The 115,343-nt window shown below is 73.4% G+C and carries 102 protein-coding genes, 1 pseudogene and 1 riboswitch (2 of these 104 cut by a window edge); of the genes and pseudogenes, 18 read left to right on the top strand and 85 right to left on the bottom strand.

Translation table 11 applies throughout. The features are described from left to right. The 17 genes from ACH34T_RS28185 to mraZ form a co-directional block, all read right to left on the bottom strand. Positions 1-48, bottom strand: the 5' portion of a protein-coding gene (locus tag ACH34T_RS28185; protein ID WP_396023945.1) for a YggT family protein. The gene continues 237 nt to the left of window position 1, outside the view; 48 of the gene's 285 nt are visible here — the first part of the coding sequence; its start codon is at positions 46-48; its stop codon lies beyond the left edge, outside the window. A 36-nt stretch (positions 49-84) separates the two neighbouring features. Further along, positions 85-621: a cell division protein SepF gene (locus ACH34T_RS28190; RefSeq protein WP_396023946.1), complete on the bottom strand. Its 537-nt coding sequence runs from the start codon at positions 619-621 to the stop codon at positions 85-87. A gap of 105 nt (positions 622-726) precedes the next feature. Continuing rightward, positions 727-1,461 carry a YggS family pyridoxal phosphate-dependent enzyme gene (locus ACH34T_RS28195; protein ID WP_396023947.1) on the bottom strand — a complete coding sequence of 245 codons (735 nt, stop codon included), beginning with the start codon at positions 1,459-1,461 and terminating at the stop codon, positions 727-729. Then, positions 1,458-2,186, bottom strand: a complete 729-nt coding sequence (gene pgeF, locus ACH34T_RS28200; RefSeq protein ID WP_396023948.1) for a peptidoglycan editing factor PgeF — start codon at positions 2,184-2,186, stop codon at positions 1,458-1,460. The genes ACH34T_RS28195 and pgeF overlap by 4 nt, the downstream gene beginning before the upstream one ends. Continuing rightward, a complete protein-coding gene (ftsZ, locus tag ACH34T_RS28205; protein ID WP_396023949.1) occupies positions 2,183-3,664 on the bottom strand; it encodes a cell division protein FtsZ in 1,482 nt (493 codons plus the stop codon). Before ftsZ ends, pgeF begins: the two co-directional genes overlap by 4 nt. A gap of 433 nt (positions 3,665-4,097) precedes the next feature. Continuing rightward, positions 4,098-4,844, bottom strand: a complete 747-nt coding sequence (locus tag ACH34T_RS28210; RefSeq protein ID WP_396023950.1) for a cell division protein FtsQ/DivIB — start codon at positions 4,842-4,844, stop codon at positions 4,098-4,100. A 107-nt stretch (positions 4,845-4,951) separates the two neighbouring features. Further along, positions 4,952-6,361: a UDP-N-acetylmuramate--L-alanine ligase gene (gene murC, locus ACH34T_RS28215; RefSeq protein ID WP_396023951.1), complete on the bottom strand. Its 1,410-nt coding sequence runs from the start codon at positions 6,359-6,361 to the stop codon at positions 4,952-4,954. Beyond that, complete coding sequence (gene murG, locus ACH34T_RS28220) at positions 6,358-7,452, bottom strand: undecaprenyldiphospho-muramoylpentapeptide beta-N-acetylglucosaminyltransferase (protein ID WP_396023952.1); 1,095 nt, start codon at positions 7,450-7,452, stop codon at positions 6,358-6,360. The genes murC and murG overlap by 4 nt, the downstream gene beginning before the upstream one ends. Positions 7,453-7,491: 39 nt before the next feature. Continuing rightward, positions 7,492-8,745: a putative lipid II flippase FtsW gene (gene ftsW / locus ACH34T_RS28225; protein WP_396023953.1), complete on the bottom strand. Its 1,254-nt coding sequence runs from the start codon at positions 8,743-8,745 to the stop codon at positions 7,492-7,494. Positions 8,746-8,747: 2 nt separating this feature from the next. Continuing rightward, positions 8,748-10,148: a UDP-N-acetylmuramoyl-L-alanine--D-glutamate ligase gene (gene murD, locus ACH34T_RS28230; protein ID WP_396023954.1), complete on the bottom strand. Its 1,401-nt coding sequence runs from the start codon at positions 10,146-10,148 to the stop codon at positions 8,748-8,750. A 50-nt stretch (positions 10,149-10,198) separates the two neighbouring features. Beyond that, positions 10,199-11,260 (bottom strand): phospho-N-acetylmuramoyl-pentapeptide-transferase, encoded by a 1,062-nt coding sequence (gene mraY / locus ACH34T_RS28235; RefSeq protein ID WP_396023955.1) that lies wholly within the window; start codon positions 11,258-11,260, stop codon positions 10,199-10,201. Beyond that, complete coding sequence (gene murF, locus ACH34T_RS28240) at positions 11,257-12,639, bottom strand: UDP-N-acetylmuramoyl-tripeptide--D-alanyl-D-alanine ligase (RefSeq protein WP_396023956.1); 1,383 nt, start codon at positions 12,637-12,639, stop codon at positions 11,257-11,259. Before murF ends, mraY begins: the two co-directional genes overlap by 4 nt. Further along, positions 12,636-14,171 (bottom strand): UDP-N-acetylmuramoyl-L-alanyl-D-glutamate--2,6-diaminopimelate ligase, encoded by a 1,536-nt coding sequence (locus ACH34T_RS28245; RefSeq protein ID WP_396023957.1) that lies wholly within the window; start codon positions 14,169-14,171, stop codon positions 12,636-12,638. Before ACH34T_RS28245 ends, murF begins: the two co-directional genes overlap by 4 nt. Positions 14,172-14,255: 84 nt before the next feature. Next, positions 14,256-16,472 carry a penicillin-binding transpeptidase domain-containing protein gene (locus tag ACH34T_RS28250; RefSeq protein WP_396023958.1) on the bottom strand — a complete coding sequence of 739 codons (2,217 nt, stop codon included), beginning with the start codon at positions 16,470-16,472 and terminating at the stop codon, positions 14,256-14,258. Then, entirely contained in the window at positions 16,469-17,098 is a 630-nt protein-coding gene (locus tag ACH34T_RS28255) for a hypothetical protein (protein WP_396023959.1), read from the bottom strand. Before ACH34T_RS28255 ends, ACH34T_RS28250 begins: the two co-directional genes overlap by 4 nt. Continuing rightward, complete coding sequence (gene rsmH / locus ACH34T_RS28260; protein WP_396023960.1) at positions 17,095-18,087, bottom strand: 16S rRNA (cytosine(1402)-N(4))-methyltransferase RsmH; 993 nt, start codon at positions 18,085-18,087, stop codon at positions 17,095-17,097. The genes ACH34T_RS28255 and rsmH overlap by 4 nt, the downstream gene beginning before the upstream one ends. A 247-nt stretch (positions 18,088-18,334) precedes the next feature. Further along, complete coding sequence (gene mraZ, locus ACH34T_RS28265; RefSeq protein WP_131963293.1) at positions 18,335-18,766, bottom strand: division/cell wall cluster transcriptional repressor MraZ; 432 nt, start codon at positions 18,764-18,766, stop codon at positions 18,335-18,337. 480 nt (positions 18,767-19,246) lie between these two features. Between mraZ and ACH34T_RS28270 the strand changes: the two genes are divergently transcribed. From ACH34T_RS28270 to ACH34T_RS28280, 3 genes are read left to right on the top strand one after another with little or no spacing between them, the layout of a single operon-like run. Then, entirely contained in the window at positions 19,247-20,257 is a 1,011-nt protein-coding gene (locus ACH34T_RS28270; protein ID WP_396024066.1) for an AAA family ATPase, read from the top strand. A gap of 3 nt (positions 20,258-20,260) precedes the next feature. Beyond that, the gene (locus tag ACH34T_RS28275; protein WP_396023961.1) at positions 20,261-21,559 is read left to right on the top strand and encodes a DUF58 domain-containing protein; all 1,299 of its coding nucleotides are present in this window, start codon (positions 20,261-20,263) and stop codon (positions 21,557-21,559) included. Then, positions 21,556-24,036, top strand: coding sequence for a DUF3488 and DUF4129 domain-containing transglutaminase family protein (locus ACH34T_RS28280; RefSeq protein WP_396023962.1), 2,481 nt, complete (start codon positions 21,556-21,558; stop codon positions 24,034-24,036). The genes ACH34T_RS28275 and ACH34T_RS28280 overlap by 4 nt, the downstream gene beginning before the upstream one ends. Before the next feature lie 117 nt (positions 24,037-24,153). On the opposite strand, the gene ACH34T_RS28285 is transcribed toward ACH34T_RS28280, so the two are convergent. The 9 genes from ACH34T_RS28285 to ACH34T_RS28325 form a co-directional block, all read right to left on the bottom strand. Next, complete coding sequence (locus tag ACH34T_RS28285) at positions 24,154-24,576, bottom strand: DUF3040 domain-containing protein (RefSeq protein ID WP_396024067.1); 423 nt, start codon at positions 24,574-24,576, stop codon at positions 24,154-24,156. A gap of 147 nt (positions 24,577-24,723) precedes the next feature. Next, on the bottom strand, positions 24,724-25,986 hold the full coding sequence (locus tag ACH34T_RS28290; protein ID WP_396023963.1) for a DNA polymerase IV: 1,263 nt from the start codon (positions 25,984-25,986) through the stop codon (positions 24,724-24,726). Continuing rightward, a complete protein-coding gene (locus ACH34T_RS28295; protein ID WP_396023964.1) occupies positions 25,983-26,825 on the bottom strand; it encodes a methyltransferase domain-containing protein in 843 nt (280 codons plus the stop codon). The genes ACH34T_RS28290 and ACH34T_RS28295 overlap by 4 nt, the downstream gene beginning before the upstream one ends. A 104-nt stretch (positions 26,826-26,929) precedes the next feature. Continuing rightward, on the bottom strand, positions 26,930-27,346 hold the full coding sequence (gene nusB, locus ACH34T_RS28300; RefSeq protein ID WP_396023965.1) for a transcription antitermination factor NusB: 417 nt from the start codon (positions 27,344-27,346) through the stop codon (positions 26,930-26,932). A 16-nt stretch (positions 27,347-27,362) separates the two neighbouring features. Beyond that, positions 27,363-27,920, bottom strand: a complete 558-nt coding sequence (efp, locus tag ACH34T_RS28305) for an elongation factor P (protein WP_396023966.1) — start codon at positions 27,918-27,920, stop codon at positions 27,363-27,365. A 33-nt stretch (positions 27,921-27,953) separates the two neighbouring features. After that, positions 27,954-29,030 carry a M24 family metallopeptidase gene (locus tag ACH34T_RS28310; RefSeq protein WP_396023967.1) on the bottom strand — a complete coding sequence of 359 codons (1,077 nt, stop codon included), beginning with the start codon at positions 29,028-29,030 and terminating at the stop codon, positions 27,954-27,956. Positions 29,031-29,242: 212 nt separating this feature from the next. Beyond that, positions 29,243-30,292 (bottom strand): LLM class F420-dependent oxidoreductase, encoded by a 1,050-nt coding sequence (locus ACH34T_RS28315; protein WP_396023968.1) that lies wholly within the window; start codon positions 30,290-30,292, stop codon positions 29,243-29,245. Positions 30,293-30,416: 124 nt separating this feature from the next. Beyond that, on the bottom strand, positions 30,417-31,082 hold the full coding sequence (locus ACH34T_RS28320; RefSeq protein ID WP_396023969.1) for an enoyl-CoA hydratase-related protein: 666 nt from the start codon (positions 31,080-31,082) through the stop codon (positions 30,417-30,419). Positions 31,083-31,115: 33 nt separating this feature from the next. Beyond that, positions 31,116-31,562 carry a PaaI family thioesterase gene (locus ACH34T_RS28325; RefSeq protein WP_396023970.1) on the bottom strand — a complete coding sequence of 149 codons (447 nt, stop codon included), beginning with the start codon at positions 31,560-31,562 and terminating at the stop codon, positions 31,116-31,118. 102 nt (positions 31,563-31,664) lie between these two features. On the opposite strand from ACH34T_RS28325, the gene ACH34T_RS28330 reads away from it, so the two are divergent. Beyond that, a complete protein-coding gene (locus ACH34T_RS28330) occupies positions 31,665-32,240 on the top strand; it encodes a TetR/AcrR family transcriptional regulator (protein WP_396023971.1) in 576 nt (191 codons plus the stop codon). A gap of 21 nt (positions 32,241-32,261) precedes the next feature. Here the strand turns inward: ACH34T_RS28330 and aroQ are convergent, their stop codons facing one another. Genes aroQ through aroC form a run of 4 tightly spaced genes read right to left on the bottom strand, consistent with a single transcriptional unit; the run spans position 32,262 to position 35,477 of the window. Then, positions 32,262-32,705: a type II 3-dehydroquinate dehydratase gene (gene aroQ, locus ACH34T_RS28335; protein WP_396023972.1), complete on the bottom strand. Its 444-nt coding sequence runs from the start codon at positions 32,703-32,705 to the stop codon at positions 32,262-32,264. After that, a complete protein-coding gene (aroB, locus tag ACH34T_RS28340) occupies positions 32,702-33,775 on the bottom strand; it encodes a 3-dehydroquinate synthase (RefSeq protein ID WP_396023973.1) in 1,074 nt (357 codons plus the stop codon). The genes aroQ and aroB overlap by 4 nt, the downstream gene beginning before the upstream one ends. Further along, a complete protein-coding gene (locus tag ACH34T_RS28345; protein ID WP_396024068.1) occupies positions 33,772-34,284 on the bottom strand; it encodes a shikimate kinase in 513 nt (170 codons plus the stop codon). Before ACH34T_RS28345 ends, aroB begins: the two co-directional genes overlap by 4 nt. A gap of 14 nt (positions 34,285-34,298) precedes the next feature. Next, a complete protein-coding gene (gene aroC, locus ACH34T_RS28350; RefSeq protein WP_396023974.1) occupies positions 34,299-35,477 on the bottom strand; it encodes a chorismate synthase in 1,179 nt (392 codons plus the stop codon). A gap of 80 nt (positions 35,478-35,557) precedes the next feature. On the opposite strand from aroC, the gene ACH34T_RS28355 reads away from it, so the two are divergent. Further along, positions 35,558-36,631, top strand: coding sequence for a DUF2332 domain-containing protein (locus ACH34T_RS28355; RefSeq protein WP_396023975.1), 1,074 nt, complete (start codon positions 35,558-35,560; stop codon positions 36,629-36,631). Here ACH34T_RS28355 and ACH34T_RS28360 read toward each other — a convergent pair. From ACH34T_RS28360 to ACH34T_RS28405, 10 genes are all read right to left on the bottom strand, one after another. After that, the gene (locus tag ACH34T_RS28360; protein ID WP_396023976.1) at positions 36,628-39,651 is read right to left on the bottom strand and encodes a glycine--tRNA ligase; all 3,024 of its coding nucleotides are present in this window, start codon (positions 39,649-39,651) and stop codon (positions 36,628-36,630) included. The two genes, ACH34T_RS28355 and ACH34T_RS28360, sit on opposite strands and share 4 nt — an antisense overlap. 43 nt (positions 39,652-39,694) lie before the next feature. Then, positions 39,695-40,393 (bottom strand): SseB family protein, encoded by a 699-nt coding sequence (locus tag ACH34T_RS28365; protein ID WP_396023977.1) that lies wholly within the window; start codon positions 40,391-40,393, stop codon positions 39,695-39,697. Between the two features lie 68 nt (positions 40,394-40,461). Continuing rightward, positions 40,462-41,568 (bottom strand): ring-opening amidohydrolase, encoded by a 1,107-nt coding sequence (locus ACH34T_RS28370; protein WP_396023978.1) that lies wholly within the window; start codon positions 41,566-41,568, stop codon positions 40,462-40,464. 41 nt (positions 41,569-41,609) lie between these two features. Then, a complete protein-coding gene (locus ACH34T_RS28375) occupies positions 41,610-42,572 on the bottom strand; it encodes a carbamate kinase (RefSeq protein ID WP_396023979.1) in 963 nt (320 codons plus the stop codon). An 84-nt stretch (positions 42,573-42,656) separates the two neighbouring features. Further along, on the bottom strand, positions 42,657-43,820 hold the full coding sequence (locus ACH34T_RS28380; protein ID WP_396023980.1) for a pyridoxal phosphate-dependent aminotransferase: 1,164 nt from the start codon (positions 43,818-43,820) through the stop codon (positions 42,657-42,659). Between the two features lie 20 nt (positions 43,821-43,840). Beyond that, positions 43,841-44,446: a response regulator gene (locus ACH34T_RS28385; protein ID WP_396023981.1), complete on the bottom strand. Its 606-nt coding sequence runs from the start codon at positions 44,444-44,446 to the stop codon at positions 43,841-43,843. Next, on the bottom strand, positions 44,443-45,681 hold the full coding sequence (locus ACH34T_RS28390) for a sensor histidine kinase (protein WP_396023982.1): 1,239 nt from the start codon (positions 45,679-45,681) through the stop codon (positions 44,443-44,445). Before ACH34T_RS28390 ends, ACH34T_RS28385 begins: the two co-directional genes overlap by 4 nt. Before the next feature lie 48 nt (positions 45,682-45,729). Then, entirely contained in the window at positions 45,730-46,539 is an 810-nt protein-coding gene (locus tag ACH34T_RS28395; RefSeq protein ID WP_396023983.1) for an ABC transporter permease, read from the bottom strand. Then, positions 46,536-47,468, bottom strand: a complete 933-nt coding sequence (locus tag ACH34T_RS28400) for an ABC transporter ATP-binding protein (RefSeq protein WP_396023984.1) — start codon at positions 47,466-47,468, stop codon at positions 46,536-46,538. Before ACH34T_RS28400 ends, ACH34T_RS28395 begins: the two co-directional genes overlap by 4 nt. 111 nt (positions 47,469-47,579) lie before the next feature. Continuing rightward, positions 47,580-48,221 carry an NAD(P)-dependent oxidoreductase gene (locus ACH34T_RS28405; protein ID WP_396023985.1) on the bottom strand — a complete coding sequence of 214 codons (642 nt, stop codon included), beginning with the start codon at positions 48,219-48,221 and terminating at the stop codon, positions 47,580-47,582. A gap of 81 nt (positions 48,222-48,302) precedes the next feature. Here ACH34T_RS28405 and ACH34T_RS28410 point away from each other — a divergent pair, with 81 nt between their 5' ends. Continuing rightward, positions 48,303-48,878, top strand: a complete 576-nt coding sequence (locus ACH34T_RS28410) for a TetR/AcrR family transcriptional regulator (protein WP_396023986.1) — start codon at positions 48,303-48,305, stop codon at positions 48,876-48,878. 44 nt (positions 48,879-48,922) lie between these two features. Here ACH34T_RS28410 and codA read toward each other — a convergent pair whose 3' ends face one another. Both codA and ACH34T_RS28420 read right to left on the bottom strand, forming a co-directional pair. Further along, positions 48,923-50,209, bottom strand: a complete 1,287-nt coding sequence (gene codA / locus ACH34T_RS28415) for a cytosine deaminase (protein WP_396023987.1) — start codon at positions 50,207-50,209, stop codon at positions 48,923-48,925. 13 nt (positions 50,210-50,222) lie between these two features. After that, entirely contained in the window at positions 50,223-51,626 is a 1,404-nt protein-coding gene (locus ACH34T_RS28420; protein ID WP_396023988.1) for an acyl-CoA synthetase, read from the bottom strand. Between the two features lie 40 nt (positions 51,627-51,666). Between ACH34T_RS28420 and ACH34T_RS28425 the strand changes: the two genes are divergently transcribed. Then, the gene (locus tag ACH34T_RS28425; RefSeq protein WP_396023989.1) at positions 51,667-52,305 is read left to right on the top strand and encodes a uridine kinase; all 639 of its coding nucleotides are present in this window, start codon (positions 51,667-51,669) and stop codon (positions 52,303-52,305) included. On the opposite strand, the gene ACH34T_RS28430 is transcribed toward ACH34T_RS28425, so the two are convergent. Then, a complete protein-coding gene (locus ACH34T_RS28430; protein ID WP_396023990.1) occupies positions 52,251-54,089 on the bottom strand; it encodes a hydantoinase B/oxoprolinase family protein in 1,839 nt (612 codons plus the stop codon). The genes ACH34T_RS28425 and ACH34T_RS28430 overlap by 55 nt on opposite strands. Continuing rightward, on the bottom strand, positions 54,086-56,176 hold the full coding sequence (locus tag ACH34T_RS28435) for a hydantoinase/oxoprolinase family protein (protein WP_396023991.1): 2,091 nt from the start codon (positions 56,174-56,176) through the stop codon (positions 54,086-54,088). Before ACH34T_RS28435 ends, ACH34T_RS28430 begins: the two co-directional genes overlap by 4 nt. A 134-nt stretch (positions 56,177-56,310) precedes the next feature. On the opposite strand from ACH34T_RS28435, the gene ACH34T_RS28440 reads away from it, so the two are divergent. Continuing rightward, positions 56,311-56,685, top strand: a complete 375-nt coding sequence (locus ACH34T_RS28440) for an FKBP-type peptidyl-prolyl cis-trans isomerase (RefSeq protein ID WP_396023992.1) — start codon at positions 56,311-56,313, stop codon at positions 56,683-56,685. A 121-nt stretch (positions 56,686-56,806) separates the two neighbouring features. Here ACH34T_RS28440 and ACH34T_RS28445 read toward each other — a convergent pair whose 3' ends face one another. Further along, complete coding sequence (locus ACH34T_RS28445; protein ID WP_396023993.1) at positions 56,807-57,466, bottom strand: carbon monoxide dehydrogenase subunit G; 660 nt, start codon at positions 57,464-57,466, stop codon at positions 56,807-56,809. A 228-nt stretch (positions 57,467-57,694) separates the two neighbouring features. Here ACH34T_RS28445 and ACH34T_RS28450 point away from each other — a divergent pair, with 228 nt between their 5' ends. Beyond that, positions 57,695-58,516, top strand: a complete 822-nt coding sequence (locus ACH34T_RS28450; RefSeq protein WP_396024069.1) for a polysaccharide deacetylase family protein — start codon at positions 57,695-57,697, stop codon at positions 58,514-58,516. A gap of 174 nt (positions 58,517-58,690) precedes the next feature. Here the strand turns inward: ACH34T_RS28450 and cutA are convergent, their stop codons facing one another. From cutA to ACH34T_RS28475, 5 genes are all read right to left on the bottom strand, one after another. Next, on the bottom strand, positions 58,691-61,105 hold the full coding sequence (cutA, locus tag ACH34T_RS28455) for an aerobic carbon-monoxide dehydrogenase large subunit (RefSeq protein WP_396023994.1): 2,415 nt from the start codon (positions 61,103-61,105) through the stop codon (positions 58,691-58,693). Continuing rightward, entirely contained in the window at positions 61,105-61,605 is a 501-nt protein-coding gene (locus tag ACH34T_RS28460) for a (2Fe-2S)-binding protein (RefSeq protein ID WP_396023995.1), read from the bottom strand. The genes cutA and ACH34T_RS28460 overlap by 1 nt, the downstream gene beginning before the upstream one ends. Position 61,606: 1 nt before the next feature. Then, entirely contained in the window at positions 61,607-62,488 is an 882-nt protein-coding gene (locus ACH34T_RS28465; RefSeq protein ID WP_396023996.1) for an FAD binding domain-containing protein, read from the bottom strand. Then, on the bottom strand, positions 62,485-63,900 hold the full coding sequence (locus tag ACH34T_RS28470) for a uracil-xanthine permease family protein (protein WP_396023997.1): 1,416 nt from the start codon (positions 63,898-63,900) through the stop codon (positions 62,485-62,487). The genes ACH34T_RS28465 and ACH34T_RS28470 overlap by 4 nt, the downstream gene beginning before the upstream one ends. 157 nt (positions 63,901-64,057) lie before the next feature. Then, positions 64,058-65,833, bottom strand: coding sequence for a PucR family transcriptional regulator (locus ACH34T_RS28475; protein ID WP_396023998.1), 1,776 nt, complete (start codon positions 65,831-65,833; stop codon positions 64,058-64,060). A gap of 212 nt (positions 65,834-66,045) precedes the next feature. Here ACH34T_RS28475 and ACH34T_RS28480 point away from each other — a divergent pair, with 212 nt between their 5' ends. The 4 genes from ACH34T_RS28480 (at position 66,046) to ACH34T_RS28495 (ending at position 71,288) form a co-directional block, all read left to right on the top strand. Further along, on the top strand, positions 66,046-67,065 hold the full coding sequence (locus ACH34T_RS28480) for a DUF2877 domain-containing protein (RefSeq protein ID WP_396023999.1): 1,020 nt from the start codon (positions 66,046-66,048) through the stop codon (positions 67,063-67,065). Between the two features lie 49 nt (positions 67,066-67,114). Continuing rightward, on the top strand, positions 67,115-68,566 hold the full coding sequence (locus ACH34T_RS28485) for an FdrA family protein (RefSeq protein ID WP_396024000.1): 1,452 nt from the start codon (positions 67,115-67,117) through the stop codon (positions 68,564-68,566). Next, entirely contained in the window at positions 68,563-69,972 is a 1,410-nt protein-coding gene (locus tag ACH34T_RS28490) for a DUF1116 domain-containing protein (RefSeq protein WP_396024001.1), read from the top strand. The genes ACH34T_RS28485 and ACH34T_RS28490 overlap by 4 nt, the downstream gene beginning before the upstream one ends. Before the next feature lie 86 nt (positions 69,973-70,058). Then, positions 70,059-71,288, top strand: a complete 1,230-nt coding sequence (locus ACH34T_RS28495) for a DUF6986 family protein (protein ID WP_396024002.1) — start codon at positions 70,059-70,061, stop codon at positions 71,286-71,288. A 64-nt stretch (positions 71,289-71,352) separates the two neighbouring features. Here the strand turns inward: ACH34T_RS28495 and ACH34T_RS28500 are convergent, their stop codons facing one another. The 4 genes from ACH34T_RS28500 to ACH34T_RS28515 are packed head-to-tail and all read right to left on the bottom strand — an operon-like array spanning position 71,353 to position 75,131. Further along, a complete protein-coding gene (locus tag ACH34T_RS28500) occupies positions 71,353-71,952 on the bottom strand; it encodes an NTP transferase domain-containing protein (RefSeq protein ID WP_396024003.1) in 600 nt (199 codons plus the stop codon). An 18-nt stretch (positions 71,953-71,970) separates the two neighbouring features. Beyond that, positions 71,971-73,095: an XdhC family protein gene (locus tag ACH34T_RS28505; RefSeq protein WP_396024004.1), complete on the bottom strand. Its 1,125-nt coding sequence runs from the start codon at positions 73,093-73,095 to the stop codon at positions 71,971-71,973. Continuing rightward, positions 73,088-74,233, bottom strand: a complete 1,146-nt coding sequence (locus ACH34T_RS28510) for a VWA domain-containing protein (protein WP_396024005.1) — start codon at positions 74,231-74,233, stop codon at positions 73,088-73,090. The genes ACH34T_RS28505 and ACH34T_RS28510 overlap by 8 nt, the downstream gene beginning before the upstream one ends. Before the next feature lie 7 nt (positions 74,234-74,240). After that, positions 74,241-75,131, bottom strand: coding sequence for an AAA family ATPase (locus tag ACH34T_RS28515; RefSeq protein WP_396024006.1), 891 nt, complete (start codon positions 75,129-75,131; stop codon positions 74,241-74,243). Between the two features lie 141 nt (positions 75,132-75,272). On the opposite strand from ACH34T_RS28515, the gene ACH34T_RS28520 reads away from it, so the two are divergent. The 3 genes from ACH34T_RS28520 to ACH34T_RS28530 are packed head-to-tail and all read left to right on the top strand — an operon-like array spanning position 75,273 to position 78,618. Next, on the top strand, positions 75,273-76,541 hold the full coding sequence (locus ACH34T_RS28520) for a sulfite oxidase (RefSeq protein ID WP_396024007.1): 1,269 nt from the start codon (positions 75,273-75,275) through the stop codon (positions 76,539-76,541). A gap of 12 nt (positions 76,542-76,553) precedes the next feature. Then, positions 76,554-77,969, top strand: coding sequence for a selenium-binding protein SBP56-related protein (locus tag ACH34T_RS28525; protein WP_396024008.1), 1,416 nt, complete (start codon positions 76,554-76,556; stop codon positions 77,967-77,969). Positions 77,970-77,979: 10 nt separating this feature from the next. Then, the gene (locus ACH34T_RS28530; protein ID WP_396024009.1) at positions 77,980-78,618 is read left to right on the top strand and encodes a hypothetical protein; all 639 of its coding nucleotides are present in this window, start codon (positions 77,980-77,982) and stop codon (positions 78,616-78,618) included. 3 nt (positions 78,619-78,621) lie between these two features. On the opposite strand, the gene ACH34T_RS28535 is transcribed toward ACH34T_RS28530, so the two are convergent. From ACH34T_RS28535 to ACH34T_RS28595, 13 genes are all read right to left on the bottom strand, one after another. Next, positions 78,622-79,068 (bottom strand): PH domain-containing protein, encoded by a 447-nt coding sequence (locus ACH34T_RS28535; protein WP_396024010.1) that lies wholly within the window; start codon positions 79,066-79,068, stop codon positions 78,622-78,624. Further along, positions 79,061-79,936, bottom strand: a complete 876-nt coding sequence (gene hisG, locus ACH34T_RS28540) for an ATP phosphoribosyltransferase (RefSeq protein WP_396024011.1) — start codon at positions 79,934-79,936, stop codon at positions 79,061-79,063. The genes ACH34T_RS28535 and hisG overlap by 8 nt, the downstream gene beginning before the upstream one ends. Positions 79,937-80,064: 128 nt before the next feature. Continuing rightward, the gene (gene ribH, locus ACH34T_RS28545) at positions 80,065-80,571 is read right to left on the bottom strand and encodes a 6,7-dimethyl-8-ribityllumazine synthase (protein WP_396024012.1); all 507 of its coding nucleotides are present in this window, start codon (positions 80,569-80,571) and stop codon (positions 80,065-80,067) included. Then, positions 80,568-81,806 (bottom strand): bifunctional 3,4-dihydroxy-2-butanone-4-phosphate synthase/GTP cyclohydrolase II, encoded by a 1,239-nt coding sequence (locus ACH34T_RS28550; RefSeq protein WP_396024070.1) that lies wholly within the window; start codon positions 81,804-81,806, stop codon positions 80,568-80,570. Before ACH34T_RS28550 ends, ribH begins: the two co-directional genes overlap by 4 nt. A gap of 14 nt (positions 81,807-81,820) precedes the next feature. Beyond that, the gene (locus ACH34T_RS28555; protein ID WP_396024013.1) at positions 81,821-82,441 is read right to left on the bottom strand and encodes a riboflavin synthase; all 621 of its coding nucleotides are present in this window, start codon (positions 82,439-82,441) and stop codon (positions 81,821-81,823) included. Between the two features lie 70 nt (positions 82,442-82,511). Then, positions 82,512-82,642: riboswitch (FMN riboswitch) on the bottom strand. A 102-nt stretch (positions 82,643-82,744) separates the two neighbouring features. Next, entirely contained in the window at positions 82,745-83,389 is a 645-nt protein-coding gene (locus tag ACH34T_RS28560; protein WP_396024014.1) for an HAD-IA family hydrolase, read from the bottom strand. Beyond that, positions 83,386-84,063 (bottom strand): ribulose-phosphate 3-epimerase, encoded by a 678-nt coding sequence (rpe, locus tag ACH34T_RS28565; RefSeq protein WP_396024015.1) that lies wholly within the window; start codon positions 84,061-84,063, stop codon positions 83,386-83,388. Before rpe ends, ACH34T_RS28560 begins: the two co-directional genes overlap by 4 nt. Positions 84,064-84,075: 12 nt before the next feature. After that, complete coding sequence (locus ACH34T_RS28570) at positions 84,076-85,014, bottom strand: phosphatase PAP2 family protein (RefSeq protein ID WP_396024016.1); 939 nt, start codon at positions 85,012-85,014, stop codon at positions 84,076-84,078. A gap of 12 nt (positions 85,015-85,026) precedes the next feature. Beyond that, positions 85,027-86,433 (bottom strand): RsmB/NOP family class I SAM-dependent RNA methyltransferase, encoded by a 1,407-nt coding sequence (locus tag ACH34T_RS28575; protein WP_396024017.1) that lies wholly within the window; start codon positions 86,431-86,433, stop codon positions 85,027-85,029. Further along, on the bottom strand, positions 86,433-87,359 hold the full coding sequence (gene fmt, locus ACH34T_RS28580) for a methionyl-tRNA formyltransferase (protein WP_396024018.1): 927 nt from the start codon (positions 87,357-87,359) through the stop codon (positions 86,433-86,435). The genes ACH34T_RS28575 and fmt overlap by 1 nt, the downstream gene beginning before the upstream one ends. Next, positions 87,360-87,905, bottom strand: a complete 546-nt coding sequence (gene def, locus ACH34T_RS28585; protein ID WP_396024019.1) for a peptide deformylase — start codon at positions 87,903-87,905, stop codon at positions 87,360-87,362. A 65-nt stretch (positions 87,906-87,970) separates the two neighbouring features. Further along, positions 87,971-89,779 (bottom strand): hypothetical protein, encoded by a 1,809-nt coding sequence (locus ACH34T_RS28590; protein ID WP_396024020.1) that lies wholly within the window; start codon positions 89,777-89,779, stop codon positions 87,971-87,973. Between the two features lie 16 nt (positions 89,780-89,795). After that, positions 89,796-91,910: a primosomal protein N' gene (locus ACH34T_RS28595; protein WP_396024021.1), complete on the bottom strand. Its 2,115-nt coding sequence runs from the start codon at positions 91,908-91,910 to the stop codon at positions 89,796-89,798. A 257-nt stretch (positions 91,911-92,167) separates the two neighbouring features. Between ACH34T_RS28595 and ACH34T_RS28600 the strand changes: the two genes are divergently transcribed. After that, complete coding sequence (locus ACH34T_RS28600; protein ID WP_396024022.1) at positions 92,168-93,727, top strand: MFS transporter; 1,560 nt, start codon at positions 92,168-92,170, stop codon at positions 93,725-93,727. A gap of 94 nt (positions 93,728-93,821) precedes the next feature. On the opposite strand, the gene metK is transcribed toward ACH34T_RS28600, so the two are convergent. The 13 genes and pseudogenes from metK to pyrR form a co-directional block, all read right to left on the bottom strand. Then, positions 93,822-95,027, bottom strand: a complete 1,206-nt coding sequence (gene metK, locus ACH34T_RS28605; protein ID WP_396024023.1) for a methionine adenosyltransferase — start codon at positions 95,025-95,027, stop codon at positions 93,822-93,824. Between the two features lie 190 nt (positions 95,028-95,217). Further along, entirely contained in the window at positions 95,218-96,438 is a 1,221-nt protein-coding gene (gene coaBC / locus ACH34T_RS28610; RefSeq protein ID WP_396024024.1) for a bifunctional phosphopantothenoylcysteine decarboxylase/phosphopantothenate--cysteine ligase CoaBC, read from the bottom strand. A gap of 83 nt (positions 96,439-96,521) precedes the next feature. Further along, the gene (gene rpoZ, locus ACH34T_RS28615; RefSeq protein ID WP_030144991.1) at positions 96,522-96,776 is read right to left on the bottom strand and encodes a DNA-directed RNA polymerase subunit omega; all 255 of its coding nucleotides are present in this window, start codon (positions 96,774-96,776) and stop codon (positions 96,522-96,524) included. A 25-nt stretch (positions 96,777-96,801) separates the two neighbouring features. Beyond that, positions 96,802-97,395, bottom strand: a complete 594-nt coding sequence (gene gmk, locus ACH34T_RS28620; protein WP_396024071.1) for a guanylate kinase — start codon at positions 97,393-97,395, stop codon at positions 96,802-96,804. Between the two features lie 159 nt (positions 97,396-97,554). Beyond that, the gene (mihF, locus tag ACH34T_RS28625; RefSeq protein ID WP_026405770.1) at positions 97,555-97,881 is read right to left on the bottom strand and encodes an integration host factor, actinobacterial type; all 327 of its coding nucleotides are present in this window, start codon (positions 97,879-97,881) and stop codon (positions 97,555-97,557) included. 748 nt (positions 97,882-98,629) lie between these two features. Further along, positions 98,630-99,331, bottom strand: coding sequence for an orotidine-5'-phosphate decarboxylase (gene pyrF, locus ACH34T_RS28630; protein WP_396024025.1), 702 nt, complete (start codon positions 99,329-99,331; stop codon positions 98,630-98,632). Next, on the bottom strand, positions 99,328-100,308 hold the full coding sequence (locus ACH34T_RS28635; protein ID WP_396024026.1) for a dihydroorotate dehydrogenase: 981 nt from the start codon (positions 100,306-100,308) through the stop codon (positions 99,328-99,330). Before ACH34T_RS28635 ends, pyrF begins: the two co-directional genes overlap by 4 nt. Further along, on the bottom strand, positions 100,305-101,192 hold the full coding sequence (locus tag ACH34T_RS28640; protein WP_396024027.1) for a dihydroorotate dehydrogenase electron transfer subunit: 888 nt from the start codon (positions 101,190-101,192) through the stop codon (positions 100,305-100,307). The genes ACH34T_RS28635 and ACH34T_RS28640 overlap by 4 nt, the downstream gene beginning before the upstream one ends. Positions 101,193-101,398: 206 nt before the next feature. After that, positions 101,399-104,713 (bottom strand): annotated as a pseudogene (gene carB / locus ACH34T_RS28645) (carbamoyl-phosphate synthase large subunit); the annotation flags it as partial. Beyond that, the gene (carA, locus tag ACH34T_RS28650; RefSeq protein ID WP_396024028.1) at positions 104,713-105,846 is read right to left on the bottom strand and encodes a glutamine-hydrolyzing carbamoyl-phosphate synthase small subunit; all 1,134 of its coding nucleotides are present in this window, start codon (positions 105,844-105,846) and stop codon (positions 104,713-104,715) included. The pseudogene carB and the gene carA, both read right to left, overlap by 1 nt. After that, positions 105,843-107,126 carry a dihydroorotase gene (locus ACH34T_RS28655; protein WP_396024029.1) on the bottom strand — a complete coding sequence of 428 codons (1,284 nt, stop codon included), beginning with the start codon at positions 107,124-107,126 and terminating at the stop codon, positions 105,843-105,845. The genes carA and ACH34T_RS28655 overlap by 4 nt, the downstream gene beginning before the upstream one ends. After that, positions 107,123-108,064 (bottom strand): aspartate carbamoyltransferase catalytic subunit, encoded by a 942-nt coding sequence (locus ACH34T_RS28660; protein ID WP_396024030.1) that lies wholly within the window; start codon positions 108,062-108,064, stop codon positions 107,123-107,125. The genes ACH34T_RS28655 and ACH34T_RS28660 overlap by 4 nt, the downstream gene beginning before the upstream one ends. After that, the gene (gene pyrR / locus ACH34T_RS28665) at positions 108,061-108,624 is read right to left on the bottom strand and encodes a bifunctional pyr operon transcriptional regulator/uracil phosphoribosyltransferase PyrR (RefSeq protein WP_396024072.1); all 564 of its coding nucleotides are present in this window, start codon (positions 108,622-108,624) and stop codon (positions 108,061-108,063) included. The genes ACH34T_RS28660 and pyrR overlap by 4 nt, the downstream gene beginning before the upstream one ends. A gap of 445 nt (positions 108,625-109,069) precedes the next feature. Here pyrR and ACH34T_RS28670 point away from each other — a divergent pair, with 445 nt between their 5' ends. After that, the gene (locus ACH34T_RS28670) at positions 109,070-109,564 is read left to right on the top strand and encodes a transcriptional regulator (RefSeq protein ID WP_021597992.1); all 495 of its coding nucleotides are present in this window, start codon (positions 109,070-109,072) and stop codon (positions 109,562-109,564) included. Between the two features lie 98 nt (positions 109,565-109,662). Here the strand turns inward: ACH34T_RS28670 and ACH34T_RS28675 are convergent, their stop codons facing one another. The 5 genes from ACH34T_RS28675 to ACH34T_RS28695 all read right to left on the bottom strand — a co-directional run. Next, entirely contained in the window at positions 109,663-110,913 is a 1,251-nt protein-coding gene (locus ACH34T_RS28675) for a cytochrome P450 (protein WP_396024031.1), read from the bottom strand. 129 nt (positions 110,914-111,042) lie between these two features. Then, positions 111,043-112,230: a CoA transferase gene (locus ACH34T_RS28680; RefSeq protein WP_396024032.1), complete on the bottom strand. Its 1,188-nt coding sequence runs from the start codon at positions 112,228-112,230 to the stop codon at positions 111,043-111,045. 52 nt (positions 112,231-112,282) lie between these two features. Continuing rightward, a complete protein-coding gene (locus ACH34T_RS28685; protein ID WP_396024033.1) occupies positions 112,283-113,383 on the bottom strand; it encodes a Zn-dependent alcohol dehydrogenase in 1,101 nt (366 codons plus the stop codon). A 22-nt stretch (positions 113,384-113,405) separates the two neighbouring features. Continuing rightward, on the bottom strand, positions 113,406-114,824 hold the full coding sequence (locus ACH34T_RS28690) for an aldehyde dehydrogenase family protein (RefSeq protein WP_396024034.1): 1,419 nt from the start codon (positions 114,822-114,824) through the stop codon (positions 113,406-113,408). A 299-nt stretch (positions 114,825-115,123) separates the two neighbouring features. Next, a protein-coding gene (locus tag ACH34T_RS28695) for an SAV_6107 family HEPN domain-containing protein (protein WP_396024035.1) crosses the window boundary here: on the bottom strand, positions 115,124-115,343 show its 3' end. The gene runs 278 nt beyond the window's last position; 220 of the gene's 498 nt are visible here — the last part of the coding sequence; its start codon lies beyond the right edge, outside the window — the gene reads right to left on this strand; its stop codon occupies positions 115,124-115,126.

Here is a 115,343-nt window from a genome sequence, read left to right on the forward strand (position 1 = left end):
GAGGAAGAAGTACAGGATGACCTGCAGCACGGTTCCGACGACGCTCACGGGTACTCTCGCATCCGACTCTCACGCATGTGACTCTCAGCTCTGGTTGAAGAACCCTCGTTCTGCCATCCGGGCCTTGTCCTCGGCCGTCACCTCCACGTTGGCCGGCGACAGCAGGAACACCTTGTTAGTAACACGCTCGATGCTCCCATGGAGCCCGAACACGAGACCTGCCGCGAAGTCGACCAGACGCTTGGCGTCGCTGTCGACCATCTCGGTCAGATTCATGATCACCGGCGTGCCCTCCCGGAAGTGCTCCCCGATGGTCCTCGCCTCGTTGTAGGTCCTTGGATGCAGCGTAGTGATCCGCGCAAGGTCGGTGGTACCGGACTCGTAGAGCGCCACGGAGCGTCGCTCGATGGTGGACGTGGCGTGATGGTCGCGTTCCCGGTCCGCGGTGTCTTCCGCTCGGGTAAGCTGTTCGCCGGATTCGTCCGCGCGACGACGGGCCTGCCCGGTGTCGGTGTCCTCGTCGTAGGCGTCGTACTCGTCGTAGTCGCCGTACTTGTCGTCGTAGCGATCGTCCTCCACAAGGCCGAGGTAGACCGCCATCTTGCGCATCGCGCTGGCCATATGCCCCTCCGTGTCCTGTGGCCGCGGCTCCGGGCGCGTCCGGCGCCGTCGTGGGACTGATCTTTCGTGGCCGCCCGCGTTGCGGCAGGTACCACTGGGGGGACATTACCTGACGATTGCCCGTCGGCCGCCGAGCAACGCCGTACCGACCCGCAGGTGTGTCGCGCCGCACGCGATCGCCTGTTCCAGATCGACGCTCATACCCGCAGAGACGATCCGGGCGTCCGGATGGTTCCCCCGCAGTTCCGCGGCAATTCCGGCGAGGCGGGTGAAAGCGGGCAGCGGATCCTGGCCGAGCGGCGCGACGGCCATGACGCCGCCGAGTTCCAGCCCGCCGGCCGCCGCGATCTCGTCGGCGATGCGCGGCACGTCGCCGGGGGACGCGCCGCCGCGACCTTGCTCCTGCGGTGACGCCGCCTCGTCGAGGGAGACCTGGACGAGGCAGCGCAGCGTGCGCTCGGCGCGGACGGCGGCGTCCGACAGCGCGGTGACCAGCCTGGAGCGATCCACGGAGTGGACGACATCGGCGTAGCCGGCGACGGCGCGGGCCTTGTTGGTCTGGAGGCGTCCGACGAAGTGCCAGGTGAGCGGGAGGTCAGCGCACTCGGCGGCCTTCGGGCGGGCCTCCTGGTCGCGGTTCTCGCCGACGTCGGTCAGGCCGAGCCCGGCGAGCAGCCGCACGTCGGACGCGGGGAACGTCTTGGTGACGGCGATCAGCGTGAGCTCGCGCTCGTCCCGTCCGGCGGCGGCGCAGGCGGCGGCGATGCGGGCGCGGACGGCGGCGACGCCCTCGGCGATCTCGGCGCGCCGCTCGGACGCCGGGTGCTGCTCGTGGGTCACGCGTCTTCCTTGAGCCAGACGTAGCCGGCGAAGCGGCCGGTGCGGCCGTCGCGACGGTAGGAGAAGAGGTCTGGGTCCTCGATGGTGCAGCGCGGGTCGGCGTGGACGGCCGTGACCCCGCCCGCGGCGAGTTGGTCGGCGATGCCCGCGCGGATGTCGAGGCCGGGGGTGCCCCTGGACGTCGTCGCGTGCGCGGCGGGGACGGCGGCGGCGACCTCGTCCCGCATCTCGGCGGGGACCTCGTAGCAGCGGCCGCACGCGGCGGGGCCGATCGCGGCGGTCATCCGGGCCGGGTCGGCGCCGCGCTCGCACATCGACTTGAGCAGGGCCGGGACGACCCCGGCGGCCGTCCCTGGACGGCCGGAGTGGGCGGCGCCGACGATCCCGGCGACGGGGTCGGCGAGCAGGACGGGCGCGCAGTCGGCGACGAGGACGCCGAGCGCGAGGCCGGGGACGGTCGTGACGATCGCGTCGACCGGGCCCGGGAGGTCGGGGGACGTGACGAACGCGACGTCGGCGCCGTGCACCTGCCGCATCCAGACGGTGCGGGCGGGGTCGACGCCGAGCGCGGCGGCGGCGCGGCGCCGGTTGGCGAGGACGGCGGCGGGGTCGTCGCCGACCGCGCCGCCCAGGTTCAGGGAGTCGTGGGGGGCGGTGCTCACGCCGCCGGCGCGGCCGGTGAAGGCGGCGCCGACGCCGTCGCCCAGGGCGACGGCGGTGATCACTTCAGGAAGTCGGGGACGTCGAGGTCGTCGTCCTCGTCGAACACCACGGGACGGCGGCGCTGCCCTGAGGAGGCGGGGCCGCCGTCATTCTCGCCGGCGTGCACGCGCGAGGGGGTCTGCTCGGACGGCGCGCGCGGCGCGGGCGTCCGCGAGCCGCCGGAGTCGGCGCCGGAGTCGCGGTCGGGCGGGCCCGGCTGCGGGGACGGCGTGTGCTCGGGCCGCGCGGGCTCGTCGCGCGCGGCGGGCCGGTCGTCCTGGGACTGCTGCGGTGCGGGCGCGGGCGGCGGGTGGTCGTGCTCGGACCGCTGCGGCGGCGCCGGGGCGGCGGGCTGCGGCGCGGCGGCGGCCTGCGCGACCGACTGCTGGGGGCGCGGCGGCGGCTGGTGCGCGGCGTCCGACCGGCCGACCCGGCTCGGAATCGGGTTGGCCTGCGGCGCGGTCGGCGTCGCGGGCGTGGACACGGGGGTCGGCGCGGGCCGGGGCGGCGGCGGCAGGCGCTTGGTCTCCGGCTCGGGGGACGTCTTGGCGGGCCGTCCCTCGTCGAACCCGGCCGCGATCACCGTGACGCGGACCTCGTCGCCGAGGGCGTCGTCGATGACCGCGCCGAAGATGATGTTGGCGTCGGTCGCGGCGGCGTTGGACACCAGCTGCGCCGCCTCGTTGATCTCGAACAGGCCGAGGTCGGAGCCGCCGGAGATGGACAGCAGCACGCCGTGCGCGCCGTCGATGCTGGCCTCGAGCAGCGGGCTGGAGATCGCCATCTCGGCGGCGGCGACCGAGCGGTCGTCGCCGCGCGCGGAGCCGATGCCCATCAGCGCCGAGCCGGCGCCGGACATGACGGACTTGACGTCGGCGAAGTCGAGGTTGATGAGGCCCGGCGTGGTGATCAGGTCGGTGATGCCCTGAACACCGGAGAGGAGCACCTGGTCGGCGGCCTTGAACGCGTCCAGCACGCTGACCTGCCGGTCGGAGATCGACAGCAGCCGGTCGTTGGGGATGACGATGAGGGTGTCGACCTCGTCGCGCAGCGTCTCGATGCCGGCCTCGGCCTGCATGGCGCGGCGCTTGCCCTCGAAGCTGAACGGGCGGGTGACCACGCCGATCGTGAGGGCGCCGAGCGAGCGCGCGATGTTGGCGACGACGGGCGCGCCGCCGGTGCCGGTGCCGCCGCCCTCTCCGGCGGTGACGAACACCATGTCGGCGCCCTTGAGGACCTCTTCGATCTCCTCGCGGTGGTCTTCGGCGGCCTTGCGGCCGACGTCGGGGTTGGCGCCGGCGCCGAGGCCCCGGGTGAGCTCGCGGCCCACGTCGAGTTTCACGTCGGCGTCACTCATCAGCAGCGCCTGGGCGTCCGTGTTGATCGCGATGAACTCGACGCCCTTGAGTCCCTCTTCGATCATCCGGTTGACGGCGTTGACGCCGCCGCCGCCGATGCCGACGACCTTGATGACCGCGAGGTAATTCTGCGGTGCTGCCACGACGAGGGGCCTTTCCGCTCTCTCCGACCGCCCTGACCGGTCTGCCGACCGTGCCGCCGCGGTATTTCCTGACCTGTGTGCATTTCTGGGGCGAACCCGGGAGCGTATCCGGTCGTGACCGGCGTCCACCCCGAACTCTCACCCTCAACTTGAGGCTTACACTTATGTCAACCTGAGGACTGATACGGACAGTAGGGCGGCCTTACCGCCAGGGTCAACTAACCTCCCGGCGTGTCGCACTGGGCACGCGTTTGTCCAGGTTGACGAAGGACATCTGCCTCTGTTCAAGCCCATCGGACGTCCCATCGGTCGGTGCGCGCCGACCCGGTCCATCCGGGACGACCGTTCCAGCGTGCCCCATCGGACGGCCGGAATCGCCGCGACACACGCACCGGACCCGAACGACCGCTCACATCGCCTTCGGGATCCCGGGTCACTGCGTCTTGAGAATCTCGGGCGAGCTGATGTCGGCGGTGCGGACGGCGCGTCCCGCCGGCGTGCGCCACAGCGCGTCCAGCAGCCGGACCTTCTCCTCCGCCCGCTCGGCGGCGCCCCACAGCACCGTCTGGCCTCCCCTCATGTGCAGCGTGACCGCCGCGGGCCCCGTCGCGGCGACCTCGCTCAGCCTCCCCCGCACCCTGTCCGGCAGGCCGGACAGGACGTCGAGCGCCGCGAGGGTCGACCTGTCGGACGGCCCGGGCGAGGCGACCGTCAGCGTCGGGAGCCCGGACGGCCGGGACGCGTCGTCCGCCACGACGACGCCGTGCCGGTCGATCCGGTGATAACTTCCGTCACGTTCGAAGACGGCCACGGGCGTCCGCTCGCGGACCACGATGCGGACCGTGCCCGGCCAGTGCCGCTCGACGTCGGCGGACTCGACCTCCCTGAGCCGCTCGACCCGCTCCCCGATCGCGCCGGTCCCGAGCCGCGCCATCGGAGTGCCGAGGTCGATCCCGGCGGCGGCGACGATCCGGTCGCGGGGCGCCAGCGCGGTCCCCGTCACCTCCACGTGCCGCACGACCAGCAGCCGCGAGCCGAGCAGCACCCACGTCACCGCGCCGAGCGCGCCCAGCACCAGCAGGGTGACGAAGACCACCTTCCACCGGTTCGGGCGGCGGCGTTCTCCCGGCGCCGGATCGGCGTCCGCCGTCGCGGGCCGGCTCGTCCGCGTCTCGGTCATGGCCACAGCTTGGCAGCGTTCCCCCCGTGTGCCGCCGACCGCGCGCACGGCGGCGTGTCACCCGCGAGCCGTCACCTCACTTGCGACCGCCTCACGTGCGGGCCGTCTCAGGTGCGGGCGAGGCGCTCCAGGACGAGCGGGCCGAGCTGCGTCACGTCCCCGGCGCCCAGGGTGATGACGACGTCGCCGGGCCGGGCGAGGGACGCCGCGAGGCCGGGCACCTCGTCCCGGACGGGCGCGTACACCGTCCGGGTCGCGGCGGGGACGGCGTCGGCGACCAGCGCGCCCGTCACGCCGGGCTCCGGGTCTTCGCGGGCGCCGTACACGTCGAGGACGACGGCGACGTCGGCGAGGCCGAGCGCCGCGCCGAACTCGGCGGCGAAGAACCGGGTGCGGCTGTACAGGTGCGGCTGGAACACCGCGACGATCCGCCCGTCCTGGCCCTTCTGGCCGAGGTAATCGCGGGTGGCCTCCAGGTCGGCGGTCAGCTCCGTCGGGTGGTGGGCGTAGCTGTCGAACACCTCGACGCCGCCCGCCTCGCCCTTGCGCTCCAGCCGCCGCATCGACCCGGTGAACGACGCGAGGCCCGCGCGCACCGCGTCGAAGCCGTGGCCGAGGAGCCGCGCGACCGCGACGGCGGCGGTCGCGTTGTGCGCGTAGTGCCGTCCGGGCACCTCAAGGCGCATCTCGCCCAGGCCCTCGATCTCGAAGCTGGAGCCCAGGCCGCGCGGGGTGAAGCCGGTGATGCGCAGGTCGGCGTCGTCCGCCTCGCCGTAGGTGACGACGCTCAGGCCGCGCTCGCGGGCGGCCTCGGCCAGCTCGCGGGCGACCGGGTCGTCGGCGCCGGCGACCAGCGCGCCGTCCGGGACGACGCGTCCGGCGAACGCCGCGAAGTTCTCCTTGACCTTCTCGAACGCGCCGTAGTTGTCGAGGTGGTCGGCCTCCACGTTGGTGACCACCGCGATGTGCGGGGTGTAGCGCAGGAACGAGCCGTCGCTCTCGTCGGCCTCCGCGACGAACACGTCGCCGGCGCCCTCGTCGGCGCCGAGCCCGGTGGTGACGAGCTGCCCGCCGATGCAGTACGACGGGTCGTCGCCCGCGTGCTGCAAGGCGACGGTGAGCATCGACGTCGTCGTCGTCTTGCCGTGGGTGCCCGCCACCGCCACCGCGCGGCGTCCGACCATCAGCGCGGCCAGCGCCTCCGAGCGGTGCAGGACGCGCAGGCCCCGCTCGCGCGCCGCGACCAGCTCCGGGTTCGTCTCGCGGATGGCGGTGGAGACCACCACCGTGTCGGCGTCGCCGACGTGCGCGGCGTCGTGCCCGACGAAGACCTTCGCGCCGAGGTCGCCGAGTTGGGTGAGCAGATCGGAGTCGCGCGCGTCGCTGCCGGACACGGTGAGGCCGCGGCGCAGCATGATGCGGGCGACGCCGGACATCCCCGCTCCCCCGATCGCGATGAAGTGGACCCGGCCGAGGTCGCCGGCGGGCACGACGTCGCGAGGATCGATCAGGCTCATCGGGCGGAGCCCGCCGAGCGGACCACGTCGTACACCATCTTCGCGAGCGCGACGTCGGCGTCCCGGCGTCCCATCTTCCCGGCGGCCTCCGACATCGCCGCCACGCGGGCCGGATCAGCCAGCACCGGCAGCAGGTGCCGCGCGATCCAGTCGGGCGACAGCTCGGCGTTGTCGACGAGCAGCCCGCCGCCCGCCGCGACGATCGGCTCGGCGTTCAGCCGCTGCTCGCCGTTGCCGATCGGGAGCGGCACGTACACCGCGGGCAGCGCGACCGCGGCCAGTTCCGCGCACGTCATCGCGCCGGCGCGGCACATGGCCATGTCGGCGGCGGCGTAGGCGAGGTCCATCCGGTCGCAGTACGGGATCGTGACGTACTGCGGCCCGCCGGACGACGGCTCGGGCTCCTCGGTGTTCTTCGGCCCGACGATGTGCAGCACCTGGATGCCCGCCTGCCGGAAGTACGGCGCGGCGGCGACCGCGGCCTGGTTCAGGGATCTGGCGCCCTGCGACCCGCCGAAGATCAGCAGGGTGGGCATGTCGGGGAGGAGACCGAAGTACGAGCGGGCCTTGTCGCCCGTCGCGAGCCGGTCGAGGGTGGCGATCTCGCGGCGCAGCGGGATGCCCACGAACGTGGGGTTCGGCAGCGGCGAGTCGGCGTGCGAGACCGCGACGTGCTCGGTGAAGCGTGCGCCGAGCTTGTTCGCGAGACCGGGCTTCGGGTTGGCCTCGTGGACGATGATCGGGACCTTGCGCTTGCGCGCGGCCAGATAGCCGGGGGTCGCGACGTAGCCGCCGAACCCGACCAGGATGTCGGCCTGCGCCTGGTCGAGGACGGCCGCCGCCGCGTTGATCGCGCCGCGCAGCCGTCCGGGCACCGTCAGCAGCCGCGGGGTCAGCGTGCGGGGCAGCGGCACCGGGGGGATCAGGGCGAGCTCGTAGCCGCGCTGCGGGACGAGCCGGGTCTCCAGACCCCGCTCCGTCCCGAGGCAGACGATCCCGACGTTCGGGTCGCCCCGGCGCAGCGCGTCCGCGAGAGCCAGGGCGGGCTCGATGTGTCCGGCGGTGCCGCCGCCGGCCAGGACAACCCTCATGCTCGTTGACAACTCCTCAGCATGTTCGGAAGGGGGAATTCAACGCCGTGCCAGACCCAGCCAGCTTAGAGCCCTCACGACCGGTCCGGGGCCCCGTGCGGAGAGTGCCTGCCGCGCGCCGGGCTCGCGTTTCGCGAACGCGAGCAGCATCCCGAGCGCGAACAGGCTCGGGATGAGCGCCGAACCGCCGTAGGACACCAGCGGCAGCGGGATCCCCGTGATGGGCAGGACGCCGATGACGGCGCCGATGTTCACGATGGCCTGCACGACCAGCCACGCCGTCGCGCCGGCGGCCGCCAGCCGCGTGAACGGGTCGTTCACCCGGCGCGCGATCCGCAGGCCGGCGTAGGCGAGCAGCCCGAACAGCCCCAGGACGACGAGCGTGCCGACGAGCCCGAACTCCTCCCCCACGATCGCGAAGATGAAGTCGGTCTCGGCGTGCGGCAGGTAGTCCCACTTGGCGCGTCCCTCCCCGAGGCCCGTGCCGAACAGTCCGCCGGACGCGACCGCGAACAGCCCCTGCGTGCCCTGGTAGTTCGTCGTGAGCTGGTTGCCTGCCGGGTCGAGGAACCCGGTGAGCCGCTGCATCCGGTACGGCTCGACGACGATGAGGATCGACACCAGCAGGCACACGAGCCCGGCGATGCCGACGAACAGCCGTCCGGGGGCGCCGACGACCCACAGCAGCGCCAGGAAGATCGTGAGCAGCACCAGCGTGGTGCCGAGGTCGCTGCCCAGCATGACCAGCAGGACGAGCAGCCCCGCGCCCGGCATCAGCGGGACGAGCAGCGGCCGCCACTCGGTGAGCTGGCCGAGCCGGTCCTTGCGGGCCAGCAGGTCGGCGCCCCACAGGACGAGCGCGAGCTTGGCGAGCTCGGACGGCTGGATCTGCACCGGCCCGAGGTCGACCCAACGGGTGGCGCCGCCCGCGCTGCGTCCGAGGCCCGGGATCAGGACCATCGCCAGCGCGACGACCGACAGCAGCAGCAGCGGGTAGGCCAGCGCGCGGAACGTCTTCACCGGCAGTCGGGACGCCAGCCACATGCCCGGCAGCCCGATCGCCATCCACATGGCCTGCTTCTGGAACAGCGTGTACGCGGACCCGGTCGCCTGGAGCTGCTTCACGCTGGACGCCGACAGCACCATCGTCAGCCCGAGCGCGAGCAGCAGCACCGAGCAGCCCAGCACCAGGTAGTAGGACGTGAGGGGACGGTCGAGCAGCCCGACGGCGGCGACCACCTGCTCCCGCGGCCCCGAACGCCGCCCGCCCTCCTCCTCGGCCGCGGCCGTCATCGCTACCGGACGTCCTGGGCCAGGCGCTCGACGGCCGCGATGAAGGCGTCGCCGCGGGCCGGGTAGTCGGCGAACATGTCGAAGGACGCCCCGACGGGGGCGAGCAGCACGGTGTCGCCCGGGCGGGCGAGGGCGGTGGCTTCGGTGACGACGCGGTCCATCGCCCCAGTGTCGGTGTCGGAGACGTCCACGACCGGGACATCCGGGGCGTGTCGCGCGAGTGCCTCGGCGATCCGGTGCCGGTCGCGGCCGATCAGCACGGCGGCGCGGAGCCGTCCGGCGCACGACCGGACCAGGTCGTCGACGTCGAGGCCCTTGAGGAGGCCGCCCGCGATCCACACGACGGGCTCGAAGGCGGTGAGGGACGCGGCGGCGGCGTGCGGCTGGGTCGCCTTGGAGTCGTTGACGTAGGCGACGCCGGCGACGTCCGCGACGTGCTGGATGCGGTGCGGCTCGGGCACGAACGCGCGCAGCCCGTCCCGGACGGCCTCGGGCGGCGCCCCGAACGCGCGGGCGAGACCGGCGGCGGCCAGCGCGTTGGCGACGTTGTGCGGCGCGAACGGGTGGACGTCGCCGACCCCCGCCAGCTCGGCGGCCTGGCTCGCGTGCTCCGTGAAGGCGCGGTCGACCAGCAGCTCCTCGACGACGCCGAGTTCGCCGGGGCGCGGCACCCGGAGCGTGAATCCCACCCGGCGCTCCACGCCCTCGGCGCGTTCGGCGAGTGCCGTGGACGTCTCGTCGTCGGCGTTGTGGACGGCGACGCACCCCGGCGTGAAGATCTTGGCCTTGGCGGCGACGTAGGCGTCCATGGAGCCGTGCCAGTCGAGATGGTCGGGCGCGACGTTCAGCACCGCCGCCGCGTAGGGCGCGAGCGAGTTCGACCAGTGCAGCTGGTAGCTCGACAGCTCGACGGCCAGCACGTCGTACGGCTCGGCCACCGCCTCCACGATCGGCGTCCCCACGTTTCCCACGGCGAGGGCCTTGTGACCGGCGGCGGTGAGCATGCACGCCAGCATCCGGACGACGGTGGTCTTGCCGTCGGTCCCGGTGATCGCCAGCCAGGGCGCGGCGTCCGCCGGGCGGAGCCGCCAGGCCAGCTCGACCTCGCCGATGATCTCGATGCCGGCCGCCGCGGCCGCGGCGAGCAGCGGCACGTCGGGACGCCAGCCCGGCGACGTCACCACGAGGTCGGTGCCGGCGGGCAGCCCCTCGCCGTCGCCGAGCCTGACCGCGACCCCGCGCGCCTCCAGTTCGGCGGCGTGCCCGCGCTGCTCCTCGCCGTCGCGCGCGTCCACGACGGTCACCCGGGCGCCGTGCCCGGCGAGCACACGCGCGGCGGCGCGCCCCGACACACCCAGCCCGGCGACGCAGACGCTCCGCCCGTCCCAGGAAAGGTCCTTCATTCCCGCTTCCTGCGGGGGGACGACCCCCCGCACCCCCCGGTTCGCTCCGCTCATTCCTTGGGCATCCATTCCAGGTAGAACAGCCCGATGCCGATCGCGACGAACAGCGCGGACATCAGCCAGAAGCGCACGACGATCGTCGTCTCCGCCCAGCCGGACAGCTCGAAGTGGTGCTGCAGCGGGGCCATCTTGAACACGCGCTTCTTGGTCATCTTGAACCCGCCCACCTGGATGATCACCGACAGCGTGATCGTCACGATCAGCCCGCACAGGATGGCGAGCAGGAACTGGGTGCGGGTGAGGATCGCGAGGCCGACCAGGACGCCGCCGAGCGCCAGCGAGCCGGTGTCGCCCATGAAGATCTTCGCGGGCGGTGCGTTCCACCACAGGAAGCCGAACACGCCGCCGAGCACGGCCGCGGCGACGACCGCGAGGTCGAGGGGGTCGCGGACGCTGTAGCAGTTCGGGGCGAGCGCGAAGTCGGTGCAGCTGTTGCGGAGCTGCCAGTTCCCGATGATGACGTAGGCGGCCAGCACCATCCCGGCCGGGCCCGCCGCGAGGCCGTCGAGGCCGTCGGTCAGGTTGACGCCGTTGGACATGGCCGCGATGAGCAGCAGCGCCCACACCACGAACAGGTACGGGCCGATCGAGGGGCCGAAGTCGCGCAGGAAGGACAGGTGGGGGGCGGCGGGGGTGATGTCGTAGCCGTTCGGGAAGTTGAGGGATGCGACGGCGAACACGACGCCGGTCAGCACGATCCCGATCATCTTGGCGCCGCTGCGCAGGCCGAGGCTGCGCTGCTTGAACACCTTGATGTAGTCGTCCACGAACCCGACGGCGCCGAGGCCGGTCATCAGGAACAGCACCAGCATGCCGGAGATCGTCGGCTCGTTCCCGGTGAACAGGTGCGCGGCGGCGTAGCCGACGAGCGAGCCGACGATGAAGACCGTCCCGCCCATCTGGGGAGTGCCGCGCTTGGCGGCGTGCGCCTCCGGGCCGTCGTCGCGGATCATCTGGCCGTAGCCGAGCCGGTTCATGATCCGGATCCACACGGGCGTGCCGACCATCACGAAGATCAGCGCGACCCCGGCCGCGATGATGATGTTGGTCATCGGCCGTCCTCCGCGAGGATCGCCGCGGCGACCCGTTCGAGCCCGGCGACGCGGGAGGCCTTCACCAGCACGACGTCCCGCGGCGCGAGCCGCCCGCTGAGCGCGGCCACCGCCGCGCCGACGTCATCCACCTGCACGCACTCTCCCGTCCATGACCCCACCCGGCCCGCCCCGTCCGCGATCGCCGCCGCGTTCGCTCCCACGACGACGAGGCCGGCGACCCCGCTCCGCGCGGCATGCTCCCCGATCTTGGCATGTTCCGCGGCGGACGATGCGCCGAGTTCGGCCATTTCCCCCAGGACGGCGTAGGCGCGGCGGCCGCGGGCCATGTGCGCGAGGACGTCGAGGGCGGCGCGCATCGAGTCGGGGTTGGCGTTGTAGGCGTCGTTGACCATCGTCACGCCGTCGGGCCGCTCGGTGACCTCCATCCGCCACCGGCTCACCGGACCGGCCTCCGACAGTCCCTCGGCGATGTCTCCGGTCGCCATCCCGGCCGCCCGCACCGCCGCCGCGGCGGCCAGCGCGTTCGGGACGGCGTGCGCCCCGACCAGCCGGAGCGCGACCGGCGCCGAGCCCTCCGGCGTGACGAGGGTGAACCCGGCCCGGCCCTGCTCGTCGAGCGTCTCGTCCACGGCGCGGACGGCGGCGCCCGGCGACCGGCCGAACGTCACGACCTCGCCCCGGGTCCGGGACGCCATCGCGGCGACCAGCGGGTCGTCGGCGTTGAGGACGGCGGTCCCGCCCGGCGGCACCGCCTCCACGATCTCGCCCTTGGCGCGGGCGATGTTCTCCCGGCTGCCGAACTCCCCGACATGCGCGGTGCCGACGTTCAGCACCACCCCGACGTCGGGACGGGCGATACCGGTCAGATAGTCGATGTGGCCGATCCCGCGCGCGCCCATCTCCAGGACGAGATGCCGCGTCGTCGCGTCGGCGCGCAGCACGGTGAGCGGCAGCCCGAGCTCGTTGTTGAACGACCCGGGCGGGAACACGGTCGGGCCTGCACGGCCCGCGACCTGCCCGATGAGGTCCTTCGTGGACGTCTTGCCCGCCGACCCGGTGACCGCGATGACGGTCACGTCCGGCAGCCGCTCCAGCACGCCGCGGGCGAGCCGTCCGAGCGCCTCCTGGACGTCGGCGGCGACGACGCACGGCCCGTCCACCGGACGCTGCGCCAGCACCGCCGCGGCCCCGGCGGCCAGCGCCCCGGACGCGAAGTCGTGCCCGTCCGCGCGCTCGCCCTTCAGCGCCGCGAACAGCGCCCCCGGCTCCACGGCGCGGGAGTCCATCACCACGGGACCGCTCACCATGACGTCCGGGGGCCCGTGGAGGGTCCCTCCCGTGATCTCCGCGATCGTCGACAGCGGAAGTGGGATCACGCCTGCGTCCCGTCCCCTCTTGTCCCTGTCGTATGGCGCCGGAGCGCCTCCCGGACGACCTCGCGGTCGTCGAACGGGTGCACCACCCCCGCCACGTTCTGCCCCTGCTCGTGGCCCTTGCCCGCGACGACGAGGACGTCGCCGCGGCGGGCCCGGCCCACGGCCAGCGCGATCGCGGCGGCGCGGTCGGGCTCCACCACGATGTGCGCCCGCTCGGCCTGCGGCACCTTGAGCCCGCCCTCGACCATAGCGGCGAGGATCGCAAGCGGATCTTCCGACCTCGGGTTGTCGTCGGTGAAGTACGCGGTGTCGGCCAGCCGGGCGGCGGCCTCCCCCATCAGCGGGCGCTTGCCGCGGTCGCGGTCGCCGCCGCAGCCGATCACCACCGTGAGGTCGCCCTCGGTGACGGGACGCAGCGCGGTCAGGACGGCCTCGACCGCGCCCGGCTTGTGGGAGTAGTCGACGAGGGTGACGAACTCCTGGCCCTCGTCCACCCGCTCCAGGCGTCCGGGGACGCCGGGCAGGGACGCGACCCCGCGCACCGCCGCCTGCAGCGGGACGCCCGCCTCGACCAGCGCCACGATCGCGGCGAGCGCGTTCGCGACGTTGAACGGGCCCGCGAGCCGGACCTCGCCGTCGGCCTCGATCCCGCCGGGCCCGACGACGCGGAACACGCTGCCGTCGGCGCCGACGCGCACGTACTCGGCCCGCCAGTCGGCCGCCGGGTCGCCGGACGCCGAGAACGTCGTCACCGGCACCGACGCGATGTCCAGCAGCTCGCGGCCGTGGTGGTCGTCCAGGTTGACGACGCCGACGCGCGAGTACTCGGGCGTGAACAGCCGGGCCTTGGTGAGGAAGTAGTCCTGCATGGTCGGGTGGTAGTCCAGGTGGTCCTGGGAGAGGTTCGTGAACACCGCGACCTCGTAGATCATGCCGCCGACCCGGCCCTGCTTCAGCGCGTGGCTGGACACCTCCATCGCGGCGGCGCCGACGCCGCGCTCGCGCATCATCGCCAGCAGCGCGTGCAGGTCCGTCGCCTCCGGCGTGGTCAGCGCGCTCGGCACCCGTTCGCCGCCCACCCGGATCTCGACGCCGCCGACCAGGCCGGTCTCGATCCCGGCGGCGCGCAGGCCCGCGTCCAGCAGGAACACCGTGGTGGTCTTGCCGCTGGTGCCGGTGACGCCGATCGTCGTGATGTCGCGTCCCGGCTCCCCGTACACCCAGGACGCGGCGTCGCCGAGCCGGGCCCGGACGTCCGCCACCACCAGCACCGGCAGGCCCGTCGCCGCCGCCCGGTCGTACCCGTCGGGATCGGTGAGGATCGCCGCCGCGCCCGCCTCCGCCGCCTGCGCCGAGAACTGGGCGCCGTGCGCCCGCGCGCCGGGCAGCGCCGCGTAGACGTCGCCCGGCAGCACCGCCCGCGAATCGTGCGTGACGCCCGTCGCCGACACCTCGTCCCAGCCGCCGCGTTCGATCCCGAGGAGCGCCGCGAGCCCGCTCAGCGGACGGGCCGGATTGGTGGTGGGACGCATGGCGTTTCTTTCGGTACGGACGGAACGGGACTGCTGGTGCACGGGTCGTGGTGGACTCACAGGCGAGGAGAGTACTCGCTGCGGTCAGTCTCGGGCGTGAATCTGAATGGTCGGCGGCCTGCTCCCCGTCGGCGGGACCTTCTCGGACCGCAGGGCGAAGCTCATCACGTCCTTGAAGACCGGCGCGGCCGCATCGCCACCATAGTGGCTGCCCCGCTTCGGATCCTGCAGGACGACCTGCACCACAAGCCGCGGATCGTCCGCCGGGGCGAACCCCGCGAACGACGCCGTGTAGCCGCCGCCGTCGTAGGTGCCGGTGCGCGGGTTGACGTTCTCGGCGGTGCCGGTCTTGCCCGCGACGCGGTACCCCTCGATCTGCGCCTTGGGGGCCGTGCCCTCGTCCGTCGGCACGCCCTCCAGCATGTCGCTGATCTGCCGGGCCGTCCGCGCGCTGATCACCTGCTTGCGCGGCGGCGCGGGCGCGGCCGTGAACTTGTCGTCGCCGCCGACGGTGCCCTCGACGAGGGTGGGCGCGACGCGGACGCCGCCGTTGGCGATGGTCGCGTAGACGCTCGCCATCTGCACCGCGTTCACCGACACCGTCTGCCCGAACGCGATCGGGTACCGGTCGGTGCCCGACCACTGGGCGGGCGGCTTCAGCAGGCCGGCCGTCTCGCCGGGCAGCGGCAGGCCGGTCTTCTGGCCGAACCCGAAGTCGCGGAGCGTCTGGTAGAGCCGCTGCGAGCTGATGCTGTCGCTGGCCATGATGGTGCCGACGTTGCTGGACTTGGCGAGCACGCCCGCGAACGTGAGCCGCTCGGGCGGATGGTGGTGCGAGTCCCTGAACGCGATGTCGTACTTCCTGATCGTGTCGGGGACGGTGTAGGGGGTGTGCGGGGTGACGCCGCCGTGCTCCATGACGGCCGCGGCCGTGACGACCTTGCCGGTGCTGCCCGGCTCGTACGCCTCCTGCACCAGCGGGCTGCCCCACAGGTTCCGCTCGGACTCGCCGTAGTCGTTCGGGTCGAACCCGGGCGCCGAGGCCATGGCGAGCAGCTTGCCGGTCTTCGGGTCCATCACGATGACGCTGCCGCTCTTCGCCTTCGTGGCCCTGACCTGCTTCTCGATCGCCTGCTGCGCCTTGAACTGCAGGTCGCGCCGCAGCGTGAGCCGCAGGCCTCGGCCGGGCTCGGACGGGCGCTTCTGGTCCTCGCCCATGGGGATGTGCTGGCCCTGGAGGCTGATCTCCACCCGCTGCCAGCCGTCGCGGCCGGCGAGGACGCCGTTCATCGAGCTCTCCAGCCCGGCGGCGCCCTTCCCCGTGTCGTTCACGAACCCTATGACGCTGGCGGCCAGCGAATCGTTGGGGTACTCCCGGCGGTATTCCGGCAGCGTCCCGATTCCCGGGAGGTTCCACGAGGTGATCAGCCGGGCCTGGTCGGGCCGGACGCCGTGCGCCAGGTACACGAACCGGGTGCGGGTCTTCCCGAGCTGCTTCATCAGCGCCGCGGGGTCGAGGCCGAGCGTCGGGGCCAGCGCGTTGACGATCGACTGCCGCCGGCCCGGCTCGATCATGTGCGGGTCGGCGTAGATCGCCCGCGCCTCCACCGTCATGGCGAGCGGGTGGCCCTGCGCGTCGGTGATGTCGCCGCGGATCGCGGGCAGCTCGATCTTCTCGAGCCGCTGGCGCATCGCCTCCTCGCTGTACTTGTCGGACTCGATCGTCTGGAGCTGGACGAGCCGTCCGGCGAACAGCGACAGCACGAACGCGACGACGAGCAGCCCGACGTTGAGCCGCTTGAGCGGGTCGCGCCGGTGGAACGGGACGCGGGTCCGCGGGCCGCGGGGCGGCGGGCGCCGTCCCGGGCCTCCGCCGCCGGGACGCGGCGAGCGCCTGGCCCCGTCGCCGGGGCCTCCGCCAGCCGGGCCGGTCCTGGACCTGGCGGTGTGGCCGTTCCGTCCCGTCTCGCCAGCGCGCCCCTTCCCGGGCGCGGCCTTGGCGGGCGCCTTCTTCTGTGCGGGCTTCTGCGCAGGCCTTTGGGCGGGCTTCGGGGCTGGCTTCTGGGCGGGCTTCTTCGGGCCCGGCTTGGTGGGCACGCCGGCGGCCCCCGCGTCGTCGCGCGTCGTCTCCCGGCGCGGCGGCTTCTTGCGCGGGGACTCCGTGCGCGGGACGGGACCCATGCCGCTGCGCGCGGGACGCCGGGCGGCGCTGCCCTTCGTGCCCGGCCGTCCCGCGCCGTCCGAGCCGCGTCCCCGGCCGGGAGGAGGCCCGGCGGTCCCGCGTCCCGGCCGTTTCGTCACCGCGCGCCCTGCCCGGCGGCCGCCGGCGGGACGCCGTCGCCGGGCACCACGGTGCCGGGGACGCCGACCACGCCCGCGGCGCCCGCCGCCGCGGCGGCCTCGGGCGGCACCGGACGGATCGTGCCGCCGCTCGCCCTGCCGGTGCCGGTGTCGAAGAAGGCGTGGTCCTCGGCGGGCCTCATGCCGAGCCCCTTGGCCTTGTTCGACAGCTGAGCCGGGGAGTCGCCGCGCGCGATGTCCTCTTCGAGCGCCTGCCGCTGCTGGTCGAGCCGCTTGTTGTTCTGCTGCAGCCGCGTCAGGGTGAACGCGTCCTCCGCGAGGACGGTGTTGAGCAGCAGCAGGCTCACCAGCGCGCCGCCGAGCAGCCCGACGATGAGCAGCACGAACGGGGCGCGCGGCGGCGAGTGCGCCGCCGCCCGCTTGGCGGCGTCCTTCTTCGCGGTCGCGTTCTCGACCGCGGTGCTCTTGGTCGCCGCGCCGGTCTTGGGCGCCGTGTCGGCGGGCGCAGGCGTGCGCTTCGCGGGCGCGGGCGCGGGCCGCGCGGGCGCGCGCCCGGCCGGCGTACGCGGGGCGGGCGGCTTCTTGCTGGGGGCCTTGGCCGGCGGCCGCTTGGTCGTCGTGGTCATGTCGCCTCCCGGACCCGCTCCGCGGCGCGCATCCGCACCGATCCGGCCCGTGGGTTGGTCGTGGTCTCCTCGTCGGACGGCAGTTCCGCCCCGCGTGTTAGAAGCCGGAACCTCGGCTCGTGTTCGGGCAGCGGGACCGGCAGGTCCGGCGGGGTGGTGTCGGCCGCCTGGGCGGCGAGGACCTGCTTGGTGATGCGGTCCTCAAGGGAGTGGTAGCTGAGGACGGCGACCCGGCCGCCGACCGGGAGCGCGTCCAGGGCGGCGGGCAGGGCCCGGCGCCAGGCGTCGAGTTCGCCGTTCACCTCGATGCGCAGCGCCTGGAAGGTGCGCTTGGCCGGGTTGCCGCCGGTGCGGCGGGTCGCGGCCGGGATGGCGGTGCGCACCAGGTCGGCGAGCCGCCGGGTCGAGTCGAGCGGGGCGCGCTCGCGCTCGCGGACTATCGCCGCCGCGATGCGCTGGGCGAACCGCTCCTCGCCGTACTCGCGCAGGATGCGCGCGAGCTCGGCGGGCGGGTAGCCGTTGACGACCTCGGCGGCGGTGAGGCGCTGGGCGCGGTCCATCCGCATGTCGAGGGGCGCGTCGTAGGAGTAGGCGAAGCCGCGTCCGGCCTCGTCGAGCTGCGGGGACGAGACGCCGAGGTCGAACAGGACGGCGTCCACCCCGGGGACGCCGAGACGGCGCAGCACCTCGGGGATCTCGTCGTAGACGGCGTGCTCCAGGGTGACCCGGTCGCCGAACGGGGCGAGCCTGCGCGCCGAGCGTTCCAGCGCGGTGGCGTCGCGGTCGAGGCCGATGAGGCGCAGCCGCGGGACGGCCCGCAGCATCGCCTCGGCGTGGCCGCCCATGCCGAGCGTGGCGTCGAGGTAGACGGGGTCCCGGCCGGTGACGGCGTCCGCCGCGAGGGTGAGCGCGGGGGTGAGGATCGCCAGGACGCGACCGAGCATGACCGGTACGTGACCGGACTTGGCCGCGTGGTCTCCCACGTCCATGGTTCCACCCCCTGTGCTGCCACTTCGCTCGCGGACTGCGTGGCGTCGCCGGACCGGACGACCGGTACCCCCCGGCGGCGGCCTCGCCCGGCCAGGTCCCCATCCGCTGCCCTTGGGAAGACACCGCGTGGTTGCGCGGGGGGTCGCCGTCTGGCGCCGGGGAAGCTGCGCCAGCTGGCTAGGAGAGCGGCTGGAGACCTGGCCGAACGTGGGCCATAAGCCGGTCATCGGACCGACGGGTCGTATCTCAGAGGATCCCTGGCAACACCTCCTCCGAGACGTCGGAGAACGTCTCCTCCTCCTGCTCCAGGTAGGTCTCCCACGCCTGCGCGTCCCAGATCTCGAGTCGCGTGTTGGCGCCGATGACCGTGCAGTCGCGGGTGAGGCCCGCGTACTTGCGGAGCGGCGGAGGTATGGTGACGCGGCCCTGCTTGTCGGGGACCTCGTCGGAAGCACTGGCGAAGAAGACCCGGCTGTAGCCGCGTACGGCCTTCTCGGTGACCGGTGCGGCACGCAGAGCCTCGGTTATCCGCTGGAACTCCGCCATGGGGAAGACGTACAGGCAGCGTTCCTGGCCCTTCGTGATCACCAATCCCCCCGACAGCTCCTCGCGATATTTCGCCGGCAGGAACAGCCGTCCCTTGTCGTCGAGGCGCGGCGAATGGGTGCCGAGGAACACCGGCCCCACCTCCCCGCGCCGCATGGGGCGCACCTGCTCCCCACGGCGCCCCACTCTACTCCACTCTTCCCCACCGTCAACAATAAAAACACGTTCCATCGGCCGATTCGGCCGACGAATCCCCAGTTCAGAGGGGGTGGTGAGGAGTGGGGGCGCGCGGCGCGCCGTCCGCGTGCCGCGGCGCGGGAAATGGCGTCCGCGCGCTCCCGTCCCGGGGCGGCCGGGGGACAGGAGGGGCCCGGTGGAGAGAAGTGGTGCGCCGCGGCGGGTTAGGACCCCGATCCCGTGGAGCACAATGGGCTCGCGTTCACCATGAACATCGCGGCGCGCCGTCCGACGACGTACTGTCGTTTGGGCGGCCGCAAAGAGCGCCGCACCGGCGCGTGAATGGAGCGGGCTCCGAATGAGGGGCCGGGCTCACCGCGCGGCCGGACGGCTGAGGAGGGTTTGGTGGCAGTAGGAACGCACGGCGAGTCGTTCATGGAGACCGACCCCCCGGCATCCCACCCGGCCCAGGACGGCGCCCGGGGGGCGGCCGGTCCAGGACTCGACGGCCTCGCGCAGGTCGCGAACAAGATCCGGGACGCGGTGGAGTCGGTGATCGAGGGCAAGCCCTCGGTGGTGCGGCTCGCGCTCACGGTGCTGCTGGCGGAGGGGCACCTGCTCATCGAGGACGTCCCCGGCGTCGGCAAGACGATGCTCGCCAAGGCGCTCGCGCGCTCCGTCGACTGCTCGGTGCGGCGCGTCCAGTTCACGCCCGACCTGCTCCCCAGCGACATCACCGGCGTCAGCGCCTACAACCAGGAGCTGCGCGAGTTCGAGTTCAAGCCGGGCCCGGTGTTCGCCAACATCGTGGTCGGCGACGAGATCAACCGCGCCTCCCCGAAGACGCAGTCGGCGCTGCTGGAGTGCATGGAGGAGCGCCAGGTCACGGTGGACGGCACCACCTACACGCTGGAGCCGCCGTTCATGGTGATCTCCACGCAGAACCCGGTGGAGATGGAGGGCACCTATCCGCTGCCGGAGGCGCAGCGCGACCGGTTCACCGCCCGCATCTCGATGGGCTACCCCGACCCCGCCGCCGAGCTGGAGATGCTGGAGACGCACGGGTCGTCGTCGCCGCTCGACCGGCTCACCCCCGTCGCGCACGCGGCTGACGTCCGCGACCTCATCGACGTGGTGCGCCGCCAGCACGTGTCCGCGGCGGTGCGGCAGTACGCGATCGAGCTGGTCACCGCGACCCGCGGCCATCCCGAGCTGCGGCTCGGCGCGTCGCCGCGGGCGACGCTGCACCTGGTGCGGGCGGCGCGCGCGTACGCGGCGCTGGACGACCGCGACTACGTCGTCCCAGACGACGTCCAGGACCTCGCCGTCCCCGTACTCGCCCACCGGCTGCTGCCGACCGCGGAGGCGCAGGTCGACCGGCGCCGTCCCGAGCAGGTCGTCGCGGACCTGGTGAAACGTCTTCCGGTGCCGTCCCCCGGGAAGTGACAGTTGAGACGCGCGCTTGCCGGCCTGACCACGCGCGGGCGGTCCTTCGTGGCCGCCGGCGCGACCGCGATCGTGTGCGCCTTCGTCCTCGGCGAGCGCGACCTGCTGCGCGCCGGGGTGCTGGTGCTGGCGCTGCCGCTGCTGTGCACGCTCGCGGTGTCGCGGACCCGCTACCGGCTGGCCTGCGCGCGGCGGCTCGACCCGCCGCGGCTGCCGGTCGGCCAGGAGGCCCGCGTCGACCTGCGGCTGGAGAACGTGTCGCGGCTGCCGAGCGGGCTGCTGATGGTGGAGGACCGCGTCCCCTACGCGCTCGGCGGGCGGGCCAGGTTCGTCCTCGACCGGATCGAGTCGCACGGTAAGCGGCAGCTCGGCTACCGGATCCGCTCGGACGTGCGCGGCCGCTACCGGGTGGGTCCGCTGACCGTCCGGCTCGCCGACCCGTTCGGGATGGTGGAGCTGGTCCGCTCGTTCAGCCTGGCGGACACGCTGACGGTCACGCCGACGATCTACCCGCTGCCGTCCGGGCGGCTGTCCGGCGCGTGGACGGGCGGCGGCGACAGCATCGCCAAGGCCGTCTCGGCGGCGGGCGAGGACGACGTGACGCCGCGCGAGTACCGGCACGGCGACGACCTGCGCCGCGTCCACTGGCGGTCCACGGCCCGGCACGGCGAGCTCATGGTGCGGCGTGAGGAGCAGCACTTCCAGAGCAGCGGGACGCTGTTCCTCGACACCCGCCGCGCCGCGCACTGGGGCGACGGCCCCGGCGGCACGTTCGAGCAGGCCGTGTCGGCGACCGCGTCGATCGGGGTGCACCTGGCCCGGACGGGGATGAACCTGCGGTACGTCACCGACGCGGGCGAGACGCTGCCGGCCGCGCGGTCCGACGGGGCGTTCGAGGGGCTGCTGCTCGACGCGCTGGCGGTGGCCCGCCGGTCCAAGACGCGTGCGCTGTCGGCCGGGCTGGCGGCGCTGCGCGGCCGGGCGGGCGCGGCGCGGGAGGGCGACGGGCTGGTCATCGGGGTGTTCGGCGTCCTGTCCAAGGAGGAGGCGCGGTCGCTGGCGGCCATGCGGCGCGGTACCGGGACGTGCGTCGCGGTGCTCGTCGAGGGACGCGGGCGCGCCGCGGACGCGGCATCGGGGAACGGCGCCCTCGCGAACGGCGGGACGTACAGCGGGGCCGCCGCCGGGCTGCTGCGGGCGGGCGGCTGGCGGGTGGTGATCGTCCGGTCGGCGGCGGAGCTGACCGGAGCGTGGGCGCAGGCCGGTCAGACCGGCGACGACTTCGTCAGGGACGGCTCATGAGGATCCGGATGACGGTCATGGCGGGGCTGGCGACGCTCGCCGGCTCGGTCGGCCTCTACCCGCTGTTCGAGTCGGGAAGCTGGTTCTGGGCGGGGCTCGGCGCGGTGCTGGCCGTCGGCGGCGGGGGCGTGCTGGCCCGGCGGCTGCGGCTGCCGGCGGCGGCCAACCTGCTGTTCGGGCTGGTCGCGCTGCTGCTGTACCTGAACCTGGCCTACGCGTCGGGCGACGCGTGGCTGGTGTTCATCCCGTCGCCCGAATCGGTGGGGCACCTCGCCGACCTGGTCGACGACGGCTGGAGCTCGGCCAACCGGTACGCGGCGCCCGTCCCGGTCCTGCCGGGGATCGAGCTGATGGCCGCGGCCGGGATCGGGCTGGTCGCCGTCCTCGTCGACCTGCTGGCCGTGCGGATGCGCCGCGCCGCCCCGGCCGGGCTGCCGCTGCTCGCCATGTACAGCGTGCCCGCCGCGGTCCGCGAGGACGGCGTCAGCTGGCTCGCGTTCGGCGTCGGCGCGCTCGGCTTCCTCGCCCTGCTGATGGCCGACGCCCGCGAGCAGGTCGGCGGCTGGGGCCGGACGGTCACCTCGTTCCGGCAGCGGGACGTGCCGCTGGCCGGCGCCGACCCCCGTCCGGAGGAGGAGTCCGTCCTGCCGGACGCGGCGGCGCTGGCGGCGTCCGGCCGCCGTATCGCGGCCGGCGCGGTCGCCGTCGCGGTGCTGGTGCCGGCGGCGGTGCCGGGGCTGCAGCCGCGCGGCATGTTCGGCATCGGCGGCGAGGGCCGCGGCGGCACGCAGACGGTGACCACGCCCGACCCGCTGGTCAGCCTGAAGCGGGAGCTGACCCGGCAGGACGACTCGGTCGTCCTCACCTACCGGACGAATGACCCGGAGTCGCCCGACTACCTGCGCCTGTACGCCCTCGACAAGTTCGAGGGCGACCGCTGGACGTACTCCCAGCTGGACAGCCACGTCAGCGACCGCCTCGACGAGCGCGACATCCCGGCGCCGCAGGGGCTGTCGGTCGCGTCGTCCCGCGAGGTGACGACGAGGGTCCAGGTGCGTCCCGAGGTCAAGGACATGTCGTTCCTGCCGGTGCCGTATGCCCCGTCCGAGGTGTCGATCAGCGGCGACTGGCGGGTGGACGAGCGGTCGCTGATGATCTACTCGCTGCGCGACTCGGCGGACGGGCGCGCCTACACCGTCACGAGCCGCCGCGCGGAGCCGACGATCGGCCAGCTCGCCGCCGCGAACACCATCCCGGCCGAGGTCGTGTCGCGCTACACGGCGGTGCCGAAGAACGTGCCGAAGGAGGTAGCCAAGCTCGCGGAGAAGGTCACGGCCGGGTCGGGGTCAGCGCTGGCGCAGGCGGTGCGGCTGCAACGCTGGTTCACGCTGACGGGCGGGTACACCTACGACCTGGCCGCGCCGCCGCCGAAGCACGGCAGCGACCTGGTCGACTTCCTGCTGCACAGCAAGCGCGGCTACTGCGAGCAGTTCGCCGCCTCGATGGCGCTGATGGCGCGGATCCTCAGCATCCCGTCCCGCGTGGCGATGGGCTACACGTCGGGCAGCGAGGTCAAGCCGGGCGAGTTCGTCGTCCGGTCGCGGGACGCGCACGCCTGGCCGGAGCTGTACTTCGAGGGCACCGGATGGGTGCGCTTCGAGCCGACCCCGTCGGGCGCGGGCGGGCAGGGCACCGCCGACACCCCCGACTACACCCTCCCCGCGGTCAGCGGCAGCGGCGGCGAGGGGAGCGAGAGCGCGCCCGCGCCGGAGGCCTCCTCACCCGCCGACGACCGGTCGCCCACGGCGCAGCCGTCCACCCGCCACCGCAACGACAGGGACGAGACCGGCGGCGCCGCCGCGCAGGACGACGACGAGGACGGGTTCTCCGCGACGCCGTGGCTGGCGGGCACGGTGCTGATCGTGCTGCTGCTCGCCGTCCCGATGGCGCTGCGGACGTTCACCCGGCGGCGCCGCTGGGCGGCCCTCGTCACACCGCCCAAGGCGCCGCCCCGGGGGCGTCCCGGATCGCCGCGGGGGGCGGCGGCGCGGCCGCCGGCGCCCGATCCCGCGGGCGCCGCGCACGCCGCGTGGCGGGAGATGCGCGCCGACGCGCTCGACCACGGCCTCGAATGGCGGGCCAGCGACTCCCCGCGCGCCACGGCGCGCCGCCTCGGCGAACTGCTGGAGCTGGACGAGGCGGGCGCGCGGGCCCTCACCCGCATCGCCCGCGCCGAGGAACTGGCCCGCTACTCCCCGTCGCCGTCCACCGAGCCGCCGGAGCGGCTCCGCGCGGACGTCCGGACCGTCAGGGAGGCGTTCGCGGCGTCCGTGAGCCCCCAGGTCCGCTGGCGGGCCCGGCTGCTGCCGCCGTCCACGGTGGAGCAGACCCGGACGACGCTCCGGTCGGCGGGGAACCGCGCGCTGGACGCGACCGCCCGCCTGAACGACCTGCCCGCCCGGCTCCGCCGCAAGTAGGCGCAGGTCCGCCGCAAGTACCGCAAGTAAGCGCGGGCGCCCAAGAATCACCCCGGATACGCGTTCGTCCCGGCCCGCGCGGCTTGTCCGCGTCCGGCCGGGACGTTCAAGACGGCGTCAGTCGCCTTCGGTCCTGCGGCGCCAGCGCTCTTCCATGCGTGCCATGAAACCGGCCTTGGCCGGTTTCGGCTGGCGGGACTGCCGAGGTTGCCTGGCCTGCCGGCCGCCGCCGCCGCGCGCGGGCTCGTTGCCGATGCCCGTCATCCGCTTCCAGCTCGTCAGCGCCCAGACGCAGCACACCACCATGAGCAGGAAGCCGGTGACGCTGACCGCGATGGTGACCGTGCCCTCGTTGATCACGAGGCCGGCCATCAGGGCGCCGACGCCGAGGACGAACCCGAAGGCCGCCTTGACGATCCGGCGCTTGTAGTGGACCTGTGGGCTGGTCGAGCGAACCGCGTGAGCGAACTTCGGATCCTCGGCGTACAAGGCCGATTCGATCTGTTCGAGCATGCGCTGCTCGTGCTCAGAGAGCGGCACGGCACCTCCCAACGACAGCCCCGCGGCGGGGAGTCCGATGCAGGACGCGAACGTCAACGGTGATATGCCCAGAATACGAGCACTGTGCCGCGCACGAAAGCAGACGGCCCCTTGAGGCCCCGGCGCCGGTCACCCCACAGGCTTCTTTCATTGTGTTCCGTCCCTGCCGTCACGTCCGTCCCCGTCCGCGCGCCGGACCAGCGCGGCGGGGCGGACCGCGCCGCGGCCGAACCGGTGCGCGACCTGGTCCATGGCTCGCTCGGCCTCACGCCAACCACGTTCCGGCTCGTCGAAGGCGAGCTGGCGGGGGGCCGCGCCGGCGGGACCCAGGTTCTCCACCCGGACCCCGACCAACCGGAGTCGTACCCGTTCCAGCCCGGCCCCCTCATACAGCTCCCGGGCTGTGACATAGATCACACGAGCCAGATCGGTGGGCTCCGTGAGCGTGCGCGACCGCGTGATCGTCTTGAAGTTCGCCATCCGTAGCTTGACGGTCACCGTCCGGCCCGCGTTCCCGCTCGCCCGGAGCCGGGCGCCGACCCGCTCGGCCAGCCGCAGCAGCTCGCGGCGGATGACCTCCGGGTCGTCGACGTCGGTGTCGAACGTCTCCTCGGCGCCGATGCTCTTGTCGGGCGTGTGCGGGACGACCTCGCGGGGGTCGCGTCCCCAGGCCAGCTCGTGCAGATGGGCGCCCAGCGCGTTGCCCAGCTCGCGCTGCAGCGTGCTGAGCGGCACCTGGGCGAGCTGGCCGACGGTCCGCAGGCCCAGCCGGGTCAGGGTCTGCTCCGTCCGCTCACCGACGCCCCAGAGGGACGCGACGGGCAGCGGGTGCAGGAAGTCGACGGCGCCGTCGGCGGCCACGACGAGCAGCCCGTCCGGCTTGCAGCGGGTGGAGGCCAGCTTCGCGACGAACTTGGTGCTCGCGACGCCGACCGAGCAGGTGATGCCCTGCTGGGCGCTGACCTGCTCGCGGATGTGCCGCGCGATCGCGGCGGGACGGCCGAGCCGCCGCCCGGCGCCCGCCACGTCCAGGAACGCCTCGTCCAGCGACAGGCCCTCCACCAGCGGCGTGACGGAGCGGAAGAGCTCGAACACGGCCGCGGACACGCGGGAGTACTTGCCGGGGCTCACCGGCAGGACGACGGCCCGCGGGCACAGCCGCCGCGCCCGCGACATCGGCATCGCCGAATGCACGCCGAACCCGCGGGCCTCGTAGGACGCCGCCGAGACGACGCCGCGCGGCCCGGCCCCGCCGACGATCACGGGACGTCCCCGCAGCTCGGGACGTTCCAGCAGCTCGACGCTGACGAAGAAGGCGTCCATGTCGACGTGCAGGATGTGGCAGCCGGTGTCGTCGGCGGGCGGACCGGGCTGCGGCCCCGGCCGGTGCAGCTGCTGCTTGCGGCTCACGCTCGCAGCCCGCCGGCACGGCCCCTCTGGGGGGACGACCCCCCAGACCCCCCGGAGGGGGGAACCCGGTCGGCCACCAGGTGCAGCTGGGTGGCGAGGTCCCGCAGGACGGGGTGGACGGCCGCGACCGACTCCAGCGCGATCAGCGCGTCGGCGGAGCCCGCGTCGCCGTCCAGCATGCCGGACGGCACCAGGTCGGCGAAGATCCGGACGCCGTGCAGCTCGGCGACCCGCAGGCCGGACCCGCGCACCAGCGCCGACAGCGTCTCCCGGGTGAAGCGGCGGGGCATGCGGTCGCCCTCGCCCCACCGTCCGGACGACGCGGTCAGCACCAGGCGGGCGTCGTCGAAGTGCCCGGCCAGCGCGCGGTGCAGCGCGGCGGCGATCTGCCCGGCGACGAGGACGCTGACGGATCCGCCGGGGCGGACCACGCCGGTCAGCGCGGCCATCGCGGCGGCGGGGTCGTCCACGTACTCCAGGACGCTGTGGCACAGCACCAGGTCGGCGGCGTCCGGGCCGAGGAGGTCGGGCAGGTCGACGGCGTCGCCCTGCATCGCGCGGACCGTCACGCCCGACTCGGCGGCGCGGCGTTCCAGCGCGGCGAGCGCGTCGGGGTTGGCGTCGACGACGGTGACCCGGTGCCCGAGCTCGGCGAGCGGAACGGCGAAGCCGCCGGTGCCGCCGCCGACGTCCACGACCTCGCTCCGCCCCGCCTCGGGCGCGATGCGGTCGAGCACGGCGCGCAGCGCGTCCCAGAGGACCGCGTTCCGGACGCGGCTGCCGCCTCGGACCCGTTTCTGCTGCCGGCCGGCCACGGCCACTCCCTTGACGTCGCTCATCGAGGCCCAGCCTAGCCGCCCGGAACCCCCGGACGGGCGGCGGCCGACGGCGCCGTTATACGACGGCTACCAGTGGAAGCGCGCCGCCCCCGTCACAAGGAGCGTCACAAGGAGAGGGACGGCTTGAGTTGCTGAAGGCGGGACAGGAGGCCGTTGACGAAGCGCGGGGACTCGTCGGTGGACAGCTCGGTGGCGAGGCCGACCGCCTCGCTGACGGCGACGCCGTCGGGGACGTCGTCGACCCACAGCAGCTCGTACGCGCCCATCCGCAGGACGTTGCGGTCGACGACGGGCATCCGCTCCAGCGTCCATCCGGTGGCGTAGGTGGAGATCAGCTCGTCGATGCGTTCCTGGTGCTCCTGGACGCCCTCGATCAGCCGGACGGCGTGCGGGTACTCGGCGAGCTCGTCCTGGTTGGGACGGCCCCGCGCGGCGAGCACCGCCGTCGGCCGCTCCTCCCGCAGCTCCGCCGCGAACAGGATGTCGAGCGCGAGTTTGCGTGCCTTGGTGCGTGCGCTCATTCCTCAGCCGCTCGCCTCAGCCACGGCCGAGGTACTCGCCGGAGCGGGTGTCGACCTTGACCTTCTCGCCGGTGGTGATGAACAGCGGCACCTGGACCTGCGCGCCCGTCTCCAGGGTGGCGGGCTTGCTGCCGCCGGTGGAGCGGTCGCCCTGCAGGCCGGGCTCGGTCTCGGTGATCTCCAGCACGACGGCCGCGGGGAGGTCGATGTACAGCGGGTTCTCGTCGTTGAAGGCGATCGTGGCGTTCTGCTCGGGGAGCAGGTAGTTCGCGGCGTCGCCGACGACGGCAGCCGGGATGTGCGGCTGGTCGTAGGTCTCGGTGTCCATGAAGACGAAGTCCTCGCCCTCGCGGTAGAGGTACTGCATCTCCCGCTTGTCCACGCTGGCCACGTCGACCTTCGTGCCGGCGTTGAACGTCTTGTCGACCACCTTGCCGGACAGCACGTTCTTGAGCTTGGTGCGGACGAACGCGCCGCCCTTGCCTGGCTTGACGTGCTGGAACTCCAGGACGGTCCACAGCTGGCCGTCGAGGTTCAGCGTCATGCCGTTCTTCAGGTCGTTCGTCGTCGCCACGTGAGTCGTTCTCCCGGTCGCGGGCCCGCGCGCCTAGAGGACGAGCAGGTCCTTGGTGGTGGTGGTGAGGATCTCCGGGCCGCCCGGACGGACCACCAGCGTGTCCTCGATGCGGACCCCGCCGCGGCCGGTGAGGTAGACCCCCGGCTCCGCCGTGATCGGGACCCGGTCCATCAGCTTACCGGTCTTGTCGTACCCCATGAGCGGAGCCTCGTGGATCTCCAGGCCGACGCCGTGCCCGAGCCCGTGGGTGAACGCGTCGCCGTGCCCGGCGTCCTTGATGACGTCGCGGGCGGCGGCGTCGACGGCCTTGGTCTCCGCGCCGGGGCGGGCGGCGGCGACCGCCGCCAGCTGGGCGCGGTGGACGAGGTCGTAGACGTCGCGCTGCCAGCCGGCGGGCTCGCCGATCGCGACGGTGCGGGTCATGTCGGCGTGGTAGCCGCCGTACAGGGCGCCGAAGTCCAGGGTGACGAGGTCGCCGGGCTGGAGCTCGCGGCCGCCGGGATGGTGGTGCGGGACGGCGCCGTTCGGCCCGGACGCGACGATCGACTCGAACGCGGCGCGCTCGGCCCCGAAGTCGACCATCGCGCGTTCGAGCGCGACCGCGACGGCCCGCTCGGTGACCCCGGCGCGGATCTCGGGGAGGACGGACGCGAACGCACGGTCGCTGATGGCGCACGCCTCCCGCAGCAGCGCGATCTCCTCCTCGTCCTTGACCAGGCGGAGCTCCTCGACCAGGTGGCCGAGCGGCGTCAGCTCGACCTCGGCCTGCCCGGCGAGGGCGGTGTGGTGCTCGACGGTGAGGTCGTGGGCCTCGAAGCCGAGCGGGCCGTGGCCGTCGGCGGCGGCGCGGGCCGTCAGCGCCTCCGCCACGAACCGGCCGACGACGATGGGGAGTTCGGGGCAGACCTGTTCGGCCGTCCCGGCGTACCGGTTGTCGGTGGCGAGCACGGCCGGGCCGTCGGCGGGGACGAGCAGCGCGGCGCGGGAGCTGTCGAGACCGGTCAGGTAGCGGACGTTGACGAGCCTGGTCACCAGCAGGGCGCCCGCGCCGCGTCCGGCGACGAGCGCGGCCAGCCGGCGGCGGCGGGCGATGTGTGTCTCCCCCATGGTCAGACTCTAGATCACGGTCCGGGGCCGCGGGGAGGCCGTCTCGACGGGATCACAAAACATGAAGAACGCTCGACTTCATGCCCGGTGGCGGGCTAGCGTGTTCGGCGGTATTGAGCCATGCCGGGCGGGCGGCGTGCCGGGGCGCCTGCGGCACGCCGCCCGTTGCCCGGCCGCCCCGTTGCCCGACCGCCGTGCGGCTCGCGCCGCGGCTACAGGTCGGCGGCCATCTCCTTGACCTTCTCGATCAGGGCGAGGCGGCCCTTGTGGTCGCCCGCGACCGGGGACACGTTGAGCGTCGTGACCCCGGACTCCTTCATCGCGGCGAGCCGCTCCCGGACGTGCCCCTCGGGGCCGATGAGCGACATCTTCTCCAGCAGCTCGTGCGGGACCTTGGCGGCGGCCTCGTCCTTCTTCCCGGCGAGGTAGAGGTCCTGGATCTCCTCCGCCTCCCGCTCGAAGCCGTACCGGCGGGCCAGGTCGTTGTAGAAGTTCCTGTCCTTGGAGCCCATGCCGCCGATGTAGAGCGCGGCCATCGGGCGGCCGAACTCCAGGAACCCCTGGACGTCGTCGCCGATGGCGAGGGCGGCCTGGCCGACGACGTCCAGCTCGCCCAGGGCGGGGTCGCGGCGGGCCCGGCCGGCGGCGAGGGCCGCGCCCCACACGTCCTTCGCCTTCTCCGGCATGTAGAAGATCGGCTCCCAGCCGTTGGCGACCTCGGCGGTCAGCTCGACGTTCTTCGGGCCGATCGCGGCGACGAGGATCGGGATGTCGGCGCGCACGGGATGGTTGATGAGCTTCAGCGGCTTCCCGAGCCCGGTGCCCTGCCCGGCGGGCAGCGGCAGCGTGTAGTGCCTGCCGTCGTGCTCCAGCCGCTCCCGCCGCCACACCTTCCGGCAGATCTCGATGATCTCGCGGGTGCGGCCGAGCGGCGCGGTGTAGGGGACGCCGTGGAACCCCTCGATGACCTGCGGCCCGGACGCGCCGATGCCGAGCGTGAACCGGCCCTCCGACACGAAGTCGAGCCCGGCGGCGGTCATCGCCGTCAGCGTCGGCGTCCGGGTGTAGAGCTGCAGGATCCCGGACGCGATCTCCAGCCGCTCGGTCTTGGCGGCGATGTAGCCGAGCTGGCTGACCGCGTCGAAGCTGTACGCCTCCGCGACGAACACGATGTCGAGGCCGGCCTTCTCGTAGTCGGCCAGCTCATCGACGGTCTGCCTGAAGCCGGCGTCCGAGTAGCTGAGCGACATCCCGATGCGCATCGGCGTTCCCCTCAATGAACCGAATCTGATTCCAGTCGACGGTAACCTACGGCGGCGACGCGGGCACGCGCCGGGCCGGGGCTGGGGCCTGGGGCCGGGTGCGGGGGCCTGGGCCGGACGGGTGTCAGCCCAGGGCCGGGCCGTTCAGGGCGTCCAGCGCCGTCCGGTACATGGCGGTGCGGATCTTCGCCACGACCCGGCCGTCCTTGCCCGCCAGGGACGCGGCCAGCTCGACGGCGGCGGGCAGGACCTCGTCCTCGGCGGCGGCGCGCCGGACGATCCCGGCCGCCACGGCCTCCTCGGCCGGGTACCGGCGGCCGGTGAGCATCGCCTCGTGCGCGGTGGCCTTCGGCAGGCGCGCCCGGATCAGGGCGTCCATGCCCGGCGTGAAGCTCATCCCGAGGTCGACCTCGGGCAGGCAGAAGTAGCCGCGGTCCGCCCGCATGACGGCGAAGTCGTGCGCGAGCGCGAGCATCGCGCCGGCGGCGAACGCGTGCCCGTTGAGCGCTGCGACGGTCGGCATCGGCAGCGACAGGATCCGCGCGTAGAGGCCGTGGACGCGACGCAAATAGTCCTCAAGGCTGTCCGGGTTGGCGCCTAGCCAGTCGAGGTCTAGGCCGTTGGAGTAGAACTTGCCGGTGCCGACGGTGACGAGGGCGCCAGGACCGTCGTTCTTCTCCACGGTGGCGAGCGCGTCCTCGACGGCGCCGAGGAACTCGGGGCCGAAGCGGTTCTCGCCGGCGTCGAACCGCAGGACGTACACGTCTCCGTCGCGCTGGAGGTCGATCACGAGGGTCTCCTTCGTCCGTGCCCTGAGGCGACCTTACTCGCGGGTAGGGGGCGGGAAGACCATGCAGGTGGTGGTTCCGTGCGCGACGAGCTTGCCGTTCTCGTTGCGGATCCGTCCCTCGGCCGTGGCGAGCTTGCGTCCGACATGGACGGTCGTGCCCTCGCAGACCAGCCGTCCGCCCTCCAGCGGCACCGGACGGACGAAGTTCACGCTCAGCTCCAGCGTCGTGTAGCCCGCGCCGTCCGGCAGCGAGGTGTGCACGGCGCAGCCCATCGCCGAGTCGAGCAGCGTGGACATGATGCCGCCATGGACGGTGCCCAGCGGGTTGCTGAAGTCGGAGCGCGGCGTGAGGGCGAAGACCACCCGTCCCGGCTCCAGGGCCTCGGCGGTCATGCCGAGCAGGGCGCCGATGCCGTAGCCCTTCTCCATGCCCCTGTCGAGCAGCTCCTTGAGCTGGTCGAGGCCGGTCGTGGTCCCCATGCCCGCACCCCTCTTCGGTATGACGTCCGTCATAGACGATCTTCTCTATGACGGATGTCATGGTCAATGCGCACTGCCTATGATGAATGTCATAATCGGGGCATGGGGACCGACAGCCGGGAACGCATGGTGCGCAGCGCCGCCTACCTCTTCCGCGAGCGCGGTTACAGCGGCACCGGGTTCCGCGACGTCATCGCGCACAGCGGCGCGCCGCGCGGGTCGATCTACCACCACTTCCCGGACGGGAAGGCGCAGCTCGCCGAGGAGGCCGTCCGCTACGCGGGCGACTTCCTCAACGCCGGCATCCTCGCCGCCACCGAGGGCGGGGACGCCGCGTCCGCCGTGGACGCCTTCGTCGGCTGGTGGCGGCAGGTCCTGATCAGGAGCGAGTTCCGCGCCGGCTGCCCGGTCGTCGCCGTCACCGTGGAGTGCCACGACGACGCCCCGCAGCTCGCCGCGGCCGCGGCGGCGGCGTTCGACCGCTGGCAGGACACCCTCGCCACCGGGCTCGGCAACGCGGGCGTCCCCGACGACCGCGCCGCCCGGCTCGCCCGCCTGATCGTCGCCGCCGTGGAGGGCGCGACGATCCTGTGCCGCGCGCACCGCGACGTCGCGCCGCTGGACGACGTCGTCGCCGAACTCAAGGACCTGACTCGCCAGGCCGTCGGGGACGACTAGCGGCCCCGAAGGCCAGCGCGGCTAGGGCTTCTCGGCGAGGAGTTCGGCGATGGCCTGAAGGGCCAGGACGTACGACATCGCGCCGAACCCGGCGATCGTGCCCGTGGCGACGCCCGCGACGACCGACGTGTGCCGGAACTCCTCGCGGGTCGCCGGGTTCGTGATGTGGACCTCGACGAGCGGCGCGGTCCGCTGGGCGAGGGCGTCGCGCAGCGCGTACGAGTAGTGCGTGAACGCGGCCGGGTTCACCACCAGCGGGACCCGGTCGTCGGCCGCCTCGTGCACCCAGCGCAGCATCTCGGCCTCGTCGTCGGTCTGCCGGAACTCCACGCTCAGGCCGAGCCGGCGGCCGGTGTCGCGGCACATGGCCGCGATGTCGTCGAGGGTCGTCGTCCCGTACACGTCGGGTTCGCGGACGCCGAGGCGGCGCAGGTTGGGCCCGTTCAGGACGAGGACGCGGCTCATCGTGAGATCTCCCGGTAGGCGGCGGCGAGGAGGGCCTCGTCCGGGCCTTCGAGGCGGCCGGGCTCGGCGACGGCGTCCAGGACGACGAACCGCAGCGTCGAGCCGCGCGACTTCTTGTCGATGGTCATCGTGGCGCGCAGGCCCGGCCAGTCGGCGGCGTAGGACACCGGGAGGCCGACGGACGTCAGGATGTCCCGGTGCCGCTGGACGACGTCGGCGGGCAGCCGCCCGGCGAGGCGGGCCAGCTCCGCCGCGTACACCATGCCAATGGCTACGGCGTGGCCGTGCCGGAACCGGTAGTCCTCGGCCTTCTCGATGGCGTGCGCGAGGGTGTGCCCGTAGTTGAGGATCTCGCGGAGCCCGCTCTCCCTGAGGTCGGCGGACACCACGTCCGCCTTCACCTGGACGGCGCGTTCGACCAGCTCGCGGGTGTGCGGGCCGTCCGGGGACGCGGCGCCCGCCGGGTCGTCCTCGACCAGCTCCAGGATCTTCGGGTCGGCGATGAAACCGGCCTTGACGATCTCGGCGAGTCCGCTGATGTAGTCCTCGCGCGGCATCGTGATCAGCGTGGTCAGCTCGCACAGCACGCCGGCGGGCGGGTGGAACGCGCCGACGAGGTTCTTGCCCTCGGGGATGTTGATGCCGGTCTTGCCGCCGACGGCCGCGTCCACCATGCCGAGCAGCGTCGTCGGGACGAGCACGGCCGGGACGCCGCGCAGCCACGACGCCGCCGCGAACCCGGCGAGGTCGGTGGTCGCGCCGCCGCCGACGCCGACGACGGCGTCCGTCCGGGTCATGCCGTGCCGGGCGAACGACGACCAGAGCCCGGCGAGGACACCGGTCTCCTTGGCCGCCTCCCCGTCCGGGACGGGCAGCGGGTGGACGGTGTATCCGGCCTGCTCAAGCGCGCCGCACACGGGCCGGGCGATCTCCGGGAGGCCCTCGGCGTGGACGACGGCGACCGTCCGCGCGCGTTCGCCGACCATGCGGGGCAGCTCGCCGAGGACGCCCGTCCCGATGACGACGTCGTACGGGTCGGGACCGCCCACGCGGACACGGGACTGCGTCACGCGGTCTCCAGCGCTTTCGTGATCTCTTCGACGATGTCGGCGGGGTCGCGGCCGTCGGTGTCGACCTGGATCGTGCCGAGCCGCTCGTAGATCGGCAGGCGCTCCTCCAGGAGCTTGCGCATCTGGCTGCGCGGGTTCAGGACGAGCAGCGGCCGCGCCGACGCGAGACCCACCCGCTTGATCGCCTCGGACAGCCCGACCCGCAGGTACACGACGGTGTGCCCGCCGAGCAGGTCCTGCGTCTCCGCCGCCAGGACCGCGCCGCCGCCGAGCGCGACGACGCCCTCGTGCCCGGCGAGCGCCGCCGCGACGGCCGCGCGCTCCAGCTCGCGGAACCGGTCCTCGCCGTCGTCGACGAAGATCTCGCCGATCGGCTTGCCCGCCGCGGACTCGACGTCGGCGTCGGTGTCGCGCAGCGGCACGCCGAGCCGGCCGGCGAGCGCCGCGCCGATCGTGGTCTTGCCCGAGCCGGGCGGGCCGATGATGACTGCCTTCGGTCGCATGCTCAGCGGATCCAGTTCACTCATTTGATCGTCAGCGAGGACAGGTATCCCCGCAGGTTGCGGGCGGTCTCCTCGGCGGAGTCGCCGCCGAACTTCTCCAGCGCCGCGTCCGCGAGGACGAGCGCGACCATCGCCTCCGCGACGACGCCGGCGGCGGGCACGGCGGTGACGTCGCTGCGCTGGTTGATCGCCTTGGCGGGCTCGCCGGTCCGCACGTCGATGGTGTCGAGGCGGCGCGGGACGGTCGAGATCGGCTTCATCGCGGCCCGGACGCGCAGCGCCTCGCCGGTCGTCATGCCGCCCTCGACGCCGCCGGCGCGGTTCGTCCGGCGGCGGACGCCGTCTGGCGTGCCGTCGATCTCGTCGTGCGCCCGGGACCCGGGACGGCGCGCGGTGGTGAACCCGTCGCCGAGCTCCACGCCCTTGATCGCCTGGATGCCCATCAGCGCCCCGGCCAGCCGCGAGTCGAGCCGCCGGTCCCAGTGGACGTGGCTGCCGAGCCCGGGCGGCAGCCCGTAGGCGAGGACCTCGACGACGCCGCCGAGCGTGTCGCCGGCCCGCTTCGTCTCGTCGATGTGGGCGATCATCGCGGCGGACGCGTCCGCGTCGAGGCAGCGGACCGGGCTCTCGTCCACGCGGGCGAGGTCGCCGGGCTCGGGCAGGACGCCGGCCGGGGCCTCGACCTCGCCGAGCGCGATCACGTGGCTGAGGACGTCCACGCCGAGGGCCTGCTTGAGGAACGCCTTGGCGACCGTGCCGAGCGCGACCCGCGCCGCCGTCTCCCGCGCGCTCGCCCGCTCCAGGACGGGCCGCGCGTCGTCGAAGCCGTACTTCTGCATGCCGACGAGATCGGCGTGGCCGGGCCGCGGCTGCGACAGCGGCGCATTCCGCGCCTGGGCCTCCAGGACGGCGGCGTCCACGGGATCGGCCGACATGACCGTCTCCCACTTGGGCCACTCGGTGTTGCCGACCTCGATCGCGACCGGGCCGCCCTGCGTCACCCCGTGCCGGACGCCGCCGACGATCGTCACCTGGTCCTGCTCGAACTTCATCCGGGCGCCCCGCCCGTGGCCGAGCCGCCGGCGGCGCAGCTCCTCGGCGATGTCGCCCGAGGTGACGCGCACACCGGCGGGCAGGCCCTCCACGATCGCGGTCAGGGCCTGGCCATGGGACTCCCCCGCGGTCAACCAGCGCAGCATGCCCCTGATCCTATTGAGTCCGCGCCGCCGCCCGTGACGGCGTCCGCCATCTGAGAGGCTCGTCGACGGAGGTGGGGGCGGTGAGAGAGCAGGTGAGGGAGCAATTGCTGGGGCAGGCCCGGGCGTGCGCCGAGCTGGGGTCGCCCATGTACGCGGAGCTGCTGGCGCGGGCCGCGGACGACCCCGGCGGGATCGTCGCGGAGGTGCTCGGGGAGCGGACGGAGATCGGCTTCGTCCTCGGGATGCTGGGGACGGTGCACCGGATCGTCCTGGAAGGGCGCGCGTCCGACCTCGCGGCCCACTATCCGACCGCGGGCGGGACCAAGGACCCCCTGGACGCCTGGCCCGCGTTCCGGGACGTGCTGGTCGAGCACGCGGCAGAGGTCAGCGCGGGGCTCGCCGACCCGCCGCAGACGAACGAGGTCGGGCGGGCGGCGCCGCTGGTCGGCGGGCTGCTCACCGTCGTCGCGGCCACCGGTCTGCCGGTCAGGCTGCTGGAGATCGGCGCTAGCGCGGGGCTGAACCTGCGGGCCGATCGGTTCCGGATCCTGCACGAGCGCGGCGGCTATGGACCGTCCTCCAGCCCCCACCCACCGCCAGTCAACGGACGAGCTCCGCTCGACAGCCCGGATTCGCCGGTCGTGCTGCCGGACGCCTGGCGCGGCGCGCTCCCGCCGAGCGTCCCGCTCACTGTCGTGGAGCGGCGCGGCTGCGACCTGGCGCCGCTGGATCCCGCCTCGCCGGAGGCTCGGCTGCGGCTGCTGTCGTACGTGTGGCCCGACCAGACGGCGCGGGTCGAACGGCTGCGGGCGGCGTTCGAGGTGGCCGCGCGGGTCCCGGCGACGGTCGTGCGGGCGGGCGCCGCCGAGTTCCTGGACGGCCTCGCCCCGGCGCCGGGCGCGGTGACGGTCGTGTGGCATTCGTCGATGCAGCCGTACATGTCCGAGGACGAGGCGGCGCTCGTCGTCCGGCACGTGGAGAACGCGGGGGCGGCCGCGACCGGGGACTCCCCCATCGCCTACCTGACGTTCGAGGCCCGCGACGGTTCGCGCCTCGAATCCGTCCAGGTCGTGGCGCTGCGGACGTGGCCGGACGGGAACCGGAGGGTCCTCGGCGAAGGCCCCTCCCATGGCCTGCCGATCACCTGGTTCTAGGCGATCTCGCGCCAGTCGAGGACGGACGCGACGCGGTCCCTGACGGCGGCGAGGAAGCCGAGGCGGTTGGCGCGCAGGGCCGGGTCCTCGGCCATGACCATGACGTCGTCGAAGTAGGCGTCGATCGGGGCGATGAGGGCGGTCGCCGCGGCGGCGAACTCCGGCAGCGACGGGTCGCCGGGGAGTTCGGCCTGGACGGCGGTGAACGCGGCGTGCAGGGCGCGTTCGGCCGGTTCGGCGAACAGCGCGGTGTCGTAGCCGGCGGGTGTCTCGTCCGGGACGATGCGCAGCACGCGCTGCAACGCGGTCGTGAGCTGCTCGAACCGTGAGGAGCGGAGCAGTCTGCCCAGGTCGGCGGCGGCCTGCGCGGCGCGGGCCGGGGTGCCCGCGTGCGGCAGGACCGCCCGGACGACGTGCACGGGATGGCCCTCGTCCAGGAGGTTCTGCTCCAGGCGCCGCGCGACGAACCGTTCCGCCTCGGCGAGCGCGTCCGGGGCGACGTCGACCGGCTGCTGACGGGCGGCGACGGCCAGGCCGTCCTCGACGGTGACGGGCGCGAGCTGGAGGACGGTGCGCAAGATCGCGGTCAGCGCGAGCGCGGCGCGCCGCAGGCCGAACGGGTCGGAACTGCCCGTCGGCGCGGATCCGACGGCGAACAGGCCCGCGAGCAGGTCGAGCCGGTCGGCGACGGCGAGGAGCGCACCGGCGGCGGTGGCGGGGAGCGCGTCCCCGGCCGCGCGGGGCAGTTCCATCTCGTGGAGGGCCTGCGCGACGACCTCGTCCTCCCCGGCGCGGCGCGCGTACTCGCGGGCCATCGTCCCGGCGAGGCTCGGCAGCTCGATGACCATGGCGGACGCCAGGTCGAACTTCGCCAGCGCGGCGGCGCGGCCGAGCGTCGTCCGCTCCTCGGCGGTGAGGTCGAGCCGTCCGGCCAGTTCGGCGGCGATCGCGGCGATGCGGGACGACCGGTCGGCCATCGAGCCGAGGCGTTCGGTGAACGTGAGCCTGCCGAGGCCCTCCTTGATCTGCTCGGGCGTGCTCCGCAGGTCCTGGCGGAAGAAGAACGAGGCGTCCTCGTAGCGCGCGCGGAGGACGGCCTCGTTCCCGGCCCGGACGGCGTCGCGGTCGCATTCGCCATTGGCGACCGTGACGAAATGCGGAAGGAGACGGTTCGCGGACGCGCGCACCGGCAGGTACCGCTGGTGCTTGCGCATGACCGTGGTGAGGATCTCCTCGGGCAGGTCCAGGTACTTCTCGTCGAACGAGCCCAGGATGGCGACGGGCTCCTCCACGAGGTCGACGATCTCCTCGACGAGGCCGTGCTCCGCGTCGTGGTCGACGGCGCCGCCGTGGCGGCGGGCGAGTGCGGTCGCGTCCTCGATGATCCGGGTCCGGCGGCGGGACGCGACGGGCTCGATGCCGTGCTCGCGCAGCGCCGTGACCAGCGACGACGCGTCCGGGATCTCGACGCGCGGCTCGCTCGCCGTCCGGTGGACGCGCGTGACCCGGCCCGCCGTCAGGCCGGAGACCGTGAACGGGATCTCGTGGCCGTCCAGCAGCGCGAGCAGCCAGCGGATCGGGCGGGCGAACGACAGGCCCGGCGCGTTCCACCGCATGTTCTTCCCCGCGCGCAGCCCGGTCACGATCTCCGGGAGCAGCCCGGCCAGGACCTCGGCCGCCGGACGCCCCGCCACCCTCCTGACGCGTCCCGCGTACTCACCGCCCGACACGGTGACCCTCTGGACGTCCGCCACGTCGATGCCCTGCCCGCGCGCGAACCCCAGCAGCGCCCGCGTCGGCTCCCCGGACGCGTCGTAGGCGGCGGCGAGACGCGGCCCCTTCACGACCTGCTCGGTGTCGGGCTCGCGGGGCTCCAGGTCGCGGACGAGCACGATGATCCGGCGCGGCGTCGCGCACGCGTCGAGCGAGGACGCGTCCGTGACCAGGCCCGTCCGCTCCAGCCCGGCCAGCAGGCGCTCCGCGACGTCGTCGGCCGTCCGGGCGACCTCGTGCGGCGGCAGCTCCTCGACCCCGATCTCCAGCGCGAACGTGCCCGCCGCCGCGAGTTCCGGCAGCGCGGGCGCGACGGCGGCGACGGCGGCCGGACGGGTCGCCGCGTCGCCCAGCGGGTGCCCGAGCTCGGCGCGGCGCTCCACCCACAGCGCGGCGACCTCGTGCGCGAGGCCCCGCATCCGCGCGAACGCGCGGGCCCGCTCCGTCGTGCCGATCGCGCCGCGCGCGTCCAGGACGTTGAACGTGTGCGAGCACTTCAGCACGCAGGTGTGGGCGGGGACGGGCAGGCGGGCGTCCAGCATCCGGCGCGCCTCCGCCGCGTACGCCTCGAACAGCTCCCGGTTCGCCGCGATGTCGGCGTCGTCCAGGTAGTAGCGGCTCATCTCGTACTCGGCTTGCCCGAACGCCTCCCCATAAGAGATGCTCTGTTCCGCCCCCTTGGCTGCGCCCCACCACCCCCGAGGCGCGTACGCGATGTCCTTGAAGTGGGAGACGCCCTGGAGCGCCATCAGGATGCGCTCCATCCCGTACGTGATCTCGACCGAGACCGGGTCGAGGGTCAGGCCGCCCGACTGCTGGAAGTACGTGAACTGGGTGATCTCCAGGCCGTCCAGCCAGACCTCCCAGCCGAGCCCCCACGCGCCGAGCGCGGGCGACGCCCAGTCGTCCTCGACGAACCGGACGTCGTGGGCGCGCAGGTCGACGCCGAGCGCGGCGAGGCTGCCGAGGTAGAGATCCTGCGCGTCGCCCGGCTCCGGTTTGAGGATCACCTGGAACTGGGTGTGGGTCTGCAACCGGTTCGGGTTGTCGCCGTACCGCGCGTCGTCGGGGCGGACGCTCGGCTCGGCGTACGCGACCCGCCACGGCTCGGGGCCGAGGACGCGCAGCGCGGTGGACGGGTTGAGCGTGCCCGCGCCGACCTCGGTGTTCATCGGCTGCGCGACGAGGCAGCCGTGCCCCGCCCAGTAGCCGGTGAGCCGGATCAGGGCGTCCTGCATGGTCAGCATCGACCCAGCCTGGCGAGCACGCGCGGCGGGCGCCAGCGTATTTTCAGGCGCGCCGGATGACGCTCAGCTCGACGCCGCCGACGATGTGCCCGCGCAGCAGCTCCGCGAGCCGGTCGGACACGCGCTGCACGGTGCGGCGCTCGTCGTGCCCGGCGACGACGGCGAACCGGACGGCCAGCTCCGTCGACTCGCCCTCGGTGACGCGGACGCCGCTGACCGACTGGTCGGAGCCGAACGCGGCCTCGACGGCGGCGAGGACGTCCGGGTCCTCGTGCGGCGGCGGGACGGGACGGCCCTCGGCGAGCAGGTGCAGGCGCAGGCCGTCCACGGCGAACGGGACGGGGCCCGCGACGTCCACGACCAGGGCGTCGGCGCCCTCGTCCAGCGCGGCGCGGCACGCCTCGCCCGCGCGGACGGCGACGGGACGGGCGTCCGCCCGCCACGCCCGCATCGTCTCGGCGCAGGTGAAGCCGAGCACGCCGCGCCGCCCGTCGTCGCCGACCAGCGTGGGCAGCGCCATGTCGCTCGACTTCTCCCGGCGCAGCTCGCCCGGCGCCACGTCTTCCTCTTCGGTGAGGACGGCGACGATCGGCACCAGCAGCCGCGCCCCCCGCAGCCGCCGCAGGACCACGTGCGCGGCGACGCGCCCGGCCGCGTACCCGGCGAGCGCCTCGCAGAGCCGCGGGTCGGCGCCGCCGTCGTCCCCCGGGAACTGCGGTTCGGGAATGGTCAGTCCGGACACGGCAGGAAGGCTATATCCTCCGGCGACCGCCGTGGGTGGCTATCCGGATACTCTCCGTTCCGACGGCGTCAGCCGAGGTCGGCGATCGCCGCGACGGTGCCGCCCCCGGACGGCCCCTGATGCACGGCCGCGACCGAGACGAACACCGCCGGATCGCCGGTGACGGACGCCGCGACGCCGCCGACGCACGCCTTGATCTGGCGGTGCCAGTGCACGTCGGAGTCGTCCAGCATGATGTTGCGGCGGCCCCGGACCGAGCCGCCCGGGTCGGCCTCGCACTTGACGAACACGTTGACGAGCCGGTCGCCCAGGTCGGACGCGCGCGGACGGTCGGGCAGGCCGAGGCCGGTCGAGGCGATGGCGTCCCAGATGCCGTCGGCGTCGAGCGCGTCCTTCATCACACCGTGCCCGGCGCGGTACCGGCCGCCGATGCCGCGCACGTTGCCGACGACGACGATCTGCGCCCGGTCCAGCTCCACGCCCGACGAGCACGACGCCACCGACGAGTACAGCGACAGGTCCTTGTGGATCTGGGCCGCGGACGGCGGCTCGATCTCGCCGAGCGCGACGGCGATGCCGAGCGCGGTCGTCGAGTTGGAGACGTCCATCGACTTGAGGGTGTCCTCGGTGACGACGTCGTGCCCGCGCGCCTTGGCGTCGTTGATGGTGTCGAGCGTCAGCAGCGGCGTCTTCGTCTGGACGTAGTGGACGTCGGCCGGGTCGTCGATCCCGGCGGTCTTCATCGCCTCGCGGACACCCGCCGCGACGGTCTCGACCATCGCGGGACGGCCGATGTCCTCCGGCCGGATGATCTCGCTCATCGCGACGCCGACGGACAGGCGCGGCTCGTCCGACCTCGGCACGGACGCGGGGTCGACGGTGGCGAACACGGTGGCGTGCGGGCTGAGGACGCCGTCGGTGCCGCCCGACCACACCAGCGGGACGCGTCCGACCTCGTCCGCCGGGCGGGTCCCCCTGGCGATCAGCACCTCGCGGAACGCGCGGTCGGCGAGCAGCCGCGTGTAGTCGTTCACGCCGCCGTTGCCCTCGGTCTTGCCGACGACGGCGAGGACCCGGTCGGCGTCCAGGACGCCGTCGTCGATCAGCCGGGCCAGCCCGGACGCGTCGGTCACGCTCTCGATGGGGATCTTGCGGACTTCGATCGGATCGGGCACGTCATCGCTCCTCAGCTGTCTCTGTCGGCTCTCTACCCCGGTCACGCCTCGATGATCGTCCCGGCGTCGCCGTGCGCGGCGTCGCCGAGCCTGGCCAGCGACGTGATCGCCGCGCGCCGCCCGCCGGACGCGACGAACCGGCGCACCGCCTCCACCTTCGGGCCCATGCTGCCGCCGGCGAAATGCCCGGCCGCGGCCAGCTCCGCCAGTTCGCCGGTGGTCGTGCGGCGTAGCGGACGCGCCGCCGGCGTCCCGAATCCGGCCATCGCGTACTCCACGTCCGTCGCGATGACCAGGACGGTCGCGGCGAGCCGCCGCGCCAGCAGCTGCGCCGCCAGGTCCTTGTCGACGACGGCCTCGACGCCGCGGAGCGTCCCGTCCACGCGGGCCACGGGCACTCCCCCGCCGCCCGCCGCGACGACGACGTGCCCGGCGTCCAGCAGCGCCGCGGCCGCGCCGGCGTCCAGGATCTCCAGCGGCTCCGGCGACGCGACGACGCGCCGCCAGCCCCGCTCCCCGAACCGCCGCCACACCTCGCCGCGCGCCATGGCCCGGCGCGCGTCCGCCTCCGGGAAGTAGCGGCCGATCGGCTTGGCGGGGGCGGCGAAACCGGGGTCGGACGCGTCCACCAGCGTCCGCGTCACGACCGTGGACACCGGACGCCCCGCGCCCCGCGCCGCCAGCGCCCGCTCCAGCGCATTCATGATCATCACTCCGACGGTGGCCTGGGTCTGCGCGCCGCACCAGTCCAGCGGGACCGGCGGCACCACGCCCGCCGCCAGCTGGTTCTTGATCAGCAGGTTGCCGACCTGCGGCCCGTTCCCGTGCGTGAGCGCGACCCGCGCGCCCGCCGCGACCAGGTCCGCCACCGGCCCCATCGCCGACTCGATCGCCGCCGCCTGCGCGTCCGGCGCGGCGCTGCCGTCCGGGGCGGTCATGGCGTTGCCGCCGAGCGCGATCAGGATCCGCTCGCCGTCGAGCTCGCCCCCGCCGTTCCAGCTCACAGGCCGAACGCTAGCCCCGCCGGACGCCGCGCTCATGGGCGAAATCCGCCCAACGAGCGCCGCCGCTTCGGCAATCCGCGCCGATCAGCGGAGGCGGGCAAGGCGCTCCACGGCCTCGTCGATGACCTCGTCCTTCTTGCAGAACGCGAAGCGGACGAAGTGCGCGCCCGCCTCGGCGTGGTCGTAGAACACCTGCGTCGGGATCGCGACGACCCCCGCCTTCTCCGGCAGCGCCCGCGCGAGCGCCATTCCGTCGGTGAAGCCCAGCGGCCGGATGTCGGCCTGGACGAAGTACGTGCCCTGCGGCCGGTACGTGCTGAACCCGGCGGCCTCAAGCCCGGTGATGAGGCGGTCGCGCTTGGCCTGCAGCGACTTGCGCAGCTCCTCCACCCACGGGATCTCGTTGGCCAGCGCGTACGCGGCGGCCCGCTGGTAGGGGGCGCTGACCGCGTAGGTGAGGAACTGCTTCACCGTCTGGACGGCCCTGACGTACGGCGCGGGCGCCGTCACCCATCCGGTCTTCCACCCGGTGACGGAGAACGACTTGCCTGCGGACGACACCGACACCGTCCGCTCGCGCATGCCGTCCAGGGTGGCGAGGGGGATGTGCTCGGCGTCGTCGAACGTCAGGTACTCGTACACCTCGTCGGTGATCGCGACGAGGTCGTGCTCGCGGCAGACGTCGGCGACGGCCTCCAGCTCGGCGCGGGTGAACACGGTCCCGGCCGGGTTGTGCGGCGAGTTCACCAGGATCGCCCGGGTGCGGGGGCCGACGGCCGCGCGCAGTTCGTCGGGGTCGAACGTGAAGCGCCCTTCCGCCGGACGCAGCGTGACGGGCCTCCGCACCGCCCCGGCCAGCGCGATCACGGCGGCGTAGGAGTCGTAGTACGGCTCGAAGACGATGACCTCGTCGCCGGGCCCGGTCAGGGCCAGCACCGACGCGGCGATGCCCTCGGTCGCGCCCACGGTGACGAACACCTCGGTCGCCGGGTCGTACGACAGCCCGTACCGCGCGAGCCGCTGCGCCGACACCGCCTCGCGGAGTTCTGGCAGGCCAGGACCGGGCGGGTACTGGTTCGCGCCCGTGCGGATCGCCTCGACGGCCGTGTCGAGCACGCCCTTCGGGCCGTCCTCGTCGGGGAAGCCCTGGCCCAGATTGATCGCGCCGGTGCGGACCGCGAGGGCCGACATCTCGGCGAAGATCGTCTCGCCGAACTCCTGCATCCGCGTTACGAGAGGCTCAATCACGCCGACCAGACTAACGGGCCTCAGATCCAGCCCATGTCCTGGGCGGCGCGGACGGCGGCGAGCCGGTTGGACTCGCCGAGCTTGGTCATGGCGGTCGAGAGGTAGTTGCGGACGGTGCCCTCGGACAGGTGCAGCCGCGCCGCGATGCGGGCGGTCTCGGCGCCGGTGCCGGTGAGGCGGAGGACCTCGCGTTCGCGGTCGGTGAGGGGGTTGTCGCCCGCCGCCATGGCTGTGGCGGCGAGCTCGGCGTCCAGGTAGCGGCCGCCGTCGTGGATCTTGCGGATGGCGGCGGCGAGCTCCTGGGTGGGGGCGTCCTTGGCGACGAAGCCGCGGACGCCGGCGGCCATGGCGCGGCGCAGGTAGCCGGGGCGGCCGAAGCTCGTCAGGATGCAGATCGCGCAGCGGGCGCCGGACGCGGTGAGCCGTTCGGCGACGGTGAGGCCGTCCGCGCCGGGCATCTCGATGTCGAGGACGGCGACGTCCGGGGCGTGCGCGGCGACCGCGGCGGCGACCTCGTCCCCGCGGCCGACCTCGGCGACGACGTCCAGGTCGGGTTCCAGGCCGAGCAGGGCGGCGACGGCGCCGCGGATGAGCTGCTCGTCGTCGGCCAGCAGGACGCGGATCACGCCGTCCTCCCGGCGACCGGTTCCGCGGGGGCGGGGGCCTCCTCCGGGGCGGGGAGCGGGACGGCGGCGCGCAGCAGGAAGCCGTCGCGGCCGTGGCGTCCGGACGTGATCTCGCCGCCGGCGACGGCCACGCGTTCGGCGAGGCCGGTGAGGCCGGAGCCGTTTCCGTCGCCGTCCCCGTGGACGCCGTCGTTGCGCATCTCCAGCACCACGGACCCGTCGTAGGCGGTGAGGGTGACGGCGCAGCGCCGCGCCCCGCTGTGCTTGATCACGTTGGTGGCGCCCTCCCGGATGACCCAGCCCAGCACCGAGCGGACCTCGGGCGGCAGCGTGTCCGGCGGGTCGCCGATCTCGCAGCGGATCCCGGCGGCCTCCAGCACGGCGCGGGCCCCGGCCAGCTCGGCGTCCAGCTCGACGGCGCGGTACCCGCTGACGGCGGACCGCACCTCGCGCAGCGCCTCGCGCGCGGTGCGGCGGACGTCGGCCATCTCGGCGCCGGCGCGGCCGGGGTCGGTGGCCGCCATGCGCATGGCCAGCTCGCTCTTCACCGCGATGAGGGAGAGGCTGTGGCCGAGGAGGTCGTGCAGGTCGCGGGAGAAGCGGAGCCGTTCCTCGGTGACGGCGAGGCGGGCGAGGGCGTCGCGGGCCGCGTGGGTCTCCCGGTGCATGTCCCACATGCGGCGCTGGTAGCCGTTGACGAACACGACGATGCCGCAGGCCGCGGTGTAGAGCGCGAACATCGTCGGGAGCAGGAGGTACCAGGGCAGGCCGCCGTCCGGGAAGTGGCGTTCCGCGGCGACGGTGGTGATCACCGAGCAGAACACCCCGGTGGCGACGCACAGGACGGCGACCCGCCTTCGGCTCATCGGTGACAGGCCCAGCGCGGACAGCCAGAAGACCGGGACGATGGTGAACATCGGGCTGGTCAGGATCATCAGGCTCAGCGCGGCCGTGACGGCCCCGCTGAGGACGACGTCGCGGCGGGACGCCCCGCCCGCCAGCCCCGCCTTGACGAGGCGGGCGTAGTACCAGCTGAGCAGGGCGAGTCCCGCGAGCGCCGCGACGACGACGGGGACGCCCGCGCCGCCGTCGGCGTAGGCCATGCCGAGTCCGGCGAGGCCCGGCCCGACGAAGCCCACGGCGGCGCAGAGGAACGAGCGGTAGGTGACCCGCTGGTAGCGCTCCAGCCTGCGGGTGTCACGCGCTTCGAGGTCCGCCGTCGTCGCGACCGTCATGTCCCGCCTCCTCCTCGTGTCGCACTGTAACCGGTTCGGCACCCTTCATCAGGCGTGCCGGGGCTCCCAGCGGAAGCAGCGGGCAGCGAGCACGCGGCCGAGCGCGACCCAGCCCCCGAGGACGGCGAACGACGGCAGGCACGCGCGCCAGCCTTCCAGGACACCGACGGACGGGTGCGCGGAGCGGGCGTGGAAGTCCTGCCCGAAGTAGCCCGTCCTGGTGATCTCCACGACGGGGCTGAGGGGCGTGAACCGGCAGATCTGGGCGAGCCAGCCGGGCAGGTCGTCCAGCGGGAACATGACCCCGCCGCCGAGCAGGCAGCCGAACATGATCGGCAGGACGGTGACCTGCGCCAGCTCGGCGGTCGGGCTGACGCCGGACAGCGCGAACGCCAGGGCGGCGAAGACGGCGACACCGCCGGCGAGGCCCGCCAGGACGAGGACCGGGTCGGCGGGGAACCGTCCGCCGAGGGCGACGCCGAGCACGACGAGCAGCGCCAGCGCCTGGACGGCGTACATCCCGATCGCGGTGAGGACGCTGCCACCGGTGATCTCCGCGTCCGACAGGGCGGTGCCGCGGAGCCGTTTGAGGGTGAGGTCCTCGCGGCGGGCGGTGAACACGGTGACGAGGTTCATCAGGATGGCGAAGACGAGGAAGAAGGCGAGGTGGCCGGTGCCCTGCAGGAGCGCGGCGTCCACGCCTCCCATGTCGATGCCCTTCATCGGGACGAGCATCCCCGCGAACACCAGCGGCAGGCCGACGACGGTGACCAGGGACGTCCTGTTGCGCCACAGGAGGGTGAGGTCGAGGCGGGAGACGCGCAGCAGGGGCGGAAGGGAGATCGCGGAGAGGCTCATCGGGTGGCTCCTTCGGCGGCGGTACGGAGGAAGACGTCTTCGAGGGAGGCGCTGCGGGCCTCCAGGCCGTCCAGCCGGACGCGTTCCTCGTCGGCCCAGCGCAGCAGGTCGTACAGGCCCGCCTGAAGGCCGGGGCCGGTGACGGTGTAGGACGCGGTGGTGCGGCCGCCGTCGACGGTGATGTCGGCGCGGGCGCCGCGCAGGGCGGGCAGCTCGGCGACCTGGACGCAGCCGGGCATCTGGAAGGTGATGCGGTCGCCGTGCCCGGCGACGACGTCGGCGACCGTCCCGGACGTCTCGATCCGGCCGCGGTGCAGGATGGCGAGCCGGTCGGCGAGCCGCTCGGCCTCCTCCAGGTAGTGGGTGGTGAGCAGGACGGTGGCGCCGCCCGCGACGACGTCCCGGACGATCTTCCAGGTGGCGTGCCTGGCCTCGGGGTCCATGCCGGTCGTGGGCTCGTCCAGGAACAGGACGGCGGGACGCCCGAGCAGCGCGAGCGCGAGGTCGAGGCGGCGCTTCTGGCCGCCGGACAGCTGCCGCACCCGCACGTCCGCCTTCTCGGTGAGGCCGGCGAGGGCGACGGCCTCGTCCCGGTCGCGGGGCTCGGGGGTGAAGCGGCGCCAGTGCTCGACGGTCTCGGCGACGGTGAGGTCGGCGAAGAAGCCGCCCTCCTGCAGCATGATGCCGATCCGGGGGCGGACGGCGCCGCGCTCGCGGTGCGGGTCGTGCCCGAGGACCCGGACCGTCCCCTCGTGGACGGCCCGGTGCCCCTCCAGGGTTTCGAGCGTCGTCGTCTTGCCTGCGCCGTTCGTGCCGAGGAGCGCGAACAGCTCGCCCGTCCCGACCTCGAAGGAGATCCCGGCGACGGCCTCGAAGTCCCCGTACCGCTGGCGGAGCCCTTCGACGCGGATGGGTGGGTTCGTTTCCATGCCCCCAGCGTCGCGATCCGGGCGCGCCCGCCGGTAGAAGCGCGTATCACCGGTTCCGGCGGCGCCTGTCAGCCGATCGGTGTGACAGGTGTCATGCGGGGGCGGGCGGGGTCAGGCGCTGACGCCGATCACGTGCCGGACGGCGGACGCGTCGGCCGCGACGTCGAGCAGGGCGGCGGCGAGGTCGCTGCGGCTGATCGTCGCGCCGCCGAGGACGTTGCGGTCGACGGCCCTGCGGTAGCGGCCGTTGCCCGGACGGTCGGTGAGGCGGGGCGGGCGGACGATCGTCCAGTCGAGCCCGGAGCCGCGGACGGCGTCCTCGGCGGCGCGCATGTCGGCGAGCGTGTGCCTGAGGATCCGCTGCAGGACGAGCGGCTTGACCACGAACCGGGTGAGCGGGTCGTCGCCGCGCCCCGCCCGGATCGCGGACGCGCTGACGAGGACGAGCCGGTCCGTCCCGGCGGCGGTCATGGCGGTGACGATGCTCCGGGTGGCGTCCGCGCAGACGGTCGTCGGGTTCCGGATCTCGCGGGAGCCGAGCGCGGAGACGACGGCGTCGCGGCCCTTGACGGCCGTCTCGATCGCGGCGGGGTCCATGACGTCGGCCTCGACGACGTCGGCGCCGCCGCGCAGTTCGGCGGGCAGCCCGGCCGGGTCGCGGACGACGGCGGTGACCTCGTGCCCGGCGGCCAGCGCGCGCCGGACGAGCCGGACCCCGGTCCCTCCGGTCGCCCCGAAGATCGTGAGCTTCATCGCGTTCCCCCATGGGTGAGTGAGTGCTTACTAACCCCTAGGATGGTTAGTGTTCACTCACCTGTCAAGGGGGCGGTTTCGTTGAGCGCGCGGGAACGGATCCTGGACGCGGCGGCCGACATCATGCGCCGGCGCGGGGCGGCCGCCGCCACGACCAAGGAGATCGCGAAGGCCGCCGGGTACTCCGAGGCGCTGCTCTACAAGCACTTCCGCGACAAGGAGGAGCTGATGCTGCGCGTGCTCAAGGAGCGCATGCCCGCGTTCGTGTCCAGGGGCGTCCCCGGCGAGGGCACCGTGGAGTCCAACCTCGTGGCGGTCGTCGGCGGCGGCGTCCACTTCTACCAGCAGAGCTTCCCGATGATGGCCTCGATGGCGGCGCAGCCCCGGCTGATGGCCGCGTCCCGCGAAGCGCTCCGCAAGTACGACGCGGGCCCGCACGAGCCGGTCGCCGCGCTCACCCGGTACCTGGACGCCGAACGCGACCTCGGCCGCGTCGCCGCGGACGCCGACACCGGCGCCGTCGCGGCGCTGCTCATGGGCGCCTGCTTCCAGCAGGGGTTCCTGCGCTACTACACCGTGGGCGCCGACGGCCCGGCCCCGGACGAGGCGGCGGCGCGGGCGCTCGTCGGTCCCGTCCTGGGCGGGCTGCTCCCCTAGGGCCTGTGCGGGCTGCTCCCCTAAGGCCTGGGCGGGCTGCTCTCCTAGGGCGTGGTGCGCGGGCGGGCGAAGTCGACGGTCTCCGGCGCCCGTCCGGGCCAGGTCAGCCGGGTCGCGGCGGCCGGCGTCTCGGCGACGAGGCGGCCGTGCGCGACGACGTGGCTCGGCCGGGTCTGCCGCCGGACGGCGTCCAGCGGCGACGCGGCGGGCAGCACGACGAGGCTCGCCGGGCGTCCGGTCTCGACGCCGTACCGGTCGCCGAGCCCGAGGACGCGCGCGGCCCGCCCGGTCACCATGGCGAACGCCTCGTCGATCTCGGCGGGGGCGGTGAGCTGCGCGGCGGCGACGCCGACCAGCGCGACCTGGAGTGGGAACGCGGTGCCGAGCGGGAAGAACGGGTCCATGACGTCGTCGTGCCCGAACGCGACGTTCACCCCGGCCGCGAGCATCTCCTTGACCTGGGTGAGCCCGCGCCGCTTCGGGTAGCCGTCGAAGCGGCCCTGCAGCGACAGGTTGGCGAGCGGGTTGCAGACGAGGTTCGCGCCGGACCGGGCCATGATCCGCTGGAGCTTGGCGGAGTAGGCGCCGCCGTAGGAGCCCATCGCCGTGGTGTGCGACGCGGTCGCGCGGTCGCGGAGCCCGCCGCGCCGGGCGAGCGCGGCCAGCACCTCCACGAACCGGGACTGCTCGTCGTCGATCTCGTCGCAGTGGGCGTCCAGGGCGAGGCCGTGCCGCTGCGCGATGTCGAACGCGATCTCCAGGGAGCGGACGCCGTCCTCGCGGGTGTCCTCGAAGTGCGGGATGGCGCCGATCGCGTCCACGCCGCGGCGGGCGGCCTCCTCCAGCAGCCCGGCGCCGTCGTCGAACGAGCGGACGCCCTCCTGCGGGAACGCGACGAGCTGCAGCCCGATGACGTCGGCGACCCGGTCGCGGACGTCGAGCATCGCGTCCAGCGCGACGAGCCCGGGGTCGGTAACGTCCACGTGGCTGCGGACGTGCAGCACGCCGTTCGCCGCGTACCAGCGCAGCACCTCCGACGCGCGGGACACGACGTCGTCGCGGGTGAGGGCCGCCTTGCGCTCGCTCCACACGGCGATGCCCTCCCACAGCGAGCCGGACGCGTTCCAGCGCGGCTCCCCGGCGGTCAGCGCCGTGTCGAGGTGGACGTGCGGCTCGACGAACGGCGGGCTCACGAGGCAGCCGGTCGCGTCGATCCACTCCTCGCCGGCGAGCTGCCCGGCGGGCGCGACGCGGCCGAAGCGGGCGCCGTCGATCTCGATGTCGTGCGGCCCGTCCCGTCCCGCGAGGCGGGCGTTCGTCACGAGGCGCATGGGGGAAGCCTCCCTAGGACGTGAGGTCGCCCAGGCGGGTCTTGACGACCTTGCCCATGGCGTTGCGCGGCAGCGACTCGACCAGGTGCACCACGCGGGGGCGCTTGTGGACCGACAGCCGCTCCGCCACGAAGTCGGCCAGCTGCGGCGCCGCGACGCCGTCGGCGACGACGTACGCGGTGACCTGCTCGCCGAGGTCGTCGTGCGGGGTGCCGACGACGGCGGCCTCCCGGACGTCCGGGTGCGCGAGCAGCGCGTTCTCGATCTCGCCCGCGCCGATCCGGTAGCCGCCGCTCTTGATCAGGTCGGTGGAGGCGCGGCCGACGATGCGGTGCCAGCCGTCCGGTCCGACGGTCGCGATGTCGCCGGTGCGGAACCAGCCGTCCCCGGTGAACGACTCCGCGGTGGCGCCGGGGCGGTTGAGGTAGCCCTTGAACAGCAGCGGGGCGCGGACGTGCAGCTCGCCGGGCGTCTCGCCGTCCGGGGGGACCTCGCCGCCGTCCTCGGCGGCGAGGCGGGTCTCGACGCCGGGCAGCGGCGTGCCGACGTACCCGGGGCGCCGGTCGCCGTCGGCGCGGGCGCTGACGGTGATGAGCGTCTCCGTCATGCCGTAGCGCTCGACCGGACGGTGCCCGGTGAGCTCGGTGAGCCGCTCGAAGACGGGCACCGGCAGCGGTGCGCTGCCGGAGACGAGGAGCCGCGCGCTGCGGAGGGCCTGCGCGGCGGACGGGTCCGCCGCCGTCCTCGACCAGACGGTGGGGACGCCGAAGAACAGGCTCCCGCCGTCGTTCCGCGCTGCGGCGGCGTAGGCGTCGGGCTTGGGACGTCCCGTGTGCACCAGCGGCGACCCCACCCGCAACGCCCCGAGGACGCCGAGCACGAGCCCGTGCACATGGAACAGGGGCAGGCCGTGGACGAGGACGTCGTCCGGGGTCCACGCCCAGGCGTCGGCGAGCGCGTCCAGCCCGGCGGCGATCGCGCCGCGCGAGATCAGCACGCCCTTCGGCGCGCCGGTCGTCCCGCTCGTGTAGAGGATCAGCGCGGTCGCGTCGGAGTCGGGCTCGGTCTCGGTCTCGCCGTCGTGCGGGAGGGCGTCGACGGGGATGAGGGGCGGTTCGCCGTCCGCCGGCGCGGTCGCGTCGCGGGCGGCGAGGAGGAGGTCCGCGCCGGAGTCGCCGAGGATGTGCGCGCGTTCGGCCGGGCCGGAGTCGGGCGGGACCGGCACGACCGGGACGCCCGCGAGGAGCCCGCCGACGACCGCCGCGACCGTCTCCAGCGACGCCGTGGCGTGGACGGCGACGGCGTCCGCGCCCCGGATCTCGGCGGCCACGGCCGACGCCCAGCCGAGCAGCTCGTCGCGCGGCAGCCCGCGTCCCGCGACCCGCACCGGGCCGCCCGTCGCGCCGAGCAGGTCCATCGTTGGCTCCTCTCCGTGCCGTCCTGGAAGTATGCCGTCCGTGCCGTTCACGCCGGGCGCCGCCCTGACCTACCCCGCGCTCGCCGCCCGCCTGCTCGCGCTGCCGCCGTCGTGCGGCCCGGCGCGCCTCGTCGCGGTCGACGGGCCGAGCGGCGCGGGCAAGTCGACCTTCGCCGATCACCTGGCGGAGGTCCTGGTGGGCGCGCCGGTGGTGCGGTCGGACGACTTCCGCGTGCCGTGGGACGCGGACCCGCTCACCTGGTGGGGCCCGCTCCGCGCGGACGTTCTCGACCCGCTCCGCGACGGGCGGCCCGCCGTCCTGCGCCGCTACGACTGGCGCCGCGACCTGTACGGCGCGGAGGAGGAGGTCGCGGCCGGGCCCGTCCTGATCGTCGAGGGCGTCGGGGCCGCGTGGACGGGGTCGCCCGCCGCGTTCCGCATCTGGATCGACGCACCGCGCGATCTGCGCCGCGCCCGCGCCATCGACCGCGACGGCCCCGAGTACGCCGGCGCCTGGGACGCCTGGAGCACCCGCGAGACGGCGTTCTTCGCCGCCGATGGCACCCGCGCCCGGTGCGACCTGCTCGTGGACGGCACGACGTTCACGTCCCATCGCTTCCGGACCTACTCGACGGCGTCGACGCCGGCGGACGACAGCCCGCCCGACAGCTCGGGATAGCCGGGGCCGCGGTCGAAGAACGGCGCCGGGCCGCGTTCGGCGCGCAGGCGCTCGCGCAGGGCGGTCGTCGCCTCCTCGTCCACGTGTTCGCCGGTCAGGACGACGCCGTAGTCGTCGCGTGCGCCGGCCGCCGACACCTTGCCGTCGCGGACGTCGGCGGCCACGCGGGACGGGTCGCGGTCCAGCGGGTCGCCCCATCCGCCGCCGCCCGTGGTGCGGATGCGGATGACCTGCCCGGCCTCGACGGGGTGGTCGTCGACGAGGCCGTCCATCTCCTCGCCGTCGATGTCGACGCGGAAGGGACGTCCCGCGCGCCCCCCGTTGACGCCCCAGCACGACAGGATCGACCGGTCGGCGATCGACATGTAGTGGGCGTCGCGGAGCATCCGGATGTGCTTGTCGTAGCCGAGCCCGCCCCGGTACTCCCCAGGCCCGCCGGAGTCGACGGCCAGGCCGAGGCGCTCGACGACGAACGGCCAGCGGGCTTCGGCGAACTCGGCGGGGATGTTGCGGGAGTCGGGCACGACGTGGATGGTGTCCTCGCCGTCCGCGTAGTAGCGGCCGCCAGAGCCGCCGCCGAGCACCTCCCGCATCAGGTACGGGCCCCGGTCGTCCTCCCCGTAGACGCCGGTGTAGCGGATGGTCTCCTGGTCGGCGGGCATCCGTCCGCCCGTGGCTTTGGCCAGGACGCCCGCCAGGACGCCGAGCAGCCGCAGGATCACGAACGTGCGGGCGTTCGTCGGGGCCGGGAAGACGGGCGTGAGCAGCGTGCCCTTGTCCGGGAACCGCATCTCGATGAGCGGGACGACGCCCTCGTTGACGTCCAGTTCGGCGGCCCGCTCGGGCGTGTCGGCCAGGTTCCGCAGGACGGGCGCCAGCCACTTCTTGAGGAACACGCCGTCGGCGTAGTCGCCCGCGTGGTTGATGGGGCCCTTGGCCTGTGGGGACGTCCCGGCGAAGTCGATGACGAGCGGGACGTCCGCGGCCTTGTCGACCGTCAGCGTGATGCGCTGGGCGTGCAGGCGGGGCGGGTCGACGCCGTCGTGCTCGGCGTAGTCCTCCCAGGCGAACGTGCCGTCCGGGATCTTGGCGAGGAGCTCGCGGCGGAACGTCTCCGTCGTCCGGTCGATGATCGCGTCGAAGCACGCCTCGACGGCGGCGCGGCCGTAGCGGCCGAACAGGTCGCCGAGGCGGCGGGCGCCCATCAGGCAGGCGGAGCACTCGGCGTCCAGGTCGCCGGCGAGGGAGTCGGGCATCCGCGAGTTGCGGGTCATGATCGTCAGCGCCGCCCGGTTCGGGACGCCCCGGTCCCAGAGCTTGATCGGCGGGACCATCAGGCCCTCCTCGAACGCGCTGCGCGCATGGCTCGGCATCGACCCCGGGACGGCGCCGCCGATGTCGTCGTGGTGCCCGAACGCCTGGACGAACGCGACCACCTCCCCGTCGTGGAACACCGGGACGGTCACGCACAGGTCCGGCAGATGCCCGATGCCGCCCTCCGACAGGTACACGTCGTTGTGGAAGAACACGTCGCCCGGACGCATCTCCTCAAGCGGGAAGTCGCGGGCGATCGGCTGGACGAGCGCGGAGTAGGAGCGCCCGGTCAGCTTCCGGAGGCGGCGGTCGTGGATGCCGGCGCGGAAGTCGTGCGCGTCCCGGATCATCGGGGAGCGGGCCGTCCGCGCGATGGCCGTCTCGACCTCCCGCTCGACCGACGCGAGCGTCCCCTCGACGATCTCCAGCAGGATCGGGTCGATCCCGGGTGCGGTCATGGGTGCGGTCATCGGGTCACCACCAGGTTGCCGTGGCCGTCGAGCCGCGCGGTGAAGCCGGGGTGCAGCGGCAGCGTCGAGCCGAACTCCTCGATGACGGCCGGGCCCGCGACGGCGTCGCCCGGTGCGAGTTTCTCGCGGCGGTAGACGGCCGTCTCCTCCCACGCGTCGAAGTAGACGCTTCGCGTGCCGGTTCTGGCGCGCGTCGGGTCGCCGTCCCCCGGCGGACGCCCGGCGAGGCGCGGGCGGGCGATCGGGCCGATCCCGGAGACGCGCAGGTTGACCCACTCGACGGGATGCCGCTGGTCGTCGCGGTAGCAGTACCCGTAGAGGGCCTCGTGGGCGTCGTGGAACCGGCGGACCACCTCGGCGCGGAACCCCTCGTCCGGGCGTCCGGCGGGGGCCGCGACCCGCACCTCGAACGCCTGCCCGTAGTAGCGCAGGTCGGCGGAGCGGGCGAAGCGTCGGCGGTCGTCGGGGAAGCCTTCGCGGGCCAGGGCCCGTGCGGCCTCCGTCTCCAGGTCGGCGTAGACGTCGTCCAGGAGGGACGGGTCGAGTTCGGCGTCGCGGACGACGCGCGTGCGGACGTAGTCGTTCTTCACGTCCACCGTGAGCAGCCCGAACGCCGACAGGTTCCCCGGGTTCTCCGGGACGACGGCCGCGGGCAGCCCGAGGACGTCCAGGAGGCGGCACGCGAGCAGCGGCCCGGACCCGCCGAACGCGACGAGCGGGTAGTCGCGGACGTCCAGGCCCCGCTTGACGGTGATCTGCCGGATGGCGTTGGCCTGGTTCCACGCCGAGATCTCCAGGATCCCGGCGGCGGCCTTCTCGACGGGCAGGCCGAGGCCCGCGGCGAGCGCGTCGAGGCCGGTGCGGGCGGCGTCCACGTCCAGGGGGACCTCGCCGCCGAGCAGGTGCGGCGGGATGCGGCCGAGGACGGCGTGCGCGTCCGTCACCGTCGCCTCCGTGCCGCCGCGCCCGTAGCAGAGCGGCCCGGGGTCGGCGCCCGCGCTGCGCGGCCCGACCTTCAGCGCGCCCTCCGGCGACCGCCACGCGACCGACCCGCCGCCCGCCCCGACCGTCACGATGTCGATCATCGGGATCTTGACGGGATGGCGGCCGATCGAGCCCTCGGTGGTGAGGGTCGGCTCGCCGTCCAGGACGACCGCGACGTCCGTGGACGTCCCGCCGCCGTCGAGCGTCACCACGGAACCGTGCCCGCTGTGGGACACGACGAACGCCGCGCCGAGCGCCCCGGCGGCCGGGCCCGACAGGACGGTCGTGATCGGCTGCCGCGCGACCTCGTCCGCCGACAGGACGCCGCCGTTGCTCTTCATCACCAGCAACCGGGCCGCGACCTGCTCGGCGATCCGTGCGAGGTAGCCGTTCATCGCGGGCTTGACGGCGGCGTCCACCAGTGTCGTCACCGACCGCTCGTACTCGCGGTACTCGCGCAGCACCTCGCACGACAGCGACACGATCGCGTCCGGGTGCTCGCGGGCCAGCACCTCGCGCATCGCCAGCTCGTGCGACGGGTCGGCGTAGGAGTGCAGGAGGCACACCCCGATCGCGAGGATCCCCGCGTCGCGGAACCAGCGGGCCGCCGCGACCGCCGAGTGCTCGTCGAACGGGCGCAGCTCGGCGCCGGTGTGGTCGAGCCGGCCGCCGACCGCCCGCACCCGGTGCGCCGGGACGATCCGCGGCGGCTTCACCCAGAAGTAGCTGTTGCCGTAGCCGTCCGGGACGCTCTGCCGCGCGATCTCCAGGATCGGCTCGAAGCCCTCGGTGGTGATGAGGCCGAGGTCGTCGATGCGGTCCTCCAGGAGGCGGTTCGTCGCGACCGTCGTGCCGTGCGACAGCGCGGCCACGTCCTCGGGTTCGGCGCCGAGCAGGCCGAGGATCTTCGCGACGCCGTCCGCGGTCCCCTCCGCGGGGTCGGCGGGCGTCGAGGGCGTCTTCGTGGTGACGAGCCCGCCCCCGTCCTCGTCCAGCGCGACGACGTCGGTGAACGTCCCGCCCGTGTCGATCCCGATCCGCAGCCGCCGCGCCGCGCCCGCCGGGCCGCCGCCGTCCGTGCCCCTCGCCGTGCCCCTCGTCATGCACACGGGTCTACCGGACGCCGCCCACCTGCGAAACCGTCGCAATCTGCCAACGGACGGGATGTCCTTTCGTGAGGGCGCGTTAGGGCTAGGCTGGGCAGTTCCCGAATCCGACGAGACGCTGGAGCCCGTTCATGGCCCTGGAACGCCCCGAGATCGACTTCCCCGAGGGACAGCCGCCCACGTACCTCGACATCACCGACATCACCGAGGGCGACGGTCCCGAGGCCGCCAAGGGCTCGGACGTGGCGATGCACTACGTCGGCGTGTCGTGGTCGACCGGCGAGGAGTTCGACGCGTCCTGGAACCGGGGCGGCACCTTCGACTTCCAGCTCGGCGCAGGCCGCGTCATCAAGGGCTGGGACATGGGCATCGCCGGGATGAAGGTCGGCGGGCGCCGCAAGCTCGTCATCCCGCCGCACCTCGCCTACGGCGACCGCAGCCCGAGCCCCGCCATCAAGCCGGGCGAGACGCTCATCTTCGTCGTCGACCTCGTCGCGGTGAACTGACGCGCCTGGCGCGACCCGGCTTCAACGGCGGGCAATCCGAGGGTGAAGATCGGCCCCGGGGAGCCCGCCGTCGCCGTGTCCGCGGGCGGCGCGTCCGGGTCCGCGGGCGGCGCGTCCGGTGTCAGCGCCCGCGCGAGCGGCGGCCCAGCAGGTATCCGAGCAGCACGCCGACGAGCGCGACGACGCCGCCGGAGCCGAACGCGATCACCATCGGCCAGGCCGCGGACGCGGGCTCGGGACCGGCCGCCGCGCGTCCCGCGTAGACCGTCCCCGTCCCGGCCGGGGCGGGCGGCGCGACGGGCCCGGACTCCGGAGTCGCGGGTGCGGGCGCGGGCGTGGGCGCCGGTGCGGTGAGGTCGCGTTCGACCGCGGCGAAGAACTCGCCCGCGGTGCGCTTCGCGACGCTGCCCAGCATCCGCTGGCCGACGCCGCCGACCATGCCGCCGACGACCGCGTCCGCGTCGTAGTCGATCCGGGTCGAGCCGTCGCCGTCGCTGAGCCGGACGCGGACCGTCGCGTCCACCGTGCCCGGCGCCCCCTGCCCGCGCGCCCGCAGGACGAACGAGCGCGGCGGATCGGGTTCGGCGAGCTCGACCCGTCCCACGTACGTGCCCTGGATCGAGGCGACGCCCGCCGTGACGGTCATCCGGTACGTGTCGGGGCCCGTCTCCTCCAGGGAGCGGCATCCCGGGATCGTCCTCGCCAGGACCGCCGGGTCCTGGAGGGCGTCCCAGACGCGGGCGAGCGGCGCGGCGACGGTGGCACTGCCGTTGAGCTGCATGACCCGACTCTAGGTAATCGCGGCGCCGCGCCGAACGGCAACATCTGCCGAGTACACGCCGAACATTGGGCAGTTGCGCCTGCGCGACCGCGGGAAATGGTCAGATATGTCCGGCAGGTTGCACCGGGTGCGAACTCCCCCCGCCACCGGCGCGTCAACCATGCGAAACCCCAGCCGAGAACCGAACGGAGTACGCGGCCGATGCGAGGTACGACGCCCGTGATCACCATGGTTGCCGCCGCCGTCGTCGGCGTGGCCGCGGGCGGCTGGCCCGTCCTGACCGCCCGGGCGGGCGACTCGGGGCCTTCGATGCGGACGCAGCTCGCCTCCGTCCTCGGCGACCAGAAGTGGGCGACGCCGAAGCCCGGCACCTGGACGCCGCCCGCGCCGTCCCAGGACGGGCTGCCCGCCGTCGTCAGCCGCGTCGAGACGCAGGAGCGCGTCGTCTTCCTCACCATCGACGACGGCTACGAGTACGACTCCGAGTTCGTGAACCTCGTCCGCACGCGGAAGGTTCCCATCATGACGTTCCTGACCTCCACCTACATCAAGGGCCAGGGACAGTACTTCTGGGCCATGCGCAACGCCGGATCGCGCATGGAGAACCACACCGTCAGCCACCCCAACATGAAGACGCTCGGCGCCGACGGGCAGAAGAAGCAGATCTGCGAGGCGTCCGACGAGATCCAGAAGCAGTACGGCCGCCGTCCGGAGATCTTCCGTCCGCCGTTCGGCAGCTTCAACGACACCACCCGCCAGGTCGCCAAGCAGTGCGGCATCAAGTCCGTGCTGCTGTGGTCGGCGGAGTTCTACAACGGCACCACCGGTCCCGGCGTCGGATACAACGGCTTCGCGCGCGGCGACGGCGGCAAGGGCTTCAAGCCCGGCGACATCATCCTCATGCACTACCGCAAGGGGCTCGCCAAGGACCTCGTGACGATCCTCGGCTGGATCCAGCAGGCCGGGTTCCGGCCCGCCGCCGTCCAGAAGTACCTGCCGAAGTCGCTCGGCGGCGACGCCCCCGACAAGCCCGCCCCCGCGCGCGGCTGAAAGCCGACCTTCCCGGAGGAATCCCGGTTACGCCGAGGGCCCGCACCCGCCTTGACTAGGGTCAACACGCTGGCGGGGTTGAGGTCCCCCGCACCCGAGCCGACCCCGCCAGCATTCAACCCAGGTTGAGGTCCCCCACCTACCGAACCACCGGCGAGCCGACCCCGCCAGCATTCACACAGTCTTCGCGGTTTCGCGGACGCGCAGCGACGGGTCGGCCGCCGCCTTCTCGCGGAGCGTGTAGAGGGCGTCCGGGGAGAGCGGCATCGCGTCCACGCGGACGCCCTCCGCGTCCTCGACCGCCGCGGCGATCACCGCCGACACCGGGATGACGCCCGCCTCCCCCGCGCCCTTGATGCCCAGCGGGTTCAGCGGCGACGGCGTCTCCAGATGGTCGGTCTCGATCCGCGGGATCTCCGTCGCGTACGGCATCAGGAAGTCCATGAACGACGCGTTCAGCAGCTGGCCCGACTCGTCGTACGCCATCCGCTCGTACAGCGCGCCGCCGATGCCCTGCGCGACGCCGCCGTGGATCTGCCCCTCCACCACCATCGGGTTGATGAGCCGCCCGCAGTCGTGGACGACCGCGTACCGCAGGATCGCGATCTCCGCCGTGTCCGGGTCGACCTCCACGATCGCGGCGTGCGCCCCGGCCGCGAACGTCGACCGGACGGGCGAGTAGTAGCCCCGTCCCTCCAGACCGGGCTCGTCGCCCGGCGCGACCGGCGGCTCGGTGACCGGGCGGCCGGCCGCGAACTGCGTCGCCGCCGCGGCCTCCTCGTCGAACGCGTACCGCAGCGGGTTCGACAGGACCGCGACCGTCCGCAGCGGCACCGACGCCGAAGGGTCCCCCTTGACGTGGACGACGCCGTCCGTGATGTCCAGGTCGCGCGGGTCGGCCTCCAGCGCCTCGCCCGCGATCCGCAGCGCCTTGTCGCGGACCTTCTCGCAGGCCAGCGCGATCGCGTTGCCGCTCATCACGGCGGCGCGGGACGCGAACGTCCCGACCGCGTACCCGAACCGGCGGGTGTCGCCCGTCGTGACGTGCACGTCCTCGATCGGGACGCCCAGCTCCGACGCGGCGATCTGCGCGAACACGGTCTCGTGGCCCTGGCCCTGCGAGGTCAGCCCGGTCGAGACGTGCACCCGCCCGGCGGTGTCGATCTCGACGTGGCCGCCCTCGTACGGGCCGACGCCCGTCCCCTCGACGTAGACGCCGAGACCGATGCCGATGCGGCGGCCCCGGGACGCGGCGGCGGCGCGCTCCGCGTCGAAGCCGTCCCAGCCGATCAGCTCCCGCGCCTTGCGGAGCAGCTCCGGGTAGTCGCCCGAGTCGTAGATCAGCGGGCGTCCGTCCTGGAAGGTGAGGCCCTGGTCGTAGGGGAACTCGTCGGGCTGGATGAGGTTCGCGGCGCGGACGTCGGCGCGGTCGAGGCCGAGGTGGCGGGCGACGCGGTCCATGGTCCGCTCCATGCAGAACACGCCCTGCGGGCGGCCCGCGCCCCGGTACGGGGTGACGATCAGCGTGTTGGTGTAGAGGCTCGTCACCTCCGCCCGGTACGCGCCGATCTTGTACGGGCCGAGGAGCTGCGTGGACGTGACGATCGGGATGATGATCCCGTACGGGGTGTAGGCGCCGTGGTCGTGCCGGATCTTCACGTCCAGGCCGAGGATGCGGCCTTCGTCGTCGAAGCCGACGCGGACGTCCTGGAGCTGCCCGCGCTCGTGCGCGGCGGACACGAAGTGCTCGCGGCGGTCCTCGGCCCACTTGAGCTCGCGGTCGAGGAGCCGCGCCGCCCACGGGACGAGCACCTCCTCCGGCCACGGATGGACGATCTTGACGCCGAACCCCCCGCCGACGTCCGGCGCGATCACCTCGACCTTGCCGTTCGGCAGCCCGAGCCGCGCGGCGATCGCGGCGCGCACGCTGGTGGACGCCTGCGTCGACGAGTACACGCGCAGCGATCCGTCGTCGGCGTCCCATCGCGCGTAGACGCCGCGTCCCTCCAGGGGCATGGACGCGCTGCGCTCGATCGCGAGGCTGAACTCCAGCACGTGCGGGGCCGCGTCGATCGCGGCGGCCGCGTCCCCGGTCTCCTGGACGAGCACCGCCCCGACATTGCCCGGCACGTCGTCGTGGACGAGGTGCTCCGCCCGCGTCGCCGCCTCGATGCCGACGACCGGCGGCAGCGTCTCGTACTCCACGCGGATGCGTTCGGCGGCGTCCTCGGCCAAGTACCGATCGCGCGCCACGACCATCGCGACGGGCTCACCGACGTGCCGGACGACGTCGCGCGCCAGCGGATATCCGGTCCGGCCATGGGTCAGCGCCGGGTGCGGGATGAGCAGCGGGAGCGGCTCGCCCACCCTGCCGGGGAGGTCCTCCCAGGTGTAGACGGCGACGAGGCCGTCGACGTCCAGGGCGCCGGCCACGTCGATGTCCATGATCTGGGCGTGCGCGTGCGGCGAGCGGACGAACGCCGCCGCGAGCGCGTCCCGTCCCAGGTCGTCGAGGTAGCGGCCGCGGCCGGTGAGGAGGCGCCCGTCCTCGCGGCGCTCGACCGGCTCGCCGAACACACGCGTCCCCATCACGACTCCCCTTCATCGGCGGACAGGGCCAGAATGTCGGCGGCGCGGTGCACCGACTTGACGATGTTCTGGTAGCCGGTGCAGCGGCACAGGTTCCCGGAGATGCCCTCAAGGACCTGGTCCTCCGTCGGGCGCGGCGTCTCGCGCAGGAGCGCCGTCACCGTGCACAGGAACCCGGGCGTGCAGAACCCGCATTGCAGGCCGTGGCATTCGCGGAACGCGCGCTGCACGGGCGACGGGGTGCCGTCCTCGTCCGCGAGGCCCTCCACGGTGGTGACCTCGCGCCCGGCGGCGGTGACGGCGAACATCAGGCACGACCGCACCGGCTCGCCGTCCAGCAGGACGGTGCAGCAGCCGCAGACGCCGTGCTCGCAGCCGACGTGCGTGCCGGTGAGCCCGAGGTCGTGGCGCAGCAGGTCCGACAGCAGGCGGCGCGCCGGGACGCTGGCGGTGCGGTGCGTCCCGTTGACGGTCAGCGCGACCTCGAAGCCCTCCTCCATGTCACTCCCCCGCCTTCCGCAGCGCCCCGTCTTCCCACAGTGCCCGGGCCGCCGCGGACTTGAACGCGCGCTCTGTGAGCACGCCGGTCAGGTGCCGCCGGTAGGCGGCGCCCGCGTGGATGTCGGCGTCCGGGTCGATGCGCTCGCGGACGTGCGCGGCGGCGGCCGTCCAGTCGCCGTGCGGCCCGGCGGCGCCGGTCAGGTCGAGGACGAGCGGCGTCCCCGAGATCCCGAGGTATCCGGCGCGGGCGGCGCAGACGCGCAGGTCCTCGTCGAGGGTGACGACGGCGGCGACGCCCGAGAGCGCGTAGTCGCCGTGCCGCCGCGCCGTCTCGGTGAACGCGGTTCCGGTGCGGGGCGGCGCGGCGGGGAAGAACGCGGCGACGGCCAGCTCGTCCGGTTCCAGCGCCGACTCCAGCGGCCCCCGGAAGAACTCATCCGCCGGGATGGTGCGGCGCCCGCGGGCCGACGCGGCCTCGACCGTCCCGCCGAGGACGGCCAGGACGGCGGGCAGCTCGGCGGCCGGGTCGGCGTGCGCGAGGCTCCCGACGACCGTCCCGCGGTTGCGGATGACGGGATGCGCGACGTGCCGGAGCGCCTGCCCCAGCAGCGGCTGGACGGCCGCGGCCTCCGCCGACCGCTCCACCCGCGCGTGCCGGGCGAGCGCGCCGACCCGGACGCCCCCGTCCCCCGCGTGCACGGTGTCCAGCTCGGCGACGCGGTTGATGTCGACCAGCGCGGGCGGCGCGGCGAGCCGCATGTTCAGCAGCGGGATGAGGCTCTGCCCGCCCGCCAACACCTTGCCGGACGGCTCCGCCGCCAGCGCGTCCAGCGCCTCGGAGACGGTGGCCGGGGCGTGGTAGCCGAACGGCGGCGGCTTCATCCGGCCGCCCGGTCGGTGGGCGCGATGACGCCGCCGCCCTGGCCGCTCGGTCCGCGGACCGCGTGCAGGACGTGGTAGCCGACCAGCACGGCGATCGTCCCGAGCGCGATGCCCTGCAGCGGGAAGTCGTCGGTGACGTCCAGTGTCACGTTCCCGATCGCGAGGATGATCCCCGCCGCGACCGGGACGAGGTTGACGGGGTCGGCGAAGTCCACCCGGCTCTCGATCCAGATCTTCGCGCCGAGCAGCCCGATCATCCCGTACAGCACGACCGTGATCCCGCCGAGGACGCCGCCGGGCGTCGCCGCGACCAGCGCGCCGAACTTGGGGCACAGCCCGAACAGGATCGCGACGGCCGCCGCGACGTAGTACGCGGCCGTCGAGTAGATCCGGGTGGCGGCCATGACGCCGATGTTCTCCGCGTACGTGGTGGTCGGCGAGCCGCCGACCGCGGACGCGAGCACGGTGCCGACGCCGTCGGCGGTGATCGCGCGCCCGAGGACGGGATCGAGGTCGTCGCCGGTCATCGCGGCGACGGCCTTGACGTGCCCGGTGTTCTCCGCGATCAGCGCGATGACCGCCGGAAGCGCCAGCAGGATCGCCGAGGTGGTGAAGTCGGGGCCGTGCAGGCTCGGGAACCCGAACCAATCGGCCGCGTCCACGCTCGTGAAGCTGACCCGGTCGTGCGGGAACGCGGTGGTGACGCAGTACGTGCCCTCGGTCGTGCAGGGCTTGCCCGTCGCGTCCAGGAGGTTCTGGCCGGGGAGAACTGACGTGACCTTGCCCGCCGTGTTGTCGAGAAGCCACGACAGCAGGAACCCGAACACCAGCGCCAGCAGCACCGCGATCCGCGCCCAGAACCCGCGCAGCAGCACTGCGCAGAACACCGCGAAGCCCAGCGTCGCCAGCGCGACCCACTGGTCCTGCGGCCAGTAGACGGTCGCGACCACCGGCGCCAGGTTGAACCCGATCAGCATCACGACCGCGCCGGTCACGACCGGCGGGAACACCCGGTGGACGACGTCGCCGCCGACGAAGTGGATCAGCGCGCCGACCACCGCCAGGACGGCGCCCGCGACGAGGATCGCGCCGGTCACCGTCGCGCTGTCGCCGCCGGCCGCGCGGATCGCCGCGACCGCGCCGACGAACGACGCGCTGGTCCCGAGGTAGCTCGGCACCCGGCCGCCGACGATCAGCAGGAACAGGATCGTCGCGACCCCGGACATCATGATCGCCAGGTTGGGGTCCAGGCCCATCACGACGGGGAACACGAACGTCGCCCCGAACATCGCGACAACGTGCTGGGCGCCGATCCCGGCGGTCCGCGGCCACGACAGCCGTTCGTCCGGCCTGACGACCTCGCCCGGCGGCGGGGTGCGCCCGTCGCCGTGCACCTTCCAGCCGATCCCCATGCCGCCTCCTGCTCAACCGTCCGCGTTCATGCGGGCACGGTAGATCTACCCTGGTCGGCGGGCATCGGCGACATCTGCCAAAGCCCGTCCACCGGTTCGGCAGGACCGGCGAGTCACCGGAAGATCACCGAGACGGTGACACTACCCTCGGTGACCCTCAGATACCGCGCATGCGCAGCACGTGAAGGGCGAGGGTGAGGTTGAGACGCAGATGGGCGTCCTCCGTGAACGCTCCGAGCATCCGCTCCAGTTTCCCGATGCGGTACCGCAGCGTGTTGTAGTGGAAGTGGAGGCGGCGGGCGGTCTCCGCGACGTTGAGGTTGGTCTCCAGCAGCACCTGAAGAGTGCGGCGCAGGTCGACCAGCTCCGGCTCGTCGTCGGAGGCAAGGTCGCCGAGCGTCTCCCGGACGAAGGCGTGCAGCTCCTCCGGATCGGAGACGAGGCTCAGCAGCCGGTACACCCCGAGCTGGTCGAAGTGCGCCCGCGCGCCCGCGCCGTTCAGCTGCCGTCCGACCCGGACGGCCTTGACGGCCTGCTCGTACGCCTCGGGCAGCGCGGCCGGGGACGTCACCGTCCGGCTGATGCCGGTGGAGAACGTCCGCCGCACCGGCAGATGCTCCGCGAAGATCGACGACGCCTCCTTGAGCATCGCCTGGACGGGCCCGGCGGTCAGCTCGGCGGGGTCGCCGCCGTCCGCGCCGATCACCGCGACGACCTCGTGCGCGAAGCTCGCGACGGCGGCGCCGCGGTCGTGCCGCCGGACGGCCGTCGTCCACGCGGCGGCGAGCCGTTCCTGCGCGGAGCGCTCCTCGGCGCCGCGTCCGCCGCGCGTTCCGGGTTCGGGCTCGGCGGCCGCCGCCTTGCCGCGGGCCTTCCCGTCCGTCTCGGGGGCGGACGGGGCGCCGCGCGGGCGTCCGTCGAGCTCGGCGACGACGACCATCACCGGACGGTCGAGGTCCCAGCCGAAGCCGGTGCAGTGCGCGATGACGCGGTCGTCGTCGCCCGCGCGCCCCGCGAGGATGTCGCGGAGGAAGTCGGCGCGGTACTTGCTCTCGACGGCGGCGACGGCCTGCTGCTTCGTCACCACGAGCGCCGCGACGGTCGCGGCCCGTTCGAGGATGCCGAGGTCGGTGCCGCGCAGCGCGCCGCCGGGGCTGAACGCGATGATGCGGCCGTGGTCGAAGCCGCCCGCCATCACGGGCACGACCAGGTGGTCGCCGGTGCCGTGCGCGCCGATGACGCCGCAACCGCCGCGCCCGCAGGCCGCGTGCCTGCCGGCGTCGAACGCCCGCATGGCCTGGACGTGCTCGTCCGGGCCCGCGCCGGCGAGGACGCGCTGCTCGCCGTCCACGACGACGACGGCGACGTCCAGCAGCGTCGCGACCTCGTCGACGACCTCCTGGAGGCCGCCGCCGCACAGGACGATCTGCACGAGCGCGCGGTGCACCTCCTCGGTGCGGGCGAGCACGGACGCCTGCCGGTTCAGGATGTCCGTCAGGACCTGGTTGAGGATGTCGTCGAAGCCGACGTCGTTGGGGAGCAGGATCAGGGGGAAGCCGCGGCGGTCGGCCTGCGCGATCATTTCGGCGGGGAGCGAGTCCAGGTAGCGGCCGAGCTTGATGGCGAGGGCCGCGAGTCCGCGCTCGTCCAGGTCGGAGACCAGGTTGTCGAGCGACTGGGGAGTGTTGCGCAGGGGGTAGCCGGTGGTGAGGAGGAGCTCGTTCGGCTTCACCCACGACAGGATGTCGGGGACCTCCATCACGTTGAGACGCTGGACGATCCGTTCGAGACCGGCCCGGCCGGCGATGAGGCGGGCGCCGTTCAGGGTGCTGACGCCGAGGACCTCCCCGACCGACAGGCCGTAGGTCAGTGTTCCGGTGCTCGCGAGCCGCAGGGCCGGTGGGCCCGGGTCCGCTGTGGTGGTGTAGCTCATGCCAGGGGTCACCTCGCTATTTGGTGCGTACATCGCCCATTACGGGGTGTTCGCTACCGGTTCCTGATCAACACTGACAACTAAGACGAACGATGACAAGCATCCTTGGCAGCTTTCTCCATACGTCCGGTGCGGGGGCCGTTCTACCGTCTCGGCAGAGGCCGGGCCGTCCGCGGGCCGGACGGCGACCGACGCCGGTCTCGGGAGGTTCCGTGACCGCACTCGTCCGCGACCCGATCCCGCTTCCGGCCAGGCCCGGACGGCGGGCGCCCGCCGCCGGCGCCGCGAGCCTGGCGCTGCGGCCGCTGCTCGACCCGCCGCGCCGCGCGGCGCGGGTCATCGCCGTGTTCCCCTCGGCGCTGTACCTGGAGATGCGGGGCGGCCCGGAGCCGCGGGTGCTCGCGGTCGTCACGTCCGACGCGAACCGGCTGCCGAACTCGGTGGTCGTCGTCGCGACGCGCCGGGAGCAGCCGTTCCGGTCGATCCGGGAGGGTGGCGAGGCGTGGGTCGGCGACGGCCGGGTGGAGGCGGGTCCGCTGCAGGTGCGGGTCCGCCGCTGGTGGGACCCGTCGCCGGTGCTCGGGCCGATGCACGCGGCCGCGCTGGCGGGCGGCGTCCGGGCGCTGGAGGCCGAGCTGACCGGCGCCGGCACGCTGACCGGCGCCGGACCGGCGGGCGGCGGGCTCGGCGACCATCCGGACCCGGTCGCGCTCGCCGAGTGCTGCGCCGCCGGCGACCTCGCGGGCGCGGTGGAGGCGGCGGAGCGGATCGTGGGACTCGGCCCCGGCCTGACGCCGAGCGGCGACGACATCCTGTGCGGCCTGCTGGTGTCGCTGCGCTGCGTCGGCGACGCCGTCCGGCACGGCCAGGCGCGTTCCCTGCGGGGGGGCGACCCCCCGCACCCCCCGGTTCGCTCCGCTCATGAGGGAGTGTGGCTGGCCGACTGGCTGGGCGCGGCGGTCACCGCCGACGCGGGCACCCGCACGACGGCGCTGGCCGCGACGCTGCTGCACTGCGCGGCGGCGGGCGGCGCGGGCGCGGAGGTCGCCGCGGTGCTGCGCTGCGTCGCGGGCCACGAGCCGCCGGACTCGCCGGCGATCGGGCAGGCCGTCCGGCGCCTGCTGGCGGTGGGCCACACGTCAGGCGTCGACCTCGCGCACGGCGTCCTCGCGGGCTGCCGCGCCGCCCTCGCCCTGACCGCCGTCCGCCATGCTTCGAGGGTGACTGCATGAGCGGAGCGAACCGGGGGGTGTGGGGGGTCGCCCCCCGCCGGTGGCGGGCATGAGCGATTGGGTCGAGGTGCGGCCAGGGGGCTACCACGATTCGGTCACGCTGATGCGGGTCAGCCGGTCGCTGTCGGAGCGGCCCGGGGTGGTCGCGGCGATGGTGGCGATGGGCACCGGGCTGAACCGGGAGATGCTGGAGCGGATGGGCTTCGCGGTGCCCGCGGACGCCGGTCCCGACGACCTGGTGGTGGCCGTCCGGGCGGACGGCGACCGGCTCGGCGAGGCGCGGGACGCCCTCGACGGCCTGCTGCGCGACGCGTCCCGCCCCGCCGGGACTGGCGCGCCGGGCGCAGAGGCGCCGCCCCGGACGACCGCGTCCGCGGCGGCCCGCACGGACGCGACCGTCGCGCTCCTGTCGGTGCCGGGCCCGCACGTGTTCCCCGAGGCCATGGACGCGCTGGACGCCGGCCTCAACGTGATGATCTTCAGCGACAACGTGCCGCTCGCCCAGGAGGTCCTCCTGAAGGAGGCGGCGGCCCGGCGCGGCCTGATCGTGATGGGGCCCGACTGCGGGACGGCCGTCGTCTGCGGTGCGGGCCTCGGGTTCGCGAACGCCGTCCGTCCGGGCCCGGTGGGCATGGTGGCCGCGTCCGGGACGGGCGCGCAGCAGCTGATGTGCCTGCTGGACGAGGCGGACGTCGGCGTCAGCCACGTCCTCGGCGTCGGCGGACGCGACCTGTCGCCCGAGGTCAGCGGACGGTCGGCGCTGTCCGCGCTGGCGGCGCTCGACGCCGACCCGGGCACCGAGCTGATCGTGCTGGTGTCCAAGCCGCCCGCGCCGCAGGTCGCGGACCTGATCCGGGAGGCGGCGCGGCGCCTCGACACGCCGGTCGTGTTCGCGCTGCCCACGGCCGGCGAGGACGACCTGACCACGGCGGCGGAGAGAGTGCTGAAGGCGCTCCGAAAGACGGTCCCCGAGTGGCCCCGCTGGACGGCGTCGCGGCGTCCGGCGCCCGTGGCCGGGCGGGCGCTGCGCGGGCTGTTCGCGGGCGGAACGCTCCGCGACGAGGCCGAGACCATCGCGCGGAACGCCCTCGGCTGGGACCTGGAGACCCGCGGCCACCGGTTCACCGACTTCGGCGACGACGCCTACACCCGGGGCCGCGCCCACCCGATGATCGACCCGACGCTGCGGCTGGAGGCCGTCCGGACGGAGGCGTCCGACACCGGCTGCGGCGTGCTGCTGCTGGACGTCGTCCTCGGCCACGGTGCGGAGCCCGACCCGGCCGCGGCCCTCGCCCCGGCGCTCGCGGACGCGGCGCGCGACCGTCCCGACCTGGCCGTCGTCGTCTCCCTGTGCGGGACGCCCGCGGACCCGCAGGACCGCGACCGGCAGGCGGCGGCCCTCCGCGGGGCGGGCGCGGACGTGTTCGCGTCCAACGCGCAGGCGACCCGGCACGCCCTGTCGATGATCGAGGCGGCGCCGGCGGAAGGGACGCCAGGATGAGCGAACCGAACCGGCTCGGCGGGCTCCTCGCCCGCGATCCCAGGGTCGTCGCCGCGGGCGTCGAGGTCCTCGCCGACGCGCTCGCGGAGCAGGCCGTCCCGGTGGAGGCGGTCGACTGGCGGCCGCCGCCCGCCGGGACCGAGGCCGCGCTCGCGGCGGTCCTCGGCGACCCGGGCCACGCGGAGGCGAACGCCCGCGCCGTGCGGCGGATGGTGTCGTCCCGCCCGCACCTCGTGGACGTCCGCCCCGCCCGCGAGGTCCTCGGCCTGGACACGGGAACGTTCCTGCACGCGGGCCCGCCGCTGGAGTGGGACCGCGCGTCCGGGCCGATGCGCGGCGCGCTCATCGGCGCGATGCTCCTCGAAGGGCTCGCGGAGACGCCGCTAGGCGCCGAGCACGCCCTGGAGCGCGGCGCGGCGGCGCTCGAACCGTGCCACCACCACGGCGCCGTCGGGCCGATGGCGGGGGTCGTCAGCCCGTCCATGTGGATGCTGGTCGTGGAGGACGCCGAGCACGGCGGCACCGCGTACTGCTCGCTCAACGAGGGCCTCGGGAAGGTCCTGCGGTACGGGGCGTACGGGCCCGAGGTGATCGACCGGCTGACGTGGATGGGCGAGGTCCTCGGGCCCGCGCTCCAGGCGGCCGTGCGCCGGCACGGGCCGCTCGACCTGATGTCGGTCATCGCGCAGGCGCTGCAGATGGGCGACGAGCTGCACAACCGGAACCGGGCGGCGACGTCGCTGCTGCTGCGCGAGCTGGCGCCCAGCCTGCTGGCCGCCGAGGACGTGCCGCGCGGCCGGGCCGCCGAGGCGCTGCGGTTCGCGGCGGGCAACGACCACTTCTTCCTGAACGCGGGGATGGCGGCGGCGAAGGCGTGCGCGGACGCGGCGCGGAACGTCCCCGGTTCCAGCCTGGTCGTGGCGATGTCCCGCAACGGCACCGACTTCGGCGTCCAGGTGTCGGGGACGGGCGACCGCTGGTTCACCGGCCCCGCCGGCGTCCCCGACGGCCTCTACCTGGGCGACTACGGCCCGGACGACGCCAACCCCGACATCGGCGACTCGGCGATCACCGAGACGGCCGGGATGGGCGGGTTCGCGCTCGCCGCCGCGCCCGCGATCGTCCGGTTCGTCGGCGGCGAGGTCCCCGACGCGCTCGCCGCGACCCAGCGGATGTACGAGATCACCCTCGCCGAGCATCCGGCGCTGCAGATCCCGCTGCTGTCGTTCCGCGGCACCCCCGTCGGCGTGGACGTCGCGCGCGTCGTCCGCACCGGCATCCTGCCGGTCATCGACACGGGCATCGCCGGACGCGAAGCCGGGACGGGCCAGGTCGGCGCCGGGCTCGTCGAGCCGCCGCCGAACGTCTTCACCGACGCCCTGCACGCTCTCGCGGAGTCCGCGTAGAGGCCCTGGCCACGGGTACCGGCCCGCGACGAGAATCCAGGGGCCGCCGGTTCCCTAGCGGGCGCGGGGTGAGGGATCATGTCGGGGTGAATCTCAGCGTCTCCTCGTTCGACGACCTGTCCGACCGCATCGCCGCCGTCCGCGACGAGCACGGCGAGCAACGTCCCGGCGGCGCCGACGGCCGCCAGCCCGTGCACACGGTGTACGTGCCGGCCGACCGGTTCTCCCGCTCGACCCCCGCCGACTTCGGCGCGGAGGCGCTGCGGCTGCTGAACACGCACACGCCGGGCGCCGGGTCGTTCGGCGCGGCGTTCGGGCTCGATCCGGAGATCGCCGGGCTGGTCCGCGAGCGGGTCGCGGCGAAGCTGTCCGCCGAGCCGGTCGAGGACGTGCGGATCGACTTCGAGGACGGCTACGGCGTGCGCCCCGACGCCGAGGAGGACGGCCACATCGAGCAGGTCGTCGAGGCCGTCGCCGCCGCGTACCAGGTCAAGGGCCTCCCCCACTACTGGGGCGTGCGGGTCAAGTCGTTCGCCGACGGCGGCCACGAGCGCTCGATGCGGACGCTCGACGGGTTCCTCACCGCGCTGCGCGACCGGCTCGGCCGGCTCCCCGGCGGGTTCACCATCACGTTCCCGAAGGTGATCACGGCCGAGCACGTCGCGCTGTTCGCCGAGTGGCTGGACCGGCTGGAGACCGCGCTCGGGCTGCCGTCCGGCATCCTGCGGTTCGAGGTGCAGATCGAGACGCCCGAGGCGATCCTGGACGGCGAGGGCCGGACCGGGCTGCGCGGCATCGCGTCCGCCGCCGGGGGCCGCCTCACCGCCGCGCACTTCGGCGTCTACGACTACACGGCCGCGCTGGGGCTGCCGCCGCACGAGCAGCGCCTCGACCATCCGGCCTGCGACTTCGCCCGGCACGTCATGCAGGTGTCGTTCGCCGGCACCGGCGTGCGGCTGTCGGACGGCTCCACCAACGTCATCCCCCGCAACGACGGCCCCGACGAGGTCAACGCGGCGTGGGCGACGCACGCGGCGCACGTCAGGCATTCGCTGCGGCACGGCTTCTACCAGGGCTGGGACCTGCATCCCGCGCACCTTCCGAGCCGGTACGCGGCCGTGTACGCGTTCCATCTGAGCGGCGTCGACGACGTCATCGGGCGGGTCAGGGCCTGGCACGAGCAGGCGTCCCCCGCGGGCGGCGAAGGCGCGAGCGGCGTGCTGGACGAGCCCGCCACCATCAAGGCGCTCACGTCCCGGCTCCGCCGCGCCGTCGACTGCGGCGCGCTGGACGAGAGCGTCCTCCCCGCGTCCTAGCCCTGCCCGGCGGTGAACACCGTCGCCGGACGGCCGGACACCCCGCTCGCCTGCGAGCGCGGCGTCACCGGGGCCCGCGCTCGCGGCGCCTGATCGCGGTCAGGTCGTCGGGGGTGTCGATGTCGTCGGGCGCGGCGACGTCGTCGCACGGCACGGGCGTGACCAGGTCGGGACGGGCGCGCAGGTAGCCGCGCGCGCCCCGGTCGCCGACCGCGGCCTCCGCGGCCCCGGCGAAGTGCTCCGCCCGCAGCAGCACGGGGTTGCGCCCCGCTCCCCCGTAGGTCGCGACGGCGATCCCGGCGCCCGCCTCGTACGCGGCGATCAGCCGTCCGACCGCGGCGGCGGTGACCAGCGGCTGGTCGACGAGCGCGACGACGACGGCGGGACAGGCGGGCGGCAGCGCGGCGAGCCCGGCGCGCAGAGACGAGCCCATGCCGTCCCGCCAGTCCGGGTTCGGGACGACGACCGCGCCGATGACCTCGACCGGTTCCGCCCCGACGACCACGAGGACCGGGGAGCAGGCGGCGTCCCGCAGCATCCGGACGCCCCGGTCGACGAGGCGTTCGCCGTCCAGTTCGAGGGCCGCCTTGGGACGTCCGAGCCGGCTGCCCTCCCCCGCCGCGAGCAGCAGGCCGGCGGGCGGTTCCGCACCGTGCAGAGTCATCCCGCGAGGGTAGTGCGGTCAGGGCGCGTCGGCGTGGATCCTGCCGGAGGTGTCGGTGAGCGGGCGCCCCGACCCGCCCCAGCGGAGCTGGACGAGCTCCGCCGCGATCGACACCGCGGTCTCCTCCGGCGTCCGGGCGCCGAGGTCGAGCCCGATCGGCGAGCGCAGCCGCCCCAGCTCGGCGTCGGTCAGGCCCGCCTCGCGGAGCCGGGCGAGGCGGTCGTCGTGGGTGCGGCGCGACCCCATCGCGCCGACGTAACCGGCGTCCGTGCGCAACGCCACCTCCAGCAGCGGCACGTCGAACTTGGGGTCGTGGGTGAGGACGCAGATCGCCGTCCGCTCGTCGATGGCGGCACCCGTCTCCAGCAGGAACTTGTGCGGCCACTTCACGACGACCTCGTCGGCCTCCGGGAACCGCTTCGGCGTCGCGAACACGGGACGCGCGTCGCACACCGTCACGTGGTAGCCGAGGAACTTGCCGATCCGGGCGACGGCGGCGGCGAAGTCGATCGCGCCGAACACCAGCAGGCGCGGCGGCGGCGCGAACGAGTGCACGAAGACGGCCAGGTCGTCCAGCCGCCGCTCGCCCTCGGGGCCGTAGTGCCGCTGGCCGGTGAGGCCCTGGGCGAGCATGCCGCGCGCGTCGTCGTCGACGGCGGCGTCGAGGCGGGCGGCGTGCGAGGCGCCTGGCGCGAGCGACCCGGAGGCCCGGTCGGCCCAGATCACGCGGCGCGCTCCTATCGTCCCCGGCCCGGCGACGACGGTGGCGACGGCGACCGGCTCGCGCGCCCCGATCGCGGCGGCGACGTCGGCGAACTCCGGGAACGTCGCGGGGCCGACGGGCTCCACCAGCACGTCCAGGATCCCGCCGCAGGTCAGGCCGACGGCGAACGCGTCGTCGTCGCTCACCCCGTACCGCTGGACGACGGGCTCCCCGCTCTCCAGCACCGCCTGCGCCAGGTCGTAGACGGCGCCCTCCACGCACCCTCCCGACACGCTGCCCGCCACCTCGCCGGAGGCCGACACCGCCATCGCCGCGCCCGGCGGACGCGGCGCGCTCCGGAAGGTGTTCACGACGGTCGCGAGCCCGAACGTCTCCCCGGACGCGTACCAGCGGGCGATGTCGTCCAGCACGTCACGCATGTGCGCTCCCCTTCCCTGCCTTCCCGGCGGCCCGCCGTCCGGTCCCGGCGACGAGGCGGGCCAGTTCCTCCAGCGCCGCGAGGCTGTGCCCGGACGTGAAGTCGTCGACGTGCGGCAGCGCCGCCGCCATCCCCGCCGTCAGCGGCTCGTACCCAGGGCGCGCCTTGTGCGGGTTCGCCCACACCACCCGGTGGGCCAGCCGGTGCAGCCGCGCCATCTGCTCGCCGAGCAGCGCGGCGTCGCCGCGTTCCCAGCCGTCCGACGCGATCATCACTACCGCGCCACGGGCGAGGCCGCGCTGCCCGAACCGGTCGAGGAACTCCTTCAGCTCCTCGCCGAGCCGGGTGCCGCCGCTCCAGTCCGGGATGGCCGCGGACGCCGCCGCCATCGCCGCGTCCGGGTCGCGGTGGCGCAGCTCGCGGGTGAGGCGGGTCAGGCGCGTCCCGGCGCTGAACACCTCGACGCCGCGCGCGCCGGAGCGCGCGGCGGCGTGCGCGAAGCGGAGCAGCGCGTCGGCGTACGGGCTCATCGAACCGCTGACGTCCACGATCAGCACGACGCGGCGGGGGCGGGTGCGGTGCGTGCGGCGCCGCAGCAGGGACGTCTCGCCGCCGCGCCGGAGCGTCTCCCGGACGGTCCTCGCGGGGTCGAGGCGTCCGGTCGACGCGGGCGCGAACCTGCGCGACCTGCGCCGCTCCGCGCCCGCGTCCAGCAGCGCGATGAGGCGGGCGACCTCGGCGCGCTCGGCGGCGGTGAGCCGCGCCACGTCCCGGTCGCGGAGCACCTCGACGGCGCTGGCGGTGGCCGCCTTCAGCCCGTCGCTCCGCTCGCCGCCGTCGCCCGCGCCCGGGTCGGGCATCGTCATCCGGCGGACGACCACGGGCGGCGGCGGCCTGCGCCCCGGCCGGACGGTCGCGCCGGAGAAGTACGCGGCGAAGCACCGGTCGTAGCGGGCGAGGTCGTCGGGGTCGGCGCACATCGTCAGGCGCCCCGCCCAGTACACGTCGGACGGGTCGAGCACGTCGAGATGGTCGAGCGCGGTCAGCATCGCCTGCACCCGCTCCGGATCGGCGGCGCCGCCCGCCGCGCGCAGCGTCCTGGCGAACCCGACCATCGTCTCGGTGACGTCCCGCCGCACGTCCGGCTCACCCCCCGCCGCCGTTGAGCAGGGCCTCCAGGCCGCCGCCGAGCACGCGCTGCTGGTCCTCGCGGTACTTGAGGACGGCGCCGAGCGTCACCGCGGCGGACGCCGGGTCGAGCTCGCGGACGCCGAGCGCCACGAGCGCCTCGGTCCAGTCGAGGGTCTCCGCCACGCCGGGCGGCTTCAGCAGGTCGGTCTCGCGCATCCGCTGCGCGGCCCGCGCGACCTGCCCGGCGAGCCGCTCCGCCGCGCCCGGCAGCCGCCGCCTGATGATCGCGACCTCGCGGTCGAACGACGGGTGCTCCAGCCAGTGGTACAGGCAGCGCCGCTTCAGCGCGTCGTGGACCTCGCGGGTCCGGTTGGACGTGACCACGACCACCGGCGGCCGCTCCGCCCTGATCGTGCCCAGCTCCGGGACCGTGATCGTGAAGTCGCTGAGGACCTCCAGCAGGAACGCCTCGAACTCGTCGTCGGCACGGTCCAACTCGTCGACGAGCAGGACGCTCGGCGAGATCTCCAGCGCCTGGAGGAGCGGCCTGGCCAGCAGGAACCGCCGGTCGTACAGCTCGCCTTCCAGCCGCGAAACGTCTTCGACGCCTGCGGCCTCGGCGGCGCGCAGGTGCAGGAGCTGGCGGGGGAAGTCCCAGTCGTAGAGGGCCTGGGACGCGTCCAGCCCCTCGTAGCACTGGAGCCGGATCAGCGGCGCGCCGAGCGCCCGCGCGAGCGTTTTGGCCAGCTCGGTCTTGCCGACGCCCGCCTCGCCCTCCAGGAACAGCGGACGCCCCATGCGCAGCGCGAGGAAGCACGCCGTCGCGAGCCCCTCGTCGCAGAGGTAAGTGTGCCTGTCGAGCAGGCCCGCGAGCTCCGCGGGCGATCCGACCTGGTCAAGCGTCATCGCCGCCGTCTTCCCACGGCTCTCAGGCTACTCAGCCGGACAGACGGCGCACATGCCCCGAGGCCCGCTATTTCAGCACTAATCGAACTAAAACAGTATGGAAAGTTGACTTTATGAACGGCGCTGAGCAGCATCGAAACCATGCGAACCGGTGACCGGGACGAACCCGACCTGACCCACGAAGCGACCTACGAACGGCTCCGCTCCCCGTCCCGGCGAGAGCTCCTGCGCCTCTCCGCCGGCGCGGGGCTGAGCGCCGGGCTCGGCGGCGGCCTGCTCGCCGGGCTCGGCCCGGCCGCCGCCGCGGCCGCCGACGGCGGGATCGTCAAGCCGCTCCCGCCCGAGCTGTTCATCCCGCACGGGACCAACGCCGAGATGCGCTGGGAGGCCATGCGGCGGCAGGGCTACCTGACGCCCGCCGACCGGTTCTTCGTCCGCAACCACACCGCCACACCGCTCATCGACGCGCGCACGTGGCGTCTCAAGCTGTGGGGCGCCGGCCTGCGCGGCCGTCCCGCCGAGGACCGTCCCGTCGAGTTCACCTACGAGGACCTCCGCGCCCTCCCCGCCGAGACGCTCACGTCGGCCGTCGAGTGTACGGGCAACGGGCGCGGCTTCTTCGCGTCCCAGCAGGGGCAGGCCGCCTCCGGCACCCCGTGGAAGCTCGGCGCGGTCGGCGTGGCGAGGTGGCACGGCGTCCGGCTGTCGACCGTGCTGAGGCGCGCAGGTCTAACCCGCGAGGCCGTGGACATCATGCCGCGCGGGCTGGACGCTGACTTCGTGGACAACGGCGAGAACCTCGGCCGCGTGCGGCGCCCCCTCCCGATCGCCAAGGCGATGGACGACGTCCTGCTCGCCTACGGGATGAACGGCGCGCCGCTGCCGCCCGACCACGGCCACCCGGTCCGCCTGGTCGTGCCGTCCTGGGTCGGGATCGCGTCCATCAAGTGGCTCGGCGACATCCAGGTGGCGGACGAGCCGCTCCACTCGCCGTGGAACACCCGCTTCTACCGGCTCTTCGGCCCCGACTACCCGCCGGAAGGGTCCGCGCCGCTGACCCGGATGAACGTCAAGTCCGCGTTCGAGCTGCCCTGGGACGCGACCCTGCGCGGCACGGGGCGGCACGTCCTGCACGGCCGGTCCTGGTCGGGCGGCGGCCGGATCCGGCAGGTCGAGGTCAGCGCGGACGGCGGCGCCCGGTGGCACACGGCCCGCATCCGCGACCGCGACCCGAACCCACGCGGATGGGTGCGCTGGGACGTCCCGTGGCACCCCCGCACCACGGGACGGTACGAACTCCTGGCCCGCGCCACCGACGAGACCGGCGCGGCCCAGCCCGCGACCGTCCCCTTCAACCGGCTCGGCTACCTCTTCGGCGCCGTGGTACGGCACCCGGTCACCGTCATCTGAGAGGGACACAACATGGCACTGTGGACGCCAGACCCGACCTTCTACGCCTCCCCGCGCGACGCCGCGGCCGCGCCCGCCGAGAAGCTCGCCTACGTGGCCGCGTTCGACCGCGCCGCCGAGAAGCCGGACGCCATCGCCGTGCTGGACGTCGACCCGGGCTCCCCCTCCTACGGCTCCGTCGTCGGCTGGACCGACCTGCCCTTCCTCGGCGACGAGCTGCACCATTTCGGGTGGAACGCGTGCAGCAGCGCCCTGTGCCCGGGGTCGCCGCACCCGCACGTCGAACGCCGCTACCTGATCGTCCCCGGGCTGCGGTCGTCGCGGGTGTACGTCATCGACACCAAGGACGACCCCGCCGCACCGAAGATCATCAAGGTTCTTGAGCCGGACGAGCTGGCGAAACGCGCCGGGTATTCGCGTCCGCACACCGTCCACTGCGGGCCCGAGGGCCTGTACCTGACGGCGCTCGGCGGGGCGAACGGCGAGGACGGCCCCGGCGGCATCGCCCTCCTCGACCACACCTCCTTCGACGTGCTCGGACGCTGGGAGGTCGACCGCGGCCCGCAGTACTTCGCCTACGACGCCTGGTGGCACATCGCGCACGACGTGCTCGTCACGTCCGAGTGGGGCACGCCGTCGATGGTGGAGGACGGCGTCGTCGGCGAACTGCTGCTCGGCCGCAAGTACGGGCACTCCCTCAACTTCTTCGACCTGCGCAAGCGCAAGCACGTCCAGACCGTCGACCTCGGCGACGAGCACCAGATGGTCCTGGAACTGCGTCCCGCGCACGACCCGACCAAGCTGTACGGGTTCGCGGGAGTGGTCGTCAGCGTCGAGGACCTGTCGGCGTCCGTCTGGCTCTGGCACCGCGACGGCGACTCCTGGGCCGCGCAGAAGGTCATCACCATTCCCGCCGAGCCCGCAGACGCCGCGTCGCTCCCGCCGGTCATCCAACCCTTCGGCGCGGTGCCCCCGCTCATCACCGACATCGACCTGTCCGTCGACGACCAGTGGCTGTACGTGTCGTGCTGGGGCACCGGCGAACTGAAGCGCTACAACGTCAGCGACCCGTTCAACCCGGTCGAGGCGGGCTCGGTGCGCATCGGCGGCATCGTCAACCGGACGCCCCACCCCGCCGCCCCCGACCAGCCCCTCGCGGGCGGCCCGCAGATGGTGGAGGTCAGCCGCGACGGGAAACGCGTCTACATCACCAATTCACTGTACGGCTCCTGGGACGACCAGTTCTTCCCCGACGGCGTCGGCGCGTGGATGGCCAAACTCGACTCCACCACCGACGACTCCACTCCCGGCGGCTTCACCTTCGACGAACGGTTCTTCCCGAACGGTGACGCGTTCCGCGGGCTCCGCCCGCACCAGACGCGCCTCCAGGGCGGCGACGCCTCCTCGGATTCCTACTGCTACCCGTGACCCCCTTGCCGTGACCGACGGATCCCTCGCCGCCCTCGTGGCGCTCGGCGCGTTCCATGGCCTGAACCCCGCCATGGGCTGGCTGTTCGCCGTGGCCCGCGGCTTCCAGGAGCGCAGCCGCTCGCTCGTGCTGCAGTCGCTCCCGGCCATCGCCGCGGGCCACGCCGCCTCGGTCGGCGCGGTCGCGATCCTCGTCACCCTCACCCAGTCCGTCGTCGCCACGCAGGCCCTCGCGATCGGCGGCGGCGCCGTCCTCGTCGGGTTCGGCCTGTGGCGGCTGCTGTCGCGGCGCCATTTCCGCTGGGTCGGCATGCGGATCTCGCTGCGGCAGCTCGCCGGGTGGTCGTTCCTGATGTCGTCGGCGCACGGCGCGGGCCTGATGCTGCTGCCCGTGCTGACCTCGTCCGGGACGGCCCCGGCGGGCCACGACCACGGGCTGGCGTCGTCGTCCGGCAGTGCCGTGTCGACCGGCGTGTTCGTCACGGCCGTGCACACCCTGTCGATGTTCGCGGTGGCGGGCGCGATCGCCGTCGTCGTCTACGAGATCGTCGGCCTGACCGTGCTGCGCCGCGCCTGGTTCAACCTCGACCGCCTCTGGGCCGCCGCCCTCATCACCGCCGGCACGTTCACCGTCCTCACCGCCCTCTGAGGGTCAGCGGGGCTCGGCGGCCTCGCCCCTGCTGTGCAAGAGCGCCTCGAGTTCGGCGAGCTGGCGGGCGGCCAGGGCCTTCTCGGCCCCGTTGATGCCCATCGCGCCGATGGACGTGCCGTCCGCCAGGTCGAGGGTGGGCCACGGGTCGCCGACCGTCATGGAGACGTCGACGACCTCGGGCCATTCGAGGCGGCGGGTGCGGAACGCGTTGACGACCGTGAGGCCCGACTCGTCGGCCGCGACGCGGCAGCGGGCGAGCATGTGCAGGATCCACGCGCAGACCGCGCCGAACGCGACCAGCAGGACGCGGTCGAGCGTCCCGAACTGCGGCGCCACCACCACGGCGAGCGCGATCAGGCCGAGCAGGATCACGCCCGCCGTGACGTAGGCGACGAGCCGGGTGGTGCGGGGACGCCACACGGTCGGCAGCGCCGGCGGCTCAGTCAACGATCTTGGAGATGGGGATCTCGAGGATGTCGTGGGCGCCGGCCGCCTTCAGCGCCGGGATCAGGGTGTTCACGCCGCGCTTGGCGACCACCGACTCCACGGCGCTCGACTCCCCGCCGGCCAGCGCGGTGACCGTCGGCGACGACATCGACGGCATGATGTCCAGGACGTTCCGCAGGTCGGCCTGCGCGACGTTCAGCTTCAGCAGCACGTTGCCGCGGGCGCGGATCGCGCCCTGCAGGAGCAGGGCGATGTCCTCCATCGCGGCGCGCTTCTCCGCGTCCTCGTAGGCGTCCCGGTTGGCGACCAGCTCGGTGTAGCTGGTCAGGAGCGTGTCGAGGATGCGCAGGCCGTTCTTGCGCAGCGACGAGCCGGTCTCGGTGAGGTCGACGATCGCGTCCACGATGTCGGGCACCTTCGCCTCGGTCGCGCCGTAGGACGGGACGACCGTCGCCTTGACGCCGTGCCTGTCCAGGAACCGCCGCGTCATCGCCGGGAACTCGGTGGAGATCCGGACGCCCTCCGGCAGGTCGGACACCTTCTGCCAGGGCGCCCCGTCCGGCACCGCCATGATCACGCGGACCGGGTTGGACGTCGCCTTGGAGTACTTCAGCTCGCCGAGGCTGACCACGTCGGAGTCGGTCTCGGTGATCCAGTCGCGGCCGGTGATGCCGAGGTCGAACAGGCCCTGTTCGAGGTAGGTCGGGATCTCCTGCGGCCGCAGCACCCGGACGCGTTCGATGCGCGGGTCGTCGATGGACGCGCGGTAGTCGCGGTCCGACGTCCGCTGGACGGTCAGGTCGGCGGCGTCGAACAGCTGCATGGTCGCCTGCTCCAGCGACCCCTTGGGCAGGACGAGTGACAGCACGGAATTGCCTTTCGATGGGACGAGAGTGAGTACCCGGGACGTTCAGGAGCCCAGACGCGCACGCCGATCCAAGGCGGAGCCCTGGAATGCATGCGCGGCTCGATCAGGGGCGGAGCCCCCGGGGCCCCTTACCTATGCTCGAGGCCGTTCCCGGCGTGACCGTGATGCCGCAGACCTCGCAGGGTCAGTGCCGTGTCGAGTGCGGCCACAGTCGCCTCCCATCCCTTGTCCTCGGGGCTGCCGGGCAGCCCGCTGCGTTCCATCGCCTGTTCAATGGTGTCACACGTGAGGACCCCGTTGCCCACCGGCGTCGCCTCGTCGAGCGCGACCCGGGTCACGCCGGCGGTCACCGAGTCGCAGACGTAGTCGAAGTGGGCCGTCGCACCGCGGACGACCGCGCCGAGGCAGACGACGGCGTCGAGGTCGCGGGCCAGCTGCTGGGCCACCACCGGCAGCTCCAGCGCGCCGGCGACGCGGGCGACGACGGGCTCGTCGACGCCGCACGCCTTCGCCGCCGCCAGCGAACGCTCCAGCAGCCGGTCGGTGATCGGCTCGTGCCAGCGGGTGCAGACGATGCCGAGCGTGACGCCGGCCGCGTCGACGGTGATGTCCTCGGGGCGTCCCGCGCCGCTCATGAAAGTCCCTCGATCTGGTGTCCGAGACGGTCCCGCTTGACCGTCAGGTAGCGCCGGTTGTGCTCGGTGACGACGACCGGCATGGCCTCGCGTCCCCGGACGTCCACGCCGAACCCGTCCAGGCCCTTGAGCTTGTCGGGGTTGTTGGTCAGCACCCGGACCGAGCGTACGCCGAGGTCGCGCAGCATGTGCGCGGCGTTCGAGTACTCGCGCGCGTCGGCGGGCAGCCCCAGTTCCAGGTTGGCGTCGACGGTGTCGGACCCGTTGTCCTGTAGCGCGTACGCCTGCAACTTGGCGAGCAGTCCGATGCCGCGTCCCTCGTGCCCGCGCAGGTACAGGACGACCCCGCGTCCCTCTTCCGCGATGCGTTCCATGGCGGCGTCCAATTGGGTGCCGCAGTCGCAGCGGTCGGAATGCAGGACGTCGCCGGTCAGGCACTCCGAATGGGCCCTGATCAGGAGGTCCTCGCCGTCGCCGACGTCGCCGAGCACCAGCGCGACGTGCTCGCCGCCGTCGATGGCGCTGGAGAACCCGACCGCGCGCCACGTCCCGTACCGGTTGGGCAGGCGGGTCTCGACGACGCGGGTGACCATCGCCTCGTGCCGCCTGCGGAACTCGGCGAGCTGCTCGATGGAGATGAGCCTGAGCCCGTGCTCCTTGGCGAAGACCTGGAGTTCGGGCAGGCGCGCCATGGTGCCGTCCTCGTTCACCACCTCGGCGAGGACGCCCGCCGGGGCGAGCCCTGCCAGCCTGGCGAGGTCGACGGCGGCCTCGGTGTGTCCCCGCCGGCGCAGCACCCCGCCCTCGCGGTAGCGCAGCGGGAAGATGTGCCCCGGCCGGACGAGGTCGCGCGGCTCGGACGCCGAGTCGCACAGCGTCTTGATCGTCCGGGCCCGGTCGGCGGCGGAGATGCCGGTGGTCACGCCGAGACGCGCGTCCACGCTGATCGTGTACGCGGTGCGCATGCGCTCGGTGTTCTGCGCCGTCATCAGCGGGATCTGCAACCGGTCAAGGTCTGCGCCCTCCATCGGGACGCAGATGACGCCGCTGGTGTAGCGGATCGTGAAGGTCAGCAGCTCCGGCGTGGCCTTCGCCGCCGCGAAGATGATGTCGCCCTCGTTCTCGCGGTCCTCGTCGTCGACGACCACGACGGCACGTCCCGCGGCGATGTCGGCGACCGCCGATTCGATCGAGTCGAAGATCCCGTCGCCGTCGGTCATCGTGTCGCCGCTCATGACGCTGTCGCCGCTCATGACGCGGTCACCGCCCTCTCCTCCGAGCCGCGATCGCCGAGCATGCGCTCGACGTACTTGGCGACGACGTCCACTTCGAGGTTCACCGGGTCGCCCGGCGCCTTGCGGCCGAGCGTGGTGAGCGCGAGCGTCGTCGGGATGAGCGCGACGCTGAACCGGTCGGCGCCGGCCTCGACGACCGTAAGGCTGATGCCGTCCACGGTGATCGAGCCCTTGTCGACCAGGTAGCGGGCCAGTTCGGGCGGCAGGGACACGCTGACGACGTCCCACCGCTCGCCGGGCTCCCTGGAGACGATCTTCCCGACGCCGTCCACGTGGCCCTGGACGAGATGCCCGCCGAGCCGGTCGGAGAGCCGGACGGGCCGTTCCAGGTTGACCTTGGAGCCGGGCGTGAGCGCCCCCAGGCTCGACTTGTCGAGGGTCTCCTTGATGACGTCGGCGGTGAAGGCCCCGTCCTCGACGTCGACGACGGTGAGACAGACGCCGTTGACGGCGATCGACGCGCCGTGGACGGCGTCCTGCGTGACGAGCGGGCCGCGGACCGTGAGCTCTACCGAGCCGTCCGACGGCTCGATCCGCACGATCTCGCCGAGTTCCTCGACGATGCCTGTGAACATCTCCCGGGCCTCCTAGTTCAGGCTCCGGGGGACGTCGATACGTCGGCGCACGCCCCTGGACAGGGACGTGCCGCGCGCTGCCTCCCATCCGGACTCTCACCGTCGGTCCCGGAGTTCCACCGGGTCAACCGGCCGATGGCTTCGGCCGGGTCGCGGACTGTCACCGCCGGTTCGGAATTTCACCGACCCCGGAGCACGCGTTCATGCTTGCCAACCAGTGTGCCACGCCATGCATTCCCGCCCGGTGTGACCATCACCACGACCACGGCCCGCCGGAGCGGGGGTCAGCGGGGAGAACGCGGGTCAGCGGGGATCGCGCGCGAGGCGCAGGCCGGTCGGCGTCGCTGTCACGTGGGTGAGGTTCTGGACGATGTGGTGCGCTTCGGTCAGCGCTGCGGGGTCGTGGCTGGTGGTCACCGCCACGACGGTCGCGCCGGCCGCGCGGCCCGCCGCTATGCCCGCGGGGGCGTCCTCGACGACGATGCAGGCGGACGGGTTCACGTCCAGGCCCCGGGCGGCTCTGAGGTAGCCGGACGGGTCTGGTTTGCCGTCCGGGACGTCCTCGGCTGTGACCACCACTTGCGGGAGGGGTACGCCGGCCACTTCCGTGCGGAGTTTCAGCTGGGCCCTGTCCATGGAGGTGACGAACGCGTAGGGCAGGCCGTTCATGTTCGCCAGGAGGTCTACGGCACCGGGCAGGGCGGTGATGCCTTCGGTGCCGGTGGATTCGAGGGCGTCCAGGCGTGCCGTGGCGTCGTGGACCTCCTCCGGCGGGAGGAAGTCGGCCACGCGGTCGGCGGTACGGCGGCCGTGGGCGTCGGAGAGGAACTCGTCCGGGTCGATGCCGTACTCGGCGGACCATTCCCGGGCGGCGCGTTCGACGAGGGGCGTGGAGTCTACGAGGGTGCCGTCCACGTCGAACAGGACGGCCGTGCAGGGCAGGATCACCAGTTCGCCTTCGCCGTCGCTTCTTCGGCCTGGCCGCGAAGCCTGCGGACGGCCTCGGCGGGGTCGTCGGCGCCGTAGACGGCGCTGCCCGCGACGAACACGTCGGCTCCCGCTTCCGCGCAGCGTTCGATGGTCTCCGCGCTGACGCCGCCGTCCACCTGGAGCCAGACGGGGAGGTCGCGTCCCTTGATGAGCTCGCGGGCGCGGCGGACCTTCGGCAGGACGACGTCCAGGAACTTCTGGCCGCCGAACCCGGGCTCGACCGTCATGAGCAGGAGCATGTCGATCTCGCCGAGGAGGTCTTCGAAGCCGTCCACGGGGGTGGCCGGGTTGACGCCGAGGCCCGCGCGCGCGCCCGCCGCGCGGATGGTGCGCAGGGTGCGGATGGGTGCCTTCGCGGCCTCGGCGTGGATGGTGACGCTCTTCGCGCCGGCCTCGGCGTACTCCGGGGCCCAGCGGTCGGGGTCCTCGATCATCAGATGGCAGTCGAGCGGCAGCGCGCTGTGCTTGAGCAGTGCCTGGACGACGGGCAGTCCCAGGGTGAGGTTCGGGACGAAGTGGTTGTCCATGACGTCGACGTGGACCCAGTCGGCGGAGTCGGCGATGCGCGCGACGTCCTCGGCCAGGCGGGCGAAGTCGGCGGACAGGATGCTGGGTGCGATCTGTGGAGCCATGATGCCGCGAGTCTATGGGCGCAGTTCCGCCCGGTCGTCACCCGGCCGCGTGATGGCGCGCGTGGAGCGTCCGGCGAGGCGGAGGCGGACGAACGCCTCGGGCGCGCCCGCCGTGACCCACAGGCCGAGCACCGCCTGGACGGCGAACGTCTGGGCCAGGTTCGATCCGTCGAACAGGTAGATGGCGAAGCCTCCGGCGATGCCCACGGGAAGGCGTGCCAGGCGCCGCCACGGTTTCCCGCCCGCGTCGAACCAGCCGCGTGCCGCGAGCAGGGACAGACCGGCCAGGGCCCCGCAGAATCCGCCCGTGGCCTTGGCCGACTCTCTGAGGGTGATGGGTTCGGTCTCTCCTCCGGCTGCCTGGATCGCCCGGGCCCAGGCGTCCGGCCAATGCCAGTCCTGGATCGGCTGTACCGCGCCCCAGGCCGCTGTCAGCAGCAGCAGGGACACGACGAGAGCGAGGGCCATCTGCACGGCCGGATGGCGACGCGTCCACCACGGGACGACGACGGGTTCCAGCACTAGCGCCACCCCAAGGAGAGCCAGGCCGATGGCCCAGCCGCCCAGCACCTGGCCGATCGAGTGCACGCCGAGGTAGACGCGGGACACCCCGATCAGAGCGACGACGGCGGCCGCGGCGGCCCACAGCGGCCATCGCCTTGTCTGGGCAGCGAAGAACCCCCAGGCGACCGGTGCGTTCTGAGCGTGACCGGACGGCATGCCGAACGACGTGTGCGACGCCTTGCCCTCGACGCCGGGGTCCGTCCAGTAGGGGCGGGGGTCGTGGAAGACCAGCTTGAGGAGCGTGTTGAGGAACGCGCTGAACAGCAGGATGACCGTGACCCGCGCCACCAGGCGCGGAGCGGCGCTCCAGAACAGGACCACGAGCAGGGGGACGTAGAACGCCGCGCTCCCCAGGAACGACACGACATGCATGAAGCCGTCCAGCACGGGTCCCCCGGGTCAGGTACGGCGGAGGAGGGCCAGGAACATCGCGTCCGTGCCGTGGCGGTGCGGCCAGAACTGCGCATAGGGGCCGTCACCGAGGCCGGTGAGATCGGGGGCGACGGACGCTAGGACTTCGGGGGCGTCGAGCCGTTCAACGTCGTCGCGTTCGCGCAGGACGTCGTCGACGACCACCCGCGTCTCGGCGAGGTGCGGAGAGCACGTGACGTAGGCGACCACACCGCCGGGTCGGACGGAGTCCAGCGCCGCGGCGAGCAGTTTCCGCTGGAGCGGGCCGAGTTCGGCGACCGACTCGGGGCCGCGTCGCCAGCGCGCCTCTGGGCGGCGGCGGAGGGCACCGAGGCCGGTGCACGGCGCGTCCACCAAGACCCGGTCGAAGGACGCTGGCCGCCACGCCGGGGCGGTGCCGTCGGCCGCGACCACGCCGGTACGGGCGTCGACCGCGTCCCGGACCAGCCCGGCGCGGTGGGGCTGGAGGTCGGCGGCGAGGAGCCGCGCGTCCCGCTGGACGGCGAGGGCGGAGAGCAGCCCGGCCTTGCCTCCGGGGCCTGCGCAGAGGTCCGCCCAGCGCGAGTCACGGCCATCCAGGGGCGCTTCGATCAGAGCCAAGGTGACCAGCTGGCTCGCCTCGTCCTGGACGGCGGCGCGCCCGTCGCGGACGGCCGCGATGCCAGCCGGATCGCCTTCGGGCAAGAAGGCTCCGTAGGGCGAGTAAGGAACGGGTTCTGCACCCGCGTCACGCAGCTCTTGCATGGTCGCTCGACCGGGACGTGCGACCAGGGTGACACGGGGGCGGGCGTTGTCTGCGGCGAGCAGTTCATCGATCTCGCCGCTGCCGACGGCGTCGCGCAGTGCGGACACGATCCATTTGGGGTGGCTGTGCCGGATGGAGAGACGCGTGGTGGTGTCGGCGTCGGCGGGCGCGACGATTTCCAGCCACGCGTCCATGTCGCGGGTGGCGACCTTGCGGAGCACCGCGTTGGCGAACTTCGCCTGCCCTGGGCCGGAGACAGAGCGTGCGAGTTCGACCGTGGTACCCACGGCGGCGTGCGGCGGGATCCGCGTCCCGAGGATCTGGTGCGCGCCGAGGCGCAGGACGTCCAGGAGCGGTGCGTCGATGCGCCGCAGCTCACGGTCGCTGCACAGTGCCAGCACTGCGTCGTAGGTACCGCGTCCGCGGAGCGTGCCGTAGGTGAGCTCGGTGGCGAGGGCGGCGTCGCGGCCGGTGAGGCCGCGGTCGCGCAGGCGGCTGGGCAGCAGGAGGTTGGCGTAGGCGTCGCGCGTCTCGACGGCGCGGATCACGTCGAACGCGGTGCGCCGGACGAGGTCCTGGGGGCGGCCCGTCCTGCGCGGCCCGCCCGGCCTGCGGTTCTGGGTGCGTCGGCGGTCACGGGCGGGTGGCATCAGTGCAGCGCGTCCTTGCCGATGAGGTTGACGCCGCGGGCCCAGTCGGCCGCGGACATGCTGCGCTTGCCCTGCGGCTGGACATCGCCGAGGGCGACGGGGTGCGTGGCCGTCCCCACCAGTACCTCGTTCTTTCCGGCGTGCAGTTCGCCGGGCGAGAGCTTGTCTGCGTCCGGGGCCGGACGGACCGGCCCCAGCTTGACGCGCGTCTCACGGAAGTTCGTCCACGCGCCGGGCGCGGGAGTGCAGGCACGGACGAGGCGGTCGACGCGCAAGGCCGGGCTGCGCCAGTCGACGTGGCCGTCCTCTGGCGTCAGCTTGGCCGCGTGGGACACGCCCTCCGTGGGCTGCGGCCGGGGCTCCAGGACGCCCGCCTCGATGCCGTTCATCGTGTCCAGCAGCAGGCTCGCCCCGGCGACGGCCAGGCGGCCCAGCAGGTCGCCGGTGGTGTCGGTCGGCTGGATCGGCTCGGTGAGGACGCCGTAGACCGGGCCCGTGTCCAGGCCTTCCTCGATCTCGAACGTGGCCGCGCCGGTCACGTCGTCGCCGTGCAGGATCGCGCGCTGGACCGGCGCGGCGCCGCGCCAGGCGGGCAGCAGCGAGAAGTGCAGGTTCACCCAGCCGTGCCGGGGGATGTCGAGGGCCTCGCGGGGCAGCAGCGCGCCGTAGGCGACGACGGGGCAGCAGTCGGGCGCGATCTCGCGGAGCCGGTCCAGGAACTCGGGATCGCGGGCCTTGGCCGGCTTGAGCACCTCGACGCCCGCCTCGGCGGCGAGCGAGGCGACCGGGCTGGCGCTGAGACGGCGCCCACGGCCCGAACGCCCGTCCGGCCGGGTCACGACCGCGGCCACCTCGTGCGAGGAGCCCAGAAGCGCTGTGAGGGCCGGGAGCGCGGTCTCGGGCGTCCCCGCGAAGACGAGCCTCACCTAGATCGCCTTCCCGAGGGTGCGGTGCGGCGAGTCCTTGACGACCGGGGCCGGGTCGCCGAACCACTCGGCCTCCCTGATCGCCTTCATCGCGGCCTTGCGCTGCTCGGGGTCCATCCGGTCGATGAAGATCACGCCGTCGAGGTGGTCGGTCTCGTGCTGGACGCAGCGGGCCAGCAGATGCGTGCCCTCCAGCGTGATCGGCTCGCCGTGCATGTTGAAGCCCTTCGCCACGGCCCGGACGGCACGCGCCGTGGGGAACGCCAGGCCGGGCAGGGACAGGCAGCCCTCGTCGTCGGTCTCCTGCTCGTCCGACAGGTCCAGGGTCGGGTTGACCACGTGCCCCAGCCGGTCGTCGACGTAGTAGGTGAACACCCGCAGGCCCACGCCGAGCTGCGGCGCGGCCAGGCCCGCCCCGGGAGCGTCGATCATCGTGTCGGTGAGGTCCTTGACGAGCTGGCGCAGCTCCTTGTCGAAGTCCTTCACCGGATCCGCGGGCGTGCGGAGCACGGGGTCACCGAAGAGGCGGATGGGCTTGACGGCCAACGGGGACTCCGTTTCTTGCGGGGTGGGGATGCTCCGTCCAGTCTACGGAGCAACGTGTGGACGTTTCACACGCCGTGGTGCGCGCCGTGGTGCGCGGATCGCGCCTTGTAGGCGGCGGTCCGGGCCGCCTTGGCGGTCGCCTTGTCGGGGTGGTGCGCGCCCAGCGCCTCCAGGACGTCGGCCACACCGGGATGGTCGGTGCGCCACAGGTCGTCGACCATGGCCCTCATCTCCGCTCCCGGCGGCGCGTCGATCAGGGCCGCCTCGACCGCCTCCTCGGGTTCGGCGGTCTCCAGCATCCCGGCGACGGTGTCGACGAACACCCAGAGGTACTCCTCGCGGGCCAGCTCCCGTCCGGACGGGTCTCCCGCGGCGTTCAGCCAGAGCGCGGCGTAGGGCGAGACCAGCGGATGCTCCTGCGCGGCGCGGACCACGCCCGCCGCCTCGGGGCCGACGCGGTGCAGGACAGCGGCGGCGAGGTTGCGCGCGCCGGGGCCACCCGTCCGCATGACGTCCAGGAGGTCGGCGGCGGCGTCCTTGGGGTCGTGGCGGGCCAGCCAGCCGTCGATCTCCTCGTCGGCCGCGTCGGGCCGGTACCAGGTGAGCCCGGAAACGAGCTCGGACGCGCGGGCCCCGGCCAGCTCGCCGATCACGGGCGCGGTGAACCCGTCCGCCAGCAGCAGCTCCCGGACGGCCCACACGCCCAGCGGCGTCAGTTCGCGTCCCTTGCCGGACGTCTCGACGACACCCCACTCCTCGAGCGTGGCCAGTTCGAGGAAGAACGCGTCCGATACGAGCGCGGGCATGGTCTCGGCGTCGGTCAGGTCGTAGGCCTCCTGCACGTGGTCGAGCAGCGCGCCGATGAGCGCTTCGGGCTCGGTGGGCTCCTCCTGCTCGTACAGGTGGATGAGGACGCCCGTCATCTCGTTCTGGACGAGTTCCAGCGCGTCCAGGCCGTCCGCGTAGTCGTGCCCTGGGACGACCATCGCCTCGAACACCGGCAGCCAGGCGGCGAGGAACGTCGGATCGTCGCTGGATTGGAGGTCGTCCAGGGACTGCCCTGGCGTGGCCGTGCCGCCCTCGGCGGTGATGACCTTCGCCTCTACGGCCGCCCACCAGAGGCGTTCCAGTTCGCCCGCGTCCTCCATCTGCCCATGGCTGCGCGGGGTCTCCAGATCGAGCGCGAGGGCGGCGGCCAGGGCGTCGTCTTCGGTGAGGGTGTCGTGCTCGGTGAGGTCGCGCGCACCCGTCCAGCGGGCCAGGGCGAGGACGTTCTCGGTCAGGCGGGAGCGGCGCGCGGCGCCGGCCACGTCCGCCTCCGGGGCGAGCCGGACGGGCGGGACGACCAGTTCCTCGACCTGCTGCAGATAGCCCTCGGTGCGCGCGTAGCGCTCCTCCTCGGGCAGCGCCTCGAAGTCCCGGATCCACGCCTCGACGGCCTCCTGGTCGTCCAGGGAGACCCCGTCGGCCTGCATCAGCCCGCCGATGACCTCCGCGGCCGCCTGCCGCTCCTCGGTGTCCATCTCGGCGACGAGGTCGGCGAACGCAGGGCCGGTCCGGTCGATCTCCGTCTCCAGCTCGGCGGCGGCGGGCGCGGGCACGGCGCCGGTGTCGCGCAGGTAGGCGACGATGCGGCGGAGCGCGTCCAGGACGGTCGGGACGTCGTCGCCCCCCGCGACCACGGACTCCGGGAACACGTTCAGGAGCAGCTCGCGGAGCGCCTCGGGCGTCAGCGCGTCCGCGCCCGGCAGGCCCATCTCGTCGCGCAGGAGTTCGAGCAGGATGCGCGCGCCCTGCTCGTCCAGCGGCTCGCCGCGTTCGTCCGCCCACCGCCGCAGGTCGCCCGCGGTGGTCTCCACCCAGTTGTCGGCCACCCGAGAACCCTATTGGTCAGATCAGTTCCAGGGGGTCGATCTGGACTCGTACCGTCTCCGTCGACTTGCGCGCGCTCCGGACGCCCTGGGCTTCCTTCAGCGCGCGCGCGAGTGCGTGCCCAGTGGCCCTGGGCACGCGTATCAGCGCGCGCTCCTTGTCGCGCACGTCGGCTCCGGCGACGGGCGCGGAAGGGACCGGCACGGGCCCGAGCACCTCGGCCCCATCGGGCAGCCGGGCATCGGCCAGAAGCTCCCGGATGGCGGCGGGAGTCCCGGTCAGCGACGCCATCCGCGCGGCGGGCGGGAAACCCACCTCGTTGCGCTCGGCCAGTTCACGCTCCGCATACGTGACCGGGTCCCACCGGACGAGTGCCTGGACGGCCGGCAGCGACCCCTCCGCGGCAACCACGACCGGCCCCTGCGGACGGACGAGCGACGCCGCGTTCATCCACCGCCGCAGCGTCTCCTCCCCGGCGCGCAGATCCGGCCGCCCGAGCAGCACCCAGCCGTCCAGCAGTAGCGCAGCCGTGTACCCGCCTTCGGCGGGCGGCTCGGCCCCCGGCGTGGACACCACGAGAGCCCGTTCCGGGCCGAGCCGTTCGAGGATCGCGTCACGTCCAGAGGTGCGCACCGGCACGCCGGGGAACGCCCTGCCCAACTCCTCCGCCGTCCGTTTGGCACCGACCACGACAGCGCGCAGATGGACGAACCCGCATTCGGGGCACTGCCAGTCACCCGCGATGCGTCCGCACCACCGGCAGTAGGGCGCGGCATGGGAGGACGGCAGCGACAACGGCCCCTGGCACTCCACGCACTGCGCGGGTGTACGGCACCGCGCGCAGGCGATGGCCGGGACGTACCCGCGCCTGGGAACCTGCACCAGGACGGGGCCCTCCTCCAGCGCCTGCCTGGCGGCCTCGAACGCGACGTTCGGCAGGCGTGCGGTACGGGCGGCGGCATCGCGGGCGAGCTGCGCGTCCTCCCCCACGTACCGGACGCGGGGCATCGCCGTCCGGACACGTCCCCGGTCGGCCGTGAGCGTGTGCGCCCAGCCGGACTCGACGAGCTGCGTGGCGTCAGTGGTCCTCGTGAACCCTCCTATGAGCGCCCCAGCGGACGCTCTGTGCGCACGCAAAGCGAGGACGTCGCGCGCATGCGGATACGGAGCGTGCGGTTCGGCGTGGACGTCGTCGCCGTCGTCCCACAACACGGCCAGGCCGAGGTCGGCGACGGGAGCGAACATCGCGGCACGCGTGCCGACCACCGCCCGCGCGGTGCCGCGCAGGATCGCCAGCCACCTCCGGTAGCGCTCCGCGGGGCCGAGTTCCGCCGTCAGCGCGACATGAACGCCCTCCCTCAGCTCGGCCTTGAGCGCGGCGTCCATCCGGGCCACGTCGCGCCCGTCGGCCACGACGACCAAGGCACCGCGCCCACTCCGAAGGGTCACCGCGACGGCCCGCGCTATGGCGGCCGTCCAGTCGGGACCGGGCAGCGCCGTCCAGACCGCCCGCGGGGCCCTGCCGTCGGCCAGCGCGCTCAGGAACGACGCCCCGGCCGGGTAGTCGAGCCACACGCCGAAGTCGTCTCCGCCAGCGTCCTCGGACGGCTCGACCCCAGCGTCCTCCGGCGCGACCACAGGTTCCGCTTCCACACGCGCATGCCGTGGTGGAACAGCCAGCCGGAGCACGTCCGCGAACGTGCCCGCGTAACGGTCGGCCACCTCCCGGACCAGCGCGGCGACCTCCGGCGTGAGGACTCTCTCCGACGACGTGACCCGCTCCAGAAAGAGCAGCTTCCCCTCGTGATCGCTCTCGGCGACCCGCTCCAGGACGAACCCGTCGACGAGCTGACCGGCGAAGCGCACCCGCACCCGGCAGCCGGGCACCGCCTTCGCGTCCATCTCCGCCGGAACCAGGTAGTCGAACGGACGATCCAGGTGCGGCAGGGACATGTCGACGGCGATCCGCGCCACGGGCAGTTCCCCGGCCGGACGGCGCGCCCCCTTCTTCCCGACCTTGCCCGGCTTACCGGCCTTGCCGGCCTTTTCTGACTTCTCCGGCTTGTTCGGGGACTTTCGCGGCAGATCGTCCAGCCCCGGGATGAGGTCAGTTCCGCCACCGTCCTTGGTCACGTTCCCGTCCTACCAGATCAACCCGACAGTCGATCGCGCACGCTAGGGTTGACCCATTCGTACGGGGCGCGCATCCGTTGGCCCATTGCCCGATCCCTTCTGCGCCCTCGCCGTCCGACGAGCCCGTGCAGGCGATGACCACAGCGCATACTCAAGAGCGGGCGGACGCCCATGCCCCGCGTGGGCCGTCACGCCGTTCCTCAGGCCCCTCGTCCCCCGCCTCCTGGCGCAAGTGGGCGAACCCGCGCCATCCGGTGGTGGCCGCGACGGTCGCCGCGGGCGTGCTCCATCTGGTCTGGGCGCTGTTCCTCGCGACCGAGGGCGGCGACCTGGCCGCCCAGGCCGCCTGGACGGACTTCGCCTGGAAGCACCCCACGGCGGCCTACAGCTTCGCCTGGTACGGCGGAATGCACCCCGCGTCCTACAGCCTCATGTCGCCGTACCTGATGGCGCTCTTCGGCATCCGCACGGTCGCCGTCGTGTCCGGGACGCTCTCCGCCGCCCTCACTGCGTACCTCCTGCGCCGCTTCAAGGCGCCCGTGGCCTTGCCCGCGTCCCTCTGGGCCGCGTTCGCGCTGTCGTGCAACTCCGCGTCCGGACGGGTCACGTTCGGCCTCGGCCTCACGTTCGCGCTCATGGCGACGATCGTCGCGTTCACGCCGCGCGGCACACCGGCGCTGCGCGCGGCCGGGATGGTGGGCCTCGGCCTGCTGTCCACGCTCGCGAGCCCCGTCGCGGGCCTGTTCCTCATGGTGCTGGCCGCCGCGCTGATCCTCACCGGGCGCCGCCGCGCCGGGATCTGCATGGCCGTCGGCCCGCCCGTCGTCGTCGGGACGACGAGCCTGCTGTTCCCGTTCAGCGGCGTCCAGCCGATCTCGGTCACCGCCATCGTGCTGCCCACCCTGGCGAGCGTCATCGCCATGCTGACGTGCGCGCCGCGCGGCTGGACGCTCGTCCGCGTCGGCGCCGGCGTGTACCTGGCCGGGATCCTGCTGACCTGGCTGGTCCCGTCCCCGGTCGGCAGCAACGTCGAACGCCTCTCGCTCCTGTTCGGCGGGATGTTCCTGCTGTCCGCGGTGGCGCGCGCGCACGGGCGCGTCCGTATCGCCGTGCTGTCGCTCGCGTTCATCGTCACCGCGTCCTGGCAGGTCGTGAAGCCCGTCGACGACCTGATCCACACCGAGCCCGCGGCGACCGCCGCCGGGAACGCCAGCGGCCTCATCGCCGAGCTGAAGGCCGTCGGCGCCGACGACGGCCGCATCGAGGTCGTCCCGCTGCGGTCCCACTGGGAGTCCTCCGGGCTGAGCCGTCATTTCGTCCTCGCGCGGGGCTGGAACCGTCAGGTCGACGCGGAACGCCACGAGCTGTTCTACGAGGACGGCGCGCTGACGGCCGACGCCTACCGCGCGTGGCTGCACGAGTGGGCGGTGCAGTACGTCGTCCTGCCCGAGCAGGAGAGGGACTGGTCGGCCCGGGAAGAGGCCGCCCTCGTCGAGAACGGCCAGTCGTACCTCACGGAGATCTGGAGCGACGACCACTGGCGGCTGTTCCGCGTCCTGCGCGCGACGCCCCTGGTCGACCGTCCGGCGTCGGTCAGCGAGCTGAACTCCGGTCAGCTCGTCGTCGACATGCCGTCCAGCGGGTCCGTCCTGGTGCGCGTCTCCTGGTCGCCGTGGCTCAGGGTGTCGGGAGGGGGCGGGGACGCCTGCCTGGCGCGCGCGGGCGACTTCGTCCGGTTGAAGGCAAACAGGCCCGGCCGCTACACCCTCGCGGCCCGCTACAACCTCAGCCGCGGCAACCACTGCGAAGAATCCTGACCCTCCAGCGACACCGCGCGCCAAGCCCCGAGAACCCGCGCACGAAAAAGCCCCGGAGACGCACGTCCCCAGGGCCCTTCGTCGTGCCGGACGGTTACAGGCCCGCCGCGGAGGCGAGGTCCTTGGCGCGGTCGGTCGACTCCCAGGAGAAGTCGGGCTCCTCCCGGCCGAAGTGCCCGTAGGCGGCGGTCCGCTGGTAGATCGGACGGAGCAGGTCCAGGTCGCGGACGATCGCGGCCGGACGCAGGTCGAACACGTCCCCGATCGCCTTCTCGATCGCCTCGGGCGCGACCTTCTCGGTGCCGAACGTCTCGACGAACACGCCGACCGGGTGCGCCTTGCCGATCGCGTAGGCGACCTGGACCTCGGCCCGGTCGGCGAGCTGCGCGGCGACGATGTTCTTGGCGACCCACCGCATCGCGTACGCGGCGGACCGGTCGACCTTGGACGGGTCCTTGCCGGAGAACGCGCCGCCGCCGTGCCGGGCCATCCCGCCGTACGTGTCCACGATGATCTTGCGGCCGGTGAGGCCGGCGTCGCCCATCGGGCCGCCGATCTCGAAGCGGCCGGTGGGGTTGACCAGCAGCCGGTACCCGTCGGTGTCGAGGTCGAAGCCGGCGAGCACCGGGTCGACGACGTGCTCCTTGACGTCCGGGGTCAGTAGCTCCTTCAGGTCGATGTCGGGGGCGTGCTGGCTGGACACGACGACGGTGTCGAGGCGGACGCCGCGGTCGCCGTCGTACTCGATGGTGACCTGCGTCTTGCCGTCGGGCCGCAGATAGGGGACGTCGCCGCTCTTGCGGACGGCCGACAGCCGCTGCGCGAGCCGGTGCGCCAGCGTGATCGGCAGCGGCATCAGCTCGGGCGTCTCGTTGGTGGCGTACCCGAACATCAGGCCCTGGTCGCCGGCGCCCTGCCGGTCGAGGTCGTCGCCCCGCTTGTCGCGGTCCTCGCCCTCGCGGGTCTCGTAGGCGTCGTCGACGCCCTGCGCGATGTCGGGCGACTGCGCGCCGATGGACACCGACACGCCGCAGGAGTGGCCGTCGAAGCCCTTCTTGGACGAGTCGTAGCCGATCTCCAGGATCTTCTCCCGGATCACGCCCGGGATGTCCACATAGGTCTCGGTGGTGACCTCACCGGCCACATGCACCTGACCGGTCGTGATCATCGTCTCGACGGCGACCCGGCTCTTCGGGTCGTCCTTCAGCATCGAGTCGAGGATCGCGTCGCTGATCTGGTCCGCGATCTTGTCCGGGTGTCCTTCGGTCACGGACTCGGAGGTGAACAGACGGCGAGACACGTACGTGCACTCCTTGCAGCGGCTGCTGACTGACGTCGCAGGACGGATATGTCTTCAATTTCGGTGGGGAATGCCCCCTACCCCACCGATGCTAGGGCCGAAGTCTAGCGGGATCGTCCCCCGGCACATCTCCGAACGGGCTCGTGAACGGCCGGGCGACCGGGCCGGGCGGGCGGATGTCGATCGGGCGTCAATCGGGTGCCAGCGGTTCGAGGCGCGCGGCGACGAGGTCCCAGACGACGTCGGCGAGAGCCTCCTTGGCGCCCCGCGGCACCTCGGTCGCGGAGCCGTCCGCGCCGAGGACGACGGCCGCGTTGTCGGGCCGCCCGAAGGCCAGGTCCTCGCCGACCTGGTTGACGACGAGGAGGTCGCTGCGCTTGCGGGCGAGCTTGGCGCGGCCGTTCGCGAGGACGTCGTCGGTCTCGGCCGCGAAACCGACGATCACCTGGCCCGGACGGCGGATCTCGCCGAGCTCGGCCAGGATGTCGGGGTTCTTGACGAGCCGGATCGGCTCCGGCTCCGTCCCCTCCGCCTTCTTGATCTTCGAGCCGTGGTAGCCGGCGGGACGGAAGTCGGCGACGGCGGCGGCCATCACGACCGCGTCGGCGGCCCCTGCGGCGGCGAGGACGGCCTTGCGCATGTCCTCGGTCGACCCGACGGCGACGACGTCGGCGCCCGCCGGGTCGGGCAGGGCGACGTTGGCGGCCACGAGCGTCACGCGCGCGCCGCGGGCCACGGCGGTCCTGGCGAGCGCGTAGCCCTGCAGGCCGGACGAGCGGTTCCCGATGAAGCGGACGGGGTCGATCGCCTCCCGGGTGCCGCCCGCGGACACGACGACGTGCCGTCCGGCGAGGTCGCGGGGGGCGGCGCCGCGGGCCAGGACGCGCCGGGCGACCTCGAACAGCTCGTCCGGGTCGGGCAGCCGACCGGGGCCGGTGTCCTTGCCGGTGAGCCGTCCGGACGCCGGCTCGACCACGACGGCGCCGCGGGCCCGCAGCGTCGCGACGTTGGCGCGGGTCGCCGGGTGCTCCCACATCTCGGTGTGCATCGCGGGCGCGAACACGACCGGGCACCGCGCGGTGAGCAGGGTGGTGGTGAGCAGGTCGTCGGCCAGCCCCTGCGCGGCCCTGGCGAGCAGGTCGGCGGTGGCGGGGGCGACGAACACCAGGTCGGCGGTCTGCCCGAGCCGGACGTGCGGCACGTCGGCGACGCCGTCCCACACCTGGGCGGAGACCGGCTTGCCGGACAGGGCGGCCCAGGTCGGCTCGCCGACGAAGCGGAGCGCGTCCTCGGTCGGGACGACGGTGACGTCGTGGCCCGACTCGGTGAGCCGCCGGAGCAGCTCGCACGCCTTGTACGCGGCGATGCCAGCGCTCACGCCCAGAACGACGCGCGGCTTTGGGGAGGTCATGCGGTCACTGTCGCATCAGGCGCCGGACGCGGGCGCGCCGGGGGCCGTGGAACGGCGTGGCCCGGCGGGCCGCTCGCGGGCGCTCAGCCCTCGATGGGCTCGGCGTTCAGGAGGCCTTCGCGCGTCTCCCGCAGGGCGATCGACAGCGGCTTCTCCTGGACCTGCGTCTCGACGAGCGGGCCGACGTACTCCAGCAGGCCCTCGCCCAGCTGGGCGTAGTAGGCGTTGATCTGGCGTGCGCGCTTGGCCGCGATGCTCACGAGACCGTACTTGGTGTCGACGACCTCGAGGAGCTCGTCGATCGACGGGTTGGTGATGCCCTCACTGCTGGTTGCCACCCGGTGGCCTTCCGATAGGTCGCGACTAGTCAACAGCCATCAAGGTTAGCAGCTCCCCGCACACGTCCTGGACGGACGTGTTGACGAGCGTGACGTCGAACTCCTTCTCGGCCGCGAGCTCGACGCGGGCGGCGTCGAGGCGGCGCTGGATGACCTCGGGGGGCTCGGTGCCGCGGCCGGTGAGGCGGCGGACGAGCTCCGCCCAGCTGGGCGGCGCGAGGAACACCAGGCGGGACTCGGGCATGGACCGGCGGACCTGCCGGGCGCCCTGCAGGTCGATCTCCAGGAGCACCGGCTCGCCGCGGGCGAGCCGCTCCTCGACGGGCCGACGCGGGGTTCCGTAGCGGTTGCCCGCGAACTCGGCCCATTCGAGGAGCTCCCCTTCGGCGACGAGCCGGTCGAAACCGGCGTCGTCGACGAAGAAGTACTGCACACCGTGGGTTTCACCCGGCCGGGGGGACCGGGTGGTCACCGAGACCGACAGCCACACCTGGGGGTGTGATCGCCGGATCTCGGCGACGACCGTGCTCTTGCCGACGCCCGACGGCCCGGACAGGACCGTCAGCCGCCGCGCGAGCTGGCCATGCGATTCGGAGCCTTCCGGCGCCGGGTCGACCATTCTCATCCGGCCTGCCCGCGGAGGCGTGGCCTGCGCGGGCCTGCCGGGGACGGGAAGCGGTCGACGGGAGCACCGGGGTCGGACGGGATGGAGCCGGGTTCGGGTCGCCCCGAGCCGGCCGCGGCGGTCTGACCGCCGCGCCCGCCCGTGAGTCGTGCGTCAGCGGTTCGCACTTCCGCCGAACTCACGCTCCAGGGAGGCGCGCTGGTTGGCACCGAGGCCCCGCACACGGCGGGACTCGGCGATTCCCAGACGCTCCATGATCTGCTTCGCACGGACCTTGCCCACACCGGGCAGTGATTCCAGGAGGGCCGACACCTTCATCTTTCCGATGACGTCGTCGGACTGACCCTCTTTGAGAACCTCGGCGAGCGAGGTTCCCCCGTGCTTGAGCCGATTCTTAACCTCGGCCCGCTCTTTGCGTGCCTTGGCAGCCTTCTCCAAGGCTGCGGCGCGCTGTTCGGGGGTTAGGGGCGGAAGAGCCACGCCGGGTCACCTCAGGTTTCCACTCGACGGAGTCGGACGGGTTGGGAAACTAGCGAGTTCACCGCCCATTAGGCAACGTGAAGTGCCGTTTAGCCCGCCATAAATTCACGAAAATCACTCAGCGGAGTGTCCTGAATACAGAGTGTACACAACTCGGGGCCCTCGGCGGCGCATCCCCCCGCCTTGCTGGGACTTTCGCATGATCGTGAAAATCCCCCCTTTCTGACCCCATATGCGGCACTCGATACCCATTTGCCACCCCGGTTCGCGGCCCCGTCGAACCGCCGTGCCGCGCCGCCGCGGACCGTCCGGGGCCCCGGCGCGGCCGCCCGCCGGCGTCCCCTGTGAGGTCCCCCACAACCGGCCCCGACCGAGTGACGCTCGTCACGCCGCGCCGTTCCGCACGTCGCGGCGGCCCCGCAACTGCCATCCTCGACAACACGCCACCCGCCAAGACCGTCCTCTCCTCCCGGAGGCGCACCGCCGCAGCAGCTCCCCCGCCCGCCGCCAGGGCACCCCCATGGACGCGGAACCACCGCCGATCGCGCCGGAAGCTTCCCGGACGTGAATCGTCGCTCCGCGTGAACGAGTTCTATCGTTCGGTACGTTCGGCAATGCCGAAACCTCAGCCTCTGCATTCGCATGCGACTAAAACCACAAAGTGCGATCCCCCACGTCCAGAACCACGGCAGAACTTGCCCACAAAGCAGTGTTCTATTGCCGCGCGGCACCACTCACGCCGGCCCGATCAGGGCGCGCCGGCGGACGTTCTGCGGAGGGCGGCGGCGATGGCGGCGGCCGCGGCGCCCGGGTCGGGGGCACCGGTGATTGGGCGGCCGATGACCAGCAGATCGGCGCCGGCGGCGAGGGCGTCCTCGGGGGTGGCGACGCGGGCCTGGTCCTGGTTGGCGGCGCCCGCGGGACGGACGCCGGGGGTGATGAGCGTGATGCCGGGGCCGACCTCGGCGCGGACGGCCGCGGCCTCCTGCGGCGAGCAGACGAGGGCCTGGGCGCCCGCCTCGACGGCCAGCGCGGCCAGGCGGCGGACGGCGTCCGGCGCGGGTCCCGCGAGGCCGAGGGCGGTGAGATCGGCCTCGGAGAGCGACGTCAGGACGGTCACGGCGGCGATCTTGGTGGCGGGGACGGCCTCGACGGCGGCGCGGATCATGGCGGGGCCGCCGGCGGCGTGCACGGTCAGGTACGACGGCTTGAGGCGCGCGACGGCGCGGGCGGCGCCGCGCACCGTCGCGGGGATGTCGTGCAGCTTGAGGTCCAGGAAGACCTGGACGCGGCTGGCCCCGCGGACGCTGGCGACGACGTCCGGGCCGTAGCGCAGGTAGAGCTCCAGGCCCACCTTGACGGTGGAGACGTGCGGGGTGACCAGGGTGGCCCAGCGCGCGGCCGTCTCCAGGTCGGGCGCGTCCAGCGCGACGGCGATGGGGGCGGTCACAGCTTCTCCTTCTCGGGCTCTTCGGGGCGCACCTGCGGCGGGACGTACCCGGCGGGCTTGTGCGCGAGGCCGACGGCGTCGGGGAGGCGGCCGATGCGGCGGGCGACCAGGGCCTCCTCCAGCTCGCGCAGGACGCGGGGGGCGGCCGTCGGGTCGTGGAAGGCGGCGGTGCCGACGGCGACGGCGGAGGCGCCCGCGAGGATGAACTCCAGCGCGTCCAGGCCGGTGGCGATGCCGCCGACGCCGATGACGGGCGTGCCGGGCAGCGCGGCGTGCACCTGGTAGACGCAGCGGACCGCGATCGGGCGGACGGCGGGCCCGGACAGCCCGCCCGACACGCCGGTGAGGGCGGGCCTGAGCGTCCGCTGGTCGATCGCCATGGCCTCCATGGTGTTGATCAGGGTGAGGCCGTCGGCGCCCGCGTCGACGCAGGCCAGCGCGATGGTGACGATGTCGGTCACGTCCGGGGCGAGCTTGGCGAAGACGGGCGTGCCCGGCGCCGCCTGCTGGCGGACGGCGCGGACGACGGACGCGGCGGCCGACGGGTGCCAGGCGAACATGCGGCCGCGGTCCTCGACGTTTGGGCAGGAGATGTTGACCTCGATCGCCGCGACGCCCGGGACGTGCCGGAGGCGGCGCGCCAGATCGCCGTATTCGCCGACGCTGTTGCCGGCGACGGACACGATCGTGCGGACGTCCTGCTCGATGAGCCACGGAAGCTCCTGTTCCAGGAATGTCTCCACACCGGGCCCAGGAAGGCCCATTGCGGTCAGCAAACCGGAGGGGGTTTCGGTCACGCGAGGTGTGGGCCGTCCCGCGCGGGCTTGGGGCATCACGGAGGTGGTGACGAACGCTCCCAGACGGGAGAGGTCGAAGAACTGGGCGAGCTCGCGTCCCGTCCCGCCGCACCCTGCGGCCGTCATGACGGGGTTGGGGAGCTCCAGAGGCCCGAGTGTGGTCCTGACCCGGTCGCTCACTGGGAGCCCCCCTCGGAGACGCTCAGGACGCGCGGCGCGCCGAGCGCGTCGAACGGGATGGTGCCGAGGTCGCCCCAGCGGACGAGGTCGCCGCGCAGGACGGGCCCGTCCGCGCATGCGCGGATCATCCGGGTGACGCCGTCTTCGCCGTGGACGGGGAGCATGCACGTCATGCACACGCCGATGCCGCACGCGCCCGTCCGCTGGAGGAATTCTTCGACCGACACCTGGGACGGCAGCCCGAAGTCGGTGGCGACCTGCGTGACCGAACGGAGCAGGGTGGTGGGGCCGCAGCCGTAGACGACGTCCGCGCCCGTCTCCTCGATGACGCGGGGCAGGACGTCGCGGACGGTGCCCTTCTCCCCCATCGACCCGTCGTCGGTGGCGACGGTCGAGGAGTCGCCGATGCGCTGTGCCATGCGCGAGCCGAACACCTGCTTGGCCGACGGCCCGCCCAGGACGAAGTGCACCTGGCAGCCGCGCCGCAGCAGCGTGTCGGCGAGCGCGAACACGGCCGCGCCGCCGGGGCCGCCGCCGACGAGCAGGCAGGTGACGGGGTCGCGGGGCAGGCGGAAGGGGCGTCCGAGCGGTCCGACGAGGTCGATCTGGTCGCGGGAGCGGCGTCCGGCGAGCCAGGCCGTGCCGGGCTCGGTGTCGGCGAACACCAGCTCGACGGTGCCGCCGTAGTCGGACTTGACCTCGTGCACCCCGAAGCAGCGGCGGATCAACCGGGACGTGTGCTCGCCGCCCACGGCGAGGGCCACGAACTGGCCGGGCCTGAACCGCTCGGCGATGGCCGGGGCCACCAGCGTCATCGCGTGGTAGTCCTGCACCTGGCGGACCGTCAGGACCGTCGCCGACGTCTGCACCGGCGTGTCGGACACCCGTCTCCCTCTCCTCGTCGCGTGCGGGGGGCGGGCGGCGGGCCCTCCTCCAGGCCCGCCGCCCGGCCCGCCCGGTTCTGTCACCCGGGTCCCGGGTCTCCGTCCGCGGCCCCCGCGCCCGTGCGCGGGGCCTCGTCGCCCGTGCGCGGGGCCTCGTCAACCGCCCGCGGGCTCTCGTCCGCCGCGCGCGCGCCTGTGCGGCCGTGGGCGCCGCTGAGCCGCTCGGCGTGCTCCTGGAGGGAGCGGACGCCGACCTGCCCCCCGGCGACGGCCTCGATGCCCTGCACGGCGGCGGCCAGGCCCTGGACGGTCGTCACGCACGGTACGCCCCGCAGCACGGCCGCGGTACGGATCTCGTAACCGTCGAGCCGGGGCCCGGACTGGCCGGGGCTGCCGAAGGGAGTGTTGACGATGAGATCGACCTCGCCGTCCAGGACGCGCCGCACGATCGTGGGCTCGCCGGACGGTCCCGGACCCGCGCTGTGCTTGCGCACGATCTTGGCACGCACGCCGTTGCGGCGCAGGATCTCCGCGGTCCCTTCCGTGGCAAGAATCTCAAAGCCCAGGTCAGCGAGGCGCTTGACCGGGAACACCATGTGTCGTTTGTCGCGGTTCGCCACGGACACGAAGACGCGTCCCTTGGTGGGCAGCGAGCCGCCGTAGGCGGCCTGCTGCGACTTGGCGAACGCGGTGCCGAACACCTCGTCGATGCCCATGACCTCGCCGGTCGAGCGCATCTCGGGGCCGAGGACGATGTCGACGCCCTGGCCGTGCTCGTTGCGGAACCGGTCGAACGGCAGGACGGCCTCCTTCACGGCGATGGGCGCGTCCAGCGGCAGGCTCCCGCCGTCGCCCGTCTCGGGCAGCATCCCCTCGGCGCGCAGTTCCGGGATGGTGGCGCCCATCATGACGCGTGCGGCGGCCTTGGCGAGCGGTACGGCCGTCGCCTTCGACACGAACGGGACGGTGCGGGACGCCCGCGGGTTGGCCTCCAGGACGTACAGGACGCCCGCGGACAGCGCGTACTGGACGTTCATCAGCCCGCGCACCCCGACGCCACGCGCGAGCGCCTCGGTCGCCTCCCGGATGCGGCGGACGTCGTCGTGCCCGAGCGTGATGGGCGGCAGGGCGCACGCCGAGTCGCCGGAGTGGATGCCGGCCTCCTCGATGTGCTCCATGACGCCGCCGAGGTACAGGTTTTCGCCGTCGAACAGGGCGTCGACGTCGATCTCGATGGCCTCGTCCAGGAAGCGGTCGACAAGGACGGGGTGTTCTGGGCTGGCTTCGGTGGCGCGAGCCATGTACGACTCCAGCGTGACGTCGTCGTACACGATCTCCATGCCGCGCCCGCCGAGCACGTACGAGGGACGCACGAGGACCGGGTAACCGATCTCGGCGGCGATCTCGCGGGCGTCCTCGTAGGACGTGGCGGTGCCGTGCTTGGGCGCGAGCAGCCCGGCCCTGTGCAGGACGCGTCCGAACGCACCCCGCTCTTCCGCGAGGTGGATGCTCTCCGGCGAGGTGCCCACGATCGGGACGCCGGCGTCCTTGAGCTTCTGCGCGAGCCCCAGGGGCGTCTGGCCGCCAAGCTGGACGATGACGCCCGCCACCTCGCCGGACTGCTGTTCGGCGTAGACGACCTCTAGGACGTCCTCCAGCGTGAGGGGCTCGAAGTAGAGCCGGTCGGAGGTGTCGTAGTCGGTGGAGACCGTCTCGGGGTTGCAGTTGACCATCACGGTCTCGTAGCCCGCCTCGGCCAGCGTGAACGAGGCGTGGACGCACGAGTAGTCGAACTCGACGCCCTGGCCGATGCGGTTGGGTCCGCTGCCGAGGATGAGCACCTTGGGCTTGGTGCCCGGCGGTACTTCCGTCTCCTCGTCGTAGGCCGAGTACAGATACGGGGTCTGCGCCTCGAACTCGGCGGCGCAGGTGTCGACGGTCAGGTAGACGGGACGGATGCCGAGCGCGCGCCGAAGTTCCCTGACGACCTCCTCCGACAGGCCGCGCAGTTCGCCGATCTGCGCGTCGGAGAACCCGTGGCGCTTGGCGCGCAGCAGCTTCTCCTTGGTGAGCGCGTCGTCGGCGGTGCGGATCTCTTCGGCGATCTCGTTGATGGCGGAGATCTGGTCCAGGAACCAGGGATCGATGCCGGTCGCCTTGTACAGCTCCTCGACGCCGGCCCCGGCCCAGAGCGCGCGCTGGACGGCCTTGAGCCGTCCGTCATGCGGGCGCTTGGCCGACTCGACCAGCTCGGCGGCGTCGGCGTCGCCCGTCCAGCTGAACGACGAACCCTTCTGTTCGAGCGACCGCAGGGCCTTCTGTAGCGCTTCGGTGAAGCAGCGTCCGATGGCCATGGCCTCGCCCACGGACTTCATGTGCGTGGTGAGCGTCCCGTCGGCGCCGGGGAACTTCTCGAACGCGAACCGCGGCACCTTCACCACGACGTAGTCGAGCGTGGGCTCGAACGACGCGGGCGTCTCGCGGGTGATGTCGTTCGGGATCTCGTCGAGCGTGTAGCCGATCGCCAGTTTCGCCGCGATCTTCGCGATCGGGAAGCCGGTGGCCTTGGACGCCAGCGCCGACGACCGCGACACCCGCGGGTTCATCTCGATGACGATCATCCGGCCGGTGCCGGGGTGCACGGCGAACTGGATGTTGCACCCGCCGGTGTCGACGCCGACCTCGCGGATCACGGCGATCGCGACGTCCCGCATGTTCTGGTACTCGCGGTCGGTCAGCGTCAGCGCGGGCGCGACGGTGATCGAGTCGCCGGTGTGCACGCCCATCGGGTCGAGGTTCTCGATCGAGCACACGATCACCACGTTGTCGTGGCGGTCGCGCATGACCTCCAGCTCGTACTCCTTCCAGCCGAGGATGGACTCCTCCAGGAGCACCTCGGTGGTCGGGGACGCGTCGAGCCCGGCGCCGGCGATGCGGCGCAGGTCGTCCTCGTCGTGCGCGAAGCCGGAGCCCGCGCCGCCCATCGTGAACGACGGCCGCACTACGACCGGGTAGCCGAGGCTTCCCGCGGCGGCGAGGCACTCGTCCATCGTGTGGCAGATCAACGACCGGGCGGACTCGGCGTTCAGGCCCCGCTCGCGCGCGACCTTCGCGACGACGTCCTTGAATCTCTCCCGGTTCTCCCCGGCCTGGATCGCGTCCACGTCGGCGCCGATCAGCTCGACCCCGTACTCGGCCAGGACCCCGGCCTCGTAGAGCGCGATGGACGTGTTCAGGGCCGTCTGGCCCCCAAGGGTGGGCAGCAGCGCGTCCGGCCGCTCCTTCGCGATGATCTTCTCGACGACCTCGGGGGTGATCGGCTCGACGTAGGTGGCGTCGGCGAACTCGGGGTCGGTCATGATCGTGGCGGGGTTGCTGTTGACGAGCGTCACCCGCAGCCCCTCGGCCTTGAGGACGCGGCACGCCTGGGTGCCGGAGTAGTCGAACTCGCACGCCTGCCCGATGACGATCGGCCCGGAGCCGATGACCAGGACGGACGTCAGGTCTGCACGGCGCGGCATTACAGCGACCCCTCCTTCGGCGACCGCTCCATCAGTTCGCAGAAGCGGTCGAAGAGGCCGGAGGCGTCGTGCGGGCCCGCCGCCGCCTCCGGGTGGTACTGGACGCTGAACGCCGGGCGCTCCAGCAGCCTCAGCCCCTCCACGCACCCGTCGTTCAGGTTCACGTGGCTGACCTCGGCCGGGCCGTAGGGCGTGTCGAAGGGGCCGTCCGCGGGGGCGTCCACGGCGAAGCCGTGGTTGTGGGCCGATACGTCGACCTTGCCCGTCGTCCGGTCCTGGACGGGCTGGTTGATGCCCCTGTGGCCGAACCTCAGTTTGTACGTCCCGAGGCCGAGCGCACGGCCGAATATCTGGTTGCCGAAGCAGATGCCGAAGAACGGGGTTCCCGCGTCGAGAACGCCTTTCAACGCGTCCACGGCGTAGTCGGCGGCGGCGGGGTCGCCGGGGCCGTTGGAAAAGAACACGCCGTCCGGGTTGAGAGCGAGAATGTCTTCGGTCGTGCTCGTGGCCGGCAGGACGTGGACTTCGCAGCCCCGCTCGGACATCCGGTAAGGCGTCATCGACTTGATTCCCAGGTCGACGGCGGCGACCGTGTAGCGCTTTTCGCCCTTCGCCTGGACGACGTACGGTTCCTCGGTCGAAACGTCGCGTGCGAGGTCGGCGCCTTCCATCGAAGGGCTCTGCCGCACACGTTTCAGCAATGCGTCCTCGCCGGGCGCGACGGCGTCCGTTCCGCTGAAGATGGCCGCGCGCATGGCGCCCTTGTCGCGCAGGTGCCGCGTCAGCGCGCGCGTGCCGGGAATGGCGATGCCCACCACACCCTGGTCACGCAGCGCCGAACCCAGCGAACCGGTGGCCCGCCAGTTGGACGCCACACGCGCGGGCTCACGCACCACATAGCCGGCCACCTGGATCCGGCGGGATTCCGGGTCCTCGCCGTTCATGCCGGTGTTGCCTATGTGGGGGGACGTCATGGCCACGATCTGGCGCGCGTACGAGGGGTCGGTCAGGGTCTCCTGGTAGCCGGTCATCCCGGTGTTGAAGACCATCTCGCCGAACGTCTCCCCTACGGCGCCGTACGCGGCCCCGTGGAAGACCCTGCCGTCTTCCAGAACGAGCAGAGCAGGGTTCACTGGAGCTTCCCTTCCAGGACGGTCGGCGCGCCGCGCAGGAACGTGGCGACGACCCGTCCGGGCAGCTCCAGCCCCGCGAACGGGGTGTTGCGGCTCTTGGACGTCAGGGCCGACGGGTCCACGGTGCGGCGCGGCGACGGGTCGTACAGCGTGATGTTGGCGGGCGACCCCGCCTCCAGCGGACGACCCTGTCCGCTCAGCCGGCCGATGCGCGCGGGACGGACCGCCATACGGTCGGCGACCTCGGGCCAGTCGAGCAGCCCGGTCTCGACCATGGCCTCCTGGACGACGGGCAGCGCCGTCTCCAGGCCGACCATGCCCATCGCGGCGACGGCCCACTCGGTCTCCTTGGCCTCCACCGGGTGCGGGGCGTGGTCGGTGGCGACGCAGTCGATCGTCCCGTCCGCGAGGGCGTGCCGCAGCGCGGTGACGTCGTCGGCGGTGCGCAGCGGCGGGTTGACCTTGAAGATCGGGTCGTAGGTCTCGGCCTTGGCGTCGTTCAGCAGCAGGTGGTGCGGCGTGACCTCGGCGGTCACCGGACAGCCCTTGCTCTTCGCCCACCGGATGATCTCCACCGACCCGGCCGTGGACACGTGGCAGACGTGCAGCCGCGACCCCACGTGCTGGGCGAGCAGCACGTCCCTGGCGATGATCGCCTCCTCGGCGACGGCGGGCCAGCCCGGCAGCCCGAGCGCCGCGGACATCTCGCCCTCGTTCATCTGCGCGCCCTCGGTGAGCCGCGGCTCCTGCGCGTGCTGGGCGACGACGCCGTCGAACGCCTTCACGTACTCCAGCGCCCTGCGCATGATGACCGCGTCCGACACGCAGTGCCCGTCGTCGGAGAAGACCCGTACCCGCGCGGCGGAATCGGCCATCGCGCCCAGTTCGGCGAGCTGTTCACCGGCGATGCTGCGCGTGACCGCCCCGACGGGCTGGACGTCGCAATATCCGGCCTCGCGCCCCAGGCGCCAGACCTGTTCGACCACTCCGGCCGTGTCCGCGACCGGGTCGGTGTTGGCCATCGCATGGACGGCGGTGAATCCGCCCATCGCGGCGGCCTTCGTCCCGGACTCGACGGTCTCGGCGTCCTCGCGGCCCGGCTCGCGCAGATGGGTGTGCAGGTCGACGAGACCGGGCAGCGCTATGAGGCCGTCGGCGTCGACGGTCTGCGCACCGGCCGCGTCCAGCCGGGAGCCCACGTCGGCGATGGCGCCGTCGCGAACCAGGATGTCGGCGGTCTCCCCACCGAGAACCCGTACGCCCTTGATAAGGAAACTCACTGGGAGACCTCCTGGCCGATGGCCGGCTCGGAACCGCCGAGCAGCAGGTAGAGGACGGCCATGCGGGCGCTGACGCCGTTGGCGACCTGTTCGACGATGGTGGAGCGGACCGAGTCGGCGACCTCGGCGGCGATCTCGACGCCGCGGTTCATCGGGCCGGGGTGCATGACGATGGCGTGGTCGGGCAGCGAAGCCATGCGCTCGGCGTCCAGCCCGTAGCGGCGGCTGTACTCGCGCACGGACGGGAAGTAGGAGGCGTTCATCCGCTCCTGCTGGACGCGCAGCATCATGATGACGTCGCTCTTGGGCAGCACCCCGTCCAGGTCGTACGACACCGAGCACGGCCAGGTGTCGATGGCGACCGGCAGCAGCGTCGGTGGCGCGACCACGGTGACGTCCGCTCTGAGTGTGTTGAGCAGCAGGACGTTGGATCGTGCAACGCGGCTGTGGAGGACGTCGCCCACGATCGTCACCCTGCGCCCCTCCAGGTCACCGAGGCGCTTGCGCATCGTGAACGCGTCCAGGAGGGCCTGGGTCGGGTGCTCGTGCGTGCCGTCGCCCGCGTTGACGACGCTACCCTGCACCCACCCGGCCAGCCGGTGCGGTGCGCCCGACGCGCCGTGCCTTATGACGACGCCGTCCGCGCCCATCGCCTCCAGCGTGAGGGCCGTGTCCTTCAGGCTCTCGCCCTTCGACACGCTCGATCCCTTGGCGGAGAAGTTGATGACGTCGGCGGACAGCCGCTTGGCCGCAGCCTCGAACGAGATGCGGGTGCGGGTGGAGTCCTCGAAGAAGAGGTTGACGACCGTCCGGCCGCGCAGCGTGGGCAGCTTCTTGATGGACCGGCCCGCGATCTGCGCGAGCTCCTCGGCCGTGTCGAGGACGAGCAGCGCGTCCTCCCGGCTCAGGTCGGCGGCGGAGATCAGATGGCGGTTCATTCGGCGGCACCCCCCGTCGGGCCGAGCAGCACGGCGTCGCGGCCGTCGTTCTCGTCCAGCAGGACCTTCACGGTCTCGCGCATCGAGGTGGGCAGGTTCTTGCCCACGTAGTCGGGCCGGATCGGCAGCTGCCGGTGCCCGCGGTCGACGAGCACGGCGAGCTGGACGGCGCGCGGCCGCCCGAGGTCGTTCAGCGCGTCGAGCGCGGCGCGGACCGTCCGCCCGGAGAACAGCACGTCGTCGACCAGGACGACGACCCGGTCGTCGACGCCCTCGGGCGGCAGCTCGGTGCGGCCGAGGGCGCGGGCGGGACGCATCCGCAGGTCGTCCCGGTACATGGTCACGTCGAGCGAGCCCCAGGGCACCGGGCGGCCCTCGACCTCGCGCAGCGCCCCGGCCAGCCGGTCGGCCAGCGTCACGCCGCGGGTCTGGATGCCGAGCAGCAGGACGTCGTGGCCGCCCTTGGTCCGCTCAAGGATCTCGTGTGCGATCCGGGTCAGCGCGCGCCTGATGTCGGGACCCTCCAGAACGGCCTTGGGCCGGGGGTCACCGTCCGCCACGCGCGCCGCCGGGGGCCGTTCCGGCCTGGAGGCAGCATTCACCACCGAAACTCCTTTCCCGCCTCACGGGACGGGCCTTAAAGGACTTCTTACGGCCCCCACGGTAGCAGCAGGACCGGACCGCGCCAGCGCCCGGGCCGGTCCGCGTCTTCCCAGGTGAGAGGCGTCACACTGGAGGTGCCACCGGCGTGCGGAACGGCGCCCTGAAGGCCGTGCCCGGCCGTGCCGGCAGGGCTTGCGGACGATCCGGAGCGCTCCGATCGAGTCCTGTGGATTCGACCGCTTTTTTCCAATCAGCTTGACCTAGGGCCCTCCCCGTTTTACCGTCACTGTCCGTAACCATCCCCGGGGGCCGGACTCCTGAGGCCCAATGGCTTCGCGAATCGGTCCCCCTCCGGCGCGAGCCGGGGTCCGACGACGATGAAAGTGAGCCTGGGGGGCCAGAATGCCGTCTGAATACGCAAAGGCTCTCGGCGCGCGCCTGCGCGCCATCCGCACCCAGCAGGGCCTGTCCCTGCACGGCGTGGAAGAGAAGTCACGTGGCCGCTGGAAGGCCGTCGTCGTGGGTTCGTACGAGCGGGGCGACCGCGCCGTCACCGTTCAGAAGCTGGCCGAGCTCGCCGATTTCTATGGCGTGCCGGTTTCCGAGTTGCTGCCCGGCGGAGCCGCGCCGAGCCCGCTCGGGCCTACACCAAAGCTCGTGATCGATCTAGAGCGGTTGCAGCAGCTTCCGAAAGACAAGGCCGGTCCTCTCGCCCGCTACGCCGCGACGATTCAAAGCCAGCGTGGCGACTACAACGGAAAGGTCCTTTCCATCCGCCAGGAAGACCTGCGTTCACTCGCGGTCATCTATGACAAGTCCCCGACCGAGCTGACCGAGGAGCTCATCGGCTGGGGCGTCCTCGACCCGGAGGCGCGCCGCGCCGTCGAGTCGTTCTGACACATCCGCACCACCGCGATGGGGCCCGGCGCGACACCGGGCCCCGTTCCGCGTGCCCGCCACCGGGCCGCGTCGTCGCGTCGTCGCTGTTCTGCTGATCAGTTCTTGGACGGGCTCCAGGCGACGGGCAGGGCCGCGGGGCCGTTGATGGCGTGACCGGGCTTGCGCGTGATCTCGTCCGACGGCACCGCGAGGCGCAGGGACGGCAGCTCGCGGGTGAGCAGCGCTACGGCCGTCACCACCTCCATGTGCCCGAGATGGCGCCCGATGCAGTGGTGCGCGCCGTACCCGAAGGACAGGTGCCGGTTCGGCGTCCGGGCGAAGTCCATGCGGTGCGGGTCGTCGAACACGCGCGGGTCGCAGTTCGCGGCGTCGTGGGACGGGATGACCAGTTCACCCGGCCGGAGCGACGCGCCGCTGGGCAGCGTCACCTCCCGGACGACCCGGCGCGGCATGTCGTCCGCGGCGGACGTGGAGAACAGGCGCTCCAGCTCGGTGACGGCGCCGGGAACGGCCTCGGGGTGGGCCGTGAGGTACCCGTAGGCGGTCTCGTGATCCTCGTACGGATGGCTGAGCAGGACGTGGATCTGCGTGCCGATGCTGCTGGCCACGGTGTCCCACCCGCCCAGCACGAGCGTCATCGCCAGCTTGACCTGGCGGTCGAAGGGCAGCCCGGCGGCGCCGACGGCGACCTGGGTGAGCAGATCGTCCGCGGTGCTCTGGCGGCGCGCCTCGATCATGCCGGCGAGGTAGGTGACCATCGCCACCTGGGCTTCCTCCGCGTCGACGCGGGTCTGCGCGCTGGTGCCGAAGAAGGCGTCGCCCCATCCCCGGAACCGGAGCCGGCCGTCCTGCGGCAGGCCCATCATGTCGCAGATCAGGTCGAGGGCGAACGGCAGCGCGAACGCGGTGACGAGGTCGGCCGGCTCGGCGCCCGCGAGCATCGTCCGCAGCTGCTCGGCGGCGCGTTCCTCGGCTTTGCGGCGCAAGCGCGCGGTGGCCTGCGGCGAGAACCAGTCCTTGACGGCGCCGCGGACGTCGGCGTGCTCGTCCAGGTCCAGGCCGAGCATGGTCCCTTCGAGGTCGACGGCGTCGGCGTCGAGCGCGGCCTCCCGGGAGAAGACCTCCTGGTTGCGCAGCACCTGCTCGACGTCGTGGTAGCGGGTGACGAGCTTGGCGGCCGTCCCGTCGTGCCGCCGCACCTCGGCGACGCCGGTGCCGGTCTCGCGGATCTCGTGGTACCGCGCGTTCTTGTGCAGGCCGGGGCGGTTGACGCCGTCGGCGTCGCTGTCCAGCGGGTGCGGGATGGGGGTCGTCGCGGACGCGTCCAGGCCGGCGTCGAGGGCCATCGAGGGGATCCCTTCGGTCGGGGGCGCGGCACCGCGGCCGGGCCGCCGGGCGGCGGGCACGGCTCGACGGCTGGGACGAAATGCCACATTTCGGATGGGCTCCTTGAAGGATTTCCACCCATGCGCCTGTCACAAACTCCCGATCCGCCCCTGTGCGCGCAGTTCCTTGATCTGATCCGGCGGCAGGGACAGGACGTCCCTGAGGACCTCGTCCGTGTGGCCGCCCAGGGTCGGGGCGGGGCAGGGGTCCGGGGACGTCTCACCGAGCCGCAGCGGGGATCCTGGCGCCAGGTGGGGGCCGACGCCCGGCTGGTCGAGGCGGGCCATGAGGGGCTCGGCGCGCAGGTCCCGGGCGATCTCCGCGAAGCCGCGATAGCGGGACCACAGGACGGACGCGCCGGTCAACCCGTCCTCGACCTGCTCGCACGTGCGGGACGCGAACCAGGGCGCGAGGACGCCGCCGAGCGCCTCCCGGTAGGCGTAGCGGTCTCCGGCGCGGCGGAAGTCAGCGTCGAGGGCGCGCTCCAGGGCCGCGGTCACCTCGCCGAGGCCGGTCGCCTCCACCAGGTCGCGCCAGTGCCGGGGCGTGAGCGTGACGACCATGACGCGGCCGTCGGCGGTGGCGAAGTCGCGTCCGAAATCCCCGAAGACGCTGTTGCCGAGGCGCGGGCGCGCCTCGCCGAACTGAGCCTCAGCGAGATAGCCCAGGTTTCCTGCCGTGGCCAGGGCGACGTCTTGCAACGCGACACGGATTCGCTGGCCCTCGCCCGTGCGCAGACGGTGCCGTTCGGCGGCCAATAGGCCGATCGCCAGGTAGAGGCCGCACGCGACGTCCCAGACGGGAAGCGCATGATTCACCGGGGTCGCCTGGTCGGACGGGCCCGTGACCGACGGGAACCCCATGGCGGCGTTCACCGTGTAGTCGACTGCGTTGCCGCCGTCCCGGCGTCCCTGCAACTGGACGTGGATCAGGTCTGGGCGCGCCTCCCGCAGGGCCTCGTACGTCAGGCCATCACGCGGCGGCGCGTTGGTCAGGACGACACCGCACTCCTTGACGAGGCCGGCGACCAGGTCCCGTCCCTCCGGCGAGCGAAGGTCGACCGTCACCGATCGCTTGCCCTTGTTCAGGCCCGCCCAGTAGAGGCTGCGGCCGGACGGGGCGAGCGGCCAGCGGTCGATGTCGGGGCCGCCGCCCACCGGGTCGACGCGGATCACGTCCGCGCCGAGCTGGGCGAGGGTCATCCCGCCCAGCGGCGCGGCGACGAAGCTGGACAGCTCGACCACGCGCAGACCGGCGAGGGGCGGCGCCTCGCTCATCGGACGATCCCGATGCATGGGGCGATCACGATGCATCGAGCGAGCTCCATGGTCATCGGGCGATCTCGATGAGGGAACGCGCGCCGTGCCCGGCCCGCATCCGGTCGAACGCGGCGGCGACGCCGTCCAGGCCGATGCGGTGGGTGACCAGCGTGGACAGGTCGAGCCGTCCCGCCTCGATCTCCTCGGCGAGCCCTGGGACGTCCCTGTCGGGATCGGACGACCCGTACACCGAACTGGTCAGCCGCCGGTTGAAGTGGAACAGCTCCAACGCGTTGAACGTGACCGCGTCGTCGCGGGCCCCGACGCCGACGACGGTGCACTGCCCGCCGCGGCGCACCGACTGCCAGGCCGTCCGGATCAGGTCCGCCTTGCCGACGCACTCGAAGGCGTGGTCGGCGCCGCGTCCTTCCGTCAGGGCACGGACCTGTTTGGACAGCTTGGGGTCGCCTTCCAGATAGTGCGTGGCGCCCGCCGCCTCAGCGAGCGCCTGCTTCTCCGTGCCCCGGTCGACGGCGATGATGGTTCCGGCCCCGGCCAGACGGGCGCCCATGACGACCGACAGTCCGATACCGCCGAGACCGATGACGAGCACCGATTGCCCTTCGCGGACCTGCGCGGTGTTGCGGACGGCGCCGATACCCGTCAGCACAGCGCAGCCCAGCAGCGCCCCCAGGTCGAGCGGAGCGGACGCAGGCAAAGGCACAACAGAACGTTCCGGCACGACCAGCTCTTCGGCGAAACCACCGACGCCCATGCAGGCGTACATGTCCTCACCGTCCAGCGTCGCCCCGGACAGAGGGCTCACGGCCCCTTCCACGGCGCTGCACAGCCACGGCTCGTCCTGACCGCAGAACCAGCACTCGCCGCACGCGGCCGCCCAGTTCAGGACGACCCGGTCGCCGGGACGCACCTTCGCCACGTCCGCGCCGACCTCCGCGACCGTCCCCGCGGCCTCGTGGCCGAGGACGAGCGGAAACCGCGGCGCGAGCGTCCCGTTGATCATCGACAGGTCGGAGTGGCACACCCCGGCCGCCGCCACCCGGACCCGCACGTCCCCCGGGCCGACCGGGGGCAGCTCGATCTCACGGACCCGCGGCGGCGCGTCCGGCTCGACGGCGACGACGGCCTTGACGACGACGGCCTTGACCATGAGCGGTTCTCCTCAGCGGGGATCAGAGCTGGATGGACTTGGTCTCCAGGAACTCGTCCAGGCCGAACCGGCCCATCTCGCGGCCGAGCCCGGACTGCTTGTACCCGCCGAACGGCGCCATCGGGTTGTACGCGCCGCCGTTGACGTCGATGGAACCCGTCCTGACCTGGCGGGCGAACGCGAGCGCCCGATCCTGCTCCGCCGCCCACACACCCCCCGCGAGACCGTAGCGGGAGTTGTTCGCGATCTGGAGCGCCTCGTCCTCGTCGCGGAACGGGATGACCGACAGCACCGGCCCGAAGATCTCCTCCTGCGCGACCGTCGCGTCCTGGTCGACGTCGGCCAGGACGGTGGCCGCGACGTAGTGCCCGCGGTCGAACCCGTCCGGCGCACCGCTCCCACCCGTGAGGACGCGTGCCCCCTCGGACACGCCCGTGTCGATGAAGCCGCGCACCCGCTCCAGCTGCGTCCTGGACACCATCGGGCCCAGCTTCGTGGACGGGTCGAGCGGATCCCCGGGCGCGAACCCCTCGGCGAACCCCTTGGCCAGCTCCAGCGCCTCCGCGTACAGATCCTGGTGGACGAGCATCCGCGTCCAGGCCGTGCACGTCTGGCCGCCGTTCAGGTACGCGTTGGCCACGCCGACCTTCACCGCGGTCTTCACGTCGGCGCCGTCCAGGATCACGTTCGCGGACTTTCCGCCCAGCTCCAGCGCCACCTTCTTGATCGTCCCGGCGGCGAGCTCCGCGACGCGCGACCCGGCCCGCACCGACCCCGTGAACGACACCATGTCGACCTCCGGATGGGCCGCGAGCGCCTCCCCGGCGCCCGGCCCGTACCCCGGGACGAGGTTGACGACGCCCGCGGGCAGCCCCGCCTCGTGGACGGCGTCCAGCAGCAGGTACGAGACCAGCGGCGCGACCTCGCTCGGCTTGATCACGATCGTGCAGCCGGCCGCGAGCGCCGGGGCGAGCTTGCAGGTGATCTGGTGCAGCGGATAGTTCCACGGCGTGATCGCGCCGACGACCCCGGCGGGCTCCCGCACCACCAGCGAGTTCCCGACGCGCTCCTCCGGCACGCCGGCGGCGATCAGCTCCGCGTACCCGGCGACGACCAGCTGCGGCAGCCGCGCCTGGATCCGGGTCGCGATCCGCATCGGCGTGCCGACCTCGCCCGCGATCGTCCGCGCGATCTCGTCTTCGCGGGCGGCCAGCGCGTCGTGCAGCCGCCGGAGGTACTCCGAACGCTCCTCGTAGGACGTCGCCGACCACGCCGCCAGCGCGTCCCGCGCCGCCCGCACGGCCCGGTCGACGTCGTCCGGCGTCCCCTCCGGCACCGTCCCGAGCGTCTCCTCGGTCGCGGGATTCTCGACGGCGATGACCCCGCGGCCGCTCGGGCTCGTCCACTCGCCATCGATGTAGAGGGCATCTCGGTCGGGCACGGCGACTCCCTGGATGTCGGCAGATTCTATGAATACGACACCCGGTTCCGGTGGGCGTCGCCCACCCCCCTGATACCAGCCGGACGCGCGAAAGCCCACCCCCGGCACCAATGGGGGCGGGCGAAGCAGATGAGAGGCCCGGGCAGGGCGGTGGGATCGCGCCGGCGGGGCCGGCTCGGGGGGTCGCGGCCGCCGCCGGCGCGATCGACCCGGGGTTGGCGGCGGCCGGGGCGGCCGTACTCGGCGGCCCCGGCCACCGGGGAGGCGGTCCCGGGGAGGGGGATCGCCTCGGGAGGGGGTCAGCTGGCCTCGGGGATGGGCAGGGTGGGCTGGCTGGTGACGCCCAGCGTGTCCTCGACGAGGGAGACGAAGACCCCGGCGTCGTGCAGGAGTTCCTCGGCCTCGCGCGGCGTGACGGCGCGGGGCAGGCCGGCCTCGGCGGCGGCGCGCTTGTCGGCGCCGGCGGCGAAGAAGGCGGCCCATTCGCGCAGGGCCGGATCGGCCTCGGGGAGGAGGACC

The sequence above is a fragment of the Actinomadura sp. 9N215 genome (genome assembly GCF_044326345.1).
Lineage (GTDB): Bacteria > Actinomycetota > Actinomycetes > Streptosporangiales > Streptosporangiaceae > Spirillospora.

Bases quoted from the DNA above. Each gene is read 5' to 3' on its own strand.
- ACH34T_RS28575 (WP_396024017.1), bottom strand. From the start codon at position 86,433: ATGCCACCCGCCCGTGACCGCCGACGCACCCAGAACCGCAGGCCGGGC.
- ACH34T_RS28430 (WP_396023990.1), bottom strand. From the start codon at position 54,089: ATGACCGCACCCATGACCGCACCCGGGATCGACCCGATCCTGCTGGAG.
- ACH34T_RS28210 (WP_396023950.1), bottom strand. From the start codon at position 4,844: ATGACCGAGACGCGGACGAGCCGGCCCGCGACGGCGGACGCCGATCCG.
- codA (WP_396023987.1), bottom strand. From the start codon at position 50,209: ATGCGCCTCGTGACGAACGCCCGCCTCGCGGGACGGGACGGGCCGCAC.
- nusB (WP_396023965.1), bottom strand. From the start codon at position 27,346: ATGAGCGCACGCACCAAGGCACGCAAACTCGCGCTCGACATCCTGTTC.
- ACH34T_RS28465 (WP_396023996.1), bottom strand. From the start codon at position 62,488: ATGAAGCCGCCGCCGTTCGGCTACCACGCCCCGGCCACCGTCTCCGAG.
- ACH34T_RS28395 (WP_396023983.1), bottom strand. From the start codon at position 46,539: ATGAGCCTCTCCGCGATCTCCCTTCCGCCCCTGCTGCGCGTCTCCCGC.
- ACH34T_RS28500 (WP_396024003.1), bottom strand. From the start codon at position 71,952: ATGACTCTGCACGGTGCGGAACCGCCCGCCGGCCTGCTGCTCGCGGCG.
- ACH34T_RS28525 (WP_396024008.1), top strand. From the start codon at position 76,554: ATGGCACTGTGGACGCCAGACCCGACCTTCTACGCCTCCCCGCGCGAC.
- ACH34T_RS28675 (WP_396024031.1), bottom strand. From the start codon at position 110,913: ATGGCCCTCGACGCCGGCCTGGACGCGTCCGCGACGACCCCCATCCCG.
- ACH34T_RS28475 (WP_396023998.1), bottom strand. From the start codon at position 65,833: ATGAGCTACACCACCACAGCGGACCCGGGCCCACCGGCCCTGCGGCTC.
- ACH34T_RS28515 (WP_396024006.1), bottom strand. From the start codon at position 75,131: ATGACGCTTGACCAGGTCGGATCGCCCGCGGAGCTCGCGGGCCTGCTC.
- ACH34T_RS28270 (WP_396024066.1), top strand. From the start codon at position 19,247: ATGGAGACCGACCCCCCGGCATCCCACCCGGCCCAGGACGGCGCCCGG.
- ACH34T_RS28685 (WP_396024033.1), bottom strand. From the start codon at position 113,383: ATGGTCAAGGCCGTCGTCGTCAAGGCCGTCGTCGCCGTCGAGCCGGAC.
- ACH34T_RS28670 (WP_021597992.1), top strand. From the start codon at position 109,070: ATGCCGTCTGAATACGCAAAGGCTCTCGGCGCGCGCCTGCGCGCCATC.
- gmk (WP_396024071.1), bottom strand. From the start codon at position 97,395: ATGGTCGACCCGGCGCCGGAAGGCTCCGAATCGCATGGCCAGCTCGCG.
- ribH (WP_396024012.1), bottom strand. From the start codon at position 80,571: ATGAGCGGCGCGGGACGCCCCGAGGACATCACCGTCGACGCGGCCGGC.
- ACH34T_RS28360 (WP_396023976.1), bottom strand. From the start codon at position 39,651: ATGCTGACCATGCAGGACGCCCTGATCCGGCTCACCGGCTACTGGGCG.
- ACH34T_RS28400 (WP_396023984.1), bottom strand. From the start codon at position 47,468: ATGGAAACGAACCCACCCATCCGCGTCGAAGGGCTCCGCCAGCGGTAC.
- ACH34T_RS28490 (WP_396024001.1), top strand. From the start codon at position 68,563: ATGAGCGAACCGAACCGGCTCGGCGGGCTCCTCGCCCGCGATCCCAGG.
- ACH34T_RS28660 (WP_396024030.1), bottom strand. From the start codon at position 108,064: ATGAACCGCCATCTGATCTCCGCCGCCGACCTGAGCCGGGAGGACGCG.
- aroQ (WP_396023972.1), bottom strand. From the start codon at position 32,705: ATGAGCCGCGTCCTCGTCCTGAACGGGCCCAACCTGCGCCGCCTCGGC.
- ACH34T_RS28310 (WP_396023967.1), bottom strand. From the start codon at position 29,030: ATGGGGGAGACACACATCGCCCGCCGCCGCCGGCTGGCCGCGCTCGTC.
- ACH34T_RS28550 (WP_396024070.1), bottom strand. From the start codon at position 81,806: ATGAGCGGCGACACGATGACCGACGGCGACGGGATCTTCGACTCGATC.
- ACH34T_RS28325 (WP_396023970.1), bottom strand. From the start codon at position 31,562: ATGGGGACCACGACCGGCCTCGACCAGCTCAAGGAGCTGCTCGACAGG.
- ACH34T_RS28245 (WP_396023957.1), bottom strand. From the start codon at position 14,171: ATGCGTCCCACCACCAATCCGGCCCGTCCGCTGAGCGGGCTCGCGGCG.
- ACH34T_RS28505 (WP_396024004.1), bottom strand. From the start codon at position 73,095: ATGCGTGACGTGCTGGACGACATCGCCCGCTGGTACGCGTCCGGGGAG.
- mraY (WP_396023955.1), bottom strand. From the start codon at position 11,260: ATGACCAACATCATCATCGCGGCCGGGGTCGCGCTGATCTTCGTGATG.
- rpe (WP_396024015.1), bottom strand. From the start codon at position 84,063: ATGGCTCCACAGATCGCACCCAGCATCCTGTCCGCCGACTTCGCCCGC.
- ACH34T_RS28190 (WP_396023946.1), bottom strand. From the start codon at position 621: ATGGCCAGCGCGATGCGCAAGATGGCGGTCTACCTCGGCCTTGTGGAG.
- ACH34T_RS28450 (WP_396024069.1), top strand. From the start codon at position 57,695: ATGGTTGCCGCCGCCGTCGTCGGCGTGGCCGCGGGCGGCTGGCCCGTC.
- ACH34T_RS28440 (WP_396023992.1), top strand. From the start codon at position 56,311: ATGGCCCTGGAACGCCCCGAGATCGACTTCCCCGAGGGACAGCCGCCC.
- ACH34T_RS28280 (WP_396023962.1), top strand. From the start codon at position 21,556: ATGAGGATCCGGATGACGGTCATGGCGGGGCTGGCGACGCTCGCCGGC.
- ACH34T_RS28680 (WP_396024032.1), bottom strand. From the start codon at position 112,230: ATGAGCGAGGCGCCGCCCCTCGCCGGTCTGCGCGTGGTCGAGCTGTCC.
- ACH34T_RS28520 (WP_396024007.1), top strand. From the start codon at position 75,273: ATGCGAACCGGTGACCGGGACGAACCCGACCTGACCCACGAAGCGACC.
- ftsW (WP_396023953.1), bottom strand. From the start codon at position 8,745: ATGACGGCCGCGGCCGAGGAGGAGGGCGGGCGGCGTTCGGGGCCGCGG.
- ACH34T_RS28405 (WP_396023985.1), bottom strand. From the start codon at position 48,221: ATGAAGCTCACGATCTTCGGGGCGACCGGAGGGACCGGGGTCCGGCTC.
- murD (WP_396023954.1), bottom strand. From the start codon at position 10,148: ATGAAGGACCTTTCCTGGGACGGGCGGAGCGTCTGCGTCGCCGGGCTG.
- ACH34T_RS28555 (WP_396024013.1), bottom strand. From the start codon at position 82,441: ATGTTCACAGGCATCGTCGAGGAACTCGGCGAGATCGTGCGGATCGAG.
- murC (WP_396023951.1), bottom strand. From the start codon at position 6,361: ATGAGCCTGATCGATCCTCGCGACGTCGTGCCCGCCGGCGACCTCGGC.
- cutA (WP_396023994.1), bottom strand. From the start codon at position 61,105: ATGGGGACGCGTGTGTTCGGCGAGCCGGTCGAGCGCCGCGAGGACGGG.
- ACH34T_RS28435 (WP_396023991.1), bottom strand. From the start codon at position 56,176: ATGACGAGGGGCACGGCGAGGGGCACGGACGGCGGCGGCCCGGCGGGC.
- ACH34T_RS28420 (WP_396023988.1), bottom strand. From the start codon at position 51,626: ATGGACCTGCTCGGCGCGACGGGCGGCCCGGTGCGGGTCGCGGGACGC.
- ACH34T_RS28445 (WP_396023993.1), bottom strand. From the start codon at position 57,466: ATGCAGCTCAACGGCAGTGCCACCGTCGCCGCGCCGCTCGCCCGCGTC.
- murG (WP_396023952.1), bottom strand. From the start codon at position 7,452: ATGAGGGTTGTCCTGGCCGGCGGCGGCACCGCCGGACACATCGAGCCC.
- ACH34T_RS28315 (WP_396023968.1), bottom strand. From the start codon at position 30,292: ATGCGCATCGGGATGTCGCTCAGCTACTCGGACGCCGGCTTCAGGCAG.
- ACH34T_RS28470 (WP_396023997.1), bottom strand. From the start codon at position 63,900: ATGGGGATCGGCTGGAAGGTGCACGGCGACGGGCGCACCCCGCCGCCG.
- ACH34T_RS28295 (WP_396023964.1), bottom strand. From the start codon at position 26,825: ATGAGCGACGTCAAGGGAGTGGCCGTGGCCGGCCGGCAGCAGAAACGG.
- ACH34T_RS28460 (WP_396023995.1), bottom strand. From the start codon at position 61,605: ATGGAGGAGGGCTTCGAGGTCGCGCTGACCGTCAACGGGACGCACCGC.
- ACH34T_RS28330 (WP_396023971.1), top strand. From the start codon at position 31,665: ATGGGGACCGACAGCCGGGAACGCATGGTGCGCAGCGCCGCCTACCTC.
- ACH34T_RS28485 (WP_396024000.1), top strand. From the start codon at position 67,115: ATGAGCGATTGGGTCGAGGTGCGGCCAGGGGGCTACCACGATTCGGTC.
- ACH34T_RS28255 (WP_396023959.1), bottom strand. From the start codon at position 17,098: ATGACCACGACGACCAAGCGGCCGCCGGCCAAGGCCCCCAGCAAGAAG.
- ACH34T_RS28390 (WP_396023982.1), bottom strand. From the start codon at position 45,681: ATGACGGTCGCGACGACGGCGGACCTCGAAGCGCGTGACACCCGCAGG.
- aroC (WP_396023974.1), bottom strand. From the start codon at position 35,477: ATGCTGCGCTGGTTGACCGCGGGGGAGTCCCATGGCCAGGCCCTGACC.
- coaBC (WP_396024024.1), bottom strand. From the start codon at position 96,438: ATGACCTCCCCAAAGCCGCGCGTCGTTCTGGGCGTGAGCGCTGGCATC.
- rsmH (WP_396023960.1), bottom strand. From the start codon at position 18,087: ATGGACGTGGGAGACCACGCGGCCAAGTCCGGTCACGTACCGGTCATG.